Genomic DNA, 82,626 nt, shown 5'->3' with positions numbered 1-82,626 from the left:
GCCACCACTAGCTTTGTCAAATTAAAAAAATAAGTCAAAATTGACTTATTTTTTTGTTAATGTACCCAGATACTCATCAACATGACCATTCCTAAACCTACAACTGCGATAATCGTTTCTAGTACTGTCCAAGTTTTTAATGTTTGTTTGACATCTAAATCAAAGTATTCTTTAAACATCCAGAATCCTGCATCATTAACATGAGATGCGGCAATTGAACCTGCCCCTATTGCCAAGACCATTAGTGCGGCTGTATTTGGAGAAGCTGATGCAAGCATTGGTTGAACTAAACCTGCTGCTGTTAAAGCGGCCACAGTTGCAGAACCTAAGGCTACACGTAGAATGACGGTAATAATCCAAGCAAGTAACAATGGCGAAAGCGGTGAATCTTTAAACATATTGGCGATTTGGACTGAAATTCCTCCGTCAATAAGAATTTGTTTAAGGGCTGCTCCACCACCGATAACTAACAATAACATCGCAATTGACTTAACTGAATCTGCAATTGATACTGCAATTTCTGAATTTTTCTTACGTTGCATCCAACCCATAGTAACCAAGGCAAAGAGTAGTGAAATAATCATGGCCGATACGGGATTACCAATAAACATCATCACATTTTCAACAAAACTTGATGGGTAAGTAGTGGTCGTTACTACCTTTCCTGCTTTCATTGCACTTGTTGTTACTGCGGCAAAGGGTTTCCCATCATTAGTCGCGATAGAATAAATGGTGCTGATTGCCATTAAGATCACTGGCATTAATGCTGTCAAAATAGAAATTCCAAATCCTGGAGTTTCTTCTAATTTCCACTCTTTGATTTCACCAAAGGCGGATAGTTTATTTTTTACAACAAAAGCTTCTGGGACCCATTTTTTAGCAATTTTTGTGAAAACTGGACCTGCGATAATGACTGTTGGAATTGCTGCAATAATTCCGTAAAGGAGAACAGTTCCAGGATTTGCGCCTAGTACACCGGCAATTGCAATTGGTGCTGGATGAGGAGGTAAGAATCCGTGAGTTACTGAAAGTCCGGCTGCCATTGGAATTCCGAGGTAAATCAAGGGAACGCTTGCTTCTAAGGCAACAGCAAAGACAATCGGAATCAAGAGAACCATCCCAACTTCAAAGAAGAGGGCAATCCCAATAATGAAACTGGCAACCATAATTGCCCATTGAATTCTTTTTTTACCAAAACTGTTAATAAGCGTTTTTGAGATACGATAGGCTCCACCAGCATCAGCAATTAGTCTTCCAAGCATTGCTCCAAAACCAAAAACGATTGCTAACTCTCCTAATGAGCCTCCGATTCCGTTTTGGATTGAAACAGGGATTTGACCAAGTGGCATTCCAAGCCCTAACCCAACTAAAACCGCTACGACAATCAAGGACACAAAAGTGTTAATTTTAAATTTGATAATCATCAGGAGGAGGATTAAGACCCCAATTAAAAGTACAAGTAAATCAATCATATATTTTTTCCTTTCAAAAAATATTGAATATACTGTGTAAGCACGATTGCTGGCGCTTACAATTTGCTTTTAAAAATTAACTCAATACTTTTTTGTGATACATGAAAGTATTGAGTCTTTAAAGAATACAAGTTTATTTTTCTTCTTCAAATTTTCTTTGGAAATTGGCAATATTTTCATATTCTGCCAAGAGTGAGCGAGAGAGTCGGATAAATATTGGACTAATTTCTCGGTAAATTTCGAAATTTTTTGGATTGGGTTGATAGGTTTCGTTTGTTCCTACCATCGTTTCGATTTCGCTGATATCTTCAATTAGGCCGAGGGCTTTTTCAGCCATAATAATGGCGGCTATACAGCCAGCTTCTCGGCTCTCTGGCACATTGATTGGTTGTTCAAAAATATCTGCTAGGATTTGTGTCCAGAGTTCGGAGCTTGTAAATCCTCCTGTCGCTTGAATCATATTTAGGTCGCCCACTACTTCAACAAGGCTAAGCGCAACCATATAAATATTGAAGATAACTCCTTCAAGAACAGATCTGGCCATATGACTACGATTATGTCCGTAGTTTAGGCCAAAAAATGAACCTCTGGCATTGGCATCCCAAATCGGTGCTCGCTCGCCTCCAAGATAGGGATGAAAAAGCAAGCCATCAGCGCCCGGGGAAATGTTTGCTGCAAGTTCCGTGACTTCATCAAAAGAAATTTTCCCATCAAAAATTTGGTCACGAGCCCAACGGAAAACATCTCCACCAGAGTTTACGGGGCCACCGACTACCCAATGCTCTTTGTCTAATGCATAGGTAAATGTGCGTCCTTTTTCATCTGTTTTAGGTTTATCAGTAACTACTCGAATCGCACCAGATGTTCCTATTGTGATGGCTGCAACACCCGGTTTAATCGCATTTACTCCTAAATTTGATAATGGACCATCGGCTGCACCCCAAATAAATTTGGTGCTGCTTTGAATTCCCATTTTCTTGGCATATTCGTGAGGAAGGTTTTCTTCTATCTCATAGGGTTCTACTACTTTGGGCAATTGACTTTCTTTGATTCCAGTCAACTCTAGCGCTTCTTTATCCCAATGAAGTTCAAATATATTGAAGATACCTGTACCTGTTGCGGTTGATAAATCCATTTTATTTGTTCCAAAAAGTCGTTGGAAAATGTATCCTTTAAGTTCCAAATAGTGGGCTGCTTTTTGATAAATATCTGGATGTTCAGCTTCTAACCAGATAAATTTAGATAAAGGAGCCATTGGATGAAGAGGAGTTCCGGTTCTTCGATAAATATCAAAACCATTTTTAGAGGACTTAATTTGTTCGGTGTATTTTACTGCTCTTGTATCAGCCCAAGTGATTAATCTTGTAAGCGGCTGCCAATTTTCGTCAAAAGCAATTAGCGAGTGCATTTGTGTACTAAATGAAACGGCTAAAAGTTCATCTTCATCTTCTAAATTAATTGAAACTTCCCTGATTGTCACTAAAACTGCTTCAAAAATTTCTTCAAGAGATTCTTCTGCCATCCCACTAGCATCACGATAGAGGGGATAGGCTTGGCTACTACTTGCAACTATTTTTCCATTTTTCTCAAAAAGCACTGCCTTAGTTGCTGTGGTTCCTAAATCGACGCCTATTAAATATTGCATTTAGGCTCCTTTTCTTCTATATATTTACTGACAGACTTTTAAATTCTTTCATCATCAGTAGTTTTTTACTGACAGAAGTTTTTTGTCCTAGTTAGCTCACACTTCTCATCTGTCAGTAAATTATTTTTGTTCTACGTCATGTCCGCCAAAGCCATTGCGCAGAGCGGCAACTACTTTTCCAGTCATGGTATCTTCTTGTAATGAGCGTTGACGCATCATTAGTGACAAGGCAATAACTGGGGCAGGAACGCCCAAGTCCAAGCTTTCTTCAACGGTCCATTTTCCTTCTCCTGAAGATTGAACATGACCGATAATTTGGTCTAGTTTAGGGTCTTTTGAAAATTGTTCTTGAGCAAGCCCCATCAACCAGCTTCGGATTACTGAACCATGATTCCATAATTTTGCAACGGCTTCATAGTCATAATCAAATGGTGACTCTTCTAAAATTTCAAATCCTTCAGCAATCGCTTGCATCATCCCATATTCAATTCCATTATGAATCATTTTCAAGTAATGACCACTGCCAAGTTTCCCTGTATAGAGGTAGCCATCTTCCATTGAGATTGCTTTGAAGATTGGTTCTATGATTGTCCAAGATTTTTCATCATCTCCACCAATCATAAAATTCCCGCCTTGACGAGCTCCAGCCATTCCACCAGAGGTTCCAACATCAAAAAATTTAATTCCTTTTTCTGTCAGTAATTTATTTTGTTCTAAATTATCTTTGTAATTAGAATTTCCACCGTCTATCAGAATATCTCCAGCTGACAACTTTTCAGAGAGCATTTCAATCGTTGAATTTGTAGGAGTTCCTGCTGGAAGCATCAACCAAACAATTTTGCTTGCTGGCAATTCTGTCAGTAAATTTTCAATTGTACTGACAGCGGTAATATTGTCTGAGTAATCCTTAGCTTCCTCTACCGCTTTTGTATTTAGATCGTAAGCAACAACTTCAATCTCATGGTCAACGGCATTTTTCACAAGATTCATTCCCATTTTCCCTAAACCAATCATACCAAATTTCATCATTTTTTCCTCCGTGGCATCGCTTTCATTTTATAACTTTAGTATAAGTAATTTTTTTTCATTTGTCAACAATATTTTTTGTAAAATATTTTCTGATTTGTCAAAACAATTTCAAGTTAGGAATTTGGAATTTTTGAGAAATCGAGAAATCTTATTTATGGTATAATGTAGTCAATTAGAAGGAGGCTTGATATGTCGCGTACTTTAATCAGCCGAATCCGAAGTTATTATGATAACCTCAGTAAATCAGATCAGGCAATTTCTGACTATTTAATTGCGAATATTGATAGTGCAGCGAGGCTTTCAATTCAGGAATTTGCTCAAAAAACTCATGTCTCTACGGCTACAATTTCCAGATTTTCTAAAAAAATCGGCTTTAATTCCTTCCAAGAATTAAAACTTGCCATTCATGCCACTGACTCAAGTCGAGATGATGAATTTTTTAGCGAACTTTCACCAACTGATGATTACAAAGAAATACTGACAAAAAACTTCAACGGCAATATTTCATCATTAAATTCTACATTAAATCTTATCACCAACAGACAACTTGACCAAACCATGGAAGTTTTGCTCAATGCCAGCACTTGCGGTTTTTTTGGTTTGGGTGGTTCAAACGCTGTTGCATTAATTGCTTTTCATAAATTTTTGAGAATGCCTTTGCACTGCGTTTATCATCAGGATTTTCATTTCCAACAAATGCAGGCTGCAAAATTAACGAGCGACGATTGTGCTTTTGTTATTTCACATACAGGAAAAAACAGAGATACAATGCACTTGGTTGAAATTTTGAAGAGTCGCGGGGTCCCAATTATTGCATTGACTTCTTTTGCGAGTTCACCTTTAGCTAAAGCGGCCGATGTTGCGCTAATTTCAATTTCCGAAGAAATTTCATTTCGACCTGAAGCTGTTGCTTCCACTGTTTCTCAAATTAGTTTGCTTGATGCCTTGTTTATGATGTACGGAATGAAAATGAAAAATGTTTCTGAAGGGACTTTATCTGAAATCCGAAAAGTCATTCGAGATTCCCGTATTTCCTAGAATTTATCCATTTATCTTATAGAAAGGATGTGATTTTATGGCATTTTCTAACACTAGACGACGCTACGCAAGTTTTGATACCGTTTCGTCAATTCCTGGAGAAGTCATTGATGCCTTTTGGTTTATTATTGATCATCACCTCAAGGGCGTTTTTCCACTAGAAACAATTATCAATTTCGACTTGGTTAATTCGGGTAATTTACTTTCTATTCGTTTTTCTCAAGACAATAGTCCAACAACCATCCTCGTTGATTTTGGCTACCCTTTTAATCCTGAATGGCCTCTACACTACCGAGCCGTTGATAATATGGGACGCGAAACGATCATGACTGCAAGAGAAATGTAATGACAGAATTTTTAACAAAGCTGTCAGTAAATTTTTAAATAAAAAAAACAAAAAAATCTGTCAAAATTACTGACAGATTTTTTTAGATGTAGTAATACACAATTTCTGGAGGCACTCCAAAACGAATAGGTAAGAAAGTCAAACCAATTCCACGATTAACATACAATTTTGTTCGGTCATTGAGCTGATACAAACCAGCATCAGCACTACTTGACCCCTTATTACGTAAACGCCAATTTCCTATCCGAATTTGCCCTCCGTGACTATGACCAGAAAGAATTAAATCAAATTCCTTAATTGTTTCCATGTCTAAAATAGTATCCGGTTCGTGAAGGGCTAAAAGCGAAAATGTTGCATCAATAGGCTCAAGTTCAAAATCAGGCCGTCCCTCACGCCAGTCATCAACCCCAGAAATAGATAAATTATCTTTGACAACTGATGAATTTTTCAACAGAACAAAACCAGCTTTTTCTAGAAACTCTTCAACAAACTTTGACGATTTTTCATCATCAAAATCATGATTACCAAGTATCGCAAATTTTCCAAGAGGAGCTTTAAGTTCTGACAATATCGTCAGTAAATCAGTCCAATCTCGATTTTTTGCCCAAACAACCTTGTCAAATAAATCTCCAGAAAAAATAATTAAATCTGGCTCTTCATTAGCAATATTTCGAGCAAATTTTTTAAAACGACGACTAGTCGTGTGCCAAGCAAAGTGGGTATCGGTAAAATGAGCAATTTTTAAATTTTGTTTTTGAGCGATTTTTACATGTCTCACTTTCATCAAATGAGGCTCTATAAAAATTCCATAAATTAACAAACTTAAGAGCACTGCTCCTATTATCAATTCAATCATTTGTCCATTTTATCATAAATTCACTGACAAAAACATAGTATTAATCAAAAATACTTGATGAAGTTATCAATCTATTCTCTTTTTCTGACAAATTTCTGGTCAGTAAACTCGGACGGAACCGAGCATTCTGTCAGTAAATATCAACTCTATTTGTCAAATTTTTATACAAAAAAAGACTACCGAAGCAGCCTTTCATTTATTAGTTTTGGTCTTCAGCTACGAATGGAAGCAAAGCCATTACGCGCGCGCGTTTGATTGCGTTAACCACTTTACGTTGGTTTTTAGCAGATGTACCAGTCACGCGACGTGGCAAGATTTTACCACGTTCTGAGATGAAACGTTTCAAAAGTTCAGTGTCTTTGTAGTCAACGACTTCGATTTTGTTTGCAGCGATGAAGTCAACTTTTTTACGGCGTTTGAAGCCGCCACGACGTTGTTGTGCCATTTTATTTCTCCTTATATTATTTTTAGATGTCTGTTTAAAGTTTTCTTAGGATTACTAGTTATTATGAAAAGCCGATTCTGCTTTTCATAATAACTAGTAAGAGGGTTAGGAAATCCGCCATAGCGGGTTTCTCTGAAATAATTAGGCGCTTTAGCGTCAATTATTTCACCCTATTAGAATGGAAGGTCATCATCCGAAATTTCCATCGGTGAGCTACCAAACGGATCAGCATCACGACCGAAATTCGGTGTTGCATTATTGTTATTCGTTTGTGGACGTGGAGTATTATTTGTAGATTGGCTAGGTGCAGAATATGAACCAGCAGAAGCTCCGCCTCCCATACCTTCACGAGCAGATCTACTTTCCAACATTTGGAAACTGTCAGCCACAACCTCAGTCACATAAACGCGTTGACCTTGTTGATTTTCATAGTTACGTGTTTGAATTCGACCAGTTACCCCAATCAAAGCTCCTTTTTTAGCCCAATTCGCCAAATTCTCAGCTTGTTGGCGCCAAATAACGCAGTTAATGAAATCAGCCTCACGTTCGCCATTCGCATTTTTAAATTGACGGTTTACAGCCAATGAAAATGTTGCGACAGCTTGATTTTGAGGGGTGTATCGAAGTTCAGGATCGCGAGTAATGCGTCCTACTAATACAACATTGTTAATCATGATGAACTTCTCCTTAGAAATGAAAGCTCTTAAGCTTCAACTTTAACGATCATATGACGAAGAATGTCAAGGTTGATCTTAGCAAGACGGTCAAATTCGCTCAAAGCTTCTGAAGTTGTTTCAGCTTCAAAAGTTGCGATGTGGTAGATACCTTCGCGGAAATCATTGATTTCGTAAGCAAGTTTACGTTTTTCCCAGTCTTTAGACTCAAGATTTGCAGCACCGTTGTCAGTCAAGATTCCATCGAAACGTTCAACGAGGGCAGCTTTTGCTTCTTCATCAATGTTTGGGCGAATAATATAAAGAATTTCGTATTTAGTCATTGATTTTTCCTCCTTTTGGACTAATGACGCAGGTTGAGTCCTGCGTAAGTTGTGAGTTTTTCCCACAGAGTTATATTCTATCACTTTTTTCTATTTTTAGCAAGAATACATTTAAACTTTCCCTCAGCAAAGAGAACTATTTTAAAATAAAAAATACCAACTAAAGAGAGTTGGCATAATTTATCTCATTCTCAGCCCAAGAAGGCTTTAAACATTGCATAAATAAGAAGGATAATCCCTAACACAATCCGATATTTCCCAAAGAAAGTAAAATCGTGTTTTTTCACATAATCGGTCAAGAACTTGATGGCAACCATTGATACCCCAAAGGCAACTATACAAGCTACTAACAAGACCCCAAATTGTTCAAAACTTAAAGAATTCCCATTTTTGAAAAAGTGAAGTATTTTGATGAAACTAGCCCCAAACATAACTGGAATACCCAAGAAAAAGGTAAATTCTGCGGCAACTTCACGACTTACACCAATTAATAAAGCACCGACAATTGTCGCACCTGAACGCGATGTCCCTGGAAGTAAAGAAAGCACTTGGAATAATCCAATATAAAGAGCGGCACGATAAGGTAAACGGTCAATATTCATTACGGAAAATTCATGGTTTGGTACCCACCGACGCTCAATGACAATAAATGCTACCCCATAAATAATTAACATGAAGGCAACAGGAACAAAATGGTAAAAATGTTTGTCCAACCAGTCATTAAGTGGTAAACCAATAATCGCTGCTGGTAAAGCCGCAATCAAAACTTTCAACCACAAACGCCAAGTTAATTGAATTTCACGTGGGGTTTTTTGTTTGTCAGCTGGATTTAACTTATTAAATGGATTCAGTTTATGAAAATAAAGAACAACAACTGACAAAATTGCTCCTAGCTGAATCACAACATCAAACATTTCTTTAAAAGCTGCTGATTGATTAAGACGAATAAATTCATCAGCAATAATCAAATGTCCTGTTGAGGAAATAGGTAACCACTCAGTGATCCCTTCAATAATACCTAAAATAATGGCACGAATAAAATCCATATTTTGCTCCTAGAAAATTTCAGTAAAAAGACTGATTTTTATCGACTGACATAGCAGTCCTATCCTCATAAGTATATCATAAACATCACTGCTTGTAACAGGCCAAGGCGTGAATGTGCTGGCTAGAACGGATGAACTGTCTAATCAAAGGCGAAGATAGATATCTACTCTTTCTGATGAAACAACTAGCTCATTCATAAGTCAGCAATCTGACAACGACTATCCCAAGCAAAAAACTATTGTTCCCATTTCATTCGACCATAATGAGTAAAAATAAAAAAGAATCGATTATAAAAAATTTATTTAATTTTAAAAAAACCTTGACAAAACAAATGTAAGCGCTTATAATGAATAAAAATAATAGAAAAGGGAGGATTTACAAATGAAAAATCCAAACAATTTTGAAATTATTTCTGACAAAGAATTGTCAGAGATAACTGGCGGAATGACTTGGTGGCAAGGTATTGACGGAGTACTTAGTTCTTTTCAAAGCACTCCTAGTTGGGTACAAAAAAAGGTAGCATCAAGCGGGTATGTTCCCTATATACCTGGTGGCGGTTCATGGGTTGGTGGTCCTGGAATGAAACCAGGAAGATAAGGAGAATATTGAAATATTTTGTAACGTCTCTGTCTGCTTCAAAAAATATGGGGACATTAAATTGGCAGACAATGATATTGGACGAGCATCGTGTTCCCGAGTCGTACTGGGAAAACGCAAAATTAGAATTGTCAAAAGAGATAAAATGGGTCACACAAAGTGAACTTTACCGAAAACTAAAACGCAATGATGGTTCAGGCAATGATATTATATTATCAAAACCAGTTAGTATAATTTTAGATACGGTAAAGTCTGACTTTCCCAACGCAAATGTCTGGGTTTATCAATGAAGGGAGTAGAAAAAATCATCAATCTCCCTGAGTTACAAAATCTTTATGACTTTCTTTACATGACATCTTGACAAAAAACTCCTTTGTAAAGGAGTTTTTTGTCACCTAATATTTATATCCTTATTTACTCTTGCCACTCCGCTTGTACACCTTATTTAAACAAATGACCATCACTTACTCAAAAAATGATTACTTATAACTTATCTAATCTCCTCTTCCTTGACATCATCTTAAAATTGCGCTAGAATTACAAATAACACATCGATAGAGGTCGCAACCGATATGAATCTACGCCGAGTTGGAGCACAACAAAGACGCGTATTTAGAGGAGGAGAGGTTGCCGAAAGAATTTTGTTGCTCAGCAAGGTTCTTGGGCTAGTGAGAAAAACTCACTAGACTGTCGCAAATGGTTAATAACCATGCGGAGGGCTATTCGTTCAAGAAAATTTTTAAAATTTTGTCGGACCTTTAGCAATCTATTCTATCTAGTAGGATTGCTTTTTTTGTTTTTCTCAGACTTTTCTAAACTAAACAGGAGTAAGGTTGGGTCTGAGTCAAACAAGTCGGTGTAGAATAAATTTTATTAGGGAGAGAATTTTGGAAAATTCTTCAAACTCAACTACTGAGACGCAAGTAAAACGCGGCTTAAAATCACGTCATGTTTCCATGATTGCCCTTGGCGGAACAATCGGAACTGGATTGTTTCTGACTTCAGGCGATGTCATCCAAACGGCAGGACCCTTTGGTGCACTGACTGCCTATATTCTTATCGGAGCAATGGTTTACTTCCTCATGACATCACTTGGTGAAATGGCCACTTATTTACCCACTTCTGGTTCTTTTTCAGACTATGGAACACGTTATGTTGACCCAGCTTTTGGTTTTGCTCTAGGTTGGAATTATTGGTTAAACTGGGCAATTACCGTAGCGGTTGATTTAACAGCCGTTGCCCTTTGTATCAAATTCTGGTTACCAGATGTTCCAAGTTGGATTTTTTCACTGATTGCCTTAATTGTTGTCTTTGCAATCAATGCCTTATCAGTTAAAACTTTTGGCGAAACTGAATATTGGTTGTCAGCCATTAAAATTACTGTTGTTGTTTTATTCTTGATTATTGGTTTCTTATCTATTTTTGGAATTATGGGCGGTCATATTGACGTCGCTAAAAATCTTTCAGTTGGTAATCATGGTTTTGTCGGAGGACTTGGTAGTTTCACTACAGGCGGAGGGATTCTCGGCGTACTCTTAGTCGCTGGTTTCTCTTTCCAAGGAACAGAATTGCTCGGAATTACAGCTGGTGAAGCTGAAAATCCTGAAAAATCAATTCCTAAAGCTATGAACTCTATCTTCTGGCGTATTCTTGTCTTTTATATCTTATCTATCTTCGTGATGGCGGCTATCATTCCATTTACCGACCCCCACTTAGTTGGAGGAGATTCAGCTGCTCAAAGCCCTTTCACAATTGTATTTGAACGTGTTGGTCTCTCTATTGCAGCTTCTATCATGAACGCCGTTGTTTTAACTTCTGTCGTTTCAGCAGCAAACTCTGGAATGTATGCCTCTACTCGGATGCTTTATTCACTAGCTAAAGATGGTGGCGCACCAAAGATTTTCTCAAAAACTTCAAAAAACGGGATTCCTTTCATTGCTTTATTAGCTACAACTGCTGTTGCTTTACTCACATTCTTGACATCAATTTACGGAGTTAGCTTCTTTACATTCCTCGTCTCAGCCTCTGGTTTAACAGGATTTATTGCTTGGATTGGGATTGCAATTAGCCACTTCCGCTTCCGTCGCGCCTATGTTGCTCAAGGAAAAGATGTTAAAAAATTACCTTATCATGCAAAACTATTCCCATTTGGTCCAATCTTAGCCTTAATTATGACCGTTTTAGTCACACTCGGCCAAGACCCAATGCTTCTTTTTGGTAAAACTTGGGTGCAAGGTGTCATCATGTATGCCGCAATTCCACTCTTCTTCATCCTTTACTTGGGTTATAAATTTAAAAACAAAACGAAACTTATCCCACTTAAAGAGGTTGATTTAAGTCGTCATAAAGATTAAAAAAAGTCGCTCAATGAGCGGCTTTTTTATTAGTTTAATCATTAATTTCAACTACTTTTTCACCAAAGAGTTCTTTAGCTAAGTTTACCGTTTCATCCGGCTCTTTTTCATCTTCTTCATCTTCTTGAACATTTTCAGATTTTAAATTAGAAACATATTCCGCCCGAACTTCTTGCCAGTCTTGTTCAGCAAGAGAAATAATTTCTGGCGCAAATCCAGCAATTGAACTCAAGAGATTCCCACAAAAAAGTTGCAATTCTTCATTTTCACTGACTCTTTTAGCAAGATTCTCATGAGGAAAAGTCACCACAAGAAAATTTTCTGACGCAGCGACAGGCGCTGTATTATTAAGTAAAGCTCTGTCTGCCGGTTTAGTTACCGAAGCAACAAGTTCTGGCCACGCACTTAGAGCAGCTTTTCTAGCTTCATTTGTCGCCTCAGCCAAAGCTTTATAAATTAAATCTTTGTTAATTTGACGTTTTTTAGACGCTATTGGTTTCGGACTAGCTTTAACTTTTTCTGTCAGTAAATTATTTTGTGAATCTGAATTTACCTGAATTTGACCAGCTGAAATTTGAGCTTTCAATTGATTAATTTCGGTTTTTAAAGTAGCAATTTCGGCTGTCAGCTGATTAGGGATTTCTCCTTGCGAAGCTGTCAGTAAATTATTTTGTCCAATTTCAGCCAAACGCATGGTCATGACGTCTGCCGCAATTTTTGTTTGAGTCGTTTCCTTTATCGTTTTCAAACTTTCAATTGCAATATCAATCCATGAAAAAATTTGACCACGGTCATACTGAGAATTTTTATCCAAGAGTAAATCCCGAAGGTATGCTAATAAATCTTCCGTAAATCGAAGCATATTTTTTCCTTCAGCAAAAATCTTATCAAGTTCCGTCAGTGCTTTTGCTTCATCATGCTCAAAAAGTGCTGCAACATATGTTACTAAAGCATCTGCAGCAATCGACCCTGTGACAAGTAGTGCATCATTTTCTTCTAATTTTCCTGATGAAAACGATAAGGCTTGGTCTAATAAAGAGAGGGCATCACGCATTCCACCTTCAGCTGCTTTAGCAATAACATCGAGTGCTTTACCGTCGAATTCAAGTCCTTCATCAGCCATTATTTTTGCTAAATAAGTCCGAATGTCTCCTGTTGTGATTGATTTAAAAGCAAAACGTTGAACACGCGAAATAATGGTTGCTGGAATTTTTTGTAATTCAGTAGTAGCCAAGACAAAAACAACATTTTCTGTAGGTTCTTCTAGTGTTTTCAAAAGTGCATTAAAAGCCCCAGTTGAAAGCATATGCACTTCATCAATAATATAAACCTTATAAGTGGCTTGACTAGCTGCGTAAGTTGATTTATCTCGAATTTCTCGAATTTCATCAACCCCATTATTTGATGCCGCATCAAGTTCAATGACATCATCTAAGCTTCCTTTAGTGATTGAGTCGCAAATAAAGCAATTATTGCAGGGCTCTCCATCCACTTGATTAGGACAATTTATTGCCTTAGCAAAAATTTTAGCTGCTGAGGTTTTCCCTGTCCCTCTTGGACCAGAAAAAAGATAAGCATGTGAAATTTGATGATTGACAATCGCATTTTTTAATGTTGTTGCTACAACTTCTTGCCCCACCATTTCATCAAATCTTTGACTTCGATATTTTCTATATAATGCTTGATATGCCATTCTTCTCTTCCAATTTTTTACTTAGTATTCTTTTCATATCCGCTTGTTTCAATAGAAATCTTGCCCAAGACTATAGTTTAAGTCTTTTAAAATTTCAGTTGAAGCATCACGTGATTGAATCAATTCATCAATATCTTGTGATTGATAATTTCTGAGGGCCTGTCTGAGGGCGAACATTCTTGCTCGATTAATCGTTGCCTCATCTGCTTCGGTTGCCGCAAAAAATATTTTACGTGCTTTTTCATCAAAAATCGTCCAAGCAATTGCTAAATCAAAAGCTGGATCACCAATAACAGCTTTGTCAGTAATTTTGACATTAACTAACTTTCCGTCAGTAACTTTTAAATTTTGCGTAAGCAATTCTCCCAAAACCCAAACAGGTTTCTTGGACCATTTTGTTTTTGCTGCAAAATCAAATTTTTCTTGCAAAAGGTCAGCAGGAACAACTTTTTGATAGACTTTCAAAAGTTCTATCATCTCAGCTTCAAAGAAAATCAAATCAGAACCAGCAAAAGCATTTTCAAAACTAGGTGACTTTGCATCTGTTGTTGGTAGCCGATGTAATTGATAGAGAAAACTTCCTAATTCTTGCGCAAATTCACGAACATCTCCAATATTACCTGGATTTACAGATGTTCCTTCTTTTTCCCCGAAACGGTCAGCAATAAATTTTTTTACTATTTCACTCATTTTTTTCTCCGATACCCTTTAAAATTTTGATTTAACCTACTTCAAAAAATTTAAAATCAGTCATTTCACATAAAACGTTAGCAAATTCTTCAAGATATTTTTGGTCGATTTCATCATAAAAACCAATTTCTGAACTGTCTAAGTCAAGAACCCCAACTAATTTACCATCTTTAACCATTGGAACAACAATTTCAGACATTGCTCGACCGTCACAAGAAATATAATTTTTGTGTTTCTTTACATTTTCAACAATAATGGTTTGGCGATTTTGAGCTGATTCCCCACAAACCCCTTTGCCCATTATAATTTCAACGCAAGACACAGACCCTTGAAATGGCCCTAAAATTAATTTTTCACCATTGTAGAGGTAGAAACCTGTATAAACTTGCTCAGGCAAAAAGCTCCAAAGTAAACTACTTGCATTGGCTAAGTTTGAAAGTGTATAATTTTGTTCACTAAGAAGCGCTTTTAGTTGCAAATTAAGCAACTCATAACCTTCGATTTTTTCTTCTTTATTCATCTTGTTGCTCCTCAAAAATAATATAATCCATTATATCATTTTTTAAAGGCAAATTTTAGATTAGTTTTGATATAATCATCACTGCTTCTACTACACTGTCCGCTCTCGCTATGTTGCTAAAGCAACAAGTCGAGCCGCACTCACTCGGCGGAAAATTATCGTCCCGCTGAGTTCGGTCATAATGAGAGAAAGAAGTCAGCAACATGAAACGTTGTTTCGTGTTACTGGCTATGATATAATAAAAACCATGAATAAACTAGAAGAACTTCGGAACAACATTGACCAAGTGGACCAAGAAATCGTTCAGCTTCTTGAGAAACGTATGACAATTGTTCAAGAAATTAGCCAAGAAAAACAAGCACAAAAAATTACTATTTTAGATAACTCTCGCGAACAAGCCGTATTAGATTTGGCTCGCCAAAATATTAAAAATTCTGCTTATCAAGAAACAATCATTAATACTTTTAAAGATATTATGAAAAATTCTCGCCTTTATCAAAGAGAAAACCGTGAACAATAAGAAAAAGTTACTGACAAAAATTTTATCACTCCTATCTGCTTGCTTACGCAACTTACAGACTGAGCGATAATTTTGTCAGTAACTTTTTTATAATTTAAATTGTCCAGCTAAACTGTCTCGCAACATCATGTATTCTAATTGCGGCAAATCAAGCAGAACCAATTTACTATTTTCTAAAAGATTATTTTCTTTCAAGCTGTTAAGAAAACCTTTAATTTCTGTTGTTCCCAAATAGAGACACTCAACAAAAATAATATGTTTTTCCTTGGTCATCTGACCGATAAATCGCGAAAAATCTTCTGGAGTCAGTGCCTGATCAATATCTGAACGACCAACTACCACTAAATCCTCGTTTTCATCTTTAACTACAGCAGCAAGCTCTTTAAAGATTCCAGAATTTATCTTTTGATCTTTACTTTCCGCTTCAATAGATTCCTCAATTTCAGCATATGCGCCTCGGTCAATCATCGCGACAGTTGCAATTTCACCATATTTTAAAGCAGTCAGTGAATCTTTCAAATCATTGAGTTCCATATTTTCCTATGCAAATCTACTTTTAGTAAAAAGTATTAAGATTCGCTTCCTTTCTCGCATTAAATTCATAAAACCTATCTCAAGTTTACACTGACTTTATGAATTTTTCAAAAAATATGGCTCTTTTTGTGATTTCAACTTTGATTTAAAGTTTTATCAGTAAAAAATAAGTGCCATTTGCTATAATAAAACTATATAACAAGAGAGAGCTATAAATCCCTTTGTAACAAGTATTCCACTAATTAAAACTATCTTTTTTTACGCTTTTTACTACGTTCGCCCCAAAAAATCATAATGCTTTTAAGATATTGCTGAACTTTTCGGCAGTCTCTTTTTTCTTGTCCTTGGCAAGGTGGCTATATGTATCTAAGGTTGTTGTTATTTTAGAGTGTCCTAACCGCTCTTGTATCTCTTTAGGGTTTACATCGTTGTTCATTAACAAGCTGGCATGAGTATGGCGGAAACCATGCAGACCGATATTTGGAAGTCTTGCTGATTTCAAGTGAGAAGAAAGGCGAAACCTCTCACTTTCATAAATCAATCTTTGACCGTCATAAGAGAATACTACACTATCAGACAAACCTATAACTTTATTATGGTTATTTTGGTATTTACGCCAATTGGCTAAAATTTGTAAAGTGGCATTATCAAGCGAAATAATTCTATTACTTCCTTTAGTTTTGGGACTATCTTGCACTTCTCTGCTCTGTAAAGTTGTCTTTGTTACATTAACAAGTTTTTCGGAGAAGTCAATATCAGACCAATTCAAAGCCAAAGCCTCACCAATACGTAAACCAGTAGCCAATAATAGACGATATAAGGCATTATGTAGCTGGTTCTCTATACTTGGCTCTAACGATTCAAGATATTCTAAGAACATTTTCAGCTCTTTATCATCAAAATACTTAATCTTACTTACAGTTCTTACCTTTAATTTAGGAGGAAAAACTTTAGTAGCTGGGTTGCTCTTTATTGCTCCTAGTTGCATGCCATAATCAAGAATACGTTTGATGATATTGAGCATTATCTTAAAATTTTTACCTTTACCTTTTTCACGCTTACCATTAACTATTACAGCCGTATTAGCATTTTTAGACCAATCGTTAACAATACTTTGTAATAACATCGGAGTTATTTTTGGTAAAACGTATGTCCCAAGAGCTGGTAAAATGTATACTTTTAGATAATTTTTCACTGAACGTACACTATTTGCTTTAACTGTCAGCTTATAACTTTCAAACCAACCCAAAGCCAAAGCCTCAAAGTTATCAAAAACGACTTTTTCCCTTGCAATTGTAGACCCATTATTGATAAAATTATTTATAGATTGGCGTGCTTTAATCTCACACATTTTTCTACTATTGGCACTTACACTTGTTCGTACTTGCTTACCAGTCAGACTATCTACGCCCAAATAAACGTTAGTTCGGTACACCTTTGTACCGTCTTTTTTTATATATTCTTTAATATTCATACTATTTCTTCCTTTCCATTTTTGTACTAATGTCAGGCAAGGCATGTACGAGGATTGAGAAATATTGTTATTAGAGCTTATACGATTAATTAGTTAACTGGTTTATTAGTTTATAGAGTTATTGAATTCTCAACTGATATAGTATATTTTACGGTATCAACGGTATCAAAGTATTATAAAGCTATATATAATAAGGGTTTATAGTGTTACCTTTCTCTAAGATAAGAGTAACAATAAGGTATCAAAGGTAACAAGATAATTAGAGAGGAATCCCTAAACTAGAGCCAGTACCTGGAAATGCTGGTAGAATCTCTGCAAGTATTTTAGGCAATGTACTATAAAACTCACTCACACTTGGAGATAAGTTACTATTTATGGCATCCAACGTAAAATTTGTCTGCATACGTCTGATGACATTGGGAATATACTCTCCTTTTTCTACTAGATTCTTTGCTTTAGTCAGCACTCTACGTTCTTCTTCTTTTATATCCTCACTAAGGATAAGATTATAAAGTGTATTTAAAAAATCTAATTTTATTTGAGATGTTTTATCATTGTCTGCCATAAATATCTCCTATCAGCTTTTAACGTGGTTCAGGTTTGCACGTATTGGGGGTAATTAAAAAAGATTCAATAATTTACTTATGGAATTGGTGGAAAAAGGGGGAATTTGTTATAAACGACTATTATTTCAATGATTCCGCAAGCGTTAGAGTTTTTCTATCAACTACTCTTATATCTTCATTTTCGAGCCGAACAATATAACAATTTTGCAAAGTTGTAGATTCGTCGCCAGTAACAATTGTGGCAGTTTGTCCGTCTGATAGTTTGATAACGTCGTCTTTTTTCATGGTGTAAATTCTTTCTAAGTTTATAGTGGATATAAACCACTTTGATTATATTGGGGAGTTTGAAATACTCCTTCACGGATGATATGAACTTTCTCTTTTTTCCGAAAGTTGAGAACACAAAAGTGTGGACTCCTAAGATTTAGGAGAGCGCAACTTTGCGCTGAGTGATTATTTAAGTTAATCAACAATGGATAGGGTGTATTTTGAGGTACACCCTATCATTACAGGCTTTCTTCTGTTAATTTAGATACAAAACCTAAGATAGTTAATGAGCCGAATTTTCGGCTGATTGCTAAAGTCGTAAAATGCGACCTCAGGTAGTTCAATTAAAACCTAAAGCAATGATGAAACCAAGAGCCATATAAATAATGCTCCAAGCAATGCTACGACAATAAACCAACTGGCTTTACCTTTCGGAGAATTGGGATTAATAGACCAACCAATGCCATATCTTCTTGGAATAAATAATGACTCTTTATCATCTTTGTACATCTCTTTATAGACAAAGTATGAACCTATAGATAATATAACTGAAAACAATATTAAAATAGCTCCCATAAAATCCTCTGTGCGTTCGGTTTTATCAAGTAGAGCCATCAATATCACCATAACAAGTATAGCTACTAAAGAAATCCATGAGATAATGTCATAAATTTTTGTTTTTGTTTGTTTCATTTTTATCTCCCAAGAGTTTAAATAACTCTTTATATAGGTTGTTAATTAATTTGGTTTATTTTCAAAATTAAACCTAAGCGGCATTTTCCAAAAGGGAAATAAACACTAGTTCCAATTTTGTTAGAGTCAACTAAAATTGCTGTTATGCGGTTTGTGAGTTTGCTCCCGACATCTTTGTCGGTCGCAAAATATGCTATTTCAGAGTGGACCTATAGAGATTTGTACAAAAATGTTCATATCCTATTATTGGTTTTCGAAAAAAGTGAAACCAAAAAACTTTACTCATCATCTATTTTAATGTAGTAGTGTTTAATAAAATATTTTTTAGAAATTACTCTACCGTTTGTTATATCTAAAAAATCCCCGATATCCCCCATAAAACAAACAGAACCAAAACTGTTAAAAGTCCCCAAAACACCCTTTAATCCAATTGCTATATTTCTTTTTGTATTAGGTTTTATTCCCATCATAGTAATTTTTAATCTATCCCCATACCAAGAAAGATAATTCTCTTTAAACGCTTGCTTAACCCAATCAGGTTGTTCATTTGTTTTACTAATTTCCCATACTTCGACTGATTTGTTTTTATATTTTGCTTCCATAAAATCATATAACTTCTTTCTTTGATATCATAATATTTTGGCTAGGTAAAACTAGCAAGGTTCTGACAAGGTTAATCACAAAAATGTGAGAAAGTATTCTGACATTTCTGGCGCCCTAAAAAAGGGTGTAACGAATCGTTACTACCTAGCAAGGAGTCGCGAATCACGACTCCCTCAATAACAACCACGAAATTTTCGGTTTTGCCACTTGTGGCAGAAAGCTATACCGACATCACGTCGGGTATGAACAAGCGTACCTGAAGGTACACCCATAACAATTTGAACCACCGTAGTTACAACTACGCAGAAAGCTATCATTTGAAATGACAACATACAAAATTTACATGTAGTTATTCCCCATAAGAGTGGGGAAATCATCAAACCATCAACCATTCCGCAACCAAATGACAACCACAAAAAACACTTGCTAATTGTTGGCAATTGTTGGCTTGAAATTGACTTGGTAAGTCATTGTATTTATTGTTATTTGTGTTTTTATATCATTGAAAAGTAGGAATAATAAAGATATATGGTAGAGAATAGTACCAATAATAGAACAATTAACCCGATAGACTTTATAAAAATAGCAGGAGTTCCAGTATAGAACTGCTTAATTATTCCTTTTTTTGAAAAAAGTATTCCAATGATTAGAAACAATACTGGAAGAATAAACACAAATTCTTTTCTAAACCAGCTATATACGCCACCTATACCGATTTTACTAGGGATATAAGCAGGTAGTTTGTTATAAAGATATAGGGATAATAGTAGAAAAGGTATAGTGCAAATGCAATAAGCAGTCACTATTTTTGAATAGATTTTATCAATGAATAATAAAAACTTCATATTCCATCTCCTACCAGTTTTTAGTGACTGGAAACACATAGATTTACAAATTCACGCTTATAATCAATTGTTTGTTTTATTAATTCCAATAGAATACAATTAATGCAAAAATACAAGCCAAACCTAAAACTATTGGAAACGTAAATTTGGTAAGCCAAGATATTTTTCCATTAGTAGTATTTGGATTTACTGAATATCCTTTTTTTATTATTGATGGAACAGAAAAACTTACAGTATTACCTTTATATTCTTTCTTTAGCGAAGTAAACTCAGATAAGTAGCTAGTTGATAATAGAATAGCTGTGAGAAGCATAAACATAAAACCTAATTTAAGGTTCATCATTAAAATGCTGATGATTGTAATAGCACTAGAGATAAGCGAGCCTATTGTAGAACTCCAAAATAATGACTTATATTTTTTTATTTCTTCTTTATTCATTTAAAATATGTTTCCCCTTCATGCGCTCATGCGCTTTTTATTCTTATCAAAATAATAAGCAGTATGAATTATTTTAATTGCATTATCTTTATCTTTTTTATTTCTTATCACATAAGTTTGATTCCACTTATCGAATTCATCAATCTTTTCGCCTAAACTGATTTTATTTCTTTTAGGCGAGTGCCAAACATAATTCAAAAACTCTAACCATTCTTTGTCAAACTTTTCAGTAAAGTCTTCCGGTATATCTGGATTCCTTTTACCCATTCGCCGTTTAATTGAACGGATTATAACACGATAAAGTGCCTTTAAAGGAGAAATTTGTAACCATAAAACAAAGTCAGCTTGCGGTAGTTTTAGTTCTATTGAGTCACGATAGTTTCCGTCAATAATCCAACTTTCTTTATTTTGGAATAAAAAAGATTGTGTACTTTCTCTAACAGCCTCTTTGGATAAAGTTTTCAACCAAACTGTATCCTGATGAAATACTGGTATACCATTTTTTTCAGATATCTTCCTAGCCAAAGTTGATTTTCCAGCTCCTGAATCTCCAATAATAACAATTTTCATTTTATATTCATTGTCTCCTTGACTATCAAAAGTTTTTTATTTTGCATTCCTAAAGTTTAGGGTTACTAATTCTAAACTAACGAGAATACCCATAAAATAAAATTTACAGGGTTAAGAGTTTTTATAAAAGTGATATGTAAATCCTTTTTTAATTCATGTTTAAATGAATCGCTAAATGATGACTTACTATTTATTGTTGCGTAGACTGTCTTGCAAATATCTAGAAATAACACTAAGAAAAAGACTACAACATATAATAGTAGAACTGCTTTTAGAATTATTAAGATAAAATTAAACACATTACTCATACTGAACTCCTCTTTTATTTTAAATTTTTTGCGTTCCTAAAATTTAGGAATTGTTATATAGTTTTGAACCTTAGCATTTCTAAGCATTGGTTTCTCTCATAAGATGACGAAAATTAACAAATACAGCTTTTTTATACTGTTTTTGTCTGTCATCTTTTGCGTTACCAGTACTAAATAATACTAAAGGTTTGTGCTTATAGTGAATTGCTATAACCCTTTTAACGCAGGCGATTTTCCCTTGGTTATTTTTTGAACTTTTAGGGCTATGTTAATAAATGTTAAGGTTCACAGCTATATAGACTTTAGCACTATTAAAGTTCTAATCTATTGCTTTTTTCATTTCATGAATAACTCTTCTTAATTTTGGTAAAGGCAATTCCATCAGGTCAGCAAACTGTTCTTGTGGTAGTCTGTAGTGTTCTCCAAGCATTCTCTCATACCCAGCTATAATTACAGCCTTTTCCATTTTTTCATCTAGGTTATCAATATTCTTTAAGTAGTCCGATAGTTTCATGTTTTCTCCTTTACAATATTAGTAATAGCTTGTGTGTGCGTCTTTCATCAACAAGTTAATGTTCATTATCAATCAAAAGGCAACAATGCTCAAAACGAATAATATAAAGCTTATGGTATATAGTGCTATTTTCGCAAATTTATTAATATGTTTTATAAAAATATTAGTGATTAAAGCAATATTTAAAGCTATCATATATACAAAATTTGTTTTCACTATAAAAATAAACAATAGATTAAGAACAACGAATAGAAGTAGATTTATTTTTTGTTCTTTTTTTAATTCATCCACAATATTTTTCATATTTTATCTCCTTGGTTTTTCAAAAACCTAATAGACTTAAAAGAATATCTCCTATAGCTTGTAATACAACAAACTTTTTAACTGATTTTTTCTTTTTTCTTCTCATTACTTTACCCCACCAACTCAAACCAGCACAGCTCATACAGCAACGCACACGCTTCGTCATAAGCGTTGTGATGATAGCCGTAGAAGTTTGTTTTTATAATATACCCAATAGTATAAAAACAATTATCTTTGTTTATCTTCTTCATTATTTTGCATCATAATAAGCATTTCGCTATATTCAGACAATTTAGCCAAGTTTTCCAAACTAAGTTTAGGTAGAGTTTTTAATATCTTTGCAACATTGTCACTTTCGTCATCATCGTTTACAAATAAAATTTCATTTGTGGATTTTCCGTATTCAAATAAAACATTCTCATTTAATATTTTTTCAAATCTAAGTGCAAATAATGTATTGTCTTTTTTTTCTTGGAGATCTTTTAGGAATCTTTTTATTTCAATATTATCAGGGTCTTCCTCTAATTTTTTTTGTGCTTTATTTAGTAATACATCTAGTTGAGCATCTACATTTTCTAAAATTTGTCTTGGTTCAACTTCGTTTAACCCTAATAAATATCCGACTGAAACATTAAAAAATTTAGCTATGTCTTCTAACTCTCCCATTTTGGGGCTTCTAGTCCCTTTTTCCCATGTAGATATGGTAGATTTTGTTTTATTTAGCTTATTCCCAAGTTCTTCCATTGTCATATTCTTTGAAAGTCTTAGCTCTTTAATTCTTTCTGCAAATTTTATACCGTTCATAAGTTGTCAACTTTCTTTTTGATATTATCAATTATAATATTTTTGTTTGATTTTTTCAAACTTGGACGTTGACATTTTTCAAACTTTGTTTTAAAATGTTCTTGTCAACAAAAATAAAACAGAAAGGTTTGACAAAATGACACAAACACCTTTTGAAAAACTATTAAAATCTAAAGGATTACGGACAGGATTTATAGCTGATAAACTTGGGATGACCCCCTTCATGTTTTGGCATAGAAGGCAAGACCCTGCCAATCGTTTTAAAACAAAAGAAATTGAACTGCTAGCTGAAATTTTAGGTGTAAATGAGAAAACGGTATTTGATGCCGTTAAATTTAGCTCTTCGAGTTCGCAAAAATCAAACAAAGAGGTATGAAATGGCAACTTTCGAAGATATTGAAATCAATGATATGGCAAAACTAGCTCGTATCCTTAATATTGATTTCGAAAAGATTTACTTAGCAATGAAACAAGTTTCTTCCAAAAACTACTAAATGCGCGTGAGTGCTGGAAAGAGGACAAATGAACTTACAATTAGTCAATCAAGAGTTATTCAACGGTATTACCTGTGATGTTTGGCGTAACGATAATCATGAAATTTTCATGACAACCGAACAACTTGCTCAATGTATCGGGTATAAAACCAAACAAGGTATTGTTAATCTAGTCGGTCAAAATAAATATCTTAAAAATAGAGAGTTTTCAGTTACAACGAAATTGGTTGCAACTGACGGAAAGAAATATGATACACGAGTATTTACGTTTGAGGGAATCAAAGAAATTCTTTTCCTTGCTCCAAAAAGTGAAACGGCTCGAAAATTCCGTGAATGGACACGTAGCGTATTGAATGCTTATTTCAAAGGCGAGTTAGTCAAAGCAAAAGAAATGGCAAAAGCTACTATTACACGTAGAGATTTGTCCACCGCCATTAAGGAAAGTCCACACTTTGAGCCGAACTATCACGTTATCTTTGCTAATATGCTGACGGTTCTGGTTACTAACGGCAAATATAAGAGTGTCCAAGGCATGAGAAAAGCGCTAGGACGTACTAACGCTAAACTTAAACAAATGCTTGACAGTCCTGAAGAACTGCAGTTACTGCAAACTTACGAATCGAGTATCACTAATTTACTAGATTTAGGTTTTGACCGACACCAAATCAAAGAATTTTTGACAAAAGAAAAAGTCCCAACCGACCAAAGTAAAGACTTTTAATAACAAAGCATGATTCACGCGCTAACGTGATTTCATGCTCTTATTTTACCATAATGAGAGGAATTTTCAACATGAACACACCGATAATTGATGTTATATTCGCCACTCACGGCACACAGTCAGGCGCACAAGTACAGTTTAACCCAACCGCTCACACTTGGACGGTTTGGACGAAACAAGGCTTAGAACGCACGTTTAGCAACGTAACCTCATACGCTAGATACATGACGAAAGGGTAAGGGATAAGACATGAAATTTAAAACATTTGACTTAAGAGTCTACCGTCATAATGATGAAACACTGCTTTCATTTGATATCAAAGGCGGACGGATGCCATTAAGTAAGTTGTTACATATTCCAAAAGGCAAACCATTTAAGATGAAACTCACGCCTGAAATTATTGAAAAATACCGTATTAAACAGGAAATCAAACAAACAGAATATAAGGGATTTGTTACCGAGGGTGTTATGCAATTAGCTGATATCATCGAAGAAAAGGTTATCTCACGGGATTATTACAAAGCAAATAAAGAAAATTGGCAAGATTGGATGCGTATTTTTGTTTACGAATACTTATATGACGTAGCTTTTAACCGAGGTGTTCGTCAGGAAAGACGACGTAGAAAAAACCAGCACAAAGCATTGACGGCATTTGAGATTATCACTTCCGAAGATGTTTCAGAGCTTTCTCATGAGCTAGGAGTTAGTGAGGATAAACTAACGTACGCAGTTATGGAAGTTATCTCTAAACGTAAAAATGGAGGCATGGCATGATTGAAGATATTAATTTAAAAAATGCTGAGGTTTTAGCAATTCTAACAATGGTTTTTGATGAAGTACAAGGAATTTACGAACTCAAAAAAGGAAGTAGGGAATACGAATTGGATAGATTGAAAGATACTTTAATAACATCGTTTTTTATGATGAGTAAACGAGTGGAAGACATCAATGAAATAGCTAGTTTGATTATGAAAAAAGAGAAGCCAAAGGAGGCAGGAAGTGAATGACGACACTCTAACAAACCTTGTGGCGCATGGCTTAGTTGATAAAGTCATTCCTTTATTTAATAAGTATCTTGGTACACAGCTCAAAATCAGAAATGAAAAACGAGTATTACCGTATATCTCTAAAAAGCGTGTTATGGAAGACTTAGATATATCAGACGGCACCCTTGATAATTGGGAAAAGCACGGATTGAACCGCTACAAACCAAGATACAAAACTTCACTTATCTACTATTTGATTGATGATATATGCAAGTTCATCATCATAGATACTTAGCAACTTGTCAGGCAAGGCAAATTTTATTAAAGGATTGAGAAAATGACAAATATTATTAGAGCTTGTTCTTATGTGGCTGGTATTGATAGCGTAGGTATGAGAAGTTTACAACTCTATCACACGGAACTGACAGATAAGCAGATTGAAAAATTAGACCCATTGAACGCCAATACAGACACAGTTGATTATTCTTTTAAAGTTAGTAAATATAAGCACGGTGTCCGATTTGAGGGCGAAAAAGAGGGCGGAGAAATCAGCTTATTTGATGAGGTAGCGAGATGATAGAATACCACCAAGGTTACAAGGCTATAAAACGGTACGGACGGAATAGTTTTAGACCGATAGGCAAACACCCATTTAAGATGATTCACAACGCACGAGCGGTCAAATATGACTTGATACAGCAGTTTGAAGCGAGTACAGGTATTATCTTACCCAGCGGAGTGAAAAGCGCCTTATGCACGCAACAAGTGCCAATTCTAGGCAAAGAGCTGGCTGTTATGAAACTACAAATAAAGGAAAATAAAAAATGACATTAAGAAAATTAAGTGATGAAGAAAAACAAGAAATTAAAGATTTAGATTTCAGTCACGAAGAAATGTATAAAATGCTGAAAGCTCAACCAGATATTGAAATAAAAAATATTACAATTGAAGCCTTATTTAAAGATGACGATTTACTCGCAGTAACACCGCAGTTTGATGACATCTCAAACCTTGAAACTGTCAATATCTTGCTGAATATATTAATTGCGGACGCAAGGCAAAGCACTGATATAGACGAGTTTATAAAGACTGTTATTTCTATATGGGGAACGTATGACGAAGCGGAGGGGAAATCATGAAACTAACTGACTTACAAAAATTAGACCAAAATATTATTAAATTTCTTTCCGGACATAGAGGAATTGAACGAGCTGTCAAAGGCAAGATTTTAGCACAATCCCTTGATATTGATTTTAGAACTTTACAGAGCAGAATTGAATTTTTGCACAAACAGGGTTGCGCCATTGGTTCGATTGATAACGGTTATTTTATCCCAATGAATGAGGAAGAGCGCAGAGCTGGAATCATAAAAAAACAACGCACAGGCATAGCGATTAATAATGCAGTCAATGGCTACACCCTTGCAGAACTTGATTGGATTGACCAACTCTTTGAGGAGGACTAACGATTGAGACCAAAAGAACAAGCCCTAAACTGTATTAGTCGTGGATTTTCTGTTATCGCTGGTTATCCAGCAGGTAAAAGCGAGAGAGCTGTTATAAAAGGAACTTCAAGCGGAACTCTTGACGAAATCACAGTAAGCGAATGGTTTGATGAAATACCGAACCGCAACATTATGATTAATCTTAGAAATAGTGGTTTGATTTGCATTGACTTAGACCAGCACGAAAACGGACAGAATGGCAGAGCTGTATTCAGTCGATTGTGGAATGAACACAGCGAGGGCGAAATATTAAGTACCTATGTTGAAAAGACACCCACAGGAAACGGCTTGCATATTTTCTTTAAAGTTCCGAAAGAGATATTCAATAAATCTCTTGTCAGTGAACTAGCGGACGGTGTAGAGATAAAAACACACTTCACACCCATATATCCGAGCAAACGGACAGACGGCTATTATATGCCTTTGAATGATACAGAAACTAACGAGCCTTTAACTTTCGATAGTCTTTGCGATTGTCCTAACTGGTTACTTGAAATGATACAGCGACCACAAAAAAGACAGAACACAACGCTAGGCAGTCGAACTTATGGCGCTGAAATGTGGGAACTATTCAACCAAGGCGCAAGAAAAGGGAATCGAAACAATGACACGAACCGTATTCTCCACTACTGGAGAAAGATTGGCATTGATAACAATAGTTGCATGGACTTATTGCGAACCTTTAACAATCGAACCAGTCCGCCCTTACCTGATGACGAGCTGGCGACCATTTGGAAAAGTGTATTCAAGATGAAATAGAAAGGAAGTCATGACAGACCAACTAGAAAAACTTGTGGCAGAAACACCACAGGAAAATGTAAGAAGTCCGAAACCTCAAATAGAGGACTTCACAGATTATGGCGAAGACGGCAAGAAAGTCGTTAATGTCGCAGGTTATCAGGAATGCTTAAAAGACTGGCTAGAACAAGAAAAAGAAATCATTAATCACCCTGATTATGTCAAAGCAAACACTCAAACGCTTAGAGCGGTTAGAAAACTATTCTTTGAACACCGTAACTTATTTTTAAGTACACCGAAAGCAGACGGTAACGCACCCAAGTCACTAAGTCCCTTAGATACGGCTAGAATCATCTATAAAACGCTCAAAGTCATCAAACTAGACCACCAAAGCGGACTGTTAGGCGTTTATAATCCTGAATTAGGAATATACGAAACAAACGAAAATTTCTTTCATCGACTCATTTATTGGCTAGAACCGTCTTATAGTCAGGCACGTTCTAAAGAAGTTCTCTTTAAACTTGAAACCTTAGCAGAGGTTAAGCAACAAACCGCAGAGGCTCATCTTATCCCAGTTGCGAACGGTATTTTCAATAAGAAAACACAACAATTAGAGCCATTTAGTCCTAAGTACGTTTTTACCTCAACCATTGCGACCAAGTACAACGCTAAAGCCAAAGTACCCAATATCAACGGCTGGAATGTGGACGACTGGCTACTCGATTTAATGAGTGGAGATAAAGAGCTTGTCAGTCTCTTATGGCAGATTATTTCCGCAAGCACTAACGGCAATTACTCCTATCGTAAAGGCGTATGGCTCGTTGGTAAAGGAAATGACGGCAAAGGAACATTTCAGAGCTTAATCATGAACCTTATCGGACGTGAGAACGTCGCAAGTGTCAAAGCAGAACAGTTTTCGGAACGGTTCGCCCTTTCCCAAGTCGTTGGGAAGACTTGCATTATTGGAGATGACAGCCAAGTCAGCTATTTAGACAATGCAGGGAACTATTTCAGCGTGGTTACTGGCGACCCAGTACCGATTGAAGCGAAAGGAAAGCAACCGACACTAGCCGTCTTTAATAAATTAGTCATTCAGTCCACTAATTTCTTACCTAAGTTCAGAAACAAGTCAAACGGAACTTATAGGCGTTTGCTTATTGTTCCTTTTAACAAGTCTTTCACGGCAGATAATGACAACTGGAAAATCAAAGATGATTATATCAGACGGACTGACGTTTTAGAGTATGTGCTTAAAATTGCTTTATCGCTTAACTTTGATAAGTTTGATGAACCGAAAGCCACACAAGGGCTATTAGATGACTTCAAAATCTCTAATGACAATGTATTGGCCTTTGTAAATGATATGTTTGAGGAGTTCGTCAGTGATTTTCTACCGACTACTTTTCTAAGTTCCTTATATCGTGCATGGTGTGAAGATGAGGGTGTAAAGCCCTTTACTAAGCGAGAGTTTGAGCTTAAATTACCTGACCATATTAAAGAAGAATGGGAAAAAACAAGTAAAAGACCTCATACCGCAGGTTTTAATCGAGCCATTGATTTACACCGAGCAGAGGAGTACGAGCTTTTTAGACGGTTGTTTCATTGGGACGAAAACAAACAAAGAAGTATGACAAAAGGTTATTTGCGTAAGAAAAAGCGAAAGTGATACTGTACTTCGGTATCATGATACCGTTAGCGGTAGCAAGTTTATAAGCGTGGTTAAGCCATTTGTGGGACTTTGATACCGTGTCACCGTACTTTTCCTACTTCGCTAGGAATTTATCAGAGGAAATAAAAACATGAAAAAAGCACGCTGTCCGACAAATTGAATTGCTAACAAATGTTGACATAAAAAATACTACAAAATAAACATAGAAAAATCGGAGAAAATAAAATGACCAACGAAATTACAGAACACTTGAACAAAGCTAAAGCACTTTTAATCGAAAAATATAGTAATAGCATTGACGACGAAGCAAGCCAAGAGGCATTAAAAAATATCAAACAGGATTTTGAAACTCTTGAAATCTATGCGGACGAAAGCGACACAGCACCGCAAGAGTATGAACCACAGGAAACAGTAAAATCAATCATTGAAGAAATGCAACAACTGACTTTTGCACCTCATGAAACCACAGGCAATGACGTGCAAGTCTTTGCGGACTTACTGACGGATAGTATTGAGCGTTTGATTAAAGCGCTAGGATTGAATGACATGAGCCTTTCAGCAGAGGGTAAAAACAAACCGCATGAATTGGCACTCAAAGCACAGGTACAAGACTTATACTCCCTTAATGATTCAATGGTTACCTCTGACCCTAACCATATCCCAAGATATACAGACGGAACAATTATTACATTATCTGATTTAGTAGATATGAACGTGCAAGCCTTAGACAATATCGCGGAAATCATCGGCTTTGAATTAGAAGAGTAAATAAAAAGACTGTCAGTTAGGACAGACATAAGGAGAATAAGATGTTAAATTTTAAACCACACTCTAACATTCAGCGATTGAGATTAGAGAATCAAAATAAGCTAGATAAAATAGATAAGACAATTAATCAGTCTAATCACACAAAGCGTCAGGGATTCAAAGTCTTGTTTGGAGGAGGGATTCCAGTCAGGCATAACCGCTTGTCAAAGTCTGATTGGGTGAGTATCAAACAGACATTAAATCATGCTGCTCAATTACATCTAGAAGCTAAGCATTGCAATACAGTTGAACGTGAGGAATATATCCAGAAAGACATTGCAAAAGATTTAGATAAGATACTTAGAAACCTAGGGTTGTCATAGTACTCCTTTCGATATATCTATTATATCACGGAGGAAGCAATGTATATCAAGAAACCAAAGGCGAACTACTTGGGATTAAGTCATGAGCAATGGTTAAAGCTTAGGGACATCTTAGCTATCATCATGAGACATAAGCCACAGCCTTATCAATCCAATCTGATTATGTCAGCTCTTAATAAGATTGACGACAGAGAGCAACGCAATATCTTTGAATGCTACTACTTTAAACGTGAGGGGATTGTTTCTATTGCTAAGAGTAGAGGGCTAACGGAGCGAGTGGTCGGTCAGCTCCTCATACGAGCCGTACAAGCGTTCATTGAACAGTACGACGATGGACACTTACTCTTAATGTTTAAAGATTCCGAACTAGAAAACGAAGAAACAGAATAAATCTTATCTTTTCTGTCAAAACTACCCCCCGGGTCTAAAATAATTGGGTTAAATTCCGAATTTACCACAGACCGGTTGGGGTCGTTTAACCAAATATAAAGCTATTTTTTTGATAGGGGGGGTGAGAACTGAAAACAAAATATTAAACGAAACGCACTGTTAAGCCATTTGCTCTTGTTTCATTGAAAACATTGCCGAAAACGCTGAAAACAGCCATTATCTGAATTAACTCAAGGCTTAGAGAGGGTTTAAGAGAACTAGAAAAATATAGGGAAAAAGCCTTTTAAAACAGCCGAAACTGAGAACGGTGCTGAGAATGCTGAGAACACCCTAAAACCCTAAAAAACGATTGAGGGGATTTTGTAATTCTAAAAAATATAAGGGAAAAGCCGCCCTAAAATGGTCAATATTGTTAAAATAACTGTTAAAAAACAGCTAAATGTTAACGAACTGAGAACAATTATTTAAAAATGAGGAAAACTAAAATGTTAGAAAACACACAAAAAATTTATCAATTAATTCTAGAGACAGAAAAGAAATTTAACGATGAAAAGGCAAAGCTTATCAAAAGACGAGAAACGCTCCAAAAGAAAATTGATAGCAAGGTTCCTTTTTCAAGTACAGCCAAAAAAAGTGAAGCAAGATATGAAGTTGAGGAAATTGATATTTCACTCGAGGAGCTAGAACGAGATAAAAAACAAGCCGTTCTTGATTTAGAGGTATTGCCTCAATTGAAAAAAGCTCATGATGAAGATAGTAAGACATGGGAAAGCTCAAATAATAAAAAGATCGATGAGCTTTTAAATGACCTCGATTCTAAAATTATTCCTCTCATGAATGCTGCAGTGAAAGAAATCAGTGAATACAGAAGTTCAGAACGTGAGCTTAGTAGCAACTTAGAAAACAAATTGAAAGAATATGATTTAGAACTTTTACCCTTACAATCTTATAAAGAAGCTCATGGAGAGCTGCATGTATCTGAAAGACTAAAAGGTATTCTCCGTGTTATTCACAAAGATTTTGATCCGAGACTCATCACGATGCGAGAAGTGCAAAAATATTACGATGAGATGAATCAGTATCGCGAAGAATATCGTCAAAAGGAAATTGAAGAGACGGGAGCTTATCATGATGATGGGGGTGGTCTTATCATTCTAGAAGAAACTAAATATAGAGCATGGCTTCGTAAAGAATATGGAGAATAGACGAAAGAAAAATGATATAATAGGAGTGTACTTTTTAAATAAAAAAACCGCTGAGACAACTCTTGGCGGTTTTACTATAGCGTTATTTCAACCTTTCATATATAAAAAAAATGACTTAAACATATTTCAAAAATTAAGAATCGCTCAACCACGGGAATCTCAAAATATTTTTTTACGTTCGTTTAAAAAAGTCAGCAAAATAAAAAGCCATATATCGTTGATATACAGCCCCTTGCCTGACAAAAATTTGTTCATTTTTTTAACGCTTTTTACTACGTTCGTGTTTTTTTACGCTTTTTACTACGTTTAAAAACATGTATATTATGGTCTAATGGGTCATTTTTTATTGCATAATTGCATAAAATGCGTATAATACCCTCTATTTGGTTCTAATGGGTTGCCGTGGTATACTAAAACTATAACAAAGAAAGGACTTTTTATTATGAAATTTAAATTTAAAGGAATCAATTATTACGAGGACTCAGAAAACAATTATGTCGGTGCCACAAACACTTGCTCAATCGTCAAAGAATTCGCTGATTTCCAAGCAGCTATTGACTATGTTGCTGAACACAAAGGATTCTTGATTGCCGAAGACGGAAAAACTGCCTTCAACGTTTTGACAATTACTGAAAACAACTAAAATATTTAAATGGTCCAAAAAATCACTGACAGGCTTTGTCAGTGATTTTTTATATCAATTAATAAAGTTCTAAATAGTTATCAATTTCCCATTGCGATACGAATTGTGCATAGCTTGCCCATTCAATGCGTTTTGCTTCAACAAAGTTAACCAAAACATGTTCTCCAAGCGCTTCAGTCACAATTGTATCTTCACGCAATGCTTTAACGGCATTGTGCAAAGTAGATGGCAAATCTGTAATACCATGTGCTTTACGTTCTTCTTCTGTCATTACGTAAATATTTGATTCGATTGCTTCTGGCGCTTCCAATTTATGTTCAACACCGTCAAGACCAGCTGCCAATAGAACAGCCAATGCAAGATATGGATTTGCTGTTGGGTCAACCGCACGAAGTTCAACACGAGTTGACAAACCGCGTGAAGCAGGTACGCGAATCAAAGGTGATCTGTTACGTCCAGCCCAAGCGACATAAACGGGTGCTTCATAACCAGGAACCAAACGTTTATATGAGTTAACAGTTGGGTTTGTAATTGCTGTAAAGTTATAAGCATGTTTCAAAAGTCCAGCAATAAAGCTATGTGCAACATCTGAAAGTCCCATATCTCCTGTTGGGTCAGCAAAGGCATTGGCACCATCTTCTGTAAATAAAGACATGTTACAATGCATCCCAGAACCGTTGATTCCGTGAACTGGTTTTGCCATAAACGTTGCATGTAAACCATGTTTACGCGCAATTGTTTTAACAACAAGCTTAAAGATTTGAATATTATCACAAGCTTTCAAAGCGTTGGCATATTTAAAGTCAATTTCGTGTTGACCGATTGCTACTTCGTGGTGAGAAGCTTCAACTTCAAAACCAAGGTCTGTCAATACATTTACGATTTCACGTCTTGTGTTTCCAGCGAGGTCAGTTGGTGCAAGGTCAAAATAACCACCTTTATCATTCACTTCAAGTGTTGGTTCATCATTTTCATTAAGTTTGAAAAGGAAGAACTCTGGTTCAGGTCCAAGGTTAAAGCTCTTGAAACCCAATTTTTCCATTGATTTAAGGTTACGTTTCAAGACACCGCGTGGGTCTCCAGCAAAAGGTTCACCTTCTGGAGTGTAAACATCACAAATTACACCTGCCACTTTACCATACTCATCTCCCCAAGGAAAAACAATCCAAGTGTCAAGGTCTGGATAAAGATACATGTCTGATTCATTGATACGAACGAATCCTTCGATTGATGAACCGTCAAACATCATTTTGTTTTCAAACAATTTGTCCAATTGTTCATCTGTAGCTGGAACTTCAACGTTTTTAAGTGTTCCAAGAATGTCTGTAAACATCAAACGCAAGAATTTAATATCCTTTTCTTTGACGTCGCGACGAATGTCTGTTGCTGTGATTGTCATGCTTTACTCTCCTAGTTAAATTTTCGCTGTAAACTTAGTTGACAAATAAAGTAAACTAAGCTTACATCCGCGGTTGGGTAAAATGAGTGGGATCAGGAGTTCCGAATCTACCTTGTTGGGCAAATTCGCGTTCAAGTGCATGGTGGACTTCTCCGATAGATAAAGTTTGAGCCTTCTTAGCATCCCTTTTGGCATAAATTTCTTTGATATCTGCAATATTATTACCTTCTTGCAATAAGTCAGCAATATCAAATAGAGCATCTATGTCATTGAGCGAATACATGCGACGATTACCGTCACTTCGCTCCGGGAAAATAAGCTCTTGCTCTTCGTAATAACGAATCTGCCTTGCGCTTAGGTCAGTGAGTTTCATGACAGTTCCTATTGGAAGTACCGCCATAGAGCGTCTTAATTCACGTTCTTTCACCAAATCTCGCCTCCATGCCTTTCATTATAGACCTTGTTATTAGCAAAGTCAAGTTTTAATGTGAGATTTTCTCACATCGGTTTATTTTATTTGAAATATTTTATACAATTTTATCCAATAATCTTTGACAACCCGTCTTAACAAGTTGATAAGTTTCTTGGAAATCGCCCGTGAACCATGGATCTGGAACACCTTGTTCTAAAAGCATTGCAATTTTTTGACGCGTTCCTTCTGGTGCCATTTTTCTAAGATTTTCTAAATTGGATTCATCCATTGCGATAATTTTATCAAATTCATAAAAATCTTCACTACTGATTTTTTGACTTCCCTTGTGAAGGTCAAAAGCAATCTTTTGTTCTTTTAGTTTTGTTTGGGTTCCAGAATGAATTGGATTTCCATGCTCCCAAGAAGAAGTTGCTCGACTTTCAATCAAAAAATTTAATTCATTTCCTGCCTTTTCAACTAAATCTTTCATGACAAATTCTGCCATTGGGCTACGACAAATATTTCCTAAACAGACAAAAACAATCTTTTCCATGACTTCCTTACTTTATATCATTTATAAATTAACTAATTTTGAGCATTTATTCTATTATACCCTATTTCACAAGATATTACTGACAGAATTCCAAAATGAAAAAGCTTGTCAAGCTCTGACAAACTTTTTTACTGACAGATACTAACTGTCAATCTTCTTCATTATAAACGTAACCTAGGTGTTCATAGGCTCTTTGAGTCACCTTACGTCCCTGTTTAGTTCTCATCAAAAATCCTTTTTGAATCAAATAAGGTTCATACATATCCTCGACCGTTTCACGGTCTTCGGCAATATTTACCGCCAAAGTTCCAATCCCAACAGGACCACCGTGGTACATTTCAATCATTGTGCGGAGAATTTTTTGGTCAATATAATCCAAACCAGCGGCATCAACATCAAGAATAGACAAGGCCTTATCGGTAATTGCTTTATCCACTCGGCCATCCCCCATTATTTGAGCAAAATCACGCACTCGTTTAAGTAACCGATTGGCAATCCGCGGAGTCCCTCGACTACGTAAAGCAATCTCTAAAGCGGCATTATCAATAACTTCGACTTCAAAAATATCAGCTGTTCTTTTAACAATTTCTTCTAAATCACGCTCTTGATAATACTCCATATGACTTGAAATCCCAAAACGGGCACGCAATGGATTAGAAAGCATTCCAGCTCTCGTTGTTGCCCCAACTAGAGTAAATGGCGGCAAATCTAAATGAACCGAGCGTGAACCATCACCAGAACCAAGCATAATATCAATGTAGAAATCTTCCATAGCGCTATAAAGAACTTCTTCAACTTGCATTGGCATCCGATGAATTTCATCAATAAATAGCACATCGCCAGGTTCCAATTCATTCAAAATTGCAACTAAATCTCCTGGCTTTTCAATGGCAGGACCCGCTGTTTGTTTAATATTAACTCCCAACTCATTGGCAATGACAAATGCCATTGTTGTCTTACCAAGTCCCGGAGGACCAAAAAGTAATACGTGGTCCAAAACTTCTTCACGCATTTTTGCTGCTTTAATAAAGATTTCTAATTGTTCTTTGACTTTATCTTGACCAATATATTGATTAAAAAATTGCGGACGTAGAGATTTTTCAATACCGTAATCTTCTTCCATTGGCTCTTTGTTTAATATATCGTTCATCTTATCTTGTAATTCTCCTTTTAGAGATGATTTTTGATGGCTTATGAGAAGCTGTCAGTAAATTTTACTGACAGAAAGACTTGCATGATTGTTTTTGATGTCTGTCAGTTCTTTCTTCAAACTTTTTTATTTCATCATAAGTTTTAAGGCTGATTTGATATATTCTTCGCTGGTCAGACCTGTTTCTTGAGCTAATTTTTTCTCAATTTTCTTCAATTCTGTTGCTTTATAACCCAAAGCTTGCAGCGCTTCAATTGCTTCTTCCAAAGCAAGATTGCCAGCAGGTCCAGCATCAAGAAGAGAAATACCTACAGTTCCTGTCGCATCAAATTTCCCAGCCAAATCAAGCACCATCTGCATGGCTGTTTTTTTACCAACTCCTGGGAATTTAGTTAAATACTTGATATCACTATTGTCAATAGCAGTGATTAAACCTTCGTTATCAGCCGCCGCAATGATGGCCAGAGCTGATTTTGGCCCAATCCCAGAAACGCTGATCAGACGTAAGAATAAAGCTTTTTCGGCCTCGTTAACAAAACCATAGAGACTGTGGGCATCTTCACGAATGACTTGATGAACATAAATTTTTACTTCTGTGTTCATCAAAGCCGACCAAGCGTAAGGGTTAGCTACACTGATAAGATAGCCAATTCCTGCTACATCAATTACAATATTTGTTGGGGAAATTTTTACTAATTTTCCATTAAGATATTCAAACATTTTTTTACTTTTCTAATTTTTTGATTGACAAACTCCCTTATTCAAGTCTGTCAGTAGTTTTTATCTGTTTTTTTACTGACCAACTTCATCATTAATCTGTTTAGTCACTTTTTACTCAAAATCTTTCCACGAAGCTGCTTTTGAACGATGCGTTTCTTGGATTCTCCGGAACATTTTTTGAATGTCATCCCCTGAAAAATGAACAATCGTTGGCCGTCCATGCGCACAACTATAAGGATTTTTACAAGTTGCTAATTCTGCGAGTAAAGCTCTAGCTGACTCGGCGTCAAGGGGATGATTAGCTTTAATTGAACTTTTACAAGCAACCATTGCAGCTAAATCATGACGATATTTTTTGAGTGAAAATTCTTTTGATGAGAGAATAATATCAATCATTTCATTAATTGATTTCTCTATCTCGGTTTCTTTTAACCAGATTGGATGTTCTCTTAAAATGAATTGATTTTCTCCGTATTCTTCTAAGAAAACACCGGCTTCATGCAACAAATCTTTCTTCTCGGCTAAAACAATAAAATCATTTTTGGCTAAAGTGAACAAATATGGTGCAAGTAAAATTTGTTGCTCCATACTGACCTCACCAATTTTATCTTTCCAATACTCATATTTTATTCGCTCTTGAGCCGCATGTTGGTCAACCAAGTAAAGTCCTTCTTTGGACTGACAAAGTAAATAAGTCGCATGCAATTGCGCCAAGTATTCAAGCTGCGGAAAAGTTGATGACTGACTTATCTTTGCTTCATTATCAAAATCAATTTCAAAGTTGCTGACAGTATTTTCTAGATTCTTGTCAGTAATTTCAGTTGTTCTTTCAACAGTGCTGTTAGTAATTTTTTCACTGACAGCATCTGTATTAAGTTGATTTTCTGTAAAATTATCAAAAGTTTGTTCAGACGAATCATTTGAAGCTTGATTTTTATTGATTTTAAAAGTTGCCTCTTCTCTGACATAAAAATCTTGGCGAACATTATCATAATATAAAGGATTATTTTGCAAAGGAAGTTCCGTTTGAACAGAAAGAGTCTCCTTTTCTTTAGCTCTTCCTTGCAAATTTTCCAAAGCTTCTGGAATCAAAACACCTTCTGATAAAGCATCATCAATTGCTTTAGAAATTAAAGCCATCAATTCACGCTCTTTAGACAAACGTACCTCTTGTTTTGTCGGATGAACATTAACATCAGCAAGTGTTGGGTCAATTTTAATCGATAAAATAGCAAAAGGGAACCGTCCCACCATCAATCGATTGCCATACCCTTCTAAAATTGCCCGATTCAATAAAAAGTTTTTGATAAATCGACCATTTATTAAAATCGTAATATAATTACGATTAGCCCTTGTCAGCTCTGGTATGCTGACATAACCTGTTAGTTCAAAATCTAAGTCGGAGCCCTTGATTTGACGCATTTTTTTCGCTGTCCCTATGCCATAAATTGCAGCAATAACCTGACGTAAATCACCATTTCCAGCCGTTTTCAAAAATTCTTTACCCTCATTAACTAAAGTAAAGGAAATCTCTGGATGAGCCAGACTCAATCGGTTGATGATGTCTGTGATATGAGAAAGTTCAGCCTGCAAGGACTTGATATACTTGAGTCTTGCTGGTGTGTTATAAAAAAGATTAGCAACAGAAATTTTCGTCCCCACGCGCTTAGCAAGCGGTTCTAAAGTTTCGATATTTCCGCCTTTAGCAACTAGTTTTGTTCCTGATTCTTCCTCAGCCGTACTTGTTTCAATGGTCATCTGGCTGACAGAAGCGATTGATGGCAGAGCCTCACCCCGAAAACCGAGTGTTCTAATCCGAAACAAATCTGCCGAATCCTTGATTTTACTTGTCGCATGACGACGTAAAGCCAAAGCCACATCTTCTTTTTCCAAACCCAAACCATTATCAATGACTTCAATTAATCGCAAACCTGCTTCTTCAACATTGATAATAATTTTACTGCTTCCAGCATCAATTGAGTTTTCGACTAATTCTTTGACAACACTAGCAGGCCGCTCAACCACCTCCCCAGCAGCAATTTGATTGGCGAGCGCTTCATTTAGTTCAATAATTTTTCCCACAATAATCTCGCTCTCTTGTTTTTTAAAATTAATTCTAATTATAACACAAAAAGCAAGGGCTCGCTTTTCATTTTTTACTGACAAAAAAATGATAGACAAGATGAAAATTGTCTATCATTCTACATTAATTAGTAGTTTCCAAAATTGTGGTAACCATTATCAAAATTATTATAGTTGTTAAAAGCAAAGACTAATACGAAAATAAGAATCAAAATTGCAATCACAAATAATACAATTCCAATGATGAATGCAACGAAACCTGCTCGATTCCAACCGTCCATGACCTTACGGAACTCTTCCTCATCACGATATTTATTATCTCGGTTTTCAAGTGCCCATTTTTCGCCATTAAAACCAAAAACGATCATCCATACAATCCCAAAAATCCAACCTATCCATGGGATTAATCCAATCAAAATCAAGAGTCCCAAATAAGCACGGTTGGCAATCCCAAACCACATTGGAAAAGAGAAAGCTCCCCAGTTCCATTTAGTTCTAATTCCTTCTTGACTTTCTAATGAGGGATTCTGAGGAATATCTGCATAAGCTGACTGTTCGCTCGTTTTCTCTTCGACTTTTGAATCAAGTGGTTCACTAGCAGCAATTACTGGTTCTGCAATTACTGGTTCACTTACAAAACCTTCTGAAACTTCAGCCTTGGCAACTACTGGCTCATCAAGTACAGGCTCTGAGGCATCCCATTCACTAATATCACTCTTAGTTGTTTCTTCTTGAGAAGCAAGATTCTCAGAATTTAATTCTTCAGTTGGTTCCACTTGAGTCTCAGGAATTTCTTGCCCTTTTAGTTCTTTTTCATTTTCCATGTTTAGCTCCTTTTTATGTTAGCTTCTACTCAATTCACCTTTCAATGAATCTCTTTTAAGTAATTATATCCTTTTTCCTTAGCTTATTTACAGAATAAGCTTCGATACCAAGTTCAAAGTGAATCTTTAAGTTCCCACAAGAAATTCAAAGCCTCTCTTGCAGTCATATTATCAACATTTTGCCTTTTTATCTTTTCAATAATTTCTGAAGAATTTTCGGCAAAATCAAATAAACTAAGTTGTTCTTGTTCATCAGCAACTTTTTTAGCAGACAAAGGTTTATTTTCTAACTTCTGCAAAATCAAATCTGCTCGCTCTAACAAAGGCTGTGGTAAACCTGCAATTTTCGCCACATGAATCCCATAGGATTTATCAGCTGGCCCCTCTGTTATTTTATGCAAAAAAGTCACATTCCCATTTTGCTCCAAGGTAGCGACATGGACATTATCGAGATGATCGAGCGCTTCATCTAAGTCTGTCAATTCATGATAATGCGTAGCAAACAAGGTTTTTGCCCCAATATGGTCATGAACATATTCAATAATTGCTTGAGCTAGAGCCATCCCATCATAAGTTGCCGTTCCTCGCCCTAATTCATCAAAAATAATCAAGCTGCGACTGCTTGCCTTTTGAATGGCATGATTGGCCTCAGACATTTCAACCATAAAGGTCGATTCCCCTGAAATCAAGTTATCACTGGCACCAATCCGTGTAAAGATGGCATCAAAAATTGGTAAATTGGCTGTTTCGGCTGGAACAAAAGATCCAATTTGAGCCATAATCACCGTCAAAGCAAATTGACGCATGTAGGTTGATTTACCTGACATATTTGGTCCTGTAATGAGTTGAATATCTGTTTGTTCAGGCAGTTCAATATCATTTGGCACATATTCTTGAGCACCCATGACCGCTTCAACGACCGCATGACGACCGCCTTTAATTTCAACAATTCTTGAACCGTCTGTAAGCGTCGGACGGATATACCCTTGTTTTTCGGCAACGAAAGATAGACTTTGTAAACAGTCAATTTCAGCAATTGTTTTGGCTAGAGCTTGTAGTCTGCCAATATATTGCTCCGTTTCAGTCCGAAGGCTCATGAATAAATCATATTCTAGAGATGATGATTTTTCACGCGCTTCCAACATAATTTCTTCAATTTCAGTTAATTCCTGAGAACCAAAACGCTCAGAATTTTTCAAAGTTGCCTTCCGATAAAAATGTTCAGGAACACTATTCAACTGACTTTGAGTAATATGAAAATAATAACCATCCTTACGATTATAATCAATTCGCAGTGTGGAAATCCCTGTCTTGGCTTTTTCATCTGCTTCCAATTTTGCAATCCAGGAAGTTCCATTTTCAAGCGCCTCCCGATATTTATCTAATTGAGCATTGTATCCTTTTTTAATAATGCCCCCTTCAGTAATCGTTCTTGAGGCATTCTCACTAATAGCTGAATTAATTAAACCAGATAATTCTGGAATTTCGTCTAATTGGCTTTTTAACTCTTCTAATGGAGCTTCATTAAGCATTCCCAAAATATTTTTGATAGCAGGAACATTTGATAAAGAATTAGCCAGCTGCAAAAAATCAACTGGAACAGCCTTACCAAAAGAAACACGTGAAGCCAAACGTTCTAAATCATAGACCCCTTTTAAGGCTTCTATCAAATCGGAACGCTCAAAGAAATGGTCTAAGAAAATTTGAACAATTTCCATTCGTTTTTGAATGGCTGAATTTGAAACCAAAGGACGGTCAATCCACGACCGTAACATTCTGGTTCCCATCGCTGTTTTCGTTTCATCAAGCAACCAATAAAGTGTGCCATGTTTTTTATTTTCTCTTTTATTTGCCGTCAGCTCTAAAGATGATTTTGTCGCAAAGTCCATTTGCAAAAAGTCTTTAATTTCATAATGTTCAACTTCTTGTAAGTGACTCAAATCACGCATCTGTGTTTCTTTTACGTAAGCCAACAATTTTGAAGCGACTTGATTTTCTAAGGCGGTCAATCCTGACAAATCTATCAGTAAATTTTCAGGAATTTCAATTTGTTCTGAAATCAAAAGATTCATTTGTCTTTCAAAAACTTTTAACTGACTTTCATCTAAAGTAAAACCAGCTACAATTTCCCGCGCCTTGAGTGAAGCAATTTCTCCTACCACCGCTGAAAATTCGCTGAGCTCTGTCACCTTGAATTCCCCAGTTGATAAGTCCATATAGGAAAGAGCATAATGTTTATCTTTGAAGTCAATTGCCACCAAGAAATTATTATCAACCGAATTTGCAGTGTCAATCGTTGTCCCTGGGGTAATCACCTGTGTTACTGCCCGTTTAACAATTCCGACCGCTTTTTTCGGGTCTTCCATTTGTTCAGCAACAGCCACTTTGTAGCCTAAACTAACCAATTTATCAATGTATTCAGCTGCTGCATGGTGGGGAACACCAGCCATTGGAATTGGATTTTCTGAATTTTTATTTCTTGAAGTCAGGGTTAATTCTAATATTTGGGCAGCATTCACTGCATCATCATAAAAAAGCTCATAAAAATCACCCATCCGAAAGAGCAAGAAAGCATCGGGATAATCTTGTTTGATGTCTAAATATTGTTGCATTCCTGGTGAAATTTTTTCAGCCATTTTTTCTTCCTATCCCATCTAAATTTTACTGACGAAATTCTTAGCATATCCGTAAGAAAATTTAACACTAGATATCCTAAAACAGAAATTCTGTCAGTATTTTTTTATTATATTTTTACTGACAAAAATTCTAGCTTCTCCATAAGCAAGCTTACATGGCCTATCCTACGCCAGAATTTCTTGTCAGTACTTTTTATTCACCAGTTTCCAACAAAAGATTAACTTTTTCTTCTAATTCACCAGTGATATATTGAACTAAATCATTGACATCCTCTAATTTTGTAGCATAATCTTCTACCAAAGGATGATGCTTAATCCGTTTTTCAATGACTTGAGCCGACTGTGAAGTCTTTTTGTAAGCTTGTATTTTATCAATTTTTTGATATAGAACAGCCTCTTTTTGTAGAGCTTTCATTTCTTCTTGAGCTTTAAAAAGTTCTTGATTAGCCATTAGTGCTGTTTCAGCTTGTTGAAAATCTTTAACATAATCAAGACTTTTTATTTTTTCAACAAGCAAATCCACTAAGTCATCATAGTGCATCTCAAGCCCTCCTTAAAATTTCATTAATTACTAATTATTTCTTTCATTAAAACTCTTAGACTTTATAAAATAATTATAACATTTTTTCAATCAATCCATGGCTTGTTTTTTTATCTTCAAAAAATAAAAGCCTAAATATTTTAGGCTTTCTAATTCTTACTTTTGATTCATTCGCTTAAATTCCGCAACCATTTCTTTAATTAATTCTCTTTGTGAGGCTGTTAAATCTGTAATATCAATCATTTTTTTACCCATGATGAATTCTCCTTTCATCATAGGACTTGTAAAACTTGCGATTTTCAAACAAAAATTACTGACAGAGTTTTTGTCAGTAATTTTAATTATTTTTCTTTAAGTACATTAAACTGCTCAAACTCATTAATCAGCCTCAAAACAATCTGTAACTGTTCATCTGTCAAAGTGGATGTATTAAAGTTTTTGTCATCAGACAAGCCGAGCAAATAATCCGCTGACACGTCAAAAATTTGACAAAGTTGAATCAATACCTCAACAGATGGGTACTGTTTGCTTTTCTCATAAGAAGAGACCGAAGCCCCAACAATGCCTAGTCGAGCGGCTAAATCATTCTGTGTGAGTTTTTTTTCCATACGTAAAGCACGAAGTTTATCTCCAAAGTATTCCATCCCCATTTATTTACCTCTTTTTTGGATTTTAACAAAGAGAAATCAATTTTAATTTTATTTATTAGATTAAAATTGACTTTTGGATTAAGTTTAGTTACAATTAAGAAAATAACTAAACTCAAGGAGAAAACTCTTATGAAATCTAAAGCACTCGCCCTTACCAATGGAATCGTTGGACTTGCCGGGGGAATCCTTCTCGTTCTATGGCCGCTTTTAGTCGCTTTTGGTACAAATTTTAATATCGTTCTTCGATTAGCTTTGATTGTACTAGCTATTATCGCCATCATCTATTACAAAGAAACAAAACTAGTCAAAATAGCTGCTCATGTCTTACTTATCGTTGGTGGAGCCGTTGCCTTTATTCCATTTTTGGGCTGGGTTGGAGGAATCATTGCGATTGTTGGTGGTTCACTTTATTTAGCGAGTCTAAAAAATTTCAAAAATGAATAGATAATTTGCACATGAAAAAAATAATTTTACCTTTACTTAGTCTTTTTTCACTTCTAATTCTTGTCGGATGCACCCCCTTGACTAAAACTAGTCAAAATTCAGAAAGTAAGAATTCCACTAGTCAATCTAGCCAAAAAACCTTGACCTCTACTTCTGAAACTTCAACTGACCCTGAACTAAAAGACTGGTTAGCAAGTTATAGTACTTTCGTTGACACTTACTCTGATTTCGTTGACCACTATAAAGCAAACCCTAATGACCCCGACCTTTTAAACAAACTCTCCGAAATGACAACCCAAGAAACCCAATGGGTGACCGACTCTTCCAAATACAAAAATCAACTCTCTGGAAAAGATTTAGTAGAATACACCAACATCTCTACCAGACTTTTGCAAGCTGTCGAAAAACTAAGTCAATCATAAAAATAAAACTCGTAGCCAACTAGACTATGAGTTTTTATTTTTATTATTTTGGAAGTTTTCCATCTTCCCACCAAAGTTTAATCAAAGCTTGAGTGCCGTCATTTTCAAAGCCTTTATCAGCTAGTTTTTCATAAAGTTCCTTTGCTCCTCTAGTTGCCGGAAGTTCAAGATTCATTTTTTCTGCCTCAGAAAGTGCAATCCCTAAGTCTTTGATGAAATGCTTAACAAAAAATCCTGCACTATAATCTTCACGGAGAATCCGAGGCCCGTAATTAGCCAAAGACCAAGTGGCACCAGAACCTCCCCCAACAGTATTTAAAACTTTATCCAAATCCAAACCAGCCTTTTGGGCATAAGCGAGAAGCTCAGTCATTCCAGTCATTGTACCCGCAATACAAATTTGGTTAGCCATTTTGGTGTGTTGTCCACTTCCAGCTGCCCCTTGATGAGTAATAGTTTTTCCCATTTTTTCAAATAAAGGCAAAGCTTTCTCATAAGTTTCTGAATCACCACCAACCATAATAGTCAGTGTCGCATTTTTTGCACCCAAATCTCCTCCAGAAACAGGGGCATCAAGTGCGAATGCTCCAACTTTTTTGGCTTCTTGATAAATTTCTTGTGCTAAAGTTGGCTCAGTCGTCGTCATATCAATAAGAACTTTTCCTGAACAATCATTTTTGAAAATTCCTTCTGCACCAAAATAAACTTCGCGGACGTCCTTAGGATAACCAACAATTGTAATCACAAACTCAGCTTGAGCCGCAGCCTTTTGTGGATTTTCAGCATAAGTTGCACCACGTGCCACAAGACCGTCCGTTTTTGATTTTGTACGATTATAAACAATTAAATCATGACCAGCGTCCATAAGATGACCAGCCATTGCGGCTCCCATCACACCCGTACCAATAAATGCTATTTTTGCCATTTCTTCTCCTTTATTTATCAGATTTATAAAATCTGTTTCGTCTAATTTTGGTAATCACGACGTTTACGGGCTTTATCCCCCCGCAACCGTTTGATTTTTCGGTTACGATATTCATCCAATTGATAAGTTTTCAACCATTTTTCAATAGCCACTCGTGAATTTCCTGTTTCTTCGCCAATGCTTGATAAAGAGCGTAAAGGATTTTCATCAATGATTTTCTCTAGTTCTTCTCTTGTTAATCTAGTCATATTTCTCCATCTCTTAAAAAGCTCAAAAGAGCAAAAAACGGCCAGCTTCCAGCCAACCGTCCACTTAATCATGGGGAAGAAGGGATTTGAACCCTCACGCGATTTCTCGCACATGCACCTGAAGCATGCGTGTCTGCCATTCCACCACTTCCCCGGCGGGTGCATAACCTTGTCCTTTTACGTAAGTCGCTAAAGCGACCACTACAAAGGCACTTCCCCTACGGGTCATAACACTTTTCTATAATATCAGTTTAATAGAAAAAATGCAAGTTGAAAATCCGCTATGACGCCCTATTTAAGCACCTCCGTGCCCTACAAACATTGCAACAATTAATATAATCAAAACCAAAGTTGTAATTGCCACATAGAGTTTATCTCCTTCTTTTGCAAAAGCCACAATTGAAGCAACTACTCGCAAAACAGGAGTCAAAATTAAGAGGAATAATCCAGTCATCAACCAAGCCAATGCTTTAAATTCAACTAAACCACTTAAAATTTCATTAAATTTATCTGGCCAAACCCCTTCAGCATAACCAGAATGGCCGCTTAGGAGAAACATCAAAATTCCAATAATAATGACTGTAGTACTAACAAATACACCAATCCTAAGAATCTTTCCGATATTTCGCTCTATTTTGAGCAACTCTTCTTTTGTTAATTCTTTATTTACCATTAGAGCGATACCCCCAATCCTTTAAGCAACATTTGCAATGCCATAATTAAAATAACTGGAATGAAAATCAATCGAATTGTTTTTGCTGGTAACTTAGGCATAATTTTTGAGCCCAAAGCTGCACCGGCAACAATCCCAATAGCAAGCGGACCTGCTAAACTTGGATTAACATAACCATTGAAAAAATAAACCGTTGCAGAAGCCGCTGCTGTTACCCCAATCATCAAATTTGAAGTCGCTGTTGAAGCTTTTAAAGGCATTTTCATCATTGAATCCATTGCCATGACCTTAAAGACCCCAGAACCAATTCCCAAAAGACCTGACGCAACACCAGCACCAAGCATTACAGCAGCACCACCTGGAACCTTTTCTACTTGATAAGGAATTTCTTTGCCAAGTTGTTTATCGTAATAGCTTGAGTTTAATTTTAATTTCTCAGCTATCTTATCTGACTCAACCTTTTGAACAACTTCCTCACCTTTATGCATTTTCCGCCACATATTGTAGCCTTGGAAAATCAAAAGACAACCAAATAAAATATTTAAAATCGTAGCATCAAAAAATCCCGCTAAAATTGCACCAACTAACCCACCAATTGTGGTAAATATTTCCAAAAACATAGCAGTACGAACATTAATCATATCATCTTTCAAATAAGAAATGGCCGCACCAGAACTTGTTGCAATAACGGCAACAATACTTGCTCCAATGGCATATTTAATATCAACACCAAAAAATGTCGTAATAATAGGCGTGATAATAATTCCACCCCCAAGACCCAAAATTGAGCCAAATACCCCTGCGACGAAACCAAGAAGTAACATCAGCAGAGTAAATACTAATAAAGACATGTGTTTCTCCAATCTAATAACCCTATTCTACCAAAAACTTTTTAAAGCTGCTTGTTCCTTTGATTAAGATACTTTATCAAGAACATTTAAATCCTATTCTATTTTTTACAACCCCAATTTATGATATAATTCTTATAAGATTAATGCTTCACAAGAGTTTTTGAGGCAACTTATTGGAGGTTAAAATGAATAGACAAGAACTTGAGACACGACTTCGTCAAGAGCTAGCAATTCCCTTTTATAATGCTAAAATAGCCGAGCGCGATTATAGCGAGTCCGAATTTCAAGAAATGAAAGCTGAACTCAAAGCCGATATTGAACAGTACGCTCATGATTACGTCAATGAAACTAATACAAATGGTTAAATTTTACTGACAGAAATCCTAAATCAATCTGTCAGTAAATTAATTATTGTTTTTTAAAAAAGGAAAAAATATGACCGAACAAAAACAAGCACTTTTCACCATCTTCGGAGCAACTGGTGACCTCGCTAAAAGAAAGCTCTACCCTTCACTCTTTCGCCTCTTCAAAAAAGGTGAACTAGCTGACAATTTTGCAGTCATTGGTACCGCTCGCCGTCCATGGACAAACGAATATTATCGTGAAGTTGTTTTAGAGTCTATCAAAGATTTAATGAACTCAAAAACAGAAGCCGAAAATTTCGCCAGTCATTTTTATTATCAAAGTCACGATGTTAGCGACAGCTCACATTACGTTAACTTAAAAGATTTGGGTGAAAATTTGCGTAAACAGTATAAAACTGCTGGCAATCAAGTCTTCTTTTTAGCAATGGCTCCTCAATTTTTTGGCACTATCGCTGAACACCTTAAATCAGAAAATATTTTGACAGGTGAGGGTTTTGAAAGAATCGTCATTGAAAAACCATTTGGAACAAGCTACGATACGGCAAAATCACTTAATGACAGCCTCGCAAAAGTATTTAGTGAAGAACAAATTTTCCGAATTGACCACTACCTTGGAAAAGAAATGATCCAGGCCGTTTCTGCCGTTCGTTTTGCCAATCCAATCTTTGAATCACTTTGGAATAATCAACACATTGATAACGTTCAGATTACTTTTGCCGAATTTATCGGTGTTGAAGACCGTGGCGGTTACTACGAAACTTCTGGTGCTTTAAAAGATATGATTCAAAACCATGTCTTACAAGTACTCAGTCTCATTGCCATGGAAAAACCTGAAAAATTTGATGAATCTTATATTGTAAAAGAAAAAGTTAAAGCCCTTAATGCAATCCGTCAATATTCTTCTGAGGAAGCTTTAGAAAACTTCGTTCGTGGTCAATATATTGCAGGACGTTTTGACGGTGAAGATTACCTAGGTTATCGCGAAGAAGATTCTGTTGCAGCAGACAGTCGAACTGAAACTTTCGCTGCTGGAAAATTTGTCATTGATAATGAGCGTTGGTCAGGCGTTCCTTTCTATGTTCGCTCAGGAAAACGTATGACTGAAAAAGGAACTCGTATTAATATCGTTTTCAAAAAAGATAAAGACAATCTCTTTGCAGAAAATTGCGATGACCAATCCGTTCAAAATGTTTTGACCATTTATATTCAACCAACTGAAGGTTTTTCACTTTCAGTAAATGGAAAAGCGGCCGGTCAAGGCTTCCATTTAGAACCTTTGCGTTTAAATTTCCGACACGATAGTGAATTTCTTGGAAACTCTCCTGAAGCATATGAAAAACTTTTCCTAGATGTCCTTAATGGAGACGGAACAAATTTCTCACATTGGGAAGAAGCGGCTCGCGCCTGGGAACTTATTGATGTTATTCGAGAAGCTTGGGATAAAGAAACTTCTGAGCTCCCAACTTATGCGGCTCGCACAATGGGACCGAAAGCTGCATTTGACTTACTAGAAAAAAATGGTCACGAATGGGCTTGGCAACCTGATTTATGGTATCAAGAACGTGGTTACTACAATAAATAAAGAAAAAAACCTGTCTTAACGATAGGTTTTTTATCTTTTCCACAAACTTTTACACAGTTTTCCACATATTTGTGGAAAGACTTCACAATTCTGTGGAAAACTTTCTGTTTTTATTCGTAAAATAAGATAAAAAAAGGATTTTACTTGTGAATTTATTTTTCCACAGGTAAAATTCTTTTTTGAAATCTATTTTTATAAACTTGTTTTCCACACAGGCTCACCATCTCGAGCAATCAATTTTTTCCAAACGCGTCGTTCACGCCAACGATTCACTTGTGTACTCCAAGAGTCTGATGCAACTAAAGGTTTGACTAAAATACTTCTGACGCCGGCACGATGAGCAGCTCTAATATCCGTCATCAATTGATCACCAACCATAATCACATTTTCAGGACGCTCATCAAGCAATCTCAAGGCTTTTTTTATCCCCCAAGCAAAAGGTTTCATTGCCCGCCAAATATATTGAACACCAAACTTTTCCACAGCACGAGCAACTCTTGCTTGTTTATTATTTGATACAACCACCACTTTTAAACCATTTTCTCGCATATCCAAAAGCCAAGCCAAAAGCTCTGGAGTTCCGTCAGGATTATCCCAGGCAATTAAAGTATTGTCCAAATCCACCATTACGGCACGAACATTCAAGGCTTGCAGACGTTTAGGGTCTAGTTGATAGACAGCTTCCACTAAATAATCAGGCTTATAATTATCAATTTTCATGCCCCTATTATATCAAAAACTTACAGAAATTCCTGTTTTCTTCCCTAAAAATACTGACAAACTTGTCAGCAAAAAAATAGAGAACAAAATTACTGATAGAACAAAAAAAGCCGCCAAAAGCGACTTTTACTTTTATTTTTATTTAAACTTATCAAAGAAACCTTTTTTACCTGAACCAGAGACTTCAACACCACTTGCTTTAGCAAAAGCTTGGAGCGCTTCTTTTTGAGCTTGATTCAAATTCTTAGGAGTGACAATATTGATAATAACATATTGGTCACCATTACCAGAACCACGGAGTTTTGGCGCACCTTTACCTTTTAGACGGAAATTAGCCCCTGTTTGTGTTCCAGCAGGAATTTTCAACTTCACATTTCCATGAACAGTCGGAACTTCAATTTCATCACCTAAAGCAGCTTGAACAAAGTCCATTGGCATCTTGTAGTAAATTTCTGCACCATCACGCTCAAATTTGTCTGAAGCTTCCACTTGGAAAACAACATACAAATCACCATAAGGTCCACCATTTACACCAGCATCACCTTGTCCTTGCAAACGCATTTTTTGTCCAGTTTCAACACCAGCAGGTACAGTAACCTTAACAGTATGTGCCACTTTTTCATGACCTGAACCATGACAAGTTTCACATTTCTCTTTGATTTCTTTACCTGTTCCGTTACAAACATCACATGTTACTTGTGTTTGCATCCGTCCAAGTGGTGTATCACGAACAACATTAATTTGTCCACGACCACCACATTTATGACAAGTTTCTGGATGTGTGCCAGCTTTCGCTCCAGAACCTCCACAAGTGTGACAGAGTTCTTCCCGATTATATTTGACTTGTTTTTCCACGCCAAAAATAGCTTCTTCAAATTTTAAGTTTATCCGATACTGTAAGTCATCTCCTTGACGGGGTGCATTAGGGTTAACTTGTGCACCACCTCCTCCAAAGAAACTTGAGAATATATCTTCAAAACCACCAAAGCCACCTGAGCCACCGCCGAAACCAGAGAAACCAGAAGCTCCGCCGAAGCCACCGCCACCAAAGCCGCCATTGGCTCCAGCTTCACCATATTGGTCATAAGCAGCACGCTTTTGTTCATCCGAAAGCGTTTCGTATGCTTCTTGAACTTCTTTATATTTTTCTTCAGCACCCTCTTCTTTATTTAAATCGGGGTGATATTTTTTGGACATTTTACGATAAGCTTTTTTTATTTCATCTTGACTGGCATTTTTATCGACACCTAGTCGTTCATAATATTCAGTATTATTCATTTCTAAATTACTCACTTCCTTTACTAAATCAATTTTTCAATAGCACTATTTTACCACGTTTTTTCATTTTTGGCAAAAAAATTAGCACTCTTTTTATAAGAGTGCTAATTACACTATAAAAATTCTATCGCAAATTGATTTGTTCCACTATAAACCGAATCAACTGTAGATTCAGCCAACCAATATTTTCCTTTTATTGGATCAGTAACATGAAACTCATTTTTCTTTTCGTTATACCCATCTAAAATAACAGCATGCGTATTAGCTACAACCTTATAACCGTAATAATCATCGTAAGTGATATTAGGTTCATCAAAATCAATCGTCACCCACATTTCAACTAAATGTTCTGATAAAACAACATCTTTAATCTCGCTAATACTTTTTCCAGATAAGTCAGCAACTTGGATATTATTTTCTTGAGCAAAACTCATCAAAGCTGTGGGCCAAATCGTTGGAAAACCGCCATCCGGGATGTCTTCATCAGACGTCCAAGGATTCCCAGCATAACCACTTCCTGGATCACCTCCCCAACCCACATACGGCAAAGATTCAATCCAATCAGTGACCGTCCTACCCTGAGTTTTATCCAAATAGACCAATGCATTGTAAAAAGAAACAATTTCACATCCCTGGTAGGCTCCGATTGTCATTTGATTAACATCACCAGTTTTCATCAAAACATAATCGTACTTACCCTTACGATCAGTTTGGACAAAAGTTTTTGATGCAGATGTTAATTTTTTATCTTCTTGATTCTTAGGATTTACAATTAAAGTAAAAATAAGTAGACAGGCCACAAGAACAAATAAAATTACGATCCTTTTTTTAAAAAGTTTTTTCTTTTTAATAGTCATCTAATAAATCTTTTTTTCCCATCATAGATATTGTTCGATGTACAGTTTCAGCTTGTGCATCTATTATATTGTACTCTTTTGTCAAATCATAGGCTTCATATAAGACTGACAATTCTGTACAACCTAAAATGGTTACTTCACAATTCATTTCTGACGCGACATCAGACAAAATTTCCTTATAAAGATCAAAATTAAGATTTCTATTTTCCTTAACTTCTTGATAAATCAAGCGATTTACCTTTTCTTGCAATTGATCATCTGGAATTACCGCTTCATATCCTTGTTCTTCCAAGGCCTTACGATAAACTCCTGTCAAAATTGTTCCTTCAGTCGCTAGCACGGCCACCCTCTTAGCTTTTGGAAAGTGATGGCTAATACTATCAACGGCAATGCGTGGCATATGTAGAATCGGAATTTCTGTTGCTTTTTGCATCTCATCAAAATAATAATGAGCCGTGTTACAAGGAACAACGAAAAATTTTGGTGAAAGTTGACTGTGAATCTTAATATCATCAATCAATTTTTCTTCTGGATTTTCCAATGAAGGATTCTTGATATAATCAGTTCGGTCAGGAATTGTCGCATGATTAACTACGATATAATTCAAATAATCTTGGTCACGATAAGCCTCTGTTCGTTCATTCAGCGTATGAATAAAACTTTCAGTCGCAAGAGTACCCATTCCCCCCAAGATTGTAAAGAAGTTTTCCATTATATCCCCCTGTCCTTCTTATTCTTAATTTTTATTTGTGAAAGTACGTTTTAAATGCCCCAATATAGCGATGGAATGCATATTTCATCAAAAGATAACGTTTTGGTGAGTTATCCTTAGAATAAAATAGAGTTGTCCCATAGTTTCCTGAATTAATAAAACGACGAATTTCTTCTTTAAAACTAGGATTTACATATTTGAGCAATACTTTTTTAGGAACCCCTAACCAAAGTTTTGAACCTTTGCCATAAATTGTCTCAGTAAAAGGTTCATTGTTAATACGGTCAGCAACTAAATAACGTGTCAAATTGTAACCATTTAAAGTAACATAAAAGGAGCTTCGTCCTTGACGTAAGTTAATTTCAAAAAGTTTATAAGAGCCATCACGTGGGTCATATTTCATATCAAAATTAGCAAAGCCTGTATATTCAATTTTTTCAAGAAAATCCTGAATTTGTTGATAAACTTGTTGATTATAATCAGGCAAAATCGCCACATAATTCCCAATCGCTTTTGGACTTGGATCCTCAAGTAAGGGATGACCCAAGCACATCATGCGAACTTTATGATTTTTATCTACATAAGCGTTCAGAACACGCATATTTTCATCCCCTCCAGGAATGAAATCTTGAATAATCATCTCATCAGGATAACCAGCTTCATAACAACGATGCAGCATCAACTTCATTTCTTCGTTAGATGCAATCGTGAACGCTTTTTTCTGCCCTTCAAAGTGCACATCTAAATAAGAAATAGAATTCCCTGGTTTTAAAATCATTGGATAAGGGAAAGTTAACTCATCTACTAAAGTATCTATTTCTGATTTTGGATTAACTAATACCGTTTTTGGATAAGGTAAATTATATTGTTCACAGATATTATAAAAATCAGGTTTATTTTCTAATTGACGATAAAGCGCGTAGTCAATATAAGGCACTTCAAAAAATTCCGAAAGCTCCTCACGATATTTTGAAGCAAGTAGGGCATAACCGTCCCCACAAGCTACTAAAAGATATTTCTTCTTACTGTCTTTATGTTTACTTGCAAAATCACGAAGCACCTGAATAAAAGTTTCTTCATGGTCAAAATTTTCATGAGTTTGTACTTCAACAATTTTTGAATACTTTGTTGGAGCTAATCCAGAAGCACTTAAAGCCAGAGAAGTAATTCCAAATTCTTCATGAAATGAACGAGCCATTCCATAGACGTTGATATCAGAACCTAACAAGATAGGTTGAAATTCATTTGTTTGTGACACAAAAACCTCCCTTAAAAATTAACCACAGCAGGTTTTTCACCATTATTGATGAAGTAAACATCATACCAAGTCAAGAATGAATAAATTGTCCAGAGTTTACGACGTGCATCATTTTTATCTGCAAAGTTATCATCCAACATCTTCAAGAGTTTTTCTTGATCGAAGAATTCAGCAACAAAATCTTGTTCAAATAATTGACGAACAACTTTATAATATTTTTCTTCTCGCAACCAGTCTTTAATTGGTACTGGGAAACCTAATTTTTTACGATTTGACCATTCTTCTGGTAAATGACGACGAGCTGCTTGACGGAAAGCATACTTTGTATTATGTTCATTCAAAAGATATTTTGTAGGAATTTGTTCCGCTGTATGCATCAATTCAATATCAAGTAGTGGAACACGCAATTCAAGTGAGTGTGCCATTGCCATTTTATCAGCTTTAAGTAGGATATCTCCTGGCATCCATTGGTGCATATCAAGATATTGCATTTTACGAAGTTCAGAACCTTCTGGGGCCTTTTTGTAAGTTTTTCCAACAATATCTTTAACAGTTGGAGCTGCTTTAAATTCTTCTTTCAAAAGTTCTACTGATTCAGACTCATCAAATACTTTCGCTTGACCGATAAAGAAATCTTCAGCAGGCGCAAGTGATTCATAAAGATGTTTTTGACCTTTGAAATGTTTATTTTCAATACCACGAGCAATTGAGAACCGTAAAGATTTTGGTAATTTCTTCAAACCTTCTGCGAAAACACGAACCGCACGAGAATTTGTACTAAATCCATAAGACTCATAACCAGCAAAAAGCTCATCTGCACCTTCACCGCTCATTACAACACGTACATCACGTGCTGCTAATTCTGCAAGGAAAAAGAGTGGCACACAAGAAGGATTTGAATCTGGTTCATCCAAGTAATATTGAATTTGTGGGAAATACTTGAACGCTTCATCTCCATGGATTTCACGAGAAGTATTGTTCAAACCAATCATATCAGTCAATTGTTTGGCTTGTTTAGATTCATTGAAAGTTCCTTGACCAAAACCAATAGAATAAGTATGTTCAGGACGAAGCGTTGAAGCAACATAACTAGAATCGACACCACTTGATACAAAAGCTCCAACTTCTACGTCAGCAAATTTATGAGCGTCAACAGAACCCAAAACAGTCTTATCAATCAAATCAATTGATTCTTCCAAGCTCATATCTTTTTCATCAACTTTCATATCCCAATAAGGTTTGATATCCAAGACCCCATCTTTGTAAGTAAAGTAATGACCTTCTTTGATACGAAAAACATTTTTAAAGAAAGTTTCATCAAGAGCAGAGTATTGGAAAGTCATGTAAGGTTTTAAAGCTTCTTTGTTTAATTCTTTTTTGAAGTTTGGATGTTTCAAAAAACTTTTAATTTCTGAACCATATATGAAAGTTCCACCCATTTGAGTATAGTAAAGCGGTTTGATACCAAAATGATCACGAGCACCAAACAATTCTTGTTTTTCTCTATCCCAAATAACAAAAGCGAACATTCCACGAAGTTTTTGAAGAAGTTCTACACCATATTCTTCATAACCATGCAAAAGAACTTCTGTATCAGCATGAGTTGTAAAATCATGACCTTTAGAGATAAGGTCCTCACGTAATTCGCGGAAGTTATATATTTCACCATTAAAAGTAATCAATTTAGTTTTATCTTCATTGAAAATAGGTTGATCTCCACCTTCAAGGTCAATAATACTCAAACGACGAAAGCCAATTGCGGCACCTTCATCAATAAATTCACCTGAACTACTTGGACCACGGTGAACAATAGTATTCATCATTTCTTCTAAAGTTTTTGATTTATCGTTTTGATTCATCCGGTCAATAAAGCCGACAATTCCACACATTTGTATCTATCCCCTTATCATTTTTCCTTATTATTATACCACAATAATAAAAAATGATTTGACAGAAGGAAAATTATTCCCCACTATCAAATCACTATTTTTTTATTTATTAAGGCTTTTCTCTAGTTTGGCATCAAGAAAGTTACACCAGACGCACTTACAGTACGCTCATGTCCCCACCAAGTTGTGCCATATCCACCTTCTTTAATAGTAATTGTACCATTTGAATTCACAGATTTTACAATAGCTACGTGACCGTAAGGTGAGTTTGCGTATCCAACAAAATCAGCTGAAAAGCTTGATGCGATTACACCAGGAGCTGCTCCTACAACATGGAGTACACCTTGTGCAGGTCCGTTAGTTGCCCATTGACCACCATTACCTGGCATGATATTTCTGATGTAGATCCCTTGTGCAGCAAAGTATTGCCATACATAGTCAGTACATCCACCACCAGCATACGGATTAGCAATTGGTGTGCTATTAATGCCTGATGAACTTGAACCACCGCCAGTGTTATTACCAGTATTTCCACCAGTATTTGAATTTCCACCGCCAGTGTTAGAACTGCTTGAACCTGATGAACCATTAGAGCTTGATGAATTGCTACTTGAGCTGTTTGAACTTGATTGTGAAGCTTGACTAGATGAAACAGTTGAAGTTGCTTCTTCTACTGCTTTAGTTGTTGCTGCTGTAGAAGCTGCTTGAGCTTGAGCGGCCTCTTTTTGTTGTGCTTCATAAGCTGCTTGTTTTTTAGCTGCTTCTTGAGCTGCTTTTTCTGCGGCTGCTTTTTCATCTAATAAAGATTGTTTTTTATCTTGTGCAGTAGCAATTGTTGCTTGGTAATTCAAAGTAGCAACTTTAAGTTCAGCTTGTTGTGAAGTCAACTCTTGAGCTTGAGAATCTAAACTTTGTGAAAGAGAAACGAACTGGTTATAGTTCTTTTTAACAGTTTCTGACTTTTGACTAAGTTCTTTTTGCTCTTTTTCTTGTTGTTCCAACATTTGTTTGTTGGCACTAGAAACAGTAGCAATCGCTGTTACTTTTTGAATAACATCTGTCAAAGATTTTGAATTAACAACAGCATCCATATAGTTTGTTGCTGAGCTGTTAACTTGAGCACTACGTGCTTGAGCTTCCAATGTCTTTGTACGTTCTGCGATACTTTCATTCAATGTTGCAATTTGTGCGTTGAGCGCTTTTGCTTCACTTTCGATTTTAGCAATTTGAGCTTTTGTACTTGCTTGTTTTTGTTGTAAGCTATCAACTTTTGATTGTAAGCTATCAACTTGTGCTTGGGCTTGAGCCTTTGCAGACTGCGCACTTGAAATAGTCGCATCTTGTTTAGCAATATCTGAATTTGTGTCAGCGTAAACACCTGACAACGGGGCTGCAGCAGAAAGTACCACTGTAGACATTAAAATAGCTGAGATAATCTTTTTTTTCATAACTGTAATTTTTTAATTTTTCCTCCCATTAAGTTCGGTTGAATAAACATATTATACTATTCTTACCCCGGCGAAATATTTCTTTACGGTTACAAAACACTTTCTAATTGTATCTTCCATGACTTTTTTTTAATCTGTAGAAGATTTCTAAAGGAATTTGCAAGGCTGTAGCCAAGATAATATTGAGCAAAAGTGTAGGCGCTAACTGGTAAACAACAAAATTAATAAAGTTTAAATGTGCAAATCCAAAAGCTGCCATAATGATTGCACTAAAAACTTCAAAAGCCGTCACAATAATAATTGTTGTAAATAACCGTGTCCAGCGATTAGTAAATATGGTTATCTGTATATTATATATAAAAAGAGCAATAAGTGGGAACAATAAGGTCGCAATTCCATAAATCCCTAGATAATAACTATCATATATTGCCCCCAAAACTGCCGCTAAGATGATAATATAGCTTGGTCTGTGCTGAGTGACACTGTACATCAGAAATATCAAAAACAAATGACTCACTGGTACCCATGTCCCGCTGCTAACCCCCGTTAATATATGGGTAATTTGACCGTCCAAAATCATTAGTAAAAAAAGAATAATTGGACTAAAAAATTGAAATGTAAATCGACTCACTACTTAATTCCTTATATTCTAGTTGGTTTTAACAAATTAATGCTTTATTTTGCATAAGTAAAATAATAATAATTAATACTTATCTAGCAAAAACTACTGACCGTCAATTTTGCTTTTGACCACAAAGACGAATCTAATATCATAGAGATTTGTTTCTGGTTTGATATAAACCATTTTACCAAGGCCATCACTATCTTGCTTTTCACCGATAACCTTTCCTATAAGTAAACCACTTGGGGTTCCACCTTGACTACCAGAATTCGCTCCAAGACCACTAGTAAAGACGGAATCTCCATTTTTAAATTCCCCTTGTGAGTCGATATTTTTAACTACATAAGCCTCTTGTTGGGAATCATAGCTACTCAAAATGCCATAAATAGGTGAGCCATCACTTTCAATTCTTACAGGAATTTTATTATCAATTCCTTTAGAAGAACTCAAAAGTGCAACTTTTGAACTATTTTTATTCACTTGAGTTACTCGACCAACAACGCCACCATTTGCCATAACAATCATACCTGTTGTCAAGCCATCCTTACTACCGCTATCAATCACTAGTGTATCATTCCATGAAGAAGGCTCACGAGTAATCACATTTGCAGCAACCGTTTGATAATCAGTTAAAGTTTCTTGGAGTTTCAAAGCTTTTTTCAACTCTTTATTTTCTGACTCAAGGCCGCTTAATTTATTATCATCATCTTTTGACTTTGCCAATTGTGTTTTTAAACTTTGGTTTTGTTGGTAGGTATCCATCAGATTCGACAATTCATTAGCCTTGTCTTGAACAAAGTGGATAGGTGCCACAAGTACTCTGTCAACAAAACTTGTCCCATCATTAATGGTTTGAGTCATTGCTGACGGATTACGATTAGACTTAAAATTTTTGGCAGAGATAAAAATTGCTGACATCGCTGCAATAATGATAATGAGTGCAATAATAATAAGCTTACTTAAGTTAATTTTTTTCACTATTCTATGTTCCCTTCGGTAATATGTTTCAAACTCTCTAAATTAAATTTGAAAGCTCTGTGATTTCACATAGCCCTTTGCATAAGCAAAAGCAATTCTTATATCGTTTATCTCTTTGAACTAATCTTCACTTTCAATCCGATAGTCGTATAAGTTCTTCTTACTCGTACCTTATTTTATCAAATTTGACAGAATTTTGATAGAATAGTAGTAATAAATTTCTGTAAGCGGTTTTTAACTATTTTAAAATAGTTATGTTTATCATAATAATCAGTATTGGGGAGAATTTTTTATGAATCATATTCCAGTTTTCGGTGAAAAAAATGAAGAGAAAAATTATCAGGCAAGATATGGTGTCTATTCGATTGTCGCAAGAGAGAATAAAGAAATTTGTCTCGTCCAGGCACCCAATGGAGCTTATTTTCTTCCTGGTGGAGAAATTGAAGCGGGTGAAAATCAAGAAAAAGCACTTCATCGTGAACTCATGGAAGAGTTAGGAGCTACCGCTGAAATTGGAGAATTTTTAGGGCAAGCAGATGAATATTTTTATAGTTCGCATCGTGATAAATATTTTTATAATCCCGCCTATATTTATAATACCAAGAATGTCCGCTTTGATTCCAAACCCCTCGAAGATTTTAATCATATTAGCTGGTTTGACCCAGAAACAGCTATTAGTAAACTCAAACGTGGCTCTCATAAATGGGGAGTCCAAGAGTGGTTAAAGAAATAAAAAAATCGTCAATAAGACGATTTTTTTATTTACTTATTTATTATTCTTACGCCTTCGCTGCCAGCAACAATCACTTTTTTAACCATGTTATTAAAGAGGCCGTGTTCAACAACTCCAACCATTAAATCAAGCTCTTCAGCAAGTTTTTCTGGTTCTTTAATTTGAGAGATATGGAGGTCAATAATAAAGTGATGCATATCCGTTATCAATCTCTCGTCTTCCTCATTTAGACGCCATGTTGGAGCATAGCCAGCCGCTTCAAATTTTTTAAAAACTTGTTGTGAGCCATAAGGAATAACTTCTACAGGAATTTTAAAGGATCCTAGATTTTCTGATAATTTACTTTCATCAACAATCCAAATATAGTCTTTTGAGTAGGTTGCAACAATTTTTTCCATTAGAAGTGCTGCTCCACCACCTTTAATACCATTTAGTGAAGAATCAATTTCATCTGCGCCATCAACTGTTAAATCAACATAATCTACTTCGTCAATAGAGGCTAAAGGAATTCCAAGAGCTCTGGCTTGGCTACTTGTTACATTGGACGTTGTTACACCCGTAATTTTCAATTGTTCTTCGGCAATTCTTCGACCCAATTCTTCGACAAAATAGGCTGCTGTTGACCCTGTTCCTAAACCAACGACCATTCCCGATTTAACAAATTCAGCCGCTTTTATGCCGACTTGTTTTTTTAAATTATCCATTTTACCTCCTTGAATACTTTGATATCATGCTGACCTAATTATAACAAAAAAGCTACCTAAAGTAGCTTTTTTATCTGTTTATATTAACTAATATATTCTTCCAAATATTGAGGATTATAAATCATGATCTTATTATCAATCACATCAATTACTTTCTCATCCTTTAAATCGTGGAGAATACGATTGACACTGTTTCTTGTAGAAATACCACAGAAGCCTGCAATATCTTCATTAGTAACTGTGAAATCAATCAAAATTCCATCTTTCTTACGAATGCCAAAATCATCAATTAAACTATGGAGACAAGCACAAACTGCTCCTTTTTTACCATTAATTGTCATTTTTTGAAGAATCTCTAAATTAAGTGCTAATCTTCTTTTATAAAAATCATCAACAACTCTAAATAAATTTAAATCTTCGCGTACCCAATCCCAAAAATCGCTCCGCGAAATTTTATAAAAATTAGCCGTTGGAGATTCCACTCTGACATTAAATAATGCTGAGATTCCATCATTTTGTTTTTCTTCCAATAAAGAAACAAAATCTGACTGCGCAACATACGCGATATTAAATTCACGACCATCTCTTAAAATATTGCTAATCTTCGCTACACCATCTTTAAGGACATAGATATATTCTGACTCAATCCCTTGATACATAATATAGCTATGCTTTTTACGTGTTACGACACTGACTTTTTTTTGTTCTAGTGTATTGATTAGATATTCAATGTTTACGTTTGCCATTTCTTCCATCTTATTAAAACTCATCTACTCGCTAATTTGTTCATTTATTCGCCTATATAAGGCTGTAGCCATTTCATTATATCATTTTTTATGTAAATCATTAAAATCAAACTTTAGAACTTGATTTTTGATGTTTACCATGAATGAGATAGTATATAATCCAAACAATTACAACTGCGGGAGCACTGTAAAGATACAAATTTCTGAAACCAAGCATACCATTTCCAAGCATTGGAATAATTGCTCCAAGAACAATAGGTCCTCCACCAACACCTAAATCTAAAAATCCAAAGAAGGTAGAAGTTGCAACACCGATACGATCTTTACTTGAATCACGAATAGCAATTGCTTGACCAAATGGAGCGACACCACCGTAACCAAGACCGAAGGCTCCACCAGCAATTAATAAGACAACAAAGCCAATAGCTGGGCTGAAGAAACCGGCTAAGCCAACAAGAAGCATTGCCACTGCAAAGAAAATAAATGTTGGATTGAAAATCCAGTTATCCCCTTTAGTATCGAATAAACGACCTGTGAATGGACGTGAAACAAAGATTAACACGGCATACATCGTGAAGAATAATGATCCCGCAAGTGGAATTTTAAGATCTGTTGAAAATGAACCCATTCCTGTTAAAATAGCTGAGTCAATAAATCCGGCTAAAAAGGCAATAATTGAAATAGGAAGAGCCGATTTTTCAATATATCGTTCGACACCTTTAGGTTCATGCGCCAGGGCATAGGCACGCTCTTCTGCAGAAAATTCTTTGACACGAACAAAGAAAATTAATATGAAGGTAATAACCAACAAACCAAGAGCAATCCCAAGTAAAGAACCAAAACCAAGTGAAGAGTAAATCATGATTGAAAGGGCTGGACCAACTGCAGCTGCCAAGGTAACAGATAAAGCGTAGTAACCAATCCCTTCACCACGACGTGAAGCAGGAACAACGTGACCTGCAATTGTTCCTGAGGCTGTTGCACCAATCCCAAAACCTGCGCCTTGAATCACTCGAATCAAAAAGAGTAAGGGAATATTAGTTGTCAAATAATAACCAAAAGTTAAAACAAGAAAAATAAGTCCACCAATATAGAGCAATCGCTTCATTCCGATACGTGTGATATTAATCCCCGTCCAAACCCGACCAATAAGGGCTCCAATAACAAAAACGCTTGATAAAGAAAGACTAACAACTGTTGATTGATGAAGTTGTTGAAGCGCATAAGTCCCTATTGAGGAGGTTAAGACGTAAAAAACAATATAAAATAAAAAACTAATAAGCGTGTTAATAACGAAAGTAGGAGTAAAAATACTTTCTTTTTCCATGATTTTTTCCATTTCTAAGTAAAAGAGTCTCTGCTCTTTTTATGAGTGACTAAGTAAGACTATTATTTTCTAACGATGAGTGTATTGCATGTGGCATGATTAACAATATAAGATGCAACTGAACCAACAACTACACGCTCTATATAACTAATCCCTGTTGCGCCAATTACAATCAAATCAACATTTTCTTGCTTAGGAATTTTTGTTGCCATTGCTACTTTAGGTGAGCCATATTCCAAAAGTGTTCTAACATTTGTTAGTCCTTCATCCAATGCTTCCTTAGCAAATTGTTGCAATAAAAGTTTTGTTCCATTTTCATGCTGTTCTTCGGCAATTGTGTCGTAAGTATTCACGGCAAGAAATGAACGTTTTTCAATAACATTGGCTAAGATGAGCTCAGCGTCATTGCGTTTAGCAACTCTGACTGCTTCATCAAATGCTTTAAGTGATTCTGCTGAACCATCCATACCAACTAAAATTCTTGAATATTTTTGTTCCATGCTAACTGTCCTTATCTAATTAACCGATAGCTGAGATATTTCTTACTTCAAAAGCAAATTTTCCATCTTCAGTTTTTATAAAACCGTGGTGATTTGAAACAAATTCAATTGCTTCATCCATGTTAACGAAGTCTTGAATGACACTGCGTACTTTAGTATCGCCTACATAGTTTGGTGTTGAATTTTCTTCATATGAAGAAAGTCCTTTAAATTCAAATTTCATTTCGAAATTCCTTTCTTAAATAACAATAATTTCTATTTTTGAGAAACGGGAATCTTGTTGTTCTCAAATGTTTTTAAGTTACTCAATTATTTTAAACAAAAGTGATACGAAGCGCGACCACATTTTTTGATACCAAGCATTGATATCCAGTATTGATATTAAGCATTGATACCCATCGTTGATAACATTTGTTACCCTTTATATAAAAAAATACTGACAGATTTGTCAGTATTTAATCTTTATTTTTTAATAAGCTTGAGCAGTTTCCATTTCTGACTCTCTTTCTGATTCTTCGACTGAATTGGAAGTAGTGTTCATTCTCTTTTTAGCCGTGGTCATCATTAAGCGAATCCGATTCAATTGATTGACCGCAGAAACTCCTGGGTCATAATCAATGGGAGCGAGATTGGCACCTGGGTACTGACGACGAAGTTCTTTCATCATTCCTTTACCAACGATATGGTTAGGAAGACAACCAAATGGTTGAAGACAAATGATATTGTTCACCCCTTTTTGCAAGAGTTCAATCATTTCGCCGGTGAGGAACCAACCCTCACCAGTATGATTCCCAATTGAAATCACTTCTTCAGTTGATGCTGCAATATCATAAATTGATTCAATAGAATCAAAGCGTTTTGAGGCTTTCAAGGCTTTATTCATTGGTTTTTCTAACATATTAATAATACCAATGAAAGTTTTAGCCATGAGTTTATTTTTCTTACTAAAGCCAATCTCATCTGCTTTCCAGATTTGATTGTACAAGCTGTAGTTCATGAAGCCAATTAAATCAAGAACGACTGCTTCGCCACCCTCTTCTTCAATTATTGACACAATATCATCATTTGCTGTTTTACTATATTTAACCAAAATTTCACCGACAACACCCACTCGTGGTTTTTGAATATCCAAAAGTTCAATTTGGTCAAATTCGGCAACAATTTTTTTCATGTTACGATTAAATTCAAAAATTGATCCAGATTCTACATTTTTCCGAGCCTTTTCTAACCATTTCGCATGTAATTCATTGACAGAACCTTCAGTGGCTTCATATGGTCGAGTACGATAAACGACTCTTTCAAATAAATCTCCATAAAGAACTGCAATCATAAAGCGTGTTAAAAGTGGAACTGTGAATTTAAATCCTTTTTCTGTTCCTTGATTCCCCATTGATAGGGAAACGACAGGTACTTGTGGGAAACCTGCATCAATTAGAGCTTTACGCAATAAAGGAATATAGTTTGTTGCGCGACATCCCCCACCTGTTTGAGTCATCATGACCGAAGTATTATCAAGGTCATACTCTCCTGACTGGAGAGCTTCAATGAGCTGACCTATTGTAATAATCGCTGGATAACATGAGTCATTATTAACAAATTTCAACCCATTATTGACAGAAGTATTGCTTTCTGGTAGAGAAACGACATTATATCCCGCAGCGGCAAAAGCTGTATCTAATAGCCCTTCTTGGTGAATTGGTGACAACATTGGTAAAAGAAGAGTGTGTTTTTTTGCCATTTCTTTTGTGAAAGCTGGTGTTTCTTGTACTAATTCGTGAACTTCGGTGCTTGCTTCAATATTATGACGCACGCGCTCTGAAACTGCTGCTTTCAGACTACGTAAACGAATCCGAACAGCTCCCATGTTTGATCCTTCGTCAATTTTCAAGACGGTATAAAGCTTATTGTGTCCACGCATGATTTCTTCTACTTGGTCTGTCGTTACGGCATCAAGACCACAACCAAAGGAATTAAGTTGAACAAGTTCTAGATTTTTATTTTTACAAACAACATTTGCAGCTGCATAAAGGCGGCTATGGTAAACCCATTGATTGACTACACGTAGACCAGAAACTTCGGCTAAATGACTAATAGAATCCTCAGTCAAAACGTGGAAACCTTCTTGAGTGATGATGTCAGCAATTCCATGATTGATTTCTGGGTCCAAATGATAAGGACGTCCAGCGAGAATAATGGCTTTTTCATTATTTAAATTGATTTGCATGAGCAGCTCTTCTGCTTTAAGGCGCAAATCTTCTTTAAATTTATCCATTTCTTCAAAGCCATGTTGGACAGCAGCTTGCACTTCCGTAAGATTGACAGAAATCCCTTGGGCGGTTAAAGCATTATGAACATTAACAGCTACTCCTTCCGGATTGGCTAGATTAATGAATGGATGAAGATAATTAACTTGCCCTTCACGAATTTCATCGATATTATTTTTAAGAACTTCAGGGTAAGATTGCACAATCGGGCAGTTAAAATGGTTTTGAGCATTTTTTTGTTCTTCTTGTTCAAAAAGGACAGATGGATAGAAGATATTTGGAACGCCCTGCTTAATCAAAGCCATAATATGTCCATGACTCATTTTGGCTGGATAGCATACCGTATCTGAAGGAATGGTTTCAATCCCCTCTTCAAAGAGTTCTTTATCAGAGCGAGGGCTTAAAACAACACGGAATCCAAGGTCTGTCAGCATCGTGTGCCAAAGCGGATAGTTTTCATACATATTGAGTACACGTGGTATCCCAATTTCTCCTCTGGTTTGTTTTTTCTTGCTTAAGCTATGGTAACGGAAAAGTTTTTTATACTTGTAATCAACTAAGTTAACTTTTTTATCTTTTTTAGCGACTTTAACTTTTGTAGCTTTTTCTGCACCACGTTCGCAACGATTCCCAGTTACAAACTTATTCCCATCATTGAAGACCGTTAGGGTCATTTTACAGTTATTTTCGCAAAGACCACAGACCATAAATTCTTTATGAGTTGTGAATTTTTCTAATTCATCAAGTTTTAGAATTTCTGATTCTTTATTTGCTTCTTGGTTATCTAAGGAAATCAAAGCACAACCGTAAGCTCCCATTAATCCCGCGATACTTGGACGAACCACTTCGCGTTCAGAAATTTTTTCAAAAGCACGTAGAACGGCTTCATTGTAAAAAGTTCCCCCTTGAACAACGATTTTCTTACCAAGTTCTTCTGGACGTTTTACTTTTATAACTTTATAGAGAGCATTTTTAATGACACTATATGAAAGACCTGCGGAAATATCTCCAACAGTCGCTCCTTCTTTTTGAACTTGTTTTACTTTTGAGTTCATGAAGACGGTACAACGAGAACCCAAGTTAACTGGATGCTCAGCCAAAAGTGCTTTTTGTGAAAATTCACGAACATCATGTTTTAGTGAATGAGCAAAGGTTTCAATGAATGAACCACAACCTGATGAACAAGCTTCATTAAGTTGAATACTTGATAGAGCACCATCACGAATTCGCATAGCTTTCATATCTTGTCCACCAATATCAAGAATGAAATCTACTCCTGGATTGAAATAATCAGCGGCCTTATAATGAGCCATTGTTTCAACTTCACCATAATCAACATGAAGTCCTGCTTTAATCAGGTGTTCTCCATAACCAGTTACTGTTGATTTTGCAATATAGACGTCCGCTGGAAGTTTAGCATAGACATCTTTTAAAATATTAATGACAGATTCAAGCGGTTCTCCATTGTTGGAACCATAATGGTCATAAAGAATATTTCCCTCATCATCAATAAGAACGACTTTTGTTGTGGTTGAGCCGGCATCAATTCCTAAGAAGGCAGCTCCATGATGTTCAGACAGGTTCTTATAGTTAGCTGTTGCTTTGGCATGACGCGTCCGAAATTCATCAAGTTCTGCTTGATTTTCAAAAAGTTTATCCATTGTATCTTGTGGAATTAAGCTGTCTGAATCATCATTTTCTAAACTATGAATTAATTCAGTTGCTGTTTTCTGACTTGTTTCTTCATAGAGCGCAGCTCCCATTGCCACAAAAAGTTGTGGATTTTCTGGGAAAATAATATTTTCTTCTTTCAAATCCAAGGTTTCGATGAAACGTTTGCGTAATTCACTCATAAAGAAAAGCGGACCGCCAAGAAAGGCAACATTTCCTTTGATTTTTCGCCCACTTGCTAAACCAGCAATGGTTTGATTGACAACGGCTTGAAAAATACTAGCAGCAATATCTTCACGACGCACTCCTTCATTTAACAGCGGTTGAACGTCGGTCTTGGCAAAAACGCCACAGCGTGATGCTATCGGATAGAGTTTTTCGTAGTTTTTAGCTAACTCATTGACACCATTGGCGTCAACTTTCAAAAGGGCTGCCATTTGGTCAATGAAGGCACCTGTCCCACCGGCACATGTTCCGTTCATACGTAATTCTTGAGTTCCGTTATCAAAAAAGGTCATCTTGGCATCTTCACCACCAAGCTCAATCATAACGTCTGTTTGGGGAATGAATTTTTCAATGGTAATTGATGAAGCGATAACTTCTTGAACAAAAGGAACATCAATGACTTGCGCAAGTCCCATTCCTCCTGATCCGGTAATGGCTAGTTCTAGATTTAAATCTCCATATTCTTCTATAAAATCTTTGAATACTTTGATGGTTGCTGCTTTAACATCTGAAAAATGGCGCTCATAGCGTGAGAAAATGAGCTTAAAATTTTCGTCAAAAACGACGAGTTTTACTGTGGTTGATCCAACGTCAATCCCTGTTTTATAAATTTGTGTCAAGATGGTCTCCTAGTTATGTGAGAAATATCACTTGAACAAGTCTGCTAAATTCTTAATATTTTTTTCGGCAAGTTAAATTTGAAATCTAACTTATCTTTTGGACGCAGAATTTTGATAAAAAGTAATTTAGACGGTCTGTTGCTTATCTTATTATATGTTCATTTTATCATTTGTCATAAGAAAAGCAACCAGCAAAAAGGGCGTGGTTGTCACATAAACGACAATTCAAAACAAGCTGTTGATTATGTTAAAAGACTTTGACATCGAATGACAAAATGTTTTGACTAAATTCTTTAATGACTTTAATCTATTTTTTGATTATAATGGAGTTAAATAGTACAATGTGAAAAATTAGACAAAACAGTCTATCGGGACTGGGTCTTTTTGAAACTGGAAAGATGGTTTTTTATGGTTAAATCAGATGATTTACGTGTGAAACGAACAAGAAAATTGATTAGTCAGGCTTTTTTTGCTTTGTTACGCAAGAAAAAATTTGAAAAAATTTCAATTCAAGAAATTGCCGATTCAGCCATGATTAATCGGGCAACTTTTTATGCTCATTATGCTGACAAACAAGATTTATATGATAGTTTGATTGACCAATTTTTAGCTAGCTTCACTGGCATTTTAGATGAACAAAATTTGGTCGATGGTAACAATGTTCATGTCAAAGAAATTGAAACTGTTCTGAGTCGCTTTTATGAATTTGTTCAGGACAAACCAGAGGTTGCACAAATGATTACTGACAGAGCGCATGATCAACGGTTAAAAAATCGATTTCTGGAGATTTTATCTGAACGCTATACCGAGTTATTTGAAAAACTGGAAGTTAGAGAAAAAGATGTTGTGGTTCCCAATGATTTTGTAATTTCTTATATTAGCTCGATTTTGGTGGGAACTTTAGACTGGTGGGTTAGCACTTCTACACAAATGTCTGCTCGAGATTTTGCTCATTTGATTATCAAATTAATTTCTAATGGTCATTTAACCGTCCTTGGGGTCAATATTAATCGCGAAAATTAAAAAAGTTACTGATGAAACTTCTAGGATAGCCGTTGTTTTTTAGCTTACGGATACCTTCGAATTTTTATCAGTAACTTTTTATTTTTTCAAATTTTCTATTTCTTCGGTTGTTAAAGGACGATAGGCTCCTAGCGCTAAATCTGAATCTAATGCTAAATTGCCCATCCGAATGCGTTTGAGATAGAGAACGTACATTTCAACAGCTTCAAACATCCGTTTGACTTGATGAAATTTTCCTTCATGAATAATCACACGAATTTCACTAATCCAGCCAGATTGACTCTCTCCTTCGTAAATATTTTCGATGAATAATTCTCCTGGTCGTGCTTTTTCTCCATTTTTTAGAGTCAAGCCCTCAGCAAATTTATTGACAATTTCGTCAGTAACTTTTCCATCAATTCGCGCAAAATATTCTTTTTCAACATGCTTTTTGGGTTGAGTTAAATCATGTCCCAATGCTCCGTCATTCGTTAAAATTAAAAGTCCCTCAGTATTTTTATCTAAACGTCCGACTGGAAAAATATCCTCACGAAAATCTTTTTCCGATAATAATTGAACAACTGTCTTAAAAAGATTATCTTTTGTTGCAGAAACAAGACCTTGCGGTTTATTTAATAAGTAATAATAATATTCTTGGTAATCTAAAATCTCACCATCAAAGGCGACTTGTCTAGAATTCTTATCTACTTGAAACCTGCCGTCTCGCTGAACTTCCCCAGCAACCGTCACGCGCCCTTTTTTCAATAGAATTTTGACTTCACTACGGCTTCCGAGGCCACTTTCTGCTAAAAATTTATCTAGTCTCATGTCTTTTATTATATCAGATTTTGCTGACAGGTCTGTCAGTAAAATAATGGAAAAAAAATTACTGACAGAATTTCTGTCAGTAATTTTTCTCATTCTTATTCTCCATAAATATCTGCATCTGTCAGCTTAAAAATAATCATTGTTTCTGGTGGATAAGCTGCCAATTGATTGGCAAAACTGTCATCATCATCTTTTTTGACTTTTGCTTTGATATTAATGGTCACTTTTTGATGTTCTTCAACAAGCGCGTCATAAAGTGTTTTTAAATCGGCAATATCTTGGCTGCTGGCTTTGGGTAAAATTGTATATTTGGTGTAATCTTTATCAAACCAAGAACCTTCTTTTTCAAAATCAACTGATGAATTTTCACGAATTTGCAATTTAGCTGAGATATCATAATCATAATCTTGCTGTTCAATCATTTTAGCAATTTTTACCATTGATTCATAATCACCACTTGCTTTTAATTTCAAAGTGGCTTTATAAGGAATCCCAGCGAGCTCTAAGCGACCCGCAATCATAAATGGGTCTGGCTCAGTTCCCTTGTCATCAAGTTGAGGTGGAGCAAAATTGACTGAGATTGAATAACCTTTTGTCAGTAATTGCTCATATTGCGTGATGACTTCTTCTAATTCAAGTCCATCAATAAACTCATTAAATGTACGCTCAGTGAGTTTGTTATTTTCAGCAGCTTCTTCTTTTGGATAGATAATTTTTACTTGATAGGTCATGTCTACTATTATATCATGTTAATAGTATTTTTATTTTTTATAAAAAAATAAATTAAATAGGCTAGGAAATTCAGCCTTTTTGCGTTAAAATAGTCTTTATGACATTAACACAAGAATTTGATACGATTGCGGCGATTTCGACACCGCTTGGTGAAGGAGCAATTGCCATTGTTCGTTTATCAGGGACAGATGCCCTAAAAATTGCTCAATCTGTCTATAAAGGAAAAAATTTAACTCAAGTTGCTAGCCATACGATTAATTATGGCCATATTTTTGAAGAAGAACGTCTCGTTGACGAAGTCATGGTTTCAGTCATGCGTGCGCCTAAAACATTTACACGCGAGGATATTGTTGAAATAAATACGCATGGTGGAATTGCAGTCACACAAGAAATTTTGCAATTACTTTTACGTAATGGTGCTAGACTCGCTGAACCTGGCGAATTTACCAAACGTGCCTTTTTAAATGGACGAATTGACTTGGCTCAGGCTGAGTCTGTCATGGATTTAATCCGGGCCAAAACCGATAAGGCTGCCAACATTGCCGTAAAACAACTTGACGGAAGTCTTTCAAAAATGATTAATAACATTCGTCAAGAGATTCTCGAAAGTTTGGCACAAGTCGAGGTCAATATTGACTATCCAGAGTATGATGATGTGGAAACAATGACTTCACAAATGCTCCTTGAAAAAACGGCTCATTTTGAACAGCTTTTGGAAAATCTTTTATCAACAGCTAAACGCGGAAAAATTTTAAGAGAAGGTTTAAAAACGGCGATTATTGGTCGGCCAAACGTTGGAAAATCAAGTTTACTTAATCAATTGCTTCGTGAAGAAAAAGCCATTGTCACTGATATTGCTGGAACAACGCGCGATGTCATTACTGAATTTGCCAATATTGGCGGTGTTCCTCTTGAACTAGTGGATACTGCTGGTATTCGTGAAACAGATGATTTAGTCGAAGCGATTGGGGTTGAACGTTCTAAAAAAGCTTTGGCTGAAGCTGATTTAGTTTTACTGGTTTTAGATGCCTCAAATGAATTGACTGACAAAGATTTAGAGCTCTTAGAACTGTCTAAAAATTCAAATCGTATTGTTTTACTCAACAAAACCGACCTGCCAGAAAAAATTGACAGCACTCAAATTTCTGGTGATTTTATCCGAATTTCAGCCCTTAAAAATGAAAACTTAAATGCTGTGGAAGAAAAAATCAATCAAATTTTCTTTGCTGGTGAGATTGAAGCCAAAGATGCAACGGTATTATCTAATGCCCGCCATATTTCAATTGTTGAAGAAGCTTTGAAGGCTCTTAAAGAAGCAAACTCTGGGCTTGCTCTGGGCTTACCTGTTGATTTAATTCAAGTGGATGTCACACGTTGTTGGCAATTACTTGGAGAAATCACAGGGGAAGCTGCCCCAGATGAATTGATTACACAACTTTTTTCACAATTTTGTTTGGGAAAATAAAAAAGAGTTCAAATGAACTCTTTTTTTTTACTGACAGAAATTGGTCAATCATCAAATCATCCCTTTAATTTCTGTCAGACATTTTCTAACAAACTGGTCAGTCATTCCACCAAAATAAGTCCCTTGAAAGTTTCGACCGTTAATCACGATTAATTTTTTATCGACACGATAAGCTCGAACGTATTTGGCAGCTTTTCCCGTTTCTTCTTTATCAAATATTTCTTCGATTTCAGTTCCAGCATTTTTAAGTAAAATTTTTAAATTACTTACTGACAGACTTGTCAGTAAAACATCTGGTTCTAAAAGTTGCAAAAGTTGCGGAAATTTCATCTTGAATTGTTCTTGTTGGCTCTTAGCTAAACCTGGCCAAACTGGATGTGTCGCAATTGGGGTAAACAAATCAATATGTAAGGCTCGATTAATTTGATTTTCATATTCTTTATAAGCTGAATCAAAAACAGGTAAAAATTTTGCTAACTGATTGAACCAAGGACTAGGATTGTATTCAAAATACCGATCGAGATTTGACTTGTAAGTTTCCAAATTTACTGACGAAAATTCTGTCAGTAATTTTTCATAACGTTGATTTTCACCAAATTCTGCATAAGAAGCATTTTTACTGACTGTCAGTATTTTTAAGTCTGATTTTTCATATTTGGCTAAGTCACCAAACCACAACAGAGGCATACTATTTGGAATCAAAACTTCTGACAGCTCAGCCTTATTTTTTAAGTCAATAAAATCTGTCCATGTTTCTAAAATCAAGCGGTCTAATTTTTCATTATCCATTTTACTCATCAATCAAAGCCCCCGTCAACATTAACTTGAGCAATCAGATCAGGAAACTCATCTGCATTTTTAAAAATTTCAACTGCTTCTTTTCTAGCCACTTCTAAAATATTATAATCATTGACTAAATCAGCCGCAATAAATTCTGGAAGTCCTGACTGACGAAGTCCAAAAATCTCTCCAGAACCACGCATTTTCAAATCTTCTTCGGCTAAAATAAAACCATTTTGTGTTTCTGTCATAATTTTCATCCGTTGTTTTCCTGAATCGGACTTAGGATTTGCTACTAAAATGGCATAAGATTTTTTTGTTCCCCGACCAACACGACCACGCAATTGGTGAAGCTGCGAAAGTCCAAAGCGGTCAGCATCCATAATCACCATAATCGTAGCATTAGGAATGTCAACTCCCACTTCAATCACTGTTGTTGAAACCAAAATATCTAATTTTTTAGCCTTAAATTCTTGCATGATTTGGTCTTTTTCATCATTTTTCATTTTTCCATGTAAAAGACCAATTTTGGCAAATAATCCAAAGTATTCATTTAATTCCGCAAAAAGAGCTTCCGCGTTTTTCAGGTCCAACGTTTCGCTTTCCTCAATTAAAGGTGAAATAAAATAAACCTGTGAATCTTTAGCAACTTCTGCTTTTATCCAACTTAAAACTTCGGAAAATTGTTCATGTTTAACCCACCTTGTAGTAATGGGTTGACGTCCCTTTGGTAGTTCATCAATAATTGAAACATCCATATCCCCAAAAGCCGTAATCGCAAGCGTTCTTGGAATGGGTGTAGCTGTCATCATTAGAACATCTGGATTTTGCCCTTTTTCTCGTAAAATTTTTCGCTGATTAACTCCGAAACGGTGTTGTTCGTCTGTAATCACCAGACCCAAATTATAAAAATCGACCCCTTCTTGAATCAGCGCATGAGTTCCAACTACCATATGTGTATGACCACTAACTAAATCAGCCAAAATCTCGCGGCGCTCTGCCACTTTCAAACCCGAAACCAAAAGTGAAATTTGCAATTCTGGAAAAAGAGCTTTCAAGTTTGCAAAATGCTGACGGGCAAGGATTTCTGTTGGTACCATAATTGCTGCTTGAAAATTCGCCAAACAAGCCGCGTACATGGCAAGGGAAGCAACAACTGTTTTACCAGAACCCACATCACCTTGCAAAAGTCGATTCATGTGATAAGGAGATTTCATATCCGTCAGAATCTCGCGCAAAGCGCTTAATTGAGCACCTGTCAGTTCAAAAGGTAATTCAGAAATCTTCTGATCAATTTCTCCTTGCTCAAAAACAACTTCTAATCCTGCTCGGCCTGATTTTTCTTTATTTTTTAAGGCCTGTAATTTCAACTGAAACATGAATAATTCTTCAAATTTTACACGACGTAAAGCCTGCTTATGAGCTTCCATATCTTCAGGAAAATGCATAGCCAAAACGGCTTCCTGCCGGTTCATCAGACGATATTTTTTAATCAAAAATTCTGGTAAGTTCTCAGGTAATTCTGATAGAAGGGCTGACTCAAAAACCTGATGAATTACTTTGACCAATTGGCTTTGTTTCATACCCGCTGTTAAATGATAAACAGGTTCTAAGCCATCGTCCACCTGAGCCACAACTTTCATTCCCATCAGTTGTTGCTTTGCCTGCTCCCATTTTCCGTAAACTGCAATTTCCTTACCAACTTCCACTTTGTCAGCCAAATAAGGTTGATTAAAAAAGCTGACAGCAACCACGGCCTCACCTTCTTTAATTTTAAATGAAAGTCGATTACGTTTAAATCCGTAATACTGGACATTAGCTGGTGTCACTACCGTTCCAATAATTGTTGCTTTTTCTCCGTCAACAAGTTCAAAAACCGAACGACTTGCGAAATCTTCATAACGAAAAGGGAAATAAAGTAATAAATCTTGAACCGTGAAAATTCCTAACTTATGGAAATTTTCCACAGATTTCGGTCCCACACCTTTTAAAAATTGCACTGAATCTGTTAATTTCATACTTTTATTATACCAATATATAAGGTTAAATGCTTCAAAAATCAAATATAATTTGCTGACAGAGAATTTATCAGCAAAATTTACTGACAGAAAGCTCTGTCAGTAAAAAAATAATCAGAAATTACTCTGATTACTTTTTATGCTTTCTTAACAACTGAACCCTTCAAAGCAATTGCTCCAAAGCCCGGAATTTTTGAATCAATAAAATGTTCATTTTTCCCTTCTGGATTAATGCGAATGTTTTTCACTTTTGTTCCCTGCTTAATTGGTTTTGGCATTCCCTTAACTGGCAAATCTTGCACAATAACAAGGTCATCCCCAGTTTCTAACTCATTTCCTAAACTATCAAGGACAATAAATTTTCCAGCTGCCTCAATTTCCTCAAGAGTAAATTCATTTCCACATTCAGAACAGCCAAAGCTCGTATCTGATAATTCATAAGTATATTCACTTGAACAATAAATACATTTTGGTGTTTCCATCTTCTCTCCTTTATTAAATCAAAAAAAACCAGCCCGAAGACTGGTTTTTATACCGTTAAAATCGGAAAATTATTTAGCGATTTTAGCGAAGTATGCAAGTGTACGAACAAGGTTTGAAGTGTATGACATTTCGTTATCGTACCAAGATACAGTTTTAACAAGTTGAGCTCCATCAGCTGAAGTAACTTCAGTTTGAGTAGCATCAAAGAGTGAAGAGTTTGAGATACCAACGATATCAGATGAAACGATTTGGTCTTCGTTGTAACCAAATGATTCATTTGAAGCAGCTTTCATAGCTGCGTTGATTTCGTCAACTGTAACTTCTTTGTTAAGGATAGTAACAAGTTCAGTCAATGAACCAGTTGGAACTGGTACACGTTGAGCATGTCCTTGAAGTTTACCTTGAAGTTCTGGCAATACAAGACCGATAGCTTTAGCAGCACCTGTTGAGTTAGGTACGATGTTTTCAGCTGCAGCACGTGCGCGACGGAAGTCTCCACCACGGTGTGGGCCATCAAGAGTCATTTGGTCACCAGTGTAACCGTGAACTGTAGTCATTGTACCAACTTTGATACCGAATTGTTTGTTCAAAGTATCAGCCATTGGAGCAAGACAGTTAGTTGTACATGAACCAGCTGAAATTACTGTTTCAGTTCCATCAAGTACTTCGTGGTTAGTGTTGAAAACGATTGTTTTAACATCAGATCCACCAGGTGCAGTGATAACAACTTTTTTAGCACCGTTAGCGTGCAAGTGTTGTTCAGCTTTTTCTTTAGTTGCGAAGAAACCAGTTGCTTCAAGAACGATTTCTGCACCAACTTCAGCCCAGTTGATGTTAGCTGGGTTAGATTCAGCAGTAACTTTAACGAATTTACCGTTAACTTCAAAACCACCATCTTTAACTTCAACTTTACCATCAAAACGACCTTGAGTTGTATCGTATTTAAGCAAGTGAGCAAGCATTGCTGGATCTGTCAAGTCGTTGATTGCAACAACTTCAACACCTTCAACATTTTGAATACGACGGAAAGCAAGACGACCGATACGACCGAAACCGTTAATACCAACTTTAACTACCATTAGTAGTTTCCTCCTTATAGGGATTAGATTTTATAAAAGGCAAACCTTTTAAATTGACTAAGTTAACAATTTAACTTACTTCTTTATTTTAACACTTTTTTTGAAATTTGCAAACATAAACTCCCTTAGAAAGCGCTCTACAAAAGCAAAAGAAGTCCACTTTTCTTGAAAGCGTTTAACATTAAAAATGCTCGTACTTTTAAGAATAGTTTCTTCTTCCACCTCTATAAAAAAGCAATAAAAAAATTTACTGATGAAATGCTCAGCAAATTTATGATTTATTTCTTACCAAATAAACGCCCAAAAAAGCCCTTATTATCAGTGGTTTTTAGCTGTTCTTGCAAATCCGTAAAAAATTGTTTTTGATCTGTCAAAGCTTTTTCCATTAACTCTTGCTGTTTTTTAATCTGTACATCTTTTTCAGCAATTTGAGCATCTTTTACGTTTAATTGTTGATCTTTGGAGATAAGTTGACTGTTTAAACGTTCAATCTCAGCGTTTTTATCTTTCATCAAAGCGCTAATCATTTCGTAAGCTGCGGATGTTGCATCATCTGTCTTAAGCGCAACCTCAGAACCTTTGTCAGCATTTTCTTCCAAAACCTCTGCCTTGGCAGTCACCACTTTTCCGTATAATCCCTCAAGTTCATGAATTCCCTCAGCATTAACGACTGTTACATTCTTCTCATTTTTTTCAACAAATTTAGTATCTAGCGACTTAACACGTTTATTCATCGCTTGGCGAGTCACTCCAAAAAGCTCTGCCAATTCACTTACTGTTTTAGTTTTCATATCATCCATAATACCATATTTTCGGCTAATTATACAGACTTTTGTAAAAATTTTATTTGCATATTGTTCTAGGAATTATTAAAAATATATTATAATTATATTATAATGTAAATTTCCAAAAGAAAGGGCTAAAAAATATGAAATATAAAACAGAATCCATTGATAATATAAAAAAATTCTATGATATTAATAGTAAAACTGGTCTCAGTCCAACTCAAGTCACAAATTCACGAATAAAATACGGTCATAATAACTTTGAAGAACAAAGGGGACCAAATATTTTTCAAAAACTTCTTCATCACCTCTTAGAAGTCATGAATATCATCCTTATTTTAGTTGGTATTCTCTCAGCCTATTTGGCTTATATCAGTAACGGAAACTATACTAAAACAATTGTTGTTTTACTTATCGTTGCCATCAACGTTTTCGTCTCAATCTTCCAAGAAAATAGGGCGGAAAATGCACTTGCTGCACTAAAAGAGCTTTCCTCACCAACATCAACTGTTCTTCGTTCTGGAAAACGCCAAACTATTGCTTCAAGTGAATTAGTCTGCGGTGACCTCATTGAACTGACGGCCGGTATACAAGTTGGAGCTGATATTCGCTTACTCACAAGTAATAGCCTGCAAGTTGATGAATCTTCACTGACAGGTGAATCAGAACCCATTGACAAGAATGCTGACCTTGATATTACTGACGAAGTTCCTCTTGGAGATCAACTGAATATGGTTTTCTCAGGAACAAACATTCTCAACGGAACAGCCGAGGGAATCGTTGTCGCAGTTGGTTCCGCATCTCAAATGGGACAAATTGCCACACTTATTGGCGAACAAATAAAAGGAAAAACCCCTCTTCAAAAAAGAATTGATAAACTTGCCAAACGCTTAGCAATCATTGCCTTTGCCGCCGGAATCTTAATCTTTGTCATTAACCTTTTATACGGAAACGTTCCTTTTGTTGATAATTTAATGACCGCCGTTGTTTTAGGAGTCGCTGCCGTTCCAGAAACACTTCCAGTTATTGTTACCCTCAGTTTGATTTACGGTGTAGAAAATATGGCTCAGAAAAAAGCCATTATCCGAAATGTCCCTGCCGTTGAAACTCTTGGAAACGCAACAGTCATCGCTTCTGACAAAACCGGAACACTCACACAAAATCAGATGACCATTCAAAAACTTTGGCTATCTGGACAAGAGAGTTGGTCAGGAGGTCAATTATCAAGCTCTGAAGTTTCCTTAATACAAAATTTTGCTTATGCCTCAAACGCCAGTGCACAACTCATTGACGGTGATTGGGAAATCCATGGTGACCCAACCGAAGCAGCAATCATTCGCTTCTTAATTACTCATGATCTCTATGAACCCGAAAAAAATCCAAAACGACTTGCCGAACTCCCTTTTGATAGTTCACGCAAAAAAATGACCGTTGTCATTCCACATCCGCAAGATAATGAAAAATATCTTGTACTGACCAAGGGCGCTTTTGATAGACTTGCACCAAGCAGTCAACATCAAGCACAGCATCCACAGCTCCTTTCTTCAAATAACGAGGAGACTTCCACTCACTTATCAAATGATTTATTGAGTCAAGCCCAAAAAATACATGATATTTTTGCTGACCAAGCCCTACGTGTTCTGGCTCTTTCTTACAAAATCATCGATAAAGTCCCAGAAGATTTAACTGAATTAGAAAATAATCTTACCTTTCTTGGAATCGTGGGAATGATTGACCCTCCACGCATAGAATCAAAAGCTGCTGTTCAAGAAGCAAGAGCTGCTGGTATTAAACCAATTATGATTACAGGGGACCACGCGCTTACAGCAAAAGCAATCGCTCAACAAATTGACATCTATCGTGATGGAGATAAAGTTATTGATGGCTTAACGCTCAAATCAATGACAGATGATGAACTTAGCCAAACGATTGAACAAATTTCGGTCTATGCCCGAGTAAGTCCTGAAGACAAACTTCGTATTGTAAAAATCTGGCAAGAAAAAGAACAAATCGTCGCCATGACAGGAGACGGGGTCAATGACGCACCCAGCTTAAGAGCAGCCGATGTCGGAACTGCAATGGGAATAGCTGGAACAGAAGTTGCAAAATCCGCTTCTGATATCATTCTTGCTGACGATAATTTTGCGACCTTCGTCGCTGCCATTCGCGAAGGACGTCGTGTTTACACCAATATCAAAAAAACAATTTATTACCTTCTCTCAGCAAACGTAGCTGAAATTCTAACAATGCTCATTGGAGCAATTGTCGGTTGGGGAATGCCTTTTACAGGAATTCAACTCCTTTACATCAATGTCCTTGCTGATGGAATTCCCGGATTTGGACTTTCACGTGAAAAAGCCGACAGTCATATCATGGAACAACCACCTGTTGGAGTCAAAGAAAGTATCTTCTCAAGAGGAGTCAGCTGGCGTATCGCCATTTGTTCCACTGCATTCATCATTACTGCTCTAGTTGGTTTTTATCTCGGTAGGTTTATTGAAATCGCTGGATTGACACCCAACCATCAACTCGGACAAACAATGGCCTTTGTGATATTAACCCTTGCTTCTACGATTAATGTCTATAACGCTAGAAGTAATGAATCTCTCTTCACAAGAGGAATTACCACTAATAAAATGATTTTTGGTACCACCTTATTATCACTAGGAATAACCGTTCTCTTTACAAATGTTCCTATTTTGATGAACATCTTAGAAGTTGCTCCTTTATCAATGACACACTGGCTAATAGCTATCATCTTAGCTTTAATCCCAACCCTTGTCATTGAAATTACAAAAGTGATTCTTAATAAACAAGGGAAAAAATTTATTGGCTAAAAGAAAGGCTCAAAATAATTTGAGCCTTTTTATCTGTTCACTTATTCATGGAATTCTACAACCATCTTCACCACTTCATCATAAGCGTCTTGACAGCCATTTTTCACCCAATTTCCTAAAACATAAAATAAACCAGCAGCCATAAAATCATTCCAAAATTTTTGCTTTGTCCCTAGATAATCAGCCCAAGTTGTTGTTTCATTATAAAAAATAGTCATCTTTTGAGCAAATATCTGAAAAACCAGCGAATAATAATTCCCCTTGACAGCTTTTTCTATTTCTTCTTCTTGCTCAACAAATAGTCCCACCAACTTCTCACTTAAAATAAGTGAGTTAATACTTTTTAGCTCCAAAAGTTCTTTAAGAAATTTATCATAGATTAGCTCAAAATACTCTAATACGACTTCTTCCTTATTTTTGAAGTGCCGATAGAAAGTCATCCGACTCACCCCGGCTTTTTTGCAAACTTCTGTCAATGGTAATTCATTGATTGTATATTTCTCTAAACACAACATCGTTCCTTCAATAATAAAGTCATGAAAATCTTGATATTGCTCTTTTCGCTTCATTTCTGTTACACTTTCATTTTGTTGTCACTTTTAAAGACAAACCGTCCAAAGTTAATTGTAAAAGTTCTTTTTTGCTGTTACACTTGTATCACATAAATATTATAACACAAAGGAAAATTTTATTATGTCAAATCAAGAACCAATAGCAAACTACAAATTTAATTATAAAACAACAGCAAATAAAGTTATGAAAAATATTAATCTTTCAGGAAAAACAATCATCATCACTGGTGGGTATTCTGGTATTGGTTTAGAGATGACCAAACAACTTTCACGTGCTGGAGCAAAAATTATTATCCCCGCCCGAAGAATGGAGGTAGCCAAGAAAAATTTATCTAAAATAAAAAATATTGACATTCTTCCCCTTGACCTCACCAATCCAGAAAGTATTCATCAATTTGCCGAAAGTTTTTTGCAAAATAATTCAAAACTAGATATTCTTATTAATTCCGCTGGATTAATGTACCTTCCTTTAAAAAGAGATTCCCGAGGAATAGAATATCACTTTGCCACAAACCATCTAGGCCACTATCAATTAACAATGGAACTTTTACCCGCTTTAAAAAATGCAAAAAACTCAAGAGTTATAAATTTATCCAGTCGTGCTCAACAAATGACACCATTACTAGAAGATTGGAATTTTGAAAAAATAGAAAACTACAGTCCCCAAATAGGCTACCAACAATCTAAAACTGCCAACGTTTTATTTTCAATAAAACTAGATGAACTAGGAAAAAAATATGGAATTAGAAGTTTTGCCGTCCACCCTGGTATGATTCCAATGACAAATATTGGTCGTCAAAATTCATCTATTACCCCTTGGCTCCGCTACCTAGCCGACTATTTTAAATTAATTCATATCCCCGTATTTTTTAATGCACTTAAATCCGGCTTTGACCGAAGTAAATATCGCTATTTAAAAACAATAGCTCAAGGTGCCGCAACACCTCTTTGGACCTCAACAAGCCCTGATTTAGAAGGTAAGGGTGGTCTTTATTGTGAAGACCTTAATATTGCCAGACTTATGACATCAGAAGAAGTTAATAATTTTTCTGGAGGCTTACGTCCGCATGCAATAGACCACAATGACGCAGATAGACTTTGCAGATTTCAAAAAATATAACAGAACTGGATTTTGAATAAACCCTTACTATAAAATAAAACTGACCTAATATAAATAGGTCAGTTTATCTATTTTTTATTAGATTAAACTTATTATACATACTACTTTTGATTAAATAATGGTATTTATATTAAAAATACACAAACTTCTTTGACATGTTATTGATCAAGTGCTAATATTATGCTATATATTCGAAATAGTTTGAATATATAGTTTTTTATAATTAAGGAGAACTATGAAAAATTTTATAAACAAACCAAATATTATTAAAAGATGGATCTTATTACTATATTCTATCCTTTCACTAATTATTACCATCACTTATATTATTTTTAAACACACATTTTTTAAAGTAGATTGGCAAAGGTATGATATAGATGGGACTTACCGAGGAAAGGTGGATGAGATACTAAAACATGGTGTCTTCTGGATAAATGGGAATTTAACAGCAATCAACTCTACACTACTGATTTTACTTCTAGCTGTGGGGACGATTCTTTCACTATTAATTTTCTATTTAGCCTGGCATAATCTAGCAACTAGAACATGGACCCCAATTCTGTGCTTAGCAGGATTTTTAATTCCTCTAATCGTTCATGGCGACGGAAATATTCTCAAATCCTTGATTATTGGCTATATTTTTATCATTGCTGGAGCAAGCTTCTCAGTTCAGGCTTTACGGTTCTCCTGATTTCAAAAACGTATTTAATATAATAAAAAAACTACCGAATTCAATAGTTTTCAGTAGTTTTTATTAACTATAAAATAATCTAATTAATTATATAAAAAAAGCTAACAATAGGCATGTTAGCTTTTATGTTATGCCGAAGGCCGGGGTCGAACCGGCACTCCCGTGAAGGAACCAGATTTTGAGTCTGGCGCGTCTGCCTATTCCGCCACTTCGGCGAAACATAACAACTGGGGTAGCTGGATTCGAACCAACGCATGAGGGAGTCAAAGTCCCTTGCCTTACCGCTTGGCTATACCCCATTAAAAAGGCGGATGACGAGGATCGAACTCGCGAGTGCCGGCGCCACAAGCCGGTGTGTTAACCACTTCACCACATCCGCCATAATGAAACACGGGCAGCAGGAATTGAACCCACACTAAAGGTTTTGGAGACCTTTGTACTACCTTTATACGATGCCCGTTTTCTATGGAAGGGGAGGGATTCGAACCCCCGAACCCGAAGGAGCGGATTTACAGTCCGCCGCGTTTAGCCTCTTCGCTACCCTTCCAAACTCTTA

At 35.9% G+C, this 82,626-nt stretch carries 90 protein-coding genes, 6 tRNA genes, 1 pseudogene and 1 riboswitch; of the genes and pseudogenes, 32 read left to right on the top strand and 65 right to left on the bottom strand.

Annotation, left to right across the window (positions count from 1 at the left end):
* Nucleotides 1-56 precede the first annotated feature (56 nt).
* From AB6B24_RS11235 to gnd, 3 genes are all read right to left on the bottom strand, one after another.
* Nucleotides 57-1,472: a gluconate:H+ symporter gene (locus AB6B24_RS11235; protein ID WP_015427203.1), complete on the bottom strand. Its 1,416-nt coding sequence runs from the start codon at nucleotides 1,470-1,472 to the stop codon at nucleotides 57-59.
* Nucleotides 1,473-1,605: 133 nt separating this feature from the next.
* Nucleotides 1,606-3,117: a gluconokinase gene (gene gntK / locus AB6B24_RS11230; RefSeq protein WP_311805885.1), complete on the bottom strand. Its 1,512-nt coding sequence runs from the start codon at nucleotides 3,115-3,117 to the stop codon at nucleotides 1,606-1,608.
* A 120-nt stretch (nucleotides 3,118-3,237) separates the two neighbouring features.
* On the bottom strand, nucleotides 3,238-4,143 hold the full coding sequence (gene gnd, locus AB6B24_RS11225) for a phosphogluconate dehydrogenase (NAD(+)-dependent, decarboxylating) (protein ID WP_311805951.1): 906 nt from the start codon (nucleotides 4,141-4,143) through the stop codon (nucleotides 3,238-3,240).
* Nucleotides 4,144-4,335: 192 nt separating this feature from the next.
* Between gnd and AB6B24_RS11220 the strand changes: the two genes are divergently transcribed.
* Entirely contained in the window at nucleotides 4,336-5,184 is an 849-nt protein-coding gene (locus tag AB6B24_RS11220; protein ID WP_021463449.1) for a MurR/RpiR family transcriptional regulator, read from the top strand.
* 37 nt (nucleotides 5,185-5,221) lie between these two features.
* Nucleotides 5,222-5,530, top strand: a complete 309-nt coding sequence (locus AB6B24_RS11215; protein WP_047207001.1) for a DUF960 domain-containing protein — start codon at nucleotides 5,222-5,224, stop codon at nucleotides 5,528-5,530.
* A gap of 82 nt (nucleotides 5,531-5,612) precedes the next feature.
* Here the strand turns inward: AB6B24_RS11215 and AB6B24_RS11210 are convergent, their stop codons facing one another.
* From AB6B24_RS11210 to AB6B24_RS11190, 5 genes are all read right to left on the bottom strand, one after another.
* The gene (locus AB6B24_RS11210) at nucleotides 5,613-6,386 is read right to left on the bottom strand and encodes a metallophosphoesterase (RefSeq protein WP_095586615.1); all 774 of its coding nucleotides are present in this window, start codon (nucleotides 6,384-6,386) and stop codon (nucleotides 5,613-5,615) included.
* Between the two features lie 199 nt (nucleotides 6,387-6,585).
* Nucleotides 6,586-6,831: a 30S ribosomal protein S18 gene (gene rpsR / locus AB6B24_RS11205; RefSeq protein ID WP_003131952.1), complete on the bottom strand. Its 246-nt coding sequence runs from the start codon at nucleotides 6,829-6,831 to the stop codon at nucleotides 6,586-6,588.
* Nucleotides 6,832-7,004: 173 nt separating this feature from the next.
* On the bottom strand, nucleotides 7,005-7,505 hold the full coding sequence (locus AB6B24_RS11200; protein WP_047207005.1) for a single-stranded DNA-binding protein: 501 nt from the start codon (nucleotides 7,503-7,505) through the stop codon (nucleotides 7,005-7,007).
* A 29-nt stretch (nucleotides 7,506-7,534) separates the two neighbouring features.
* Nucleotides 7,535-7,828 (bottom strand): 30S ribosomal protein S6, encoded by a 294-nt coding sequence (rpsF, locus tag AB6B24_RS11195; protein ID WP_003131954.1) that lies wholly within the window; start codon nucleotides 7,826-7,828, stop codon nucleotides 7,535-7,537.
* Nucleotides 7,829-8,019: 191 nt separating this feature from the next.
* On the bottom strand, nucleotides 8,020-8,874 hold the full coding sequence (locus tag AB6B24_RS11190; protein WP_012898664.1) for an undecaprenyl-diphosphate phosphatase: 855 nt from the start codon (nucleotides 8,872-8,874) through the stop codon (nucleotides 8,020-8,022).
* 382 nt (nucleotides 8,875-9,256) lie between these two features.
* On the opposite strand from AB6B24_RS11190, the gene AB6B24_RS11185 reads away from it, so the two are divergent.
* From AB6B24_RS11185 to AB6B24_RS11175, 3 genes are all read left to right on the top strand, one after another.
* Nucleotides 9,257-9,472, top strand: a complete 216-nt coding sequence (locus AB6B24_RS11185) for a lactococcin family bacteriocin (RefSeq protein ID WP_080739894.1) — start codon at nucleotides 9,257-9,259, stop codon at nucleotides 9,470-9,472.
* Between the two features lie 8 nt (nucleotides 9,473-9,480).
* On the top strand, nucleotides 9,481-9,762 hold the full coding sequence (locus tag AB6B24_RS11180; RefSeq protein ID WP_038602465.1) for a hypothetical protein: 282 nt from the start codon (nucleotides 9,481-9,483) through the stop codon (nucleotides 9,760-9,762).
* A gap of 257 nt (nucleotides 9,763-10,019) precedes the next feature.
* Nucleotides 10,020-10,202: riboswitch (Lysine riboswitch) on the top strand.
* Between the two features lie 157 nt (nucleotides 10,203-10,359).
* The gene (locus AB6B24_RS11175) at nucleotides 10,360-11,826 is read left to right on the top strand and encodes an amino acid permease (RefSeq protein WP_369164692.1); all 1,467 of its coding nucleotides are present in this window, start codon (nucleotides 10,360-10,362) and stop codon (nucleotides 11,824-11,826) included.
* A 34-nt stretch (nucleotides 11,827-11,860) separates the two neighbouring features.
* On the opposite strand, the gene dnaX is transcribed toward AB6B24_RS11175, so the two are convergent.
* Genes dnaX through AB6B24_RS11160 form a run of 3 tightly spaced genes read right to left on the bottom strand, consistent with a single transcriptional unit; the run spans nucleotide 11,861 to nucleotide 14,729 of the window.
* Nucleotides 11,861-13,519, bottom strand: a complete 1,659-nt coding sequence (dnaX, locus tag AB6B24_RS11170; RefSeq protein ID WP_311805889.1) for a DNA polymerase III subunit gamma/tau — start codon at nucleotides 13,517-13,519, stop codon at nucleotides 11,861-11,863.
* Nucleotides 13,520-13,567: 48 nt separating this feature from the next.
* Complete coding sequence (locus AB6B24_RS11165; protein ID WP_003131958.1) at nucleotides 13,568-14,209, bottom strand: phosphotransferase; 642 nt, start codon at nucleotides 14,207-14,209, stop codon at nucleotides 13,568-13,570.
* A gap of 31 nt (nucleotides 14,210-14,240) precedes the next feature.
* Nucleotides 14,241-14,729 (bottom strand): GAF domain-containing protein, encoded by a 489-nt coding sequence (locus AB6B24_RS11160; RefSeq protein WP_081200162.1) that lies wholly within the window; start codon nucleotides 14,727-14,729, stop codon nucleotides 14,241-14,243.
* A gap of 247 nt (nucleotides 14,730-14,976) precedes the next feature.
* On the opposite strand from AB6B24_RS11160, the gene AB6B24_RS11155 reads away from it, so the two are divergent.
* Nucleotides 14,977-15,249 (top strand): chorismate mutase, encoded by a 273-nt coding sequence (locus AB6B24_RS11155; protein ID WP_003131960.1) that lies wholly within the window; start codon nucleotides 14,977-14,979, stop codon nucleotides 15,247-15,249.
* An 87-nt stretch (nucleotides 15,250-15,336) separates the two neighbouring features.
* Here the strand turns inward: AB6B24_RS11155 and AB6B24_RS11150 are convergent, their stop codons facing one another.
* From AB6B24_RS11150 to AB6B24_RS11100, 11 genes are all read right to left on the bottom strand, one after another.
* Nucleotides 15,337-15,783 carry a hypothetical protein gene (locus AB6B24_RS11150; protein ID WP_029344572.1) on the bottom strand — a complete coding sequence of 149 codons (447 nt, stop codon included), beginning with the start codon at nucleotides 15,781-15,783 and terminating at the stop codon, nucleotides 15,337-15,339.
* Nucleotides 15,784-16,072: 289 nt separating this feature from the next.
* Nucleotides 16,073-17,257 (bottom strand): site-specific integrase, encoded by a 1,185-nt coding sequence (locus tag AB6B24_RS11145; protein WP_225513070.1) that lies wholly within the window; start codon nucleotides 17,255-17,257, stop codon nucleotides 16,073-16,075.
* Nucleotides 17,258-17,516: 259 nt separating this feature from the next.
* Nucleotides 17,517-17,822, bottom strand: coding sequence for a bacteriocin immunity protein (locus AB6B24_RS11140; protein WP_010905062.1), 306 nt, complete (start codon nucleotides 17,820-17,822; stop codon nucleotides 17,517-17,519).
* Between the two features lie 121 nt (nucleotides 17,823-17,943).
* Nucleotides 17,944-18,108: a hypothetical protein gene (locus AB6B24_RS11135; RefSeq protein WP_058224134.1), complete on the bottom strand. Its 165-nt coding sequence runs from the start codon at nucleotides 18,106-18,108 to the stop codon at nucleotides 17,944-17,946.
* A 333-nt stretch (nucleotides 18,109-18,441) separates the two neighbouring features.
* Nucleotides 18,442-18,783 carry a hypothetical protein gene (locus AB6B24_RS11130; protein ID WP_225513069.1) on the bottom strand — a complete coding sequence of 114 codons (342 nt, stop codon included), beginning with the start codon at nucleotides 18,781-18,783 and terminating at the stop codon, nucleotides 18,442-18,444.
* A gap of 278 nt (nucleotides 18,784-19,061) precedes the next feature.
* Nucleotides 19,062-19,385, bottom strand: coding sequence for a hypothetical protein (locus AB6B24_RS11125; RefSeq protein WP_311805895.1), 324 nt, complete (start codon nucleotides 19,383-19,385; stop codon nucleotides 19,062-19,064).
* A gap of 925 nt (nucleotides 19,386-20,310) precedes the next feature.
* A complete protein-coding gene (locus tag AB6B24_RS11120) occupies nucleotides 20,311-20,670 on the bottom strand; it encodes a hypothetical protein (protein ID WP_311805897.1) in 360 nt (119 codons plus the stop codon).
* A gap of 18 nt (nucleotides 20,671-20,688) precedes the next feature.
* On the bottom strand, nucleotides 20,689-21,240 hold the full coding sequence (locus tag AB6B24_RS11115; protein WP_119723799.1) for an adenylate kinase: 552 nt from the start codon (nucleotides 21,238-21,240) through the stop codon (nucleotides 20,689-20,691).
* Between the two features lie 627 nt (nucleotides 21,241-21,867).
* Nucleotides 21,868-22,062, bottom strand: a complete 195-nt coding sequence (locus AB6B24_RS11110; protein ID WP_023164585.1) for a hypothetical protein — start codon at nucleotides 22,060-22,062, stop codon at nucleotides 21,868-21,870.
* A 72-nt stretch (nucleotides 22,063-22,134) separates the two neighbouring features.
* Nucleotides 22,135-22,365, bottom strand: coding sequence for a hypothetical protein (locus tag AB6B24_RS11105; protein WP_003132204.1), 231 nt, complete (start codon nucleotides 22,363-22,365; stop codon nucleotides 22,135-22,137).
* Nucleotides 22,366-22,593: 228 nt separating this feature from the next.
* The gene (locus tag AB6B24_RS11100; protein WP_311805900.1) at nucleotides 22,594-23,169 is read right to left on the bottom strand and encodes a helix-turn-helix transcriptional regulator; all 576 of its coding nucleotides are present in this window, start codon (nucleotides 23,167-23,169) and stop codon (nucleotides 22,594-22,596) included.
* 136 nt (nucleotides 23,170-23,305) lie between these two features.
* Here AB6B24_RS11100 and AB6B24_RS11095 point away from each other — a divergent pair, with 136 nt between their 5' ends.
* The 16 genes from AB6B24_RS11095 (at nucleotide 23,306) to AB6B24_RS11020 (ending at nucleotide 32,649) form a co-directional block, all read left to right on the top strand.
* Nucleotides 23,306-23,545, top strand: a complete 240-nt coding sequence (locus tag AB6B24_RS11095; RefSeq protein ID WP_311805902.1) for a hypothetical protein — start codon at nucleotides 23,306-23,308, stop codon at nucleotides 23,543-23,545.
* Between the two features lie 146 nt (nucleotides 23,546-23,691).
* Complete coding sequence (locus AB6B24_RS11090; RefSeq protein WP_311805904.1) at nucleotides 23,692-24,384, top strand: hypothetical protein; 693 nt, start codon at nucleotides 23,692-23,694, stop codon at nucleotides 24,382-24,384.
* A gap of 249 nt (nucleotides 24,385-24,633) precedes the next feature.
* Nucleotides 24,634-25,158 carry a hypothetical protein gene (locus AB6B24_RS11085; RefSeq protein WP_311802954.1) on the top strand — a complete coding sequence of 175 codons (525 nt, stop codon included), beginning with the start codon at nucleotides 24,634-24,636 and terminating at the stop codon, nucleotides 25,156-25,158.
* Complete coding sequence (locus AB6B24_RS11080; protein ID WP_311805906.1) at nucleotides 25,155-25,391, top strand: hypothetical protein; 237 nt, start codon at nucleotides 25,155-25,157, stop codon at nucleotides 25,389-25,391. Before AB6B24_RS11085 ends, AB6B24_RS11080 begins: the two co-directional genes overlap by 4 nt.
* Complete coding sequence (locus tag AB6B24_RS11075; protein ID WP_311805908.1) at nucleotides 25,384-25,665, top strand: hypothetical protein; 282 nt, start codon at nucleotides 25,384-25,386, stop codon at nucleotides 25,663-25,665. The genes AB6B24_RS11080 and AB6B24_RS11075 overlap by 8 nt, the downstream gene beginning before the upstream one ends.
* 42 nt (nucleotides 25,666-25,707) lie before the next feature.
* Nucleotides 25,708-25,947, top strand: a complete 240-nt coding sequence (locus AB6B24_RS11070) for a hypothetical protein (RefSeq protein ID WP_311805910.1) — start codon at nucleotides 25,708-25,710, stop codon at nucleotides 25,945-25,947.
* A complete protein-coding gene (locus AB6B24_RS11065; RefSeq protein WP_311805912.1) occupies nucleotides 25,944-26,198 on the top strand; it encodes a hypothetical protein in 255 nt (84 codons plus the stop codon). Before AB6B24_RS11070 ends, AB6B24_RS11065 begins: the two co-directional genes overlap by 4 nt.
* The gene (locus AB6B24_RS11060) at nucleotides 26,195-26,509 is read left to right on the top strand and encodes a hypothetical protein (RefSeq protein ID WP_195928048.1); all 315 of its coding nucleotides are present in this window, start codon (nucleotides 26,195-26,197) and stop codon (nucleotides 26,507-26,509) included. The genes AB6B24_RS11065 and AB6B24_RS11060 overlap by 4 nt, the downstream gene beginning before the upstream one ends.
* Nucleotides 26,506-26,835 carry a hypothetical protein gene (locus AB6B24_RS11055; RefSeq protein WP_311805914.1) on the top strand — a complete coding sequence of 110 codons (330 nt, stop codon included), beginning with the start codon at nucleotides 26,506-26,508 and terminating at the stop codon, nucleotides 26,833-26,835. The genes AB6B24_RS11060 and AB6B24_RS11055 overlap by 4 nt, the downstream gene beginning before the upstream one ends.
* Before the next feature lie 3 nt (nucleotides 26,836-26,838).
* A complete protein-coding gene (locus tag AB6B24_RS11050) occupies nucleotides 26,839-27,633 on the top strand; it encodes a bifunctional DNA primase/polymerase (RefSeq protein ID WP_311805917.1) in 795 nt (264 codons plus the stop codon).
* A 10-nt stretch (nucleotides 27,634-27,643) separates the two neighbouring features.
* Nucleotides 27,644-29,278, top strand: coding sequence for a phage/plasmid primase, P4 family (locus tag AB6B24_RS11045; protein ID WP_311843368.1), 1,635 nt, complete (start codon nucleotides 27,644-27,646; stop codon nucleotides 29,276-29,278).
* A gap of 228 nt (nucleotides 29,279-29,506) precedes the next feature.
* On the top strand, nucleotides 29,507-30,049 hold the full coding sequence (locus AB6B24_RS11040; RefSeq protein WP_311805921.1) for a hypothetical protein: 543 nt from the start codon (nucleotides 29,507-29,509) through the stop codon (nucleotides 30,047-30,049).
* Nucleotides 30,050-30,090: 41 nt separating this feature from the next.
* Nucleotides 30,091-30,411 (top strand): hypothetical protein, encoded by a 321-nt coding sequence (locus AB6B24_RS11035; protein ID WP_270344287.1) that lies wholly within the window; start codon nucleotides 30,091-30,093, stop codon nucleotides 30,409-30,411.
* Between the two features lie 123 nt (nucleotides 30,412-30,534).
* Nucleotides 30,535-30,801, top strand: a complete 267-nt coding sequence (locus tag AB6B24_RS11030; RefSeq protein WP_259744138.1) for a hypothetical protein — start codon at nucleotides 30,535-30,537, stop codon at nucleotides 30,799-30,801.
* 485 nt (nucleotides 30,802-31,286) lie between these two features.
* A complete protein-coding gene (locus tag AB6B24_RS11025; RefSeq protein ID WP_311805926.1) occupies nucleotides 31,287-32,006 on the top strand; it encodes a hypothetical protein in 720 nt (239 codons plus the stop codon).
* 442 nt (nucleotides 32,007-32,448) lie between these two features.
* A complete protein-coding gene (locus tag AB6B24_RS11020) occupies nucleotides 32,449-32,649 on the top strand; it encodes a hypothetical protein (protein ID WP_003131983.1) in 201 nt (66 codons plus the stop codon).
* Between the two features lie 58 nt (nucleotides 32,650-32,707).
* Here AB6B24_RS11020 and glnA read toward each other — a convergent pair whose 3' ends face one another.
* The 10 genes from glnA to AB6B24_RS10970 all read right to left on the bottom strand — a co-directional run bounded on the left by glnA (nucleotide 32,708) and on the right by AB6B24_RS10970 (nucleotide 43,616).
* Complete coding sequence (gene glnA, locus AB6B24_RS11015; RefSeq protein WP_195936218.1) at nucleotides 32,708-34,048, bottom strand: type I glutamate--ammonia ligase; 1,341 nt, start codon at nucleotides 34,046-34,048, stop codon at nucleotides 32,708-32,710.
* A gap of 61 nt (nucleotides 34,049-34,109) precedes the next feature.
* Nucleotides 34,110-34,475 (bottom strand): MerR family transcriptional regulator, encoded by a 366-nt coding sequence (locus tag AB6B24_RS11010; protein WP_003131985.1) that lies wholly within the window; start codon nucleotides 34,473-34,475, stop codon nucleotides 34,110-34,112.
* Between the two features lie 100 nt (nucleotides 34,476-34,575).
* The gene (locus AB6B24_RS11005; protein ID WP_311805928.1) at nucleotides 34,576-35,013 is read right to left on the bottom strand and encodes a low molecular weight protein-tyrosine-phosphatase; all 438 of its coding nucleotides are present in this window, start codon (nucleotides 35,011-35,013) and stop codon (nucleotides 34,576-34,578) included.
* A 148-nt stretch (nucleotides 35,014-35,161) separates the two neighbouring features.
* Nucleotides 35,162-36,163, bottom strand: a complete 1,002-nt coding sequence (gene ruvB / locus AB6B24_RS11000) for a Holliday junction branch migration DNA helicase RuvB (protein WP_003131994.1) — start codon at nucleotides 36,161-36,163, stop codon at nucleotides 35,162-35,164.
* Between the two features lie 126 nt (nucleotides 36,164-36,289).
* Nucleotides 36,290-36,883, bottom strand: a complete 594-nt coding sequence (ruvA, locus tag AB6B24_RS10995) for a Holliday junction branch migration protein RuvA (RefSeq protein ID WP_003131995.1) — start codon at nucleotides 36,881-36,883, stop codon at nucleotides 36,290-36,292.
* Between the two features lie 111 nt (nucleotides 36,884-36,994).
* Nucleotides 36,995-38,965 (bottom strand): DNA mismatch repair endonuclease MutL, encoded by a 1,971-nt coding sequence (gene mutL, locus AB6B24_RS10990; protein WP_311805931.1) that lies wholly within the window; start codon nucleotides 38,963-38,965, stop codon nucleotides 36,995-36,997.
* Nucleotides 38,966-39,093: 128 nt separating this feature from the next.
* Nucleotides 39,094-39,789: a hypothetical protein gene (locus AB6B24_RS10985; protein ID WP_311803302.1), complete on the bottom strand. Its 696-nt coding sequence runs from the start codon at nucleotides 39,787-39,789 to the stop codon at nucleotides 39,094-39,096.
* Between the two features lie 113 nt (nucleotides 39,790-39,902).
* On the bottom strand, nucleotides 39,903-42,425 hold the full coding sequence (mutS, locus tag AB6B24_RS10980; protein WP_311805933.1) for a DNA mismatch repair protein MutS: 2,523 nt from the start codon (nucleotides 42,423-42,425) through the stop codon (nucleotides 39,903-39,905).
* Nucleotides 42,426-42,618: 193 nt separating this feature from the next.
* On the bottom strand, nucleotides 42,619-42,966 hold the full coding sequence (locus tag AB6B24_RS10975; protein ID WP_012898702.1) for a RicAFT regulatory complex protein RicA family protein: 348 nt from the start codon (nucleotides 42,964-42,966) through the stop codon (nucleotides 42,619-42,621).
* A 341-nt stretch (nucleotides 42,967-43,307) separates the two neighbouring features.
* Entirely contained in the window at nucleotides 43,308-43,616 is a 309-nt protein-coding gene (locus tag AB6B24_RS10970) for a helix-turn-helix domain-containing protein (protein WP_047207033.1), read from the bottom strand.
* A 129-nt stretch (nucleotides 43,617-43,745) separates the two neighbouring features.
* Here AB6B24_RS10970 and AB6B24_RS10965 point away from each other — a divergent pair, with 129 nt between their 5' ends.
* Complete coding sequence (locus AB6B24_RS10965; RefSeq protein WP_098394237.1) at nucleotides 43,746-44,060, top strand: hypothetical protein; 315 nt, start codon at nucleotides 43,746-43,748, stop codon at nucleotides 44,058-44,060.
* 77 nt (nucleotides 44,061-44,137) lie between these two features.
* Nucleotides 44,138-44,482: a DUF6591 domain-containing protein gene (locus AB6B24_RS10960; protein WP_311805935.1), complete on the top strand. Its 345-nt coding sequence runs from the start codon at nucleotides 44,138-44,140 to the stop codon at nucleotides 44,480-44,482.
* A gap of 43 nt (nucleotides 44,483-44,525) precedes the next feature.
* Here the strand turns inward: AB6B24_RS10960 and AB6B24_RS10955 are convergent, their stop codons facing one another.
* The 5 genes from AB6B24_RS10955 to AB6B24_RS10935 all read right to left on the bottom strand — a co-directional run bounded on the left by AB6B24_RS10955 (nucleotide 44,526) and on the right by AB6B24_RS10935 (nucleotide 47,179).
* Nucleotides 44,526-45,407 carry an NAD(P)-dependent oxidoreductase gene (locus AB6B24_RS10955; RefSeq protein ID WP_311805937.1) on the bottom strand — a complete coding sequence of 294 codons (882 nt, stop codon included), beginning with the start codon at nucleotides 45,405-45,407 and terminating at the stop codon, nucleotides 44,526-44,528.
* A gap of 41 nt (nucleotides 45,408-45,448) precedes the next feature.
* Complete coding sequence (locus tag AB6B24_RS10950) at nucleotides 45,449-45,655, bottom strand: hypothetical protein (RefSeq protein WP_003132002.1); 207 nt, start codon at nucleotides 45,653-45,655, stop codon at nucleotides 45,449-45,451.
* Nucleotides 45,656-45,726: 71 nt separating this feature from the next.
* Nucleotides 45,727-45,809, bottom strand: a tRNA-Leu gene (locus tag AB6B24_RS10945).
* A gap of 141 nt (nucleotides 45,810-45,950) precedes the next feature.
* Nucleotides 45,951-46,328, bottom strand: a complete 378-nt coding sequence (locus AB6B24_RS10940) for a DUF1634 domain-containing protein (protein WP_003132003.1) — start codon at nucleotides 46,326-46,328, stop codon at nucleotides 45,951-45,953.
* Complete coding sequence (locus AB6B24_RS10935) at nucleotides 46,328-47,179, bottom strand: sulfite exporter TauE/SafE family protein (RefSeq protein ID WP_021463283.1); 852 nt, start codon at nucleotides 47,177-47,179, stop codon at nucleotides 46,328-46,330. Before AB6B24_RS10935 ends, AB6B24_RS10940 begins: the two co-directional genes overlap by 1 nt.
* 185 nt (nucleotides 47,180-47,364) lie before the next feature.
* Here AB6B24_RS10935 and AB6B24_RS10930 point away from each other — a divergent pair, with 185 nt between their 5' ends.
* Nucleotides 47,365-47,544 carry a hypothetical protein gene (locus tag AB6B24_RS10930; RefSeq protein WP_003132007.1) on the top strand — a complete coding sequence of 60 codons (180 nt, stop codon included), beginning with the start codon at nucleotides 47,365-47,367 and terminating at the stop codon, nucleotides 47,542-47,544.
* 70 nt (nucleotides 47,545-47,614) lie between these two features.
* On the top strand, nucleotides 47,615-49,126 hold the full coding sequence (zwf, locus tag AB6B24_RS10925) for a glucose-6-phosphate dehydrogenase (RefSeq protein ID WP_029344581.1): 1,512 nt from the start codon (nucleotides 47,615-47,617) through the stop codon (nucleotides 49,124-49,126).
* Nucleotides 49,127-49,318: 192 nt separating this feature from the next.
* On the opposite strand, the gene AB6B24_RS10920 is transcribed toward zwf, so the two are convergent.
* From AB6B24_RS10920 to mreC, 9 genes are all read right to left on the bottom strand, one after another.
* Nucleotides 49,319-49,846, bottom strand: coding sequence for a YqeG family HAD IIIA-type phosphatase (locus AB6B24_RS10920; protein ID WP_003132009.1), 528 nt, complete (start codon nucleotides 49,844-49,846; stop codon nucleotides 49,319-49,321).
* A gap of 138 nt (nucleotides 49,847-49,984) precedes the next feature.
* Nucleotides 49,985-51,124 (bottom strand): molecular chaperone DnaJ, encoded by a 1,140-nt coding sequence (gene dnaJ / locus AB6B24_RS10915; RefSeq protein ID WP_010906396.1) that lies wholly within the window; start codon nucleotides 51,122-51,124, stop codon nucleotides 49,985-49,987.
* 113 nt (nucleotides 51,125-51,237) lie between these two features.
* A complete protein-coding gene (locus AB6B24_RS10910) occupies nucleotides 51,238-51,981 on the bottom strand; it encodes a C39 family peptidase (RefSeq protein WP_103055189.1) in 744 nt (247 codons plus the stop codon).
* On the bottom strand, nucleotides 51,971-52,693 hold the full coding sequence (locus tag AB6B24_RS10905) for an aspartate/glutamate racemase family protein (RefSeq protein WP_058221288.1): 723 nt from the start codon (nucleotides 52,691-52,693) through the stop codon (nucleotides 51,971-51,973). Before AB6B24_RS10905 ends, AB6B24_RS10910 begins: the two co-directional genes overlap by 11 nt.
* A gap of 31 nt (nucleotides 52,694-52,724) precedes the next feature.
* On the bottom strand, nucleotides 52,725-53,951 hold the full coding sequence (locus tag AB6B24_RS10900; protein WP_010906398.1) for a carboxylate--amine ligase: 1,227 nt from the start codon (nucleotides 53,949-53,951) through the stop codon (nucleotides 52,725-52,727).
* 11 nt (nucleotides 53,952-53,962) lie between these two features.
* A complete protein-coding gene (gene asnB, locus AB6B24_RS10895; RefSeq protein ID WP_311805945.1) occupies nucleotides 53,963-55,840 on the bottom strand; it encodes an asparagine synthase (glutamine-hydrolyzing) in 1,878 nt (625 codons plus the stop codon).
* A gap of 122 nt (nucleotides 55,841-55,962) precedes the next feature.
* Entirely contained in the window at nucleotides 55,963-57,288 is a 1,326-nt protein-coding gene (locus AB6B24_RS10890) for a CHAP domain-containing protein (RefSeq protein ID WP_311929640.1), read from the bottom strand.
* A gap of 103 nt (nucleotides 57,289-57,391) precedes the next feature.
* Entirely contained in the window at nucleotides 57,392-57,919 is a 528-nt protein-coding gene (mreD, locus tag AB6B24_RS10885) for a rod shape-determining protein MreD (protein WP_012898708.1), read from the bottom strand.
* Nucleotides 57,920-58,012: 93 nt separating this feature from the next.
* Entirely contained in the window at nucleotides 58,013-58,888 is an 876-nt protein-coding gene (gene mreC / locus AB6B24_RS10880; protein WP_047207042.1) for a rod shape-determining protein MreC, read from the bottom strand.
* Between the two features lie 292 nt (nucleotides 58,889-59,180).
* Here mreC and AB6B24_RS10875 point away from each other — a divergent pair, with 292 nt between their 5' ends.
* Nucleotides 59,181-59,621, top strand: coding sequence for an NUDIX hydrolase (locus AB6B24_RS10875; RefSeq protein WP_021466376.1), 441 nt, complete (start codon nucleotides 59,181-59,183; stop codon nucleotides 59,619-59,621).
* Nucleotides 59,622-59,650: 29 nt separating this feature from the next.
* On the opposite strand, the gene rpiA is transcribed toward AB6B24_RS10875, so the two are convergent.
* The 6 genes from rpiA to AB6B24_RS10845 form a co-directional block, all read right to left on the bottom strand.
* Entirely contained in the window at nucleotides 59,651-60,325 is a 675-nt protein-coding gene (gene rpiA, locus AB6B24_RS10870; RefSeq protein WP_311806041.1) for a ribose-5-phosphate isomerase RpiA, read from the bottom strand.
* 83 nt (nucleotides 60,326-60,408) lie between these two features.
* Nucleotides 60,409-61,095, bottom strand: a complete 687-nt coding sequence (locus AB6B24_RS10865; RefSeq protein WP_311806039.1) for a Crp/Fnr family transcriptional regulator — start codon at nucleotides 61,093-61,095, stop codon at nucleotides 60,409-60,411.
* Nucleotides 61,096-61,177: 82 nt separating this feature from the next.
* Complete coding sequence (locus AB6B24_RS10860) at nucleotides 61,178-62,398, bottom strand: MFS transporter (protein WP_029344587.1); 1,221 nt, start codon at nucleotides 62,396-62,398, stop codon at nucleotides 61,178-61,180.
* Nucleotides 62,399-62,460: 62 nt separating this feature from the next.
* Nucleotides 62,461-62,898, bottom strand: coding sequence for a universal stress protein (locus tag AB6B24_RS10855; RefSeq protein WP_003132028.1), 438 nt, complete (start codon nucleotides 62,896-62,898; stop codon nucleotides 62,461-62,463).
* A gap of 19 nt (nucleotides 62,899-62,917) precedes the next feature.
* Nucleotides 62,918-63,121 carry a hypothetical protein gene (locus AB6B24_RS10850; RefSeq protein ID WP_003132029.1) on the bottom strand — a complete coding sequence of 68 codons (204 nt, stop codon included), beginning with the start codon at nucleotides 63,119-63,121 and terminating at the stop codon, nucleotides 62,918-62,920.
* A 246-nt stretch (nucleotides 63,122-63,367) separates the two neighbouring features.
* On the bottom strand, nucleotides 63,368-67,669 hold the full coding sequence (locus AB6B24_RS10845) for an acyl-CoA dehydratase activase-related protein (protein ID WP_311806063.1): 4,302 nt from the start codon (nucleotides 67,667-67,669) through the stop codon (nucleotides 63,368-63,370).
* A gap of 417 nt (nucleotides 67,670-68,086) precedes the next feature.
* On the opposite strand from AB6B24_RS10845, the gene AB6B24_RS10840 reads away from it, so the two are divergent.
* Complete coding sequence (locus tag AB6B24_RS10840) at nucleotides 68,087-68,701, top strand: TetR/AcrR family transcriptional regulator (RefSeq protein ID WP_349710386.1); 615 nt, start codon at nucleotides 68,087-68,089, stop codon at nucleotides 68,699-68,701.
* A gap of 78 nt (nucleotides 68,702-68,779) precedes the next feature.
* Here AB6B24_RS10840 and AB6B24_RS10835 read toward each other — a convergent pair whose 3' ends face one another.
* Nucleotides 68,780-69,508 carry a pseudouridine synthase gene (locus tag AB6B24_RS10835; RefSeq protein WP_031296592.1) on the bottom strand — a complete coding sequence of 243 codons (729 nt, stop codon included), beginning with the start codon at nucleotides 69,506-69,508 and terminating at the stop codon, nucleotides 68,780-68,782.
* A gap of 95 nt (nucleotides 69,509-69,603) precedes the next feature.
* Complete coding sequence (locus AB6B24_RS10830; RefSeq protein ID WP_003132036.1) at nucleotides 69,604-70,239, bottom strand: hypothetical protein; 636 nt, start codon at nucleotides 70,237-70,239, stop codon at nucleotides 69,604-69,606.
* A gap of 98 nt (nucleotides 70,240-70,337) precedes the next feature.
* Here AB6B24_RS10830 and mnmE point away from each other — a divergent pair, with 98 nt between their 5' ends.
* The gene (mnmE, locus tag AB6B24_RS10825; protein ID WP_029344591.1) at nucleotides 70,338-71,705 is read left to right on the top strand and encodes a tRNA uridine-5-carboxymethylaminomethyl(34) synthesis GTPase MnmE; all 1,368 of its coding nucleotides are present in this window, start codon (nucleotides 70,338-70,340) and stop codon (nucleotides 71,703-71,705) included.
* A 51-nt stretch (nucleotides 71,706-71,756) separates the two neighbouring features.
* On the opposite strand, the gene AB6B24_RS10820 is transcribed toward mnmE, so the two are convergent.
* The 5 genes and pseudogenes from AB6B24_RS10820 to AB6B24_RS10800 form a co-directional block, all read right to left on the bottom strand.
* Nucleotides 71,757-72,503, bottom strand: coding sequence for a hypothetical protein (locus AB6B24_RS10820; RefSeq protein ID WP_311806034.1), 747 nt, complete (start codon nucleotides 72,501-72,503; stop codon nucleotides 71,757-71,759).
* Nucleotides 72,504-72,556: 53 nt separating this feature from the next.
* A pseudogene (recG, locus tag AB6B24_RS10815) lies at nucleotides 72,557-74,503 on the bottom strand (ATP-dependent DNA helicase RecG); the annotation flags it as partial.
* A gap of 137 nt (nucleotides 74,504-74,640) precedes the next feature.
* A complete protein-coding gene (locus tag AB6B24_RS10810) occupies nucleotides 74,641-74,985 on the bottom strand; it encodes a zinc ribbon domain-containing protein YjdM (RefSeq protein ID WP_311806032.1) in 345 nt (114 codons plus the stop codon).
* 69 nt (nucleotides 74,986-75,054) lie between these two features.
* Entirely contained in the window at nucleotides 75,055-76,065 is a 1,011-nt protein-coding gene (gene gap / locus AB6B24_RS10805) for a type I glyceraldehyde-3-phosphate dehydrogenase (protein WP_003131244.1), read from the bottom strand.
* A 278-nt stretch (nucleotides 76,066-76,343) separates the two neighbouring features.
* A complete protein-coding gene (locus AB6B24_RS10800) occupies nucleotides 76,344-76,865 on the bottom strand; it encodes a DUF536 domain-containing protein (protein WP_003131246.1) in 522 nt (173 codons plus the stop codon).
* 128 nt (nucleotides 76,866-76,993) lie between these two features.
* On the opposite strand from AB6B24_RS10800, the gene AB6B24_RS10795 reads away from it, so the two are divergent.
* Nucleotides 76,994-79,687: a cation-translocating P-type ATPase gene (locus tag AB6B24_RS10795; RefSeq protein ID WP_311806030.1), complete on the top strand. Its 2,694-nt coding sequence runs from the start codon at nucleotides 76,994-76,996 to the stop codon at nucleotides 79,685-79,687.
* Nucleotides 79,688-79,728: 41 nt separating this feature from the next.
* On the opposite strand, the gene AB6B24_RS10790 is transcribed toward AB6B24_RS10795, so the two are convergent.
* A complete protein-coding gene (locus AB6B24_RS10790) occupies nucleotides 79,729-80,256 on the bottom strand; it encodes a TetR/AcrR family transcriptional regulator (protein ID WP_311806028.1) in 528 nt (175 codons plus the stop codon).
* A gap of 124 nt (nucleotides 80,257-80,380) precedes the next feature.
* On the opposite strand from AB6B24_RS10790, the gene AB6B24_RS10785 reads away from it, so the two are divergent.
* Nucleotides 80,381-81,379, top strand: coding sequence for an SDR family NAD(P)-dependent oxidoreductase (locus AB6B24_RS10785; protein ID WP_311806026.1), 999 nt, complete (start codon nucleotides 80,381-80,383; stop codon nucleotides 81,377-81,379).
* Nucleotides 81,380-81,776: 397 nt separating this feature from the next.
* Nucleotides 81,777-82,070, top strand: coding sequence for a hypothetical protein (locus AB6B24_RS10780; RefSeq protein ID WP_003131256.1), 294 nt, complete (start codon nucleotides 81,777-81,779; stop codon nucleotides 82,068-82,070).
* Nucleotides 82,071-82,201: 131 nt separating this feature from the next.
* Here the strand turns inward: AB6B24_RS10780 and AB6B24_RS10775 are convergent.
* The 5 genes from AB6B24_RS10775 to AB6B24_RS10755 all read right to left on the bottom strand — a co-directional run bounded on the left by AB6B24_RS10775 (nucleotide 82,202) and on the right by AB6B24_RS10755 (nucleotide 82,617).
* A tRNA-Leu gene (locus AB6B24_RS10775) sits at nucleotides 82,202-82,285 on the bottom strand.
* A 12-nt stretch (nucleotides 82,286-82,297) separates the two neighbouring features.
* A tRNA-Gln gene (locus AB6B24_RS10770) sits at nucleotides 82,298-82,369 on the bottom strand.
* Between the two features lie 7 nt (nucleotides 82,370-82,376).
* Nucleotides 82,377-82,449: transfer RNA gene (locus AB6B24_RS10765), tRNA-His, on the bottom strand.
* A 10-nt stretch (nucleotides 82,450-82,459) separates the two neighbouring features.
* Nucleotides 82,460-82,530: transfer RNA gene (locus AB6B24_RS10760), tRNA-Trp, on the bottom strand.
* A 6-nt stretch (nucleotides 82,531-82,536) separates the two neighbouring features.
* Nucleotides 82,537-82,617, bottom strand: a tRNA-Tyr gene (locus AB6B24_RS10755).
* Nucleotides 82,618-82,626: the final 9 nt, after the last annotated feature.

The sequence above is a fragment of the Lactococcus sp. AK05 genome, from assembly GCF_041026685.1.
GTDB classification, from domain to species: Bacteria; Bacillota; Bacilli; order Lactobacillales; family Streptococcaceae; genus Lactococcus; species Lactococcus lactis.
The sequence above is the reverse complement of the archived record's forward strand: the minus strand, read 5'-3'. Positions and strand labels throughout refer to the sequence as shown.

Coding starts and splice junctions, on each gene's coding strand:
- AB6B24_RS11235 (WP_015427203.1), bottom strand. CDS start 1,472: ATGATTGATTTACTTGTACTTTTAATTGGGGTCTTAATCCTCCTCCTG.
- gntK (WP_311805885.1), bottom strand. CDS start 3,117: ATGCAATATTTAATAGGCGTCGATTTAGGAACCACAGCAACTAAGGCA.
- gnd (WP_311805951.1), bottom strand. CDS start 4,143: ATGAAATTTGGTATGATTGGTTTAGGGAAAATGGGAATGAATCTTGTG.
- AB6B24_RS11220 (WP_021463449.1), top strand. CDS start 4,336: ATGTCGCGTACTTTAATCAGCCGAATCCGAAGTTATTATGATAACCTC.
- AB6B24_RS11215 (WP_047207001.1), top strand. CDS start 5,222: ATGGCATTTTCTAACACTAGACGACGCTACGCAAGTTTTGATACCGTT.
- AB6B24_RS11210 (WP_095586615.1), bottom strand. CDS start 6,386: ATGATTGAATTGATAATAGGAGCAGTGCTCTTAAGTTTGTTAATTTAT.
- rpsR (WP_003131952.1), bottom strand. CDS start 6,831: ATGGCACAACAACGTCGTGGCGGCTTCAAACGCCGTAAAAAAGTTGAC.
- AB6B24_RS11200 (WP_047207005.1), bottom strand. CDS start 7,505: ATGATTAACAATGTTGTATTAGTAGGACGCATTACTCGCGATCCTGAA.
- rpsF (WP_003131954.1), bottom strand. CDS start 7,828: ATGACTAAATACGAAATTCTTTATATTATTCGCCCAAACATTGATGAA.
- AB6B24_RS11190 (WP_012898664.1), bottom strand. CDS start 8,874: ATGGATTTTATTCGTGCCATTATTTTAGGTATTATTGAAGGGATCACT.
- AB6B24_RS11185 (WP_080739894.1), top strand. CDS start 9,257: ATGAAAAATCCAAACAATTTTGAAATTATTTCTGACAAAGAATTGTCA.
- dnaX (WP_311805889.1), bottom strand. CDS start 13,519: ATGGCATATCAAGCATTATATAGAAAATATCGAAGTCAAAGATTTGAT.
- AB6B24_RS11165 (WP_003131958.1), bottom strand. CDS start 14,209: ATGAGTGAAATAGTAAAAAAATTTATTGCTGACCGTTTCGGGGAAAAA.
- AB6B24_RS11160 (WP_081200162.1), bottom strand. CDS start 14,729: ATGAATAAAGAAGAAAAAATCGAAGGTTATGAGTTGCTTAATTTGCAA.
- AB6B24_RS11155 (WP_003131960.1), top strand. CDS start 14,977: ATGAATAAACTAGAAGAACTTCGGAACAACATTGACCAAGTGGACCAA.
- AB6B24_RS11150 (WP_029344572.1), bottom strand. CDS start 15,783: ATGGAACTCAATGATTTGAAAGATTCACTGACTGCTTTAAAATATGGT.
- AB6B24_RS11145 (WP_225513070.1), bottom strand. CDS start 17,257: ATGAATATTAAAGAATATATAAAAAAAGACGGTACAAAGGTGTACCGA.
- AB6B24_RS11140 (WP_010905062.1), bottom strand. CDS start 17,822: ATGGCAGACAATGATAAAACATCTCAAATAAAATTAGATTTTTTAAAT.
- AB6B24_RS11135 (WP_058224134.1), bottom strand. CDS start 18,108: ATGAAAAAAGACGACGTTATCAAACTATCAGACGGACAAACTGCCACA.
- AB6B24_RS11130 (WP_225513069.1), bottom strand. CDS start 18,783: ATGAAACAAACAAAAACAAAAATTTATGACATTATCTCATGGATTTCT.
- AB6B24_RS11125 (WP_311805895.1), bottom strand. CDS start 19,385: ATGGAAGCAAAATATAAAAACAAATCAGTCGAAGTATGGGAAATTAGT.
- AB6B24_RS11120 (WP_311805897.1), bottom strand. CDS start 20,670: ATGAATAAAGAAGAAATAAAAAAATATAAGTCATTATTTTGGAGTTCT.
- AB6B24_RS11115 (WP_119723799.1), bottom strand. CDS start 21,240: ATGAAAATTGTTATTATTGGAGATTCAGGAGCTGGAAAATCAACTTTG.
- AB6B24_RS11110 (WP_023164585.1), bottom strand. CDS start 22,062: ATGAAACTATCGGACTACTTAAAGAATATTGATAACCTAGATGAAAAA.
- AB6B24_RS11105 (WP_003132204.1), bottom strand. CDS start 22,365: ATGAAAAATATTGTGGATGAATTAAAAAAAGAACAAAAAATAAATCTA.
- AB6B24_RS11100 (WP_311805900.1), bottom strand. CDS start 23,169: ATGAACGGTATAAAATTTGCAGAAAGAATTAAAGAGCTAAGACTTTCA.
- AB6B24_RS11095 (WP_311805902.1), top strand. CDS start 23,306: ATGACACAAACACCTTTTGAAAAACTATTAAAATCTAAAGGATTACGG.
- AB6B24_RS11090 (WP_311805904.1), top strand. CDS start 23,692: ATGAACTTACAATTAGTCAATCAAGAGTTATTCAACGGTATTACCTGT.
- AB6B24_RS11085 (WP_311802954.1), top strand. CDS start 24,634: ATGAAATTTAAAACATTTGACTTAAGAGTCTACCGTCATAATGATGAA.
- AB6B24_RS11080 (WP_311805906.1), top strand. CDS start 25,155: ATGATTGAAGATATTAATTTAAAAAATGCTGAGGTTTTAGCAATTCTA.
- AB6B24_RS11070 (WP_311805910.1), top strand. CDS start 25,708: ATGACAAATATTATTAGAGCTTGTTCTTATGTGGCTGGTATTGATAGC.
- AB6B24_RS11065 (WP_311805912.1), top strand. CDS start 25,944: ATGATAGAATACCACCAAGGTTACAAGGCTATAAAACGGTACGGACGG.
- AB6B24_RS11060 (WP_195928048.1), top strand. CDS start 26,195: ATGACATTAAGAAAATTAAGTGATGAAGAAAAACAAGAAATTAAAGAT.
- AB6B24_RS11055 (WP_311805914.1), top strand. CDS start 26,506: ATGAAACTAACTGACTTACAAAAATTAGACCAAAATATTATTAAATTT.
- AB6B24_RS11045 (WP_311843368.1), top strand. CDS start 27,644: ATGACAGACCAACTAGAAAAACTTGTGGCAGAAACACCACAGGAAAAT.
- AB6B24_RS11040 (WP_311805921.1), top strand. CDS start 29,507: ATGACCAACGAAATTACAGAACACTTGAACAAAGCTAAAGCACTTTTA.
- AB6B24_RS11035 (WP_270344287.1), top strand. CDS start 30,091: ATGTTAAATTTTAAACCACACTCTAACATTCAGCGATTGAGATTAGAG.
- AB6B24_RS11030 (WP_259744138.1), top strand. CDS start 30,535: ATGAGACATAAGCCACAGCCTTATCAATCCAATCTGATTATGTCAGCT.
- AB6B24_RS11025 (WP_311805926.1), top strand. CDS start 31,287: ATGTTAGAAAACACACAAAAAATTTATCAATTAATTCTAGAGACAGAA.
- AB6B24_RS11020 (WP_003131983.1), top strand. CDS start 32,449: ATGAAATTTAAATTTAAAGGAATCAATTATTACGAGGACTCAGAAAAC.
- glnA (WP_195936218.1), bottom strand. CDS start 34,048: ATGACAATCACAGCAACAGACATTCGTCGCGACGTCAAAGAAAAGGAT.
- AB6B24_RS11005 (WP_311805928.1), bottom strand. CDS start 35,013: ATGGAAAAGATTGTTTTTGTCTGTTTAGGAAATATTTGTCGTAGCCCA.
- ruvB (WP_003131994.1), bottom strand. CDS start 36,163: ATGAACGATATATTAAACAAAGAGCCAATGGAAGAAGATTACGGTATT.
- ruvA (WP_003131995.1), bottom strand. CDS start 36,883: ATGTTTGAATATCTTAATGGAAAATTAGTAAAAATTTCCCCAACAAAT.
- AB6B24_RS10985 (WP_311803302.1), bottom strand. CDS start 39,789: ATGGAAAATGAAAAAGAACTAAAAGGGCAAGAAATTCCTGAGACTCAA.
- mutS (WP_311805933.1), bottom strand. CDS start 42,425: ATGGCTGAAAAAATTTCACCAGGAATGCAACAATATTTAGACATCAAA.
- AB6B24_RS10975 (WP_012898702.1), bottom strand. CDS start 42,966: ATGCACTATGATGACTTAGTGGATTTGCTTGTTGAAAAAATAAAAAGT.
- AB6B24_RS10970 (WP_047207033.1), bottom strand. CDS start 43,616: ATGGGGATGGAATACTTTGGAGATAAACTTCGTGCTTTACGTATGGAA.
- AB6B24_RS10965 (WP_098394237.1), top strand. CDS start 43,746: ATGAAATCTAAAGCACTCGCCCTTACCAATGGAATCGTTGGACTTGCC.
- AB6B24_RS10955 (WP_311805937.1), bottom strand. CDS start 45,407: ATGGCAAAAATAGCATTTATTGGTACGGGTGTGATGGGAGCCGCAATG.
- AB6B24_RS10950 (WP_003132002.1), bottom strand. CDS start 45,655: ATGACTAGATTAACAAGAGAAGAACTAGAGAAAATCATTGATGAAAAT.
- AB6B24_RS10940 (WP_003132003.1), bottom strand. CDS start 46,328: ATGGTAAATAAAGAATTAACAAAAGAAGAGTTGCTCAAAATAGAGCGA.
- AB6B24_RS10935 (WP_021463283.1), bottom strand. CDS start 47,179: ATGTCTTTATTAGTATTTACTCTGCTGATGTTACTTCTTGGTTTCGTC.
- AB6B24_RS10930 (WP_003132007.1), top strand. CDS start 47,365: ATGAATAGACAAGAACTTGAGACACGACTTCGTCAAGAGCTAGCAATT.
- zwf (WP_029344581.1), top strand. CDS start 47,615: ATGACCGAACAAAAACAAGCACTTTTCACCATCTTCGGAGCAACTGGT.
- AB6B24_RS10920 (WP_003132009.1), bottom strand. CDS start 49,846: ATGAAAATTGATAATTATAAGCCTGATTATTTAGTGGAAGCTGTCTAT.
- dnaJ (WP_010906396.1), bottom strand. CDS start 51,124: ATGAATAATACTGAATATTATGAACGACTAGGTGTCGATAAAAATGCC.
- AB6B24_RS10910 (WP_103055189.1), bottom strand. CDS start 51,981: ATGACTATTAAAAAGAAAAAACTTTTTAAAAAAAGGATCGTAATTTTA.
- AB6B24_RS10905 (WP_058221288.1), bottom strand. CDS start 52,693: ATGGAAAACTTCTTTACAATCTTGGGGGGAATGGGTACTCTTGCGACT.
- asnB (WP_311805945.1), bottom strand. CDS start 55,840: ATGTGTGGAATTGTCGGCTTTATTGACCGGATGAATCAAAACGATAAA.
- AB6B24_RS10890 (WP_311929640.1), bottom strand. CDS start 57,288: ATGAAAAAAAAGATTATCTCAGCTATTTTAATGTCTACAGTGGTACTT.
- AB6B24_RS10875 (WP_021466376.1), top strand. CDS start 59,181: ATGAATCATATTCCAGTTTTCGGTGAAAAAAATGAAGAGAAAAATTAT.
- rpiA (WP_311806041.1), bottom strand. CDS start 60,325: ATGGATAATTTAAAAAAACAAGTCGGCATAAAAGCGGCTGAATTTGTT.
- AB6B24_RS10865 (WP_311806039.1), bottom strand. CDS start 61,095: ATGAGTTTTAATAAGATGGAAGAAATGGCAAACGTAAACATTGAATAT.
- AB6B24_RS10860 (WP_029344587.1), bottom strand. CDS start 62,398: ATGGAAAAAGAAAGTATTTTTACTCCTACTTTCGTTATTAACACGCTT.
- AB6B24_RS10855 (WP_003132028.1), bottom strand. CDS start 62,898: ATGGAACAAAAATATTCAAGAATTTTAGTTGGTATGGATGGTTCAGCA.
- AB6B24_RS10850 (WP_003132029.1), bottom strand. CDS start 63,121: ATGAAATTTGAATTTAAAGGACTTTCTTCATATGAAGAAAATTCAACA.
- AB6B24_RS10840 (WP_349710386.1), top strand. CDS start 68,087: ATGGTTAAATCAGATGATTTACGTGTGAAACGAACAAGAAAATTGATT.
- AB6B24_RS10835 (WP_031296592.1), bottom strand. CDS start 69,508: ATGAGACTAGATAAATTTTTAGCAGAAAGTGGCCTCGGAAGCCGTAGT.
- AB6B24_RS10830 (WP_003132036.1), bottom strand. CDS start 70,239: ATGACCTATCAAGTAAAAATTATCTATCCAAAAGAAGAAGCTGCTGAA.
- mnmE (WP_029344591.1), top strand. CDS start 70,338: ATGACATTAACACAAGAATTTGATACGATTGCGGCGATTTCGACACCG.
- AB6B24_RS10820 (WP_311806034.1), bottom strand. CDS start 72,503: ATGAGTAAAATGGATAATGAAAAATTAGACCGCTTGATTTTAGAAACA.
- AB6B24_RS10810 (WP_311806032.1), bottom strand. CDS start 74,985: ATGGAAACACCAAAATGTATTTATTGTTCAAGTGAATATACTTATGAA.
- gap (WP_003131244.1), bottom strand. CDS start 76,065: ATGGTAGTTAAAGTTGGTATTAACGGTTTCGGTCGTATCGGTCGTCTT.
- AB6B24_RS10800 (WP_003131246.1), bottom strand. CDS start 76,865: ATGGATGATATGAAAACTAAAACAGTAAGTGAATTGGCAGAGCTTTTT.
- AB6B24_RS10795 (WP_311806030.1), top strand. CDS start 76,994: ATGAAATATAAAACAGAATCCATTGATAATATAAAAAAATTCTATGAT.
- AB6B24_RS10790 (WP_311806028.1), bottom strand. CDS start 80,256: ATGAAGCGAAAAGAGCAATATCAAGATTTTCATGACTTTATTATTGAA.
- AB6B24_RS10785 (WP_311806026.1), top strand. CDS start 80,381: ATGTCAAATCAAGAACCAATAGCAAACTACAAATTTAATTATAAAACA.